Source organism: Citricoccus alkalitolerans (genome assembly GCF_039528175.1).
GTDB lineage: Bacteria > Actinomycetota > Actinomycetes > Actinomycetales > Micrococcaceae > Citricoccus > Citricoccus alkalitolerans.
Genome location: NZ_BAAALH010000001.1, coordinates 54,637 through 150,694, shown reverse-complemented (window position 1 = coordinate 150,694; position 96,058 = coordinate 54,637). Strand labels below are relative to the sequence as shown.

The window sequence follows — 96,058 nt, the reverse complement described above, 5'->3', positions numbered from 1 at the left end:
CCCGCGCCGGGTGGGACGGATGTCCGACAGGACGCGACGGCCAGCCCGGCACCTTGTTAGGTTGGTGGCATGCTCATCGTCGAAGAGATGTACCTGCTGCTGACCAAGGACCACGGCACGGCTGGCCGAGCGCGGAAGTACCGCCGCTACGGGCTCGCGGCGGCCGCCGTCGCCGACCTCGCCGAGCTCGGGATGATCGAGATCGCCCGAGAGGGCAAGGACCCGCAGGTCACCGTGGTGCGGGCCGGGATGACCGGCCACGAACCGCTGGATGCCGTCCTGCCGGCCCTGGACTCGATGTCGGGACAGAAGATCTCCACCCTGGTCGGCCGTTCCCAGCTCGACCCGGACACGGCCGTGGGCCGGAGCCTGGCCCAGCAGGGCGTCGTCACCGAGGAGTCCCGTCTCCTTCGCGGGCCTCGCTTCATGATCACCAGCCCCGCCGCGGAGATCGCCCTGCGTGAGCGCCTGGGCCAGGTGCTGGCCGGAGACCGCCAGGCCACCCTCGCCGAGGCGACGGAACTCGGCCTCCTCAAAGCCCTCAACGTAGCCCACGGCCTGCTGGGCCCGGCCCGTGGCCAGCTGGACCGGCGCGAGTTGACCCGGCGCATCGAGGAGATCGCCCACGGGATTCCGGCCGTGGAGGCCGTCAAGCGCCGGGTGGATCCCTTCACCGCGTCCACCCTGGCCACGGTGGCCACCAGCGCTGGCTGAAGGTCCAACCGAGTACGCATCTCCTGGTCCGCCTCGTCCTCCACGCCACCCGCCACACTGGTTCCGAGCGCATAGGCCAGGGTGGACCATCGGGCATCCCGTGGTTCGTCCCGGCCTGGCGGCTGTGACGTGATGCCCAGGAGTCAGGATGCCCGAGCCACTCAGAGGAACCCGGCTAGTGCTGCACGATCGGCTGGTAGCCGGAGGAGCGCAACCGGCCCAGGACCTGCTCGGAGTGCTCCGGCCCACGGGTCTCCATGTCGATCGTGATGGTCACGTCTCCCATGCTGAGTGAGCCGCCGATGCGGCTGTGGTCCACGCGGGTGACGTTGGCCTCTGTCTCGGAGATGATCCGGGAGATGTTGGACAGTTCGCCGGGACGGTCGCGCAGAGAGATCTTGACGGTCAGGTAGCGACCGCCTGCGGCCAGGCCGGACTGGATGACCTTGAGCATCAGCATCGGGTCCACGTTGCCGCCGGAGAGCACGGCCACGGTGTGCTTGGACTCGATCCCGAGCTCGGCCAGCTTGCCCTCCAGCAACGCGGCCACGCCCACCACGCCGGCGGGCTCGACCACCATCTTGGACCGCTCCAGCAGGAACACCAGGGCGTTGGCGATCGCATCCTCTGACACCGTGACCACCCCGTCCACGAGTTCCTTGATGATCTGGAAGGGGATCTGGCCGGGCTTGCCCACGGCGATGCCGTCGGCGATGGTCGAGACATGGGAGAGCGGCACCACAGCGTCTGCGGCCAGCGACGGCGGGTAGGCCGCGGCGTTCTCCGCCTGGACGCCGATGATGTTGATGTGCCGACCCTGACGGCGGGCCATCTCCTTGACGGCCACGGCCACGCCGGCGAGCAGGCCGCCACCACCGATGCCCAACACCAGCGTGTCGATCTCCGGATCCTGTTCGAGGATCTCCAGGCCGATCGTGCCCTGGCCGGCCACCACGTCGGCGTTGTCGAAGGGGTGGATGAAGACCGAGCCGGACTCGTCCGCATACCGCTGCGCCTCAGACAGGGCCTCATCCACGTTGTTGCCGTGCAGCATCACCTCGGCGCCGTGGTCCTTCGTGGCCTGCAATTTCGGTAGCGCGACGCCGCGGGGCATGAAGATGGTCGCCTTGATTCCCAGCTTGGAGGCCGCCAGGGCCACTCCCTGGGCGTGGTTGCCGGCAGAGGCCGCCACCACCCCGCGGGCGCGCTGGTCCTCGGAGAGCTTTGCCATCCGGACGTAGGCGCCGCGCACCTTGAAGGAGCCGGCACGCTGCAGGTTCTCGCATTTGAGGTGCACCACGGAGCCGGTGAGCCGGCCCAGGGCCCTGGAGTGGTCCAGCGGCGTGGGGACGATGACCCCGTCCAGCAGTTTCCGGGCCTCCTCGATGTCCGCCAGGGTGACGGGAAGTCCCGGGAGTTCCGCGCGGTCGGCAGCCGTACCCGTTGCGGTATCCGCACTGCTCTGGGGGGTGGTGATCACTGTGGTCCTCCGTTCTGGTCCGGCCGGCGGCCGGAGTGGTCCATCCCCGTATTGTCCTCCCCTGCGGACCCTCTGCCGCGAAGATTGCCCGAGGTGCCGGTCCCAGGGTCAGCATTGGCACCGGCATCGGTCTCTGGGCCGACACCGTGTCCGCCACCCGCGCTGGCTCCAGCTCTGGCATCAAGGTCTGCGTCAGGGTCGGTGTCAGCACTCGCGGCGCGATCCTTGCGGAAACGGTGGGGCAGGAAGCGCGAGCGGGACTGTGACTGCTTGAGCTGGCGGCGCGCCTGACGTCGCCGCCTGGCTGACAGTGCACTCTCGGCAGCGCTGGGAGCACCGGTGCTATCGGGTGCTCCGCCGTCGCCACCGTCACCGGCGTCACCGGATCTGCCGGATCCGCCAACACCACTCGTGGCCCGGCGGACCACACCGTCGATGGTCACGTAGGCTCGGCCCCACGGCCCCTCGAGACCGGCGGCCCGGTCCTTCAGCCCAGCAGCGCGTTCCTTGAGTCGGATATCGCGGTAGTCCGAGGCGGCCGCGGGTTCAGGTCCGTCCTCAAGCCAGGGCTTGGCGTGGAAGTACTTGATGGTGGCGTTCAGGAAGGCCATCAGCGGTACAGCGAAGATTGCCCCGACGAGTCCCATCACCGCGGTGCCCCCGGCCACGGCCAGGAAAACGGCCAGCGGGTGCAGGCTGACCGCACGTCCCATGACCAACGGCTGCAGGACGTTGCCCTCGATCTGCTGGACCAGGAGCACCACGCCGAGCATGATCAGGGCGTTCACCCCGCCGTTGGCCACCAGGGCCAGCGTCACGGCCACCGCGCCGGTCAGGAAGGCACCCACGAGGGGAATGAACGAGCCGAAGAACACCAGAACACCGAGGGGCAGGGCCAGCGGCACGCCGAGGATCAGGGCACCCAGCCCGATGCCCAGGGCATCGACGAACGCCACGAAGATCTGGACCCGCACGTAGCTGCCGAGGGAGGTCCAGCCGGCATCTCCGGCTCCGTCGATGGCGTTGCGATGGCGGGCGGGGACGAAGTTCAGGCAGAACCGCCAGATCCTCTTGCCGTCGTAGAGGAAGAAGATCAGCGCGAAGACGGCCAGCACTGTGCCGGCGGCGATGTTTCCGGCGGTGGAACCGAAGCCCAGGGCACCCGAGAGGATGGTCTGGCTGTTGGCCCGGACCGCCTCACCAAGGTCCGAGAAGATGTCGTTCCACTGGTCCGTGGTGACGCCGAAGGACTCCAGCCAGGCGACGATGCCCTGGACGCCCACCACAATCTGGTCCCGCATGTCCGTGAATCCCACGGCGAGCTGCTGGCCGACGAGGGTGAGAAGGCCCAGGACGAGGACGATGAATCCGAGGATGATGCCGGTCACAGACAGTCCGCGCGGGATGCCCCAGGCCACGAGCCGCTGGTGGATCGGCGAGAGGAGGGTGGACAACAGGGCCGCCACGATCAGGGGGATGACCAGGAGCGAGATGTGGCTTAGGAGCCAGATGCCGGCTCCGGCCATCGCCAGGACCAGCAGCACTCGCCAGGACCAGGCGGCAGCCACCGTCAGTCCGTAGGGAACGTCCGCAGCCACCCGGTTGGCCTGGTCGGGAGCGGTCAGGAGGGGGTCCGGCACCCGGGCCTCAGGCTGGGGGCCCGGGACTTCGGGCAGCCCGGGAACCGGAGCGTCCGGAATCCCGGACTCTGGGCGAGTGCTCAACGGACTGCCTCCTCAGGGTATGGACGGTCGTGTGAGAGATGAGAGGGACTGTGCAGTGGGCGGTGGTGGGAGATGCCCCAGGCAGCGCCCAGGTGCTCCCCCAGGCCGATCCACACCAATCCGTCGCCGCTGTTCAGGGCGTTGGCCGGAGCAGTCATCGGTTCCACCGCCACCGCCCGGTGCCGGCCGGGGAAACGGTCCGTGAAGAACACGTGGACATAGCCGAAGGCCGGGTCCGTCCAGAGCTCCACGTTACGCCCATCCGGCGCGGACAGCGTGTGGTGGTGGAGGCCGTCCTCGCCGGGCTCCAGATCGGTGAAGGCCGCGTCGAGCAGGCCGGCGCCCACCTGCCGCCCCTCGCGGAAGTCCTCAGACGTGCCCTGGACCGGCAACGTCCCCGTGGGGATGAGCCGATCATCGGACAGCACCCGGGTGGCCGCCTGCAGGGTCAGAACCAGTTCCTCACTGGGAACATCTCCGATCCGCAGGAAGGGGTGGGCGCCGAAGGCGACCGGTGCCGGCCGGCCGGAATGGTTGGTGAGCTGCTGGTGGACCGTGAGGGCGCCGTCGTCGTCCAGGGTGTAGGTGACCTGGTGGGTGAGCCGGAACGGGTAACCGTGCTGGGGGTGGATCTCGCCGCGGAGGATCACCTGGCGGTCCGACTGTTCGGCCGGGACGAACGCCGTGTTGCGCAGGAGCCCGTGGCTGGCGTTGGAGCGGGAGGGTTCTGTGAGGTCGAGCTGCTGGGTGGCACCGTCCAATGTCCAGCGCCCGTCCCGCACCCGGTTGGGCCACGGGGACAACTGGATACCACAGGCCGAGGGCGGAATCTCATCCGGGCCGTAGGTCTCCACCAACGCCGTTCCGCCCACCTCATAGCGGCGCAGGGCACCGGCCAGTGAGGCGATGGTGGCCTCGGCTCCGCCATGGCGCAGCACGTACTGGGTGCCCGTCACCGCGGACCCCCCGAAGTGCAGCCCGGCGCGCTGGTCGGCAGGCGAATCGACAGGCTTGTCGGAGAGCTCGCGGGACGACTGACCGGAGGGCTCGGAGGACAGGTCGGAAGACCTACCAGCGGGACGGTTCACGGGCTCGTTCATAGCTCCATTAACCCAGAATCGGCTGGCCTCGTCCGGATTGTTCCTCCCGGGCGGGGCCAGCCGATGGCTGTGGGCGGCTCCGTGCGTGGTCAGTCGCTGCCGCGCAGGATCGCCAGGATGCGCAGGATCTCGACGTAGAGCCAAACCAATGTCACGGTGAGTCCGAAGGCGGCAGACCAGGAGTACTTCTGCGGGGCCCCGGCCTGGACACCCTGGGTGATCGCGGTGAAGTCCATGATCAGCGAGAACGCGGCCAGGAACACGGCGAGGAGACCGATGCCCAGACCCAACAGCGGGAACTCGCCACGGAGGCCGAACATGGCGTCGGTGACACCGAAGAGCATCAGGAACAGGTTGACCACGGAGAACAGCGCGTAGCCGATCATCGCGACCATGAAGATCTTCACGGACTTCTTGGAGACGCGCCACTTGCCGGAGGCGAAGAGCGCCAGGGTCACGGCGAACACGCAGAGCGTGGCCAGCACGGCCTGGACGGCGATGCCCGGCCACATCTGCTCGAAGACACCGGAGATCCCACCGAGGAACAACCCCTGCGCGGCGGCATAGAGCAGGATGAGCACGGGCGAGGGCTCGCGCTTGAACGCATTGACGAGTCCCAGGACCAGGCCGACGATGGCGCCGGGCAGCATGAGGGCCGGCATGTTCCAACCCACGGCCGCACCGGCCACGACGAGCAGCAGCGTGATGACGGTCTTGGCGATGACGTCGTTGTAGCTCATCCGGCCCGTGTCAGCGGGCCCGGCGGCTGGCTGGGCATACATCTGCTCCAGCTGCTCCGGGGTGTACTGCTGTCCCTGCGGAGCCTTCTGGCCCTGCTGGCCGAAATAGCCCTGCTGGGCCTGGCCCTGCGGAGCCTGGCCCCGGGAGCCGCCCTGGTACCAGCCCGGTGCCTGCTGCGTGGCGGCGCCACCCCGACCGTCGCCGGAGTGCATCTGTTCCTGGAAGTTCTTGCTGTTGAAGACGGGGTTGGCCACTGGCCATCTCCTCTGCTGGTCGCGTGCAATCCACGGTCGTACTCTCCGGCCCGGGTGGCGCGGCATGGACGTGATGGGGACTGCTCTCAGTCTATCTGCCGAACCTGAAAAGCAACCTGACAACGGACGAGGAGCTCTTCCCTCCGCTGACAGCTTAACGGGCCGTGGGGGGCGAACAACCGTGCCGGGCGGCGGGAGTGGAGGTCAAGACAGTACCCCCAGTGGGACTCGAACCCACAACACAGAGATTTTAAGTCTCCTGCCTCTGCCAATTGGGCTATGGGGGCTGGATCCGACGGCGGCCCGGAACCCCTCAAGGGTACCGGGCCGCCGCAGAGCCGAAGCGTACTTCGAGCCCGTCGAGACCTACTTCGAGGACTTCGCGGACTCCAACACCTTCGGATTGTCGAAGCGACCCGGCTTCAGCTCGCCGCCGGCTGCCTCGAGGAAGGGATTGTGCGGGTTCTCGAGTCCCTCGATCGGCGTGGTGTCGCGGCCGAACACCACGGACAGCAGCCAGTCAGAGACCACGCGGGCCTTGCGCTCGTACGTGGGCATGGCCAGGCCGTGGTAGCCGCGGTGCGCCAGCCACGCCGGGACGCCGCTGAGCTTAAGGCCCATCGGGTTGCCGACGCCCTTGCCGAAGCCGAGGCCGGCCACGGCACCGAGGGACTTGTGGACGTACTCCTCCACGGCGCCCTCACCGAAGCGCACGGCCAGCAGGTTGGCGGCGAGGCGTTTGGCCTGGCGCACGGCGTGCTGGGCGTTGGGAACACAGTGGCCGCCGGGGCCGTCGCCGGTCAGGTCCGGCACGGCGCACACGTCGCCGGCACCCCAGGCACCCTCGAGAACCCCGCCGTCACCGTCGGAGATCTGCAGGGTCGGGGTGACCTCGATGCGGCCACGCTGTTCAACCGGGAAATCGGTCTGCTTGGCCACGGCGTTGGCGGCCACCCCGGCGGTCCAGACGAGGGTGTCGGTCTCGAAAGAGCCGGCGTCGGACTTGTCCTGCATGTTGATGAGCTTGAGGACGCCGCCCTCGGCACCGGCCAGCGAGGTGTTGAGCAGGACCTCGATGCCGCGTGACTTCAGGTGCTCGACGACCTCGACGGCCTGGTCCTCGCCGACCTCCGGCATGATCTTGCCCATGGCCTCGATCAGGACGATGCGGGCATCGGACTGGGCCAGGCGGGGGTTCTTCTTGATGACGGACCGGATCAGGTCCTCCATCTCGGAGATGGTCTCGACGCCGTTGAAGCCGCCGCCGACGACGGCGAAGGTCAGGGCACGGCTGCGGGCCACGGCGTCGGTCATGGTGGAGGCGGCCTCGAGGCGGTCCAGGATCTGGTTCCGCAGCTGCACGGCCTCCTGCACGGTCTTCATGCCGATGCCGGCCTCGCCCAGGCCCGGAATCGGGAACACGCGGGTGGTGGCACCGGCGGTCATGACGACGTCCTGGTACGGGATCTCGAACTCAGAGCCGTCCTGCGTCTGAACGGTGGCCGTCTTACGGGAGTGCTCGACCTTGATGACCTTGCCCTGGACGATCTCGGAGTTCTTCAGGTGGGTGCGGTGGTCCACCACGATGTGCCGGGGCTCGATGTTCCCGCCGACGACCTCCGGCAGGAACGGCTGGTAGGTCATGTACGGGTTCGGGTCCACGAGGGTGACGACGCCGCCACGCTCCTTGACCTTCTTCTCCAGGTTCTTGGCGACGTACAGGCCGGCGTAACCGCCGCCGACGATGAGGACACGGGGCTTCGGGGACAGCTGCGGAGTGATTGCCATGAGATACAGCCTAGACCCGCTCACCGCACTTCGTGAAACTTTTCACAAAGTCACAAAGTCTCGCTCCCCGACGGACGTGCCGGAGTGATCCTGATGGAGACTGACGAGGCTGCCGATGTGGGTCAACGCTCCCGTGATCCTCGTTGCCGGACGTACAGCACCACAGCGGTGGCCGCCAGCCCCGCGACCACGAGGCCCGTGCCGATCACGAGCGCCGGCTGGAGACCCGGGGCAGGATCGGCCGGGGCGGCCGCCTGCGGCAACTCCGTGGACAGCGGGTCCGGGGTCGACGTCGGCTCAGCCGGCTCCCCGTTCGGGTTCGCGGTGGGCGTCGGGGCACCGGAGGACTCGGCGCGACGGTGCACGCGGATCCAGTCGGCGATGGTGTCCAGGGGATTGCGGTCCACGGCGCCGACGTCCGCCGTCACGGCCGCGGCGGCGTCAATGATGCCGTGGCCGTAGACCGGATCCTCGCCGGGGACGCCGGCGTCCTCGGCCGTGGCCAGGATGCGGTGGATGACCTGGTGGGCGGGCATCTCCGGGTACTCAGACCGGATCAGGGCGGCCAGGCCGGCCACGAGCGGGGCTGCTCCCGAGGTTCCCGCCCACTCCTTCCGCTCACCGCCCGGCACGGCGCCGACCAGCGGGTCAGCCGGTGCGGCCACCCCGATGGAGATCCCCTCTGTGGAGGAGTCCCAGCTGGCCGTGCCATCCGGATTGAGACCCGCCACGGTCAGCACACCGGGAATGGTGGCCGGGGCGCCCGCGGTCAGGGTTCCGGAGGCGCGGTTGCCGGCGGCGGCCACCACCACCACATCGTTCTGCTCCGCGTGCAGGAAAGCCCGGTCCCAGCTCTCCGGCCAGTCCTGACGGGTGGAGCCGAGGGACATGTTGATGACGTCCGCCCCGTTGTCCACGGCCCAGGTGACGGCCTCGGCGATCTGATCCTCCGGGGACGGGCCGCCGGGGTTACTGGCACCGAGGTGAACCGAGATGGACAGCAGTTCGGCTCGGGGAGCCACCCCCACGATCCCGTCCGGCCAGGCACCGGTGGCCCCGTCCGGAGTCGGCGTGGCGGAGGGGCTCGGGGTGGGTCCGGTCTCTCCGGAGGGCAACGTCGAGGGCGTCGGTGTGGCCTTCGCTGATCGGCGTTCCTCCTCGGCCCGGCGCAACGCGGCCTCGTTGTTGCCTCGTCCGGCCAGGACCGAGGCCACCAGGGTGCCGTGTTCGGCCATCTCCCCGACCGGTTCGGTGCCGGACTCGTTGCCCGCTCCGGAGACGTCGATGCCCCCGGCCACCTGGCCGCTCAGGTCGGGATGCTCCGCGTCGATGCCGGTGTCGATCACCGCGACCGTGACGCCCTCGCCCTGGCTGGTCCCCCACGCGTCGCGGAAGCCGTACTCCTCGAGCCAGTACTGCCGGTCCCGCCATTCATCCGCGGAGGCGGCGGGCAAGGCCAGCCAGCCCGCTGCACCGGGCGCGCCGGATGCTCCGGGGTCGGTCCAGCCGGCGGCCGGAGGCGGCAAGAGCACTGGTCCGGCGACGAGGGCGGCGGTGAGCACGGGGACCGCCAGCACGGTGGCCAGGGGCACTGCAGTCAGGCGGGAGGGGCGGGACGGTCGGCCGCCGAGGAGTGGGCCCCTCCCCCACTGTCCGGACCGGCAGCCGCTCATGCTGTCTGGGACAGGGCGATCCCGTCCAGGATGTCGTGCTCGGACGCGATGGCCGTGGTGACCGCACCATGGCCGGCCCGCGCCACCCGGCGCAGGATCATCGACCAGATGAGGGCGCCCGCGCCGATCACGTCCACGCGGCCCGGGTGCATGTAGGGCAGTGCGGCTCGTTCGTCACGGGTCGCCGCCAGCAGTCGCCCGGCGGTGTCACCGATGATGTCCACGTCCAGCTCGGTGCCGTGGATGACGCCGGGGTCATAGGCCTCCAGGCCCAGTGCGGCGGCGGTCACCGTGGTCACGGTCCCGGCCACACCGACGACGGCGGCCACCTCCCCCAGAGGGATGCTCGCCTCGGCCTCGTCCAGGGCGTCCTCGATGTCCTGCACCGCTGCCTGGATCTCGGCCTCGGTCGGAGGGTCGGTCCGCAGATGGCGCTCGGTGAACCGGACGCAGCCCATCTTGACGCTGAGGGCGTGGGTGACCTGCGGCCCTGTCCCTCCGGGGCCGGACAGCGTTCCGAGGACGAACTCGGTGGATCCGCCGCCCAGGTCCACCACGAGCACCGGCCCGGCGGCCGCGTGGCTGGAGGCCGCGCCGGCGAAGGACAGCGCCGCCTCCTCGTCCCCCGTGACGATCTCAGGGTCCACGCCCAGGCGTTCGCGGATTCCGGCGGTGAAGTCGGCGGCATTGGCGGCGTCGCGGCTGGCCGAGGTGGCGACGAACCGGACGGAGGTGGCCCCGAGGTCGCGGATGATGGCGGCGTAGTCCTCCGTGGCGGCGAAGGTGCGCTGCATGGCAGACTCGGACAACCGGCCGGTGGCGTCCACTCCTTCGCCCAGCCGGACCACGCGCATCTCGCGATGCAGGTCCACGAGCCGGGGGGCAGCCGTGCTGCCGGTCCCGGCCTGATCTTCCGTCTGGTCTGTCGGAGATTCGAGGCGTGCCACGAGCAGGCGGATGGAGTTGGTCCCGCAATCGATCGCGGCGACGGTCCTGTCCGGGCCGGGGCCGCCGTCGTCGCCCTTCCGGGTGTTGGCTTCGTTGTCCTTGCTGCCTGGCGAACGTGGGGCCGTACCCTGCAGGGGGGTCTGCACGGGATTCCGCTCCCCCGCGAGCCGCTTCACGTGGCGGCTGAGGTCCCTGCTCGGCACGGGTGCCCCGGGATCCCAAGCGCCGGCACACCAGCAGGTCTCCGCGGTCCAGTCATCCCGCATGCGTTCGAGCGCCTCGTCCCCGAGGGGGTTCACACCGGGCCCTGCGGCGAGCGAATGCCCCACCAGGACGTGCAGGCACTTGACCCGTTCGGGCATGCCGCCGGCGGAGATGCCCGAGATCTCGGGAACCTCGTCCGTGCCGGCCACCCGGCCCACCCGGTCACGCTCGGACAGGTAGGCCTCGTGCGCACTCCGGTAGCGGGCGGACAGCTCGTCATCCTGCTGCAGCCGTTCGGACATCTCGGTCATCGCACCGGACGCCTCGAGCCGGGAGACGGCGGCCGTCAAGACCGGGTGGGTCAGGTAGAACGTGGTGGGAAAGGGGATCCCGTTGGACAGGCGGGGAGCGGTGGTGGCCACCAGCGGATTGCCGCACACGCACCGGGCGCCGATCTCGACCACATCACGGGCAGGCCGGTTCAGTTGCAGGCTGATGGTGTCCAAGTCCTGCTGCGTGGGGGTGCGGTCCTGATTCTGCGTCATGGTGATGATCTTGCCTCAGTCGATGCGTTGATGCTGGTGACAAGTGCTCCAGCCTAGTCGGTCCCGGCACGCACCACGGAGTCCAGCAAGGCATCCGCCCACGGCATGTCCTGGTTGACCTCGCTCGGGCTGGCCGGCGGCGGCACGGGGTCCTCCACGGTCTCGTCGCCGCCGATGACCATGTAGGTCTGCTCCCCGGGCATGACGAGGTTGAAACGTTCGCGCGCCTGCTGCTGGATGTAGGCCGGGTCCTCCCAGCGGGCGATCTCGCTCGTGAGGTCCTGCTGCAGCTGCTGCTCGGCGGCGATCTCCTCCTGGACGGCACGGAGCTCGGCCTGCTGGTCCAGGAAGACCCGCAGGGTCGGTGCCAGGAGCACCGCGGCCACGAAGAGCACCACCAGGAAGGCCACGGAGCGGCCGGTGAGGTTGCGGGCTGGGACGGGTTCGACCGGGACCAGGGCCAGGCCCGGCGTGGACACCGCTGTGGCAGCAGAGAAAGCCGGAGTCGATGAGGCACCTGGAGACCGGGTCGACGACGGCGCCGTCGCGGCCCCGCTGGAACGGCCCGGAGCGCGGTCTGGAGTCCAGGCCGGAGTCCTGGCGGAGCTCCGCCCATGGCCACGGGGCACGGAGCGGCGCAACAGGTTGCGGCGTTCATCGGCCCGGCGCTGCCCGGGAGTCGGTTCCGGAGACGGGCCGGCCACGGTGTCTGCCGGATCCGCGGCGTCGTCCAGGATGGGCCCGGATCCGTCCGAGGCCTCCGCGTCGGGGGACGCCGGGGAACCGTTCAGCACCCGGGCGGCGGGCCGCCGGTCGGCAGACGCCGGGTCCACCGGCTCACGGGGTGCGAGAGATGTGACGGGTTCAGGGGATTGGCGCGACGGCGCCGCGTCGAGGGGGATGACCTTCGCGGAGTGGCCGCCCACCAGGTGTGGCGTCGAGCCGGGCCCGGGGGTGCCAGTGCGCTGGGCGGCCCCGGACCCCACCTCGGCCAGCTGCCGTTGGGACGTTTTGGGGACGCGCGGACGACGAGTTGCCACCTGTACCTCCGTGCCCATCCTGAACAGAATTTCTGACGTGAAGCCCGGCCGTCTCCCCCGGGTCCCTCTGACGATAACGGCTGATCCGGCCGGCGTCGGGACAGCGCGCCGAGCGGTTACCCGGGCGTTTGCCGGGCTTTCGCCGTTAAACACCGCAACCCCGCTCCCGGAGGCCCGGGAACGGGGTCGTGGGAGGTTGCGGGTCAGCCGGTCAGGCGCGGGCGGTGAATCGCGGGAAGGCCGAGGTGCCCGCGTAGATCGCGGAGTCGCCCAGTTCCTCCTCGATGCGCAGCAGCTGGTTGTACTTCGCCACCCGGTCCGAGCGCGCCGGGGCACCGGTCTTGATCTGGCCGGCGTTGGTGGCCACGGACAGGTCGGCGATGAAGGTGTCCTCGGTCTCGCCGGAGCGGTGGGAGATCATGCAGTGGAACTGGTGGCGCTGGGCCAGGGAGATCGCGTCAAAGGTCTCGGTCAGGGAGCCGATCTGGTTGACCTTGACCAGCAGAGCGTTGCCCGACTTCTCGTCGATGCCCCGCTGCAGGCGCTCCGGGTTGGTGACGAACAGGTCGTCGCCTACGAGCTGGACCGCGTCTCCCAGCGAGGCGGTGAGCTGCTGCCAGCCCTCCCAGTCGTTCTCGTCCAGCGGGTCCTCGATGGAGATCAGCGGGTAGTTCGCGGCCAGCTCCTCGTAGTACGCGATCATGTCCGCCGCACTCTTCTGCTCACCCTCGAAGGTGTAGGTGGCGTTCGAGCAGAACTCTGAGGACGCCACGTCCAGGGCGAGGGCGATGTCCGTGCCCGGGGTGTAGCCGGCCTGGGTGATGGCCTCGGTGATCAGGTCCAGGGCGGCGCGGTTGGACGGCAGGGACGGGGCGAAACCGCCCTCGTCTCCCAGACCGGTGCCGAGCCCGCGCTCCTGCAGCACCTTCTTGAGCGTGTGATAGACCTCGGCGCCCCAGCGCAGGGCCTCAGAGAAGCTCGGTGCACCGATCGGGGCGACCATGAACTCCTGGATGTCCACGTTCGAGTCGGCGTGGGCGCCGCCGTTGAGGATGTTCATCATCGGCACGGGAAGCACGTGGGCGTTCGGGCCGCCCAGGTACTTGAACAGGGAGAGGTCCGAGGAGGCGGCGGCCGCGTTGGCCACGGCCAGCGAGACGCCGAGGATGGCGTTGGCGCCCAGGGTGCCCTTGTTCTCAGTGCCGTCCAGGTCGATCATCAGGGTGTCGATGAGACGCTGGTCCGTGGCGTCCTCCCCCTCCAGCTCGTCCGCGATGTTCTCGATGACGGCGTTGACGGCACCCAGCACACCCTTGCCGAGATAGCGGCCCTGGTCACCATCGCGGCGTTCGACCGCTTCGAACTCTCCCGTGGAGGCGCCCGAGGGAACGGCGGCGCGGCCGAGGGAGCCATCGGTCAGCAGCACCTCCACCTCAACGGTGGGGTTACCGCGGGAATCGAGGATTTCACGGGCATGGATGGCGTCGATCAGGGCCATGTGCGGTCTCCTTTGAAGACTGTCGGTGGTAGAGCGTCAGAACCGGTGTGGCTTGACGGTCCGGGCGGGCGCCGTGGCGCAGGTTGCGGTACCGCGGGGGCGATGCGGGTTCAGCCTAGCCCGTCGGGTCCGTCCCCGAGAGGTCGTGACGGAGCACGGCCAGGTGTTGCCTCAGCGCTCGCTCGGGATCGAGCCCCGCGGCACGGGAGCGCTGGACCAGCCGGAACAGCTCGGCGCCCAGCTCCGCCTCGTCCTGCAGCACCAGCGGATCCAGGCCCGACGGCGGCGGACCTGGATCCGGCAGCGGGTCCACCGGTTGCCGGGCGGCCCGGTCCACGACCTTCGCGGCGGCTGCCAGGGCGGGCAGGTGGGCGGGGACCTCGGCGAAGGCCGCCGGTGAGGTGGCAGGCGAGACGACGGCACCGGTCGGCGGGTCGGCGCCGGGCTCCTGCCCCGGGAGCCCGGCAATCGTCTCAACTGTCCTGGTTGCGCGCTCCGCCTTCTTGATGCGCTCCCAGTTCTTCTCGATGTCCTCCAGTCTCGCGGCCGCCAGGTCCTTCGGCTCGCGCAGGGACCCGTCGGCATGGAAGACGTGGGGATTTCGGCGGATCATCTTGTCCGTGATGGCCTGGGCCGTGCCGTCGAAGGTGAAGCCACCGGCTCCCTCGGCGATCGCCGCGTGCAGGACGACCTGGAAGAGCACGTCCCCCATCTCCAACCGAAGCTTCTCGTAGGTACCGTCGGCCAGTGCCCCCACAGGCCAGCTGTCCGGTGGCGCGGACTCGATCACCTCGACGGCCTCGTATGCCTCCTCGATCAGGTACTCGGTCAGCACGGCATGGGTCAGCCGCCGCGTCCACGGGCAGTGCTCCCGCAACTGGGCGACCACCCAGACGAGCCGGTCGACCGCGTCGCTCACGCGTCCTCGTCGTCGAGGGCCTCCAGACGCACCGGGCCGTCCCCGGTCCCGCCGCTGGAGATGACCTCGCCCCAGGCCTCGACCAGCAGCTCGGCCAGGGCCTCGCGGTCCTCAAGGGGCAGGAAGGCGGCCTCGGCGGCGTTGAGCTGGAAGTCCAGCAATTCCTCCAGCGAGTAGCTGAACACCTCAGCGATCAGGTACAGCTCGTCGGTGAGGGAGACCCCGCTCATCAGGCGGTTGTCCGGGTTGATGGTCACACGGAACCCCAGTTGGGCCAGCATGTCGATCGGATGCGTGGAGACCGTGCCGCCGTAGGCGGCCACGGCGCCGGTCTGCAGATTCGAGGACGGGCAGATCTCCAGCGCGATGCCGCGGTCACGGACCCAGGCGGCCGTGGAGCCGAGGTCCACGAGGGCGTTGTCCTCGCCGACCTGCTCTCCGTTCTCGTCCACGGCGTTGAACTCCACCGTGATGTCGTCAGCGATCCGCACGCCGTGGCCGAGACGCAGCGCGCGGCCGTTGACCAGGGCGTCGTTGATGGACTCGAGGCCGTCCGACTCACCGGCGTGGACGGTGGCCGGGAAACGCTGGCCGGCCAGCCAGGTGAAGGCCTCGGTGAAGCGTGACGGCGGGAATCCGGCCTCCGGTCCGGCGATGTCGAATCCGACCGCTCCGGCGCCGGCGGAGCCTCCGGATCCGCCGACACCGCGGTGGCGCACGGCCAGCTCGGCGATCTCCTGGGAGCGGTCGTTCTGGCGCATGGCCGTGATGAGCTGGCCGACGCGGATCGGGGCTCCCGCGTCCTCGGCGTTCTCCACACCCTCGTCGAGTCCGGCCTGGACCGCCTCGACGGCCTGGTCCAGGGTCAGTCCCCCGGCCGTGTGCTGTTCGGGGGCCCAGCGGACCTCGGCATAGACGATGCCGTCCTCCACGAGGTCTTCCACGAACTCGCGAGCCACCCGCCGAAGCCCCTCGGCCGTCTGCATGACAGCGATCGTGTGGTCGAAGGTCTCGAGGTAGCGCTCGAGGGTGCCTGAGTTCGCAGACTCGGCGAACCACTCCGCCAACGCATCGGCGGTGTCTACGGGCAGTTCGTGGCCGATCTGGCTGGCGAGGTCGAGGATGGTGGCCGGTCGCAGGCCCCCATCGAGGTGGTCGTGGAGGCTGATCTTGGGCAACGCTGCCAGATCGACGTCGAGGGGCGAGGGGGCGGAGAATTCGATCGCGTCAGTCACATGGCGAGTCTACGGTAGCGGTCTCGGCCCGCAGTCCCCCGCCAGCCGCCTGCTTCCGTTCCGCCAGCCGGAGCAGGATCCTCTTCAGGATGAGGTCCACCAGCCAGCCGACGGCGGCCGCCGCGACCAGCGCCACGATGATCTGCAGCAGCGTGTTGTCCAGCCACCCCGCTGTGGCCCGGGCGATCCCGATCGAGTACGCCGACCAGAGGAACGCGGCGAAGATGTCCAGCAGGGTGAACCTCAGCCGCGGGTACCCGGTGGCCCCGGCGGTGTAGTTCACCGCCACCCGTCCGCCCGGGATGTACCGGGCCGTGCAGATCACCAGCGCGCCGTGTCCGTCCAGGGCGGCACGGGCTGTGGCGACGGCACGGACCACGCTGCGGCTGCGCATCCAGCGGAACCGGGTGATCCCGATCCCCCGGCCGAGGGCATAGGCGATCTGGTCCCCGGTGATCGCCCCGAGGGCACCGATCAACCAGACCCACCACAGGGAGACGGTGTCCCCGGTTCCGGAGATGGAGGCCAGTGCCACCAGCACGGACTCCGAGGGCACCACGGGGAAGAAGCCGTCGATCGTGCACAGCAGGTAGACCGCGAGCAGGATCCACCACTGCCCGGCGGCATGGAGGACCACGTCTTCGATCATCTGGAGCACCCGTTCAGCCTAGGCGACCGGAAGGCCCGGGACCGCACTTTTCGCGGCGGATCCGGGCCTTCTCAGGGCTGGTTCAGGGTTGTCTTCAGGGTCGTCTGCAGGGCGGTCCGGGAACGGCTTCAGTCTGGGCTGGGGCAGCCACGGGGACGACGAGGATGAAGGGAACGCAAGGGAGGCAGCCGAAGCGGCGCTGTCAGTCGATCCGGTCGATGATGAGCGGGCGCGGCACGAACGAACCGGCCTCCGCCGATCCCGCCGGGGCGATGGAGTGGCAACCCTCGAGCGCAGACAGGGCCCGGTCGAATTGCTCCGGTGTGTCCGTCAGCAGGGTGAAGAGGGGCTGTCCGGCCTGCACGGTGTCCCCCGGCTTGGCGTGCAGTCGCACTCCGGCCGCGTCCTGGACCGGGTCCTCCTTGCGGGCCCGGCCGGCGCCGAGGCGCCAGGCCGCCAGGCCCACGGACATGGCGTCCAGGCGGGTCAGCACGCCCGACTCGCCGGCAGTGACCACGTGGGATTCCCGTGCGCTCGCCATCGGGGCGTCGGGGTCCCCGCCCTGGGAGGCGATCATCCGGCGCCACACGTCCATGGCCCGCCCGTCGGCCAAGGCCTCGGCCGGGTCCACCCCGGTGACCCCGGCACCGGCCAGCATGCGCCGGGCCAGCTCCACGGTCAGTTCCACGACGTCGGCCGGTCCCCCGCCGGCGAGGACCTCCACCGACTCAGCGACCTCGATGGCGTTGCCGGCGGTCAGGCCGAGCGGGGTGTCCATGTCCGTCAGCAGGGCGGAGGTGTTCACACCGGCATCCCGGCCCAGGTCCACCATGGTCCGGGCGAGTTCGAGGGCGTCGGATTCGGTCTTCATGAAGGCACCGGAGCCGCACTTAACGTCCAGCACCAGGGTGCCCGTACCCTCGGCGATCTTCTTGGACATGATCGAGGAGGCGATCAACGGGATGGCCTCCACGGTGCCGGTGACGTCACGCAACGCGTAGAGCTTCTTGTCCGCGGGTGCCAGCCCCGAGCCGGCGGCGCAGATAACGGCACCCAGGGAGGAGAGCTGGTCCAGCATGGCCTCGTTGGACAGGTTGGCCTGCCAGCCGGGGATGGCCTCGAGCTTGTCCAGGGTGCCGCCGGTGTGGCCGAGACCACGGCCGGACAACTGGGGTACGGCCACTCCGTACACCGCGACAAGCGGTGCCAGCGGAAGGGTGATCTTGTCCCCCACGCCACCGGTGCTGTGTTTGTCCGCGGTCGGCTTGACGCCGCCGTCGGGCCCGCGCAGCTGTGAGAAGTCCATTCGCTCCCCCGAGGCGATCATCGCGTTCGTCCAGCGGGCAATCTCCGGCCGGTCCATGCCATTGAGCAGGATGGCCATGGCCAGCGCGGACATCTGCTCGTCCGCCACCACACCGCGGGTGTAGGCATCCACGATCCAGTCGATCTGCCCGTCCGAGAGCTGTTGGCGATCCCGCTTGGCCCGGATCACCTCGATCGCGTCGAACGGCTCGGCGCGGTGGCCGGTCTGGAGGCCGGATGAGGACGCGGAGGCCGAGGTGGAGGTGTGCTGCGGGGTCATCGAGTCACTCCAGGGTTGTCGGTCGAAGCCGTGTTGTCACTGAGGTGCCTCATGTCGGCCGGGCCGAAGGCCAGCGGCAGGACCTCTTCCATGGTCAGTTCGCCGTCCGGCCCCATGAGGCGCATGCCCGGGGCGTGGAACTCATAGAGCAGCTGGCGGCAACGGCCGCACGGCATGAGGACCTCACCGTTGCCGTCCACGCAGTAGAACGCCACGATCCTGCCGCCCCCGCTCATCTGCAGATTGGACACCAGGGAGCACTCGGCGCAGAGCGTGAGGCCCAGGGAGGCGTTCTCGATGTTGCAGCCGGCCACCACGCGGCCGTCCTCCACCAGGGCGGCGGCACCCACGGGGAAACGTGAGTACGGCACGTAGGCGCGGGTCATCGCGGCGCGGGCGGCTGATTCCAGGCGCTTCCAGTCGATACCGGATCCGATGCCGGTGATGCGCGGCAGGGATGCGGTCAGCGGGATGTCGTCCTCAAACGGGTCGCTGGACGCACCGCTGGATCCGTGGTCGTGGTGTTCCACGCGCACTCCTTCACTCTTCCTTGGCTGTTCCAGGCTGGTCCTGGTCGTTGCTCGTCGTTCCTGGCCGTGCCGGGCAGTTCCTGTCTGCACCCGGTCAGTCCTTCACTCCTTCACATAGGGCGACCCGGCGGCCGCAGGGCCGCGGGATCTGCCGACCAGGCCGGCCACCACCAAGACGGTGACGAGGTAGGGCAGCATCGCCATGAACTGGCTGGGGACCGGTGTGCCCAGGATGGCCAAAACGTACTGCATGTTGGTGGTGAACCCGAACAGGAGCGCCGCGAAGAAGGCCCCGATCGGGTTCCAGCGGCCGAAGATCACGGCGGCGAGGGCGATGAACCCCTGGCCAGCGGTCATCTCCTTCGAGAACGATGAGGAGGACACGAGCGTGAAGAAGGCGCCGCCCATGCCGGCGACAGCACCGCCGAGCAGCACATTGATGTACCGGGTGCGGATCACGTTGATGCCCACGGTGTCCGCGGCCTTGGGGTGTTCGCCGACGGCCCGCACGCGCAGGCCCCACTTGGTGTGGAACAGGCCGATGTACAGGGCGATGACGATCAGGTACATGCCGTAGCCCAGGATCGTCTGGTCGAAGAGGATGGGGCCGATGATCGGGATGTCCGCCAACAACGGGATCCGGATGCTCGGGAAATGCGGCGGGGAGTTCAACGCCGAGGAGTTCGAGGACAGCACGGTACTGAACAGGAAGCTGGTCAGGCCGGCCACCAGGACGTTGAGCACCACGCCGACGATGATCTGGTTGACCAGGTAACGGATGGCGAACACCGCCAGCAGCACGGAGACCAGCACACCGGCCACGACGGCGGCCACGAGACCCGCCCAGACCGACCCGGTCACCGAGCCGGTCACGGCGGCCGTGAAGGCACCCGCCAGCAGCTGGCCCTCGATGGCGATGTTCACGACGCCGGCCCGTTCGGAGAGCACACCGGCCATGGAACCGAAGATCAGCGGGATCGCCAGGGTCACAGAGCCGGCGATGAGGCCCGTGAGGAACACCGTGGTGGTGTTGGCCGCGCCGACCACCCACACCAGGAATCCGGCCACGAACAGGGCCGCGAAGACGGCGGAGACCCAGCCGCTGACCGTGCCGGAGCGGCGGACCTGCAGGAAGCCCCACACGGCGAGGGCGGCGAGCAGGAAGGTGATCGTCCAGCCGGCGGCAATGGTCGGGACCACGATGTCCGGGATGTGGATGGCATCGGCATCGGTGGAGATGCGGAACGTGGCCGACTTTCCCGAGGCGGTCAGCGCGAAGATTGCCAGGGAGACCGCCGCCAGCACCGCGAGCGCGATCGGCGTGGTCCAGTGCCGGACGATGTCCGTGGTGGGCTTCTCCGCCGTCGGAACGGAGGCAGTGGAACCGCCGGGGCCGGCCGGGCCGCTGGGAACGGTCGCGGTGGTGCTCATCGCTGGTCGCCTTCCGCCGGGGTGGGGGTACTGGGATCTGTTGCGGCCGGTTCAGGGCATCCCGCGTCTCCGGCTGCCACCCCCACGGCATCGCCGATGGTAGCGGAGTCGGCCGGGGCGGCGTGGCCGTCCGCGGACGCGGTGGTCGCCGCGACGGCGCCGGCGAGGGCCGGCTGGGTGACCGGGTCCGCCGTCGCGCGGGCCTGCAGGGCACCGGGTGCCGGCAGCCGGAAGATCATCCGCACCAGCGGCGGCGCGGCGATGAACAGCACGATCAGCGACTGGATGATGAGCACGATGTCGATCGGCACCCCGGTCTCGGTCTGCATCGTCACGCCACCGGCACGCAGCGCGCCGAACAGCAGCCCGGCCGCGAACACCCCCCACGGGTTGGAACGGCCGAGCAGGGCGACGGTGATGGCGTCGAAGCCGAAGGATCCGGCGACATCCGTGTTGAGCATCTTCTCCGTGCCGGCCACCTGGCTCATGCCGGCCAGGCCGGCCAGACCGCCCGAGATCGCCATGGCGACCACGTACATGCGCTTCACGGACACGCCTGCGGTCCGGGCGGCGTCGGGATTGGCACCCACGGCACGCAGCTGGAAGCCGACGGACGAACGCTTCATGAGCCACCAGGCGAACACGGTGGCCACGACGGCCACGACGAAGCCCCAGTTCAGGCGGAAGCTGTCACCGAACAGCAGCGGGAAGACCGCCGTCGACGGCAGGAAATCGGAGACTGGGTTGGTGGAGCCCTCCCGCTGGAGGACGGGTGTGTACAGGAAGTACGTGACCAGATGGATGGCCACGTAGTTGAGCATGATGGTCAGGATGACCTCGTGGGCACCGGTGAGGGCCTTGAGGAAGCCGACCACGGCACCCCACAGGGCACCGCCGAGGACGCCCATGATCAGGACCAGCAACAGGTGCAGGCCCGCCGGCAGCTGCAGATGGACGCCGAACCAGGTGGCGAACATGGCACCGAAGATCATCTGGCCCTGGCCGCCGATGTTGAACAGTCCGGAGCGGAACGAGATGGCGATGCCGAGCGAGATGATGATCAGCGGCGTGGCCACGGTCAGCGATTCCATCAGAGGGTAGATGCCCTCGCTGAAGGTGTCCCCGCGGTAGTTGAAGATCGCGCCGCGGAACAGGGCGGCGTAGGCGGAGGCCACGGCCGACCAGGCGGCGGCAAGGGTGTCCAGGGGGCGGCTGAAGAAGTAGCCTGCCGCCTCGAGGACGTCCTCGTCCGTCAGGATGATCAGCAAGCCGCTGATGACCAGGGACAGGATGATCGCCAGGACGGTGACGGTGCCGTTGCCGGACAGGACGTCCCGCAACGAGAACCCGTTCGGGGTACCGCCCTTGCGGCCCGATCCGGCGGTCCCGGGGCCGGGCGTGGACGCCGGGGTGCTCTCGCTGGTCACGGCGCTCATGCCGTTGCTCCCTTCGGGGTGGTTTCCGGTGCGGTACCAGGGGTGATGCCGGCCATCATGAGACCCAGATCGTCCCGCGAGGTGTCCCCTGGGACGATTCCGATGATCCGGCCGTGGTACATCACGGCGATGCGGTCGGCCAGGTCGAGGACCTCGTCGAGCTCCGTGGAGACGATCATCACCGGGGTGCCCGAGTCCCGTTCACGGATGATGCGGTCGTGCAGGAACTCGATGGAGCCGACGTCGACCCCGCGGGTGGGCTGGGAGGCGATGAAGAGCTTGAGGTCCCCCACCAGTTCCCGGGCCATGACGACCTTCTGCTGGTTGCCGCCGGACAGGGTGCCGACGGGGAGGTCCACGCCCTGGGTGCGGACATCGAATTCCGCGATGCGCTGCTCCGCCAGGGACCGGATGGCCGCCAGGCTCAGCTGGAAGCGATTGCCGACGGGGGCCCGGTCGAAACGGTTCAGGACGAGGTTCTCCGCCACGGAGAAGGATCCCACCAGGCCGTCGGTGGAGCGGTCCTCCGGCACATACCCGACTCCGGCCCGGATGACCTGCTTGGTGGTGCGGCCGAGGATCTCTTCGCCGTCCAGGCGGATGGACCCCTGCGCCTTCTGCAAGCCCATGATGGCCTCGGTGAGCTCGGTCTGCCCGTTGCCCTGCACTCCGGCCACGGCCAGGATCTCGCCCTGACGGATGCCGAAGGACACGCGGTCCACCAACCGGACGCCCTCCGGGCTCAGGACGGTCAGGTCGGACACCGTGAAAGCCTCCTCACCCAGCTGCGGGGCGGACTTCGTGGTGTTCAACCCCACGGCGCGGCCGACCATGAGGGCGGCCAGTTCGGACTGGTCCGCGTCCGGGTCCGCGGTGCCGACCATCCTGCCGCGGCGCAGCACGCTGATCACGGTGGAGATCGCCTTGACCTCGCGCAGCTTGTGGGAGATGAACACCACGGCGGTGCCGTTGTCCCGCAGACGGCGGATGATGTCCAGCAGCTCGTCGGTCTCCTGGGGCGTGAGCACGGCGGTGGGCTCGTCCAGAATCAGCACGCGGGCCTCGCGTACGAGCGCCTTGATGATCTCCACCCGCTGCTGGACGCCCACGGGAAGGTCCTCGATGCGGGCGTCCGGGTCCACGTGGAAGCCATACTCATCGGAGATCTCCCGGATCTTCCGGCGGGTCGACTCGAGATCCAGGATTCCGGCGGCCCGCGTATGCTCATCGCCCAGTGCCACGTTCTCCGCCACCGTGAACACGGGGATCAGCATGAAGTGCTGGTGCACCATGCCGATGCCAGCCCTCATGGCCTCACCGGGACCGCTGAACCGCACGGGCCGGCCGTCCACCAGGATCTCGCCGGCGGTCGGCTCATAGAGGCCGAACAGGACGTTCATCAGGGTGGACTTGCCCGCCCCGTTCTCCCCCAACAGGGAGTGGACCTGGCCGGACTCCACCGTCAGGTCGATCGAGTCATTGGCCGTGAAGGCCCCGAATTTCTTGGTGATGCCGCGTAATTCGAGTTTCACCGTGCTCCAGCCATTCTGGCCCGGGACAGGCCATCGCTTCGGAAAGTTGTCATTCCATCCATGATGCTTCGCTCCCAGGGAGTCTCACAGGACATCATCCAGGGTATTTTCCGGCGGACATGACGGTGGGGCGGCCCGCAGGCCGCCCCACCGCATGGGCCACCGTGGTGATCAGACCTCCGGCGAGTAGTCCGAGTCGACCTCGACGGAGCCGTCGATGATGCCGGCCTTGATTTCCTCGAGCTCGGCCTTCAACTCATCGGAGACCTCGGCGTCGAAGTCATGGAACGGGGCCAGATCCACGCCGCCGTTCTCCAGCGTGCCCACGTAGGGCTCACCGTCGAACTCGTCCGCCAGGTCGGTCTCGATGACGTCCTTCACGGCCTGGCCCATCAGCTTCACCACGGAGGTGAGGATGATCTCGCCCTGATCGGTGGTCTCGTAGCCGTCGGAGTCGACCCAGATGACCTTCGCCTCCTTGCCGCCGGCATTCGCCTCGGTCACAGCATCCAGGGTGCCCAGGCCCACCGGCCCGGCCACGGGCATGATGATGTCCGCGCCCTCGTTGATGAAGTTGGTGGTATTGGTCTTGCCGGCGGCCTGGTTCTCGAAGTCGCCGGTGAAGGAACCGGTCTTGGCCTCGCGGTTCCAGCCCAGCACCTCGACCTCGGCGTCCTTCTGCTCGTTGTAGTACTCCACGCCGGCGGCGAAGCCGTCCATGAAGATGGTCACGGTCGGGATCTCCGCGCCGCCGTAGGTGGCGACCTTACCCGTCTCGCTGGTGCCGGCGGCGAGATAGCCGGCCATGAAGGAGCCCTGCGCCGTGTCATAGATCAGGCGCTTGACGTTCTCGGAGAAGTCCGGGTCCGTGACGTCCACACCGATGAAGTGGGTCTCGGGGTTCTCCTCGGCGATGGGCTTCATCGCATCACCGAGCAGGAAGCCGACGCCGACGATCATGTCGCAATTCTGGAGCATGGAGTTGACATTGGGCGTGTACTCGGAGGGGCTGTTGGATTCCGCCTGCTGTGTTTCGATGCCGAAGGACTCGGCCGCAGCCATCAGGCCCTCGTGGGAGGACTGGTTGAAGGAGCGGTCGTCGAACCCGCCGGCATCCGAGACGATGCAGCCGGTGTAGTCGGAGTTGTCTGTGCCCACGGCTGGGGCGTCAGATGCCGAGGCAGTCCCCTCGGCGGCCTCCTCGGGTGCGGCGCCGCAGCCGGCCAGTAGAAGTCCGGACATGCCGAGCATGGCGACCGGCAGGAGTGCCTTACGAGACAGGGGGGATGCAATGCCCATGGTGATCCTTAGGTGCGAGAGTGTGGGGCTGGAGCGTGGGACTCCGGCCGCGAGCCGGTGATCTCGGCCCAGGTCCGGACGGGTCAAGATCGATCCGTTCCACGGGTGTCCGCGCCCTTCAGACGGACAGTTACCCGGGAGTTTACCCAAAGTTGGCAAGAACCGCTTCAGAGGTGCGCTACGTTTTCGCAACGACTGCATCACCTGGTCAGTCCAGCCTTCGGGTCCTACTGGACGCCGGACAGGGCCCGCAGTGCCGCGGCCGTGAAGATGCGCATTCCGATACCGATGGCGCGCTCGTCCGGCGCGAAGTCGCCCATGTGCAGGTCGTAGACCGGGCCGCCCGGGGTCCGCGTTCCCAGACGCAGCATGGCCCCCGGGACCAACTGGGTCATCCAGGCGAAGTCCTCCCCGCCCATGGACTGAGGGGTCAGCTGGATGGCCCGGGACCCGAGCTCATAGCGGGCCGCGTCCTCGATGAGGTCGGTCTCGGCCTCCGTGTTGACCACCGGGGGAACCCCGCGAATGTGTTCGAGGTGGACCTTCACTCCGAAGGGCTGGGCGATCTGCTGGACCACGTCGTCCAGCAGGTCCCCGGCCGATTCCCACACCTCGGCATCGAGGCAGCGCATGGTGCCGGCGAGGTACCCGGACCCAGGGATGGCGTTGGGCGCCGCCCCCGCATTGATCTGGCCCCACACCACAGAGACGGCCGAGCGGACGTCGATCCGCCGGTTCAGCACCGCCGGGACCTGGACGGCGATCGTGGACAACGCGTAGACGAGGTCCTCGGTCAGGTGCGGCCGGGAGGTGTGACCGCCGCGGCCGGACAGGCTGATCTTGATGGTGTCGGCCGCCGAGGTGATGGCGCCGATCCGCGTGCCGATCGTGCCGACGTCGAACCGGGGTTCGCAGTGGGCCGCCAGGATCCGCGGGATCCCCTCCAGCGTGCCCTGTCGGATCACGGACAGGGAGCCACCGGGCAACCGCTCCTCGGCAGGCTGGAAGATGATGCGGATGCGGCCGGTCAGGCCCTGGGAACCTCCCAGTGCGTCGAGCTCCGGCTGGCCGAGGTCCGCGGCCGTGCGCGTGACCACGCGGTGCAGGGCGAGCGCGGTGCCGACCATGACGGACGTATGGACGTCATGCCCGCACGCATGTGCGACGCCCGGATTGCGGGAAGCGTAGTCCAGGCCGGTCTGCTCGGAGAGGGGAAGCGCATCGATGTCCGCACGCAGGCCCAGCACGATCGGCCCCTCACCGATGTCCACGTAGGCGCCGGTGTCGTCGAGCTTGACCGGTGAGAGCCCGGCCTTGGTCAGGGTGTGCAGGATCCGTTCCGTGGTCCGGTGCTCGTCATAGGACAGTTCCGGATGCGCGTGGAGGTCTCGGCGGAACGCCACGACCGAGGGCTCGAGTTCTTGGACCAGCGGGGTCACCCGCGGCAGTCCGGGATCGTCGAGGACGGGACGGGCGCCGGTGGAACGCTGGCTGTCGTTCATCCCAGTGATGCTACCGGGGCTCCACAGGCTCAGAGGACGTCGTCGTCGCCGTGGGCCTTGAGGGACTCGACGGCCTGCTTGACGGACTGGGCATGCTCCGTCGTCGTGACCAACAGTGCGTCCGGGGTGTCCACGACCACGATGTCCTCGACACCGATCAGGGCGATCACCCGCGCCGTGTCCGTGACCACCACACCGGAGGCCTTGGACGAGTACACCCGCGGCGTCTCACCGATCACGGTGATACCAGAGGCACGCTTGGCCGGGTTCAGCCGGGCGATCGCGGCGAAATCGCCCACATCGTCCCACGTGAACCCACCCGGGATCACAGCCACGTCCCCCGCCGCGGCAGCGGGCTCCGCCACCGCATAGTCCACCGCGGTCTTCTTCAGCCCGGGCCAGACCCGGGCCATCGTCTCCGCCTGGGCCGGCGTGCCCCAAGCCTTCGCGATCTCCACCACGCCGGCATGCAGCTCCGGCTCATGGGCAGCCAGGTGATGCAGCATCAAGGACACCGGGGCCACGAACATGCCCGCGTTCCACAGGTACTCGCCCGAGGCGACGTACTCCTGGGCCACAGCCTCGGCCGGCTTCTCCACGAACGCGGCCACGTCCTTGGCGTGGGGCGCGCCCTTCACGGTCAGAGCCTCGCCCTGCCGGATGTAACCGAACCCCGTGGCCGGATGCGTCGGCCTGATGCCGATGGTCACGATCTTGCCGGTGGCCGCGGTGGCGACCGCTTCCGCCACCGCCTCCTGGAACTCCTCCACTGGGCCGATCACCTGGTCAGCGGCGAAGGAGCCCATGATGGTCTCCGGATCCCGCTCGAACAGAATGGCCGCGGCCAGCCCGATGGCCGCCGCCGAGTCCTTCGGCTCGGGCTCGAGCACAGTGTCCTCGGAGGCCAGGTCCGGCAGCTGCTCCCGCACGGCGCCCTCATGGGCCTCGCCGGTGACCACCATGACCCGGTCCCCGGCCAGCGCCGCCAGGCGATCATAGGTCGCCCGGATCAGGGTCTGCCCCGAGCCGGTCAGGTCGTGCAGGAACTTCGGCGCGGCCGCCCGCGAGAGCGGCCACAGCCGTGTCCCCACACCACCGGCGGGAATCACTCCATAGAAGCGGTCCAGTCCCGGGGTGTCAGAGAGGTCCACGGCGGCAAGGCCATCCAGTTCAGGGTCAGTCGTCACACCGGACAGCATAGGTGACCCCCGTACCGCAGCCCGGGTCCGCCCCGCCCTCGTGACCCGTGCCACACCGGGAACCAGGGCGGTCAACAATAGGGAACATAACGTCAATAAGTACTAGTCTGTCGTGGAGGAATGCACTCGCACCGGCGTTCCCTTTGTGCCCATCGGACGTGGCACAGGCGCCCTTGCAATCCCTGGGAGGTATAACAGTGTCTACTGCGACATCAGCGCAGGCCCCGGCGAAGTCCGGCCGTGGGACCCTCTATCGCGGCAACGAAGGTCAGTGGTCGTGGGTGATCCACCGGATCACCGGCGTGGCCATCTTCTTCTTCCTGCTGGTCCACGTGCTGGACACCTCACTGGTGAGGGTCTCACCGGAGGCCTACAACGCGGTGCTCGGCACCTACAAGAACCCGCTGATGGCCGTCGGAGAGGTCGGCCTCGTGGCGGCCATCGTCTTCCACGCCTTCAACGGCCTGCGGATCATCCTGGTCGACTTCTGGAAGGGCGGGACCAAGCACCACAAGAAGATGCTGTGGGCCGTGGTCGTCCTCTCTGTCGTCACCGTTGGCGCGTTCGCCATCCGCCACCTGATGCTTGCCCTCGGAGGTCACTGAGCCATGAGCGCCACCGCTGAACCCACGATCGCAGCCCCCCGCACGGGGCGCATCGACCCGAAGTACACCCGGGACAAGACCAAGAGCGGCAACTTCGAGATGCTCGCCTGGCTGTTCATGCGCCTGTCCGGCGTGGTCCTGGTCGTGCTGATCTTCGTCCACCTCTTCTCCAACCTCATGGTCGGGGACGGCATCAACGGCCTGGACTTCGGCTTCGTCGCCGGAAAGTGGGCCGATCCGTTCTGGCAGTTCTGGGACCTGGCCCTGTTGTGGCTGGCCATGCTGCACGGCACCAATGGCGTCCGGACCATCATCAACGACTACGCCGAGCGTGACGGCGTGCGGTTCTGGCTGAAGATGGTCCTCTACTCGGCGACCACCGTCATCATCGTGCTCGGCACCCTGGTGATCTTCACCTTCGAACCGTGCCTCGTCGGCGCCGACGGAATGCTCCTGGAGTCCACTCCCGCGTTCTGCGAGACCCTCTGACGCCCTGACGCACCCCACTGAACCCCCGAGATTTCTCGAGCAGAAGGAACTCAACGAATGCAGGTACACAAGTACGACGTCGTGATTGTCGGTGCCGGCGGCGCCGGCATGCGCGCGGCGATCGAATCCGGTCAGCGCGCCCGCACAGCGGTGCTGACCAAGCTCTACCCCACCCGTTCGCACACGGGTGCGGCCCAGGGCGGCATGTGTGCTGCCCTGGCCAATGTCGAAGAGGACAACTGGGAGTGGCACACCTTTGACACCGTCAAGGGCGGCGACTACCTGGTGGACCAGGACGCCGCCGAGGTCATGGCCAAGGAGGCCATCGACGCGGTGCTCGACCTGGAGAAGATGGGCCTGCCCTTCAACCGCACCCCGGAGGGCCGGATCGATCAGCGTCGCTTCGGCGGGCACACGCGCGACCACGGCAAGGCCCCGGTCCGCCGCGCCTGCTATGCCGCCGACCGCACCGGCCACATGATCCTCCAGACGCTCTACCAGAACTGCGTCAAGCATGACGTCGAGTTCTACAACGAGTTCTACGTCCTGGACGTGTTGATGGTGGACGAGCCGGGCACCCGCCCGGACGGGACGCCTTTCACGCAGAAGCGCGTGGCCGGCGTCGTGTCCTACGAACTGGCCACCGGCGAACTGCATGTCTTCCAGGCCAAGTCCGTGGTCTTCGCCACCGGCGGCGCGGGCAAGGTCTTCAAGACCACCTCCAACGCCCACACCCTGACCGGTGACGGCATGGCCATCGCCTACCGCAACGGCCTGCCGCTGGAGGACATGGAGTTCATCCAGTTCCACCCGACCGGCCTGGCCGGCCTGGGCATCCTACTGTCCGAGGCAGCGCGCGGCGAGGGCGGCATCCTCCGCAACGCGGACGGTGAGCGCTTCATGGAGCGCTACGCCCCGACCATCAAGGACCTCGCGCCGCGTGACATCGTGGCCCGTTCCATGGCCGAGGAAGTCCGCCAGGGCCGCGGCTGTGGCCCGAACAAGGACTACGTCCTGCTCGACCTGACCCACCTGGAGCCGGCTCACATCGACGCCAAGCTCCCGGACATCACCGAGTTCGCCCGCACCTACCTCGGGGTGGAGCCCTACACCGAGCCGGTGCCGGTCTTCCCGACCTGCCACTACGTGATGGGCGGCATCCCGACCAACATCAAGGCCGAGGTCCTCCAGGACAACGACACCGTGGTCCCGGGCCTGTACGCCGCCGGCGAGGTCGCCTGCGTGTCCGTGCACGGGTCCAACCGTCTGGGCACCAACTCCCTGCTGGACATCAACGTCTTCGGCCGCCGTGCCGGCATCTACGCCGCCGAGTACGCCGCCACCGCCGATTTCGTGGAGCTGCCGGAGAACGGCGAGGCACCGACGGTCGAGCACATCGAAAACCTGCGCTCCGCCACCGGCACCGAGCGTGTGGCCGAGCTTCGGACCCGTCTTCAGGACGTCATGGACGCGGACATGCAGGTCTTCCGCACGGACGAGTCCATCCGCCGGGCCCTGGCCGAGATCGAATCCCTGCGCGAGCGCTACGAGAACGTCTCCGTGCAGGACAAGGGCAAGCGGTTCAACCTGGACCTCTTGGAGGGCCTGGAGCTGGGCTACCTGCTGGACATGGCCGAGGCCATGACGGTGGCCGCCCTGCACCGCAAGGAATCCCGCGGCGGCCACTACCGCGAGGACTACCCCGACCGTGATGACGCGAACTGGATGGCGCATTCCATGCTCTACCGCGACCCCGACTCCGAGATGGAGGGCGTCAAGGGCATCCGTTCCGAGACCAAGCCGGTTGTTGTCACCCGTTACCAGCCGATGGAGCGTAAGTACTGATGAGCACCACGATCAACGAACCCGCAGAAGGACCCTCGAAGGTCGATCTCGGCGCCCAGGGCGGCGGAGCCGGTGAGATCCCGAGCTTCGACGTCACCCTCAAGGTCCGCCGCTTCCTGCCCGAGACCTTCGAGGACGCCTACTGGGACGAATGGACCGTCACCATGTACGGCACCGACCGCGTGCTGGACGCCCTGCACAAGGTCAAGTGGGACATCGACGGCACCCTGTCCTTCCGTCGATCCTGCGCGCACGGCGTGTGCGGCTCGGATGCGATGCGCATCAACGGCCGCAACCGCCTGGCCTGCAAGACCCTGCTGAAGGACCTCGACCTGTCCAAGCCCATCCTGGTGGAGCCCATCAAGGGCCTGCCGGTGGAGAAGGACCTGATCGTGGACATGGACCCGTTCTTCCAGTCCTACCGCGAGATCATGCCGTTCCTGGTCAACAAGGGCCCGGAGCCCACCAAGGAGCGCCTGCAGTCCGCCGAGGAGCGTGAGCGGTTCGATGACACCACCAAGTGCATCCTCTGCGCCGCCTGCACCTCGTCCTGCCCGGTGTTCTGGACCGATGGCCAGTACTTCGGTCCGGCCGCGATCGTCAACGCCCACCGCTTCATCTTCGACTCGCGCGACGATGCCGGTGACATGCGTCTGGAGATCCTCAATGACAAGGAAGGCGTGTGGCGCTGCCGCACCACCTTCAACTGCAGCGAGGCGTGCCCGCGCGGCATCCAGGTGACCAAGGCCATCGCCGAGGTCAAGCAGGCCGTGCTGGCCGGAGCCTTCTGATCCGGCCCGCCGTGCCACACCGGGGGTAGCCACCCCCCACCCACGCCGAAGCCCCCGGGATGATTCCCGGGGGCTTTCGCGTACCTCGCGTAGGGCCCGTCCTTCGATCGGGCGGTGAAACCCGCACGTGCGCAGGGCCCTTAAACGACTTTGCGGGCAACCCCCACCGGTGGGGATTGCCCGCAAAGCCGTTCGAACCGCCGGTCAGCGGCGATTCAGTGGCGGTTCAGCGGCGTGAGTTCACGTAGGCGTTGCTGTCCTTGGAGAACGCGGTGACGAGCCACCAGATGTTCACGAGCACGAAGACCACGGTGATCACCAGGGTGGCGATGCCCAGGCCCGGGGCCGCGGACATCAAGGCGCCGATGCTGACCAGGTTGTAGAGCATGAACAGGGTGCCCACGGCAGCAAACACCGTGCCGAGGATGCGGGCCCAGTTCTTGCCCTTGCGCAGGCCGAAGTACACGAGCAGGTAGACGACGACCGCGATGACCAGGGCGACCACGGCCGTGATCATGACGAATGCCATGCTCATCTCGACGATCTCCTCGAGGTCCTCCTGCGGGATGCCCATGCCCGCCTGGGCGCCCATCTGCTCCTCGAGGTAGGCCTCGTTCCCGACGGAGAGGAAGCTGACGATGGAGGAGATGATGTAGATCGCCAAGGACACCAGCGTCAGCGTCTTCAGCCGGCCCCAGCTCTTGGGCTCGGCCATGGGCTGGCCGGCCTCACCGGGGTTGTAGGTCCCGGTGCCGTACTTGGAACCCTGCTGCTCCGGAGCGGCGTAGGGCTGCTGGGCCGGGGTCCCATAGGGCAGCGGGCCTGGAGCGGCCGGCGGCTGCTGACCGGGCTGCTGCCCCGGCTGCCGGGGTGCCGGGTCGCCCTGGGGCTGTTGCGGGTTGTCGGTCATGAGATGTCCCCTCTCGTTGCGGTGACCGTCGGAGCGGCCACGCTGTTATTCGAACGGTTGGATAGGTTGGGGTAGGCAGCCGGAGGATCTCTCCGGTCGGTGCACTACTCGTACCGCAGTGCCTCGATCGGGTCCTTCTTCGCGGCACGGGCGGCCGGCATGGTGCCGGCCAGGAACGCGATCGCCAGGATCAGGGCGACGATCAGCAGGATGGACACCGGGTCCACGGCATACAGGCTCAGTCCTGCCACACCGCTCAGAGGACCGTTGACCAGGGCGGCATTGCCGATCACGCCCAACAGGACGCCGAGACCCACGCCGATCACGGAACCCATCACGCCGAGCATAACGGCCTCGGTGGAGAAGAGCCCGAAGACCTTCCCACGGCCCATGCCCAGGGCCTTCATGAGGCCGATCTCCCGCGTCCGCTCCTGGACTGACATCAGCAGGGTGTTGACGATGCCGAAGCTGGCGGCCAGCAGGGCGATCAGCGCGAAGCCGTTGAGGACCCAGGTCACCGTGTCGATAATCCCGGTGATGACCCCCAGCTGGTCTTCGAGGGTCAGGCCCATCAGTCCCTCGTCGCTCAGGGACTGCTTGATGGCTGTCTCATTCGCCTCGAGGTTCCCCACGGTGGCCACGGCCTGCACGTAGTTCTTCGGCTGCTCCACGTCCAGGCCGGAGGTCTGCACGTCGTTCAGCTCCTGGTTGAGGGCGCTGGAGGGCATGGGGCTGCCGCCGACTCCGGAGATGGCCTGCTGGGAGACGCCGACGATCTCCGCCTCGACCGTCTGCTCCTGCTGGGCCATGTCCTGGAGCCCGATCGTGACGGTCTGGCCGAGGACCTCGTTCGGGTCCTCGGTGCCGAAGGCCGAGAGCCAGGTCTCCGGAACCGTCAGTTCCATGGCCTGCGGGTCCGGCGTGGTCCCGGCCTCCATCTCCATGCCGGCCGCGTCCGAGGGGAAGCCCAGGGACTGGAGCACGAACTGGTCCCCTTCCGCGGTCTGCAGGTAGTCAGCGGTGACGAAGACGATGGGTTCCACGTCGGTGATCCCGTCGATGCCCTCGATCGTGGCGATGTCGTCCTCGGTCAGCATCGGCATGCCGAACTCGCCGGTGGCGTTGGCCTCCTCCGGGTCGTACTCCTGAGGTTCACCGTTGGTCGGCATCTGCTGGGACGGGTCCATAGCCGGCATGACGTAGATCTGGTTGGTCTGTCCGAATCCGGCCACCATGGAGTCGACGTACTTGTTGATGCCAGCACCCAGACCCGAGGTGAGGGTCAGGGTGAAGGCACCGATGACGATCGCGATGACCGTCAGGAAGGTCCTGGTCTTGGACCGCATGGTGTTGCCCAGCGCCGTCCGGACGACGTCTACATTCCTCATGCCTGCCCCTCCCCGGTCTCGATGCCCGTCTTGGCGTCCTGTCCGGAGGCCGGCTGCTCGTCCACCGGCGCGGGCGCGGCATGTTTGCCGTGTCCGCCCACCTGGTGGGAACCCTCGCGGGAGGCCTGCCCGACGCCGGCCCCGGCGGCCTTGGCCGCCTCGCCCCGGTCGTCGGCGACGATGAGGCCGTCCTGCATCAGCAGGCGGCGGTCGCAGCGGGAGGCCAGGTCGTCGTCGTGCGTGACGACGACCAGGGTGATGCCCCGGTCCCGGTGCAGCCCGAAGAGGATGTCCTCCACGACCTCGCCGGTGGCGGTGTCCAGATTGCCGGTCGGCTCGTCGGCGAAGAGCACGGTCGGCTGGTTGATGAGGGCGCGAGCGATGCAGACGCGCTGTTTCTGCCCACCCGAGAGGTCATTGGCCTTGTTCTTGGCCTTGTCCGCCATCTCCAGCTGCTCCAGGACCTCCATGCCGCGGCGCTTGCGCTCGGAGGCGGAGACACCGGCGATCTTCAACGGCAGGATGACGTTCTCCAGCACCGTCTGGTTGGCATTGAGGAAGAACTGCTGGAACACGAAGCCGAAGGTGTCATTGCGCAGGGCGGAGACCTGGGCTGGCTTCAACTGGCTGACGGGGCGGCCGTGCATGGCCACCACGCCGGAGGTCGGCTCATCGAGCAGGGCCAGCAGGTGCATCAGGGTGGACTTGCCGGAGCCCGACTTGCCGACGATCGCCACCGATTCGCCTTCGTGGATTTCGAAGGTCAGGCCTTTGAGGGCGTCGAAGCGGGATTCTCCTCGCCCATAGACCTTGACCAGGTTCTCGGTCTCGAGAACGGGTGCTGACATGGGGGACCTTTCGTGGTGACTGCCGTCGTGGTGGGTTTCCACGCCAGTATGTCAGGTCCGTCCCGCTGCGGCGGTGCTACAACGAGCAATCGACCGAACTGATGACACGTGTCACGGGTGCCCGTGACACGTCTCAGCGCTCGACCGGCACGCGTCTCAACGGCTGGGCGGCTGGAAGCCCACCTTCTCGTACACGTCGGCCAGCACCGGCCCGGCCACCTCCCGAGCCTTGAGGGCCCCCTGGGACAGCAGGCGATCCAACTCGGCCGGATCGTCCATCAGCTCCAGGGCCCGCGTGCGGATCGGAGCCAGCCGCTCGACGACGGCCTCGGCCAGGTCCACCTTGAGGTGACCGTACATCCTGCCGACGTAGGCCTCCTCGAGCTCCGGGGTCGTCCGGCCGGTGAACGCGGCGAAGATGGACAGCAGGTTGGACACCCCGGGCTTGGCCTCCCGATCGAAGCGGACCTCGGTGCCGTCATCGGTCACGGCGGACTTGATCCGCTTGGCGATGACCTTCGGATCATCGAGGATGTTGATCAGCCCGTTGGGCGACTCGGCCGACTTGGACATCTTGGCCAAGGGGTTCTGCAGGTCGTAGATCCGGGCGCCGTTCTCCGGGTAGAACCCCGAGGGGACGATGAACGTCTCACCATGCCGGGCGTTGAACCGCTGGGCCAGGTCACGCGTGAGCTCCACGTGCTGGCGCTGGTCATCGCCCACGGGGACGCCGTGCGGCTGGTACAGCAGGATGTCCGCGGCCATCAGCATGGGATAGGCCAGGAGCCCGACGCCGGCCGCCTCCGCCCCCTGCCGCGCCGCCTTGTCCTTGAACTGGGTCATCCGCTGGGCTTCGCCCATCCCGGTCATGCACATCAGGATCCAGGCCAGTTGCGCATGCTCGGGCACCTGGGACTGCACGAACAGGGTGGAGCGCTCGGGATCGATCCCCGCCGCGATGTACTGGGCCGCGGTGTTCCGCGTCCGCAGTCGCACGGCCTCCGGGTCCTGCGGGGTGGTGATCGCGTGCAGGTCGGGGATGAAGAAGTAGGCGTCGAAGTCCTCCTGGACCTGCACCCAGTTCACCAGCGCCCCGAGGTAGTTGCCCAGGTGCAGCGAGTCCGCGGAGGGTTGCATGCCGGACAGCACGCGGTGACGGGTGCCGGCTCCGGCCAGGTGGGCCGTCTTCGCGGTGTCCTGGGCCAGGACGTCAGCCGGAGTGGGAATTGCGGTCATCGGGCGATCCTCAGAACTGGTAGTCGACCACGAGGGGCGCGTGGTCGGAGAAGCGGGTGTTCCAGCTGGGGGCTCGGTCCACCACGGCGCCGGTGGCCTTGGCGGCGAGCTCCGGGGTGGCGGCCTGGTAGTCGATCCGCCAGCCCGTGTCGTTGTCGAAGGCCTGGCCGCGCATGGACCACCACGTGTAGGGCCCCTCCACGTCTCCGGCAAGCTGACGGGCCACGTCCACGTAGCCGATCTCCTCGCCGAAGAACCGGTCGAAGTAGGCGCGCTCCTCCGGCAGGAAGCCGGCCTTCTTGGTGTTGCCCTTCCAGTTCTTGATGTCCCGCGTGGTGTGGCCGACGTTGAGGTCACCGGTGAGCACGGCGTAGTCCTTGGTGGCCCTCAGCTCGGGCAGGTGACGGATCATCTCGTCGAGGAAGCGGTACTTGTCGTCCTGCTTGGGCGTGCCGACGTCCCCCGAGTGGACGTAGGCCGAGACCACGGTGAGGGTCTTCCCGTCCGGTGCGGTCAGGTCGGTCTCGATCCACCGGCCGGAGTCGTCGAAGTACGAATCACCGATGCCCACCCGCGTCTGAAGCGGCTCCAAGGTCGTGGCGATGGCGACGCCGGCCCGGCCCTTGGCGGCGGCCTCGGTCTCCACCACGTGCCAGTCCTGACCGGTGATCTCCTCGAGGAGACTCTCCACGATCTCCTTCGGCGCGCGGACCTCCTGCAGGGTCAGAATGTCGATGCCGCGGCCGGCGAACCAGGCGCCCATGCCCTTGCGGTGGGCGGCTCGGATGCCGTTGACGTTCACGGTGGCCAGGCGAAGGGCGCCCTCCGCCTTGGGGGCGTTCGCGTTCGCGTGGACCACGGGTGCGGGCTGGCTGTCGGGCTGGGATGCGGTATCGGCAGAAGTCACGCGTTCCAGCCTATCGCCGATCCGTCCCACCATGGTTTCCGCGGCAGATAGGACGAGTTGCAAGAGTCCGGAGGTCAGGAAGAGATCAAAAGGATCAGTTGATGACTTCCCCGGTGATCGGGCCCTCGGTCCCCGCGGGCCTCGCAGTACCGGACTGGCCGGGCTTGCCTTCGCTGCCTGAGGGCACGGAGGACTCCTTGATCATCTCCCGGGCGTTGGCGGAGGTGATGTGGATGGTCTCCAAGGCGCGCGCGATCATGTCCGTGTCCGAGTCGGCGCCCTTGGACAGCTCTTCGGTGACCACGCGGGTCTGGACTTGAACAATCTTGAAGGAGTGGTCCAGCTTGGTGTCCCGCATCGGGTCGGGCGCGCCGCCCTCAGTCGCTCGCGCCTGGCCCGAGGTGCGGGAGGACGAAGCGGATGAGGGGGCAGACGGGGCGGCCGGAGCCTCCGCCGAACCGACACGCGGTGCGAGAGAGGCGGAGAGGTCCTTCATCCGACGGTCCACCGATCGCGCACCGCGGCGCACGCCGAGGACCACCAGGGCGGCCAGCGCGAGCCAACCAGCCGAGATGGCCACCAGCAGCCAGCCGATCACGTCATTCTGATTGGCCGCGAAGAGCAACGCCACGAGCAGCACGACCACCATGACGGCGAACGTGATGCCACTGCCTTTCGCTCCCCATCCTCTGCCTTTGGCAGCACCGGGACGGCCGGGCTGACGGTCGGTTCCACTCTCCACTGCATCCATGGGGTCGATTATCCCGCATGTGACGGCGCGAGGTGTCCCGGCCGGGTTCTGATCGCCACCGGCTTAGTCTGGATCTCATGTCCCAGTCGCCGCGCCGCACCACCAACGGGGGTCCCCTCTCGCCTCCGGGCAGGTCAGCCGTCCCCGCCGGGCTCTGGAATCAGGGTTTCGTGCTCGCCTGCCTGGCGAACATCATGATGTTCTTCAACGTGCACTTCCTGCTGTCCACCGTGGCGGCCTACACGGTGGCACGGTTCGCCGTGGGCGACACCGTCGGGGGCGCGGTGGCCTCCGTCTTCATCGTGGGCACCCTCATCTCCCGGCTGCTGGCCGGCCCCCTGATCGAGCGCTTCGGCTCCCGCCCCCTGTTGTTGGTGGGGTTCATCGCCTTCATCGTGGCCCCTTTGCTCTACTGGGCCTCCGGTGAGGTCTGGGCACTGTTGCTGGTGCGCGCGGTGCACGGGTTGACCTTCGGCTTCTCCTCGTCCGTCATCGCCGCGGCCGCCGTCAACCGTGTGCCTGGGACGCGGATGTCCGAGGGCACCAGCCACTACTCGTCGTCCACACTGATCGGCGTGGCCGCCGGACCGATGGTCGGCCTGGCCCTGGGCGGCACGGGCTTCGGCACCGTGGCCGTCATCGCCTCGGCCGTCTCCCTGGCCGGCCTCGTCATCGCCCTGTTCATGGACGTGCGCCCCCGCGAGTCGGAGCCTGCCCTGGAGACTCCTGACGTTCCCGAGGTTCCAGCTGTGGTGGAAACCGATGGTGCCACCACTGCTGCCGCCCAGAACCCCAGCGCACCTCCCGAGGCCGCGCGCCCGTGGTGGGCCCGCTACGTGGAACCCGGCGCGGCCCCCACCGCCGCCATCGGGGCCCTCTACTCGCTGGGCTACGCGGGCATCGTGACCTTCCTGGCCACCTTGGTCTCGGAACGCGACTTCGGCACCGTGGCGAGCCTGTTCTTCGCCGTCTACGCCGCCACCGTCCTGGTCTCCCGGATCTTCACGGGACGGCTGATGGACCGCAGGGGCGCCAACATCGTGATGCTCCCGGCGTTCCTGCTCTTCGCGGCCGGATTGGCGACCATCGCCTTGGCAGACACCGTGATGGCCCTCATGGCCGCGGCGGTCCTGGTGGGCCTCGGCTACGGTCAGCTGCAGTCCGCCGGTCAGGTCATCTGTGTGACCCAGGTGCCCCGCGATCGGGCCGGCATGGGCGCCTCCACGTACTTCCTGGGGATCGACGCCGGCATGGGCATCGGCCCTCTGCTCGCCGGCGCGTTGGTCCAGTGGTGGGGCACCACCGGCCTGTACTGGGTCCTGGCCGGGTTCCTGGTGGCGCTGGTCCCTGTCTACTGGCTGGTCCAGGGGCGCCACCTTCAACGGGGGCGGTCTTGACGGCGCAGCACCCCGCGCCGCGGCCCGCCCAGCCGCCCGGCGGGAACAAGATCCTCGTGGTGCTCCTGGTGCCCCTGTTCATGTCCCTCATGAGCGTCAGCGTGGTCAACGTTGCCCTGCCTGCGATCGAGGGCGGCCTGAACGCCAGCTCCGCCGATCTCCAATGGGTCCTGGCCGGCTACGCCCTGTCCTTCGGCGTGGTGCTCGTGGCCGCGGGCCGCGCAGGCGACCTCTGGGGGCGGAAGCCGATCTTCATTGCCGGCATCCTGCTGTTCACCGTGGGATCGCTGGCCTCCGGCCTGTCCGTGGACCCCCTCATGCTCAATCTCTCCCGCGTGGTGACAGGCCTGGGGTCCGGCCTGCTCAATCCCCAGATCATCGGCATCATCCAGAACGTCTTCCACGGCCGGGCCCGCGGGCGCGCCTACGGGCTGTTCGGCACCGTGGTGGGGCTGGGCGTGGCCATCGGACCGACCCTGGGCGGAGTGATCCTCGGAGCCCTCGGCCCCGAGTGGGGATGGCGCACCACCTTCCTGATCAATGTCCCCTTCGGCGTACTGTCCGCCGTCCTCGCCGCCGCCTGGCTCCGCCCACCGGCGCGGATCCGCTCCGAGGAGGCCCGGCGCAGCCTGGGAGCCCTGGACCCCACCGGCGCTGTGCTCCTGGCTGCCGCCGTCGTCTGCCTGATGGTCCCGTTCATCATGCCCGGCACGTGGCTCCTGCTGGCCGCGGCGGCGGTGCTGCTCACGGCCTGGTGGCTGTGGGAGCAGCGCATGAAGAGACGGTTCCCGGCCACCGGACGCGCGCCCATGGTGGACCCTGCGCTGTTCCGCATTCCCTCATTCAGCTACAGCACCGTGGCCACCGCCTTCCTGCTGGGGGCCATGCCCGGGCTGTGGGCCGTCCAGGCCATCGTGACGCAGCAGGGGCTCGGATACTCGGCCCTGGCCGCCGGGATGACCTCGCTGCCCACGGCGCTGGCGGTCATGGTCCTCTCACCGTGGATCGGCAGCCATGTCCACCGCCGCGGGCCGCTCTTCGTGGTGGCCGGCGCCGTCCTGGCCCTCGGTGCGGTGGGACTGGGCATGGTCGCATTCCACCAGATCGCCCTCGGGGCCTGGCCCTTTTGGACCCTCGCCCTCTGCCTCTTCCCCTTCGGGCCGGCTCAGGCCCTGCTGATGACCAGCTCCCAGGTCCTGACCATGCACGAGGTCCCGCCCCGTGCCGCCGGCGCCGCCGGTGGCGTCTCGCAGACGGCCCAGCGGGTGCTGACCGCCACGGGGCTGGCCGCCGTCACCGGAGCGTTCTACGCCTCCCTGGCAGCGTCCGGCACCGGTGCCGCCCAGGGAGGTGCTGATGCCACGGCCGCCGATGCGGCCGCCGTGGCCGTCTCCTATGGAGAGGCCGCTGACACGGCCCTGCTGGTGGTCATGGGGCTCCTGGCAGTGACCCTGGCCGCGGGCGTGCTCGACTACATCCGCCGGTATCGCGGCGGCACCCTGGTCCTCGAGGACTGAGCCCGGGAGCCGAACTCAAGGACTGTGCTCGGAGGCTGACCCAGGCTCGGCTGGGCTCAGTTTCCTGCGGCGACGGCACGCTCGGCCGCCTCGACCACGTTGGCCAGCAGCTCCACCCGGGTCATCGGCCCCACACCGCCGGGATTGGGGGCCATCCAGGACGCCTTCTCGGCCACGGCCGGATCCACGTCACCGGTGATCCGCGCCTTGCCGTCCTCACCGGTGACGCGGGAGACGCCCACGTCCAGCACGACGACGCCCTCCTTGACGTCCTCGGGCTTGACCATGTGGGCCACGCCCGCGGCAGCGATGATGACATCCGCCCGGGCCAGCTCCGCCTTGAGGTCCTTCGTCCCGGTGTGGGCCAGGACCACGGTGGCGTTGACATCCCGGCGGGTCAGCACCAGTCCGGCCGGACGGCCGATCGTCACGCCACGGCCGATGACCAGCACGAGCTTGCCGGCCAGTTCGATCCCGTAGTGCTTCAGCAGTTCCACGCAGCCCTTCGGCGTGCACGGCAACGGGGAGGTGAGTTCGCCTCCCACGGAGGCGACCAGCCGGCCCAGGTTCATCGGGTGCAGACCATCGGCATCCTTGTCCGGATCCATGGCCTCCAGGATCCGGTCCGTGTCGATGTGCTTCGGCAGGGGCAACTGCACGATGTACCCGGTGCACTCGTCATTGGCGTTCAGCTCCTCCACCACCGCGAGGAGCTCCTCCTCCGTGGTGGAGTCGGGCAGATCACGGCGGATGGAGTTGATCCCCACCTCGGCGCAGTCTCGGTGTTTGCCGGCCACGTAGGACTGGGAACCGGGATCCTCCCCCACCAGGACGGTTCCCAACCCGGGCACCACACCCTGGCCACGGAGTACTTCGACGCGTTCGGTGAGTTCCTTCTTGATGGCGGCGGCAGTGGCGCGGCCATCAAGCTTCTGTGCGGTCATGGCGGTTCACGCTTCCTTGCGGGGGTCGACCAAAATGAATACCTATCACCATAGTGATTGGAGTGGCGTCTGTCACCAGGACGGCACCACTGCCCATCACTACGGGTTGCTACGACTCCCTCTCGGGAGCCGCGGCGATCACCAGCCCTCGAGTCCCTCGTACAGCGGGAAGTCCTCGGCCAGCTTCTGCACGCGGGAGCGCAGGGCCGGCACATCCGGGGACGGCTTGAGGGTCTGGGCGATGACGTCCGCGACCTCGGTGAACTCCGTGGCGCCGAAGCCGCGGGTGGCCAGCGCCGGCGTGCCGATGCGCAGCCCGGAGGTGGTCATCGGCGGACGCGGATCGAACGGGACCGAGTTGCGGTTCACGGTGATGCCGACCTCGTGCAGCAGGTCCTCGGCCTGGCGACCGTCCAGTTCTGCGTGGCGCAGGTCCACGAGGATCAGGTGCACATCGGTACCCCCGGTCAGGATGGAGATGCCGTGCTCGGTCACGTCGCCGGCGGTCAGCCGCTCGGCGAGGATCTGGGCGCCCTCGATGGTGCGGCGCTGGCGCTCGGCGAATTCGTCTGAGGCCGCGATCTTGAAGGCCACGGCCTTGCCGGCGATCGCGTGCATCAGTGGCCCGCCCTGCTGCCCCGGGAAGACGGCCGAGTCAATCTTCTTCTTGTACTCCTCTTTGGAGAGGATGAATCCCGAGCGCGGGCCGGCCAGCGTCTTGTGCGCGGTCGAGGTCACGACGTCTGCGTGCGGCACCGGGTTCGGATGCAGTCCGGCCGCGACCAGTCCGGCGAAGTGGGCCATGTCCACCCAGAGCTTGGCTCCGACCTCATCCGCGATGGAGCGGAAGGCCGCGAAGTCGAGCTGGCGGGGGTAGGCGGACCAGCCTGCCACGATCATGGCGGGCTTGGCCTCCAGCGCCTTCTCGCGCACCTTGTCCATGTCGATCCGGTAGGTGTCCGGATCCACCTCGTAGGCCGCGATGTCATAGGTCTTGCCGGAGAAGTTGAGCTTCATGCCGTGGGTCAGGTGACCACCGTGCGCCAGGGACAGACCCATCAGGGTGTCACCGGGCTGCATCAGCGCAGTCATCAGTGCCACGTTGGCCTGCGCACCGGCATGTGGTTGGACGTTGACGTGCTCGGCGCCGAACAGCGACTTGGCCCGCTCGATCGCCAGGTTCTCCGCCACGTCCACATACTCGCAGCCACCGTAGTAGCGGCGGCCGGGGTAGCCCTCGGCGTACTTGTTGGTCAGGACCGACCCTTGGGTCTCGAGGATCGCCCGCGGGACGAAGTTCTCGGAGGCGATCATCTCCAGGGTGTCCCTCTGGCGGCCGAGTTCCTGGCCCAGGACGGCGGCGATCTCCGGATCGACCTCGGCCAGGGGCTGGGTGTTCAGCCCGGCACCTCGGGTGGTGGTGGCGGACTGAGAGGACGCGGTGTTGGGCTCTGTCACGGAAGGCTCCTGCTGGCGTAGTCACGTTCGTTGGCCGCCGCCGGACCCAGGCGGGCGGTCCGGAGGCCTGCACGGTCCGGCCGCATCTGACGACCGCCGGTGTCCGTGTTCGCCGCTTCCCGGTGGTGGTCCACCTTCGCCAGTCGCGGCCTGCGCCCCATCGTAGCGCGGGCGTCTGCACGTGTCGGCACCGTGGCGAAACACTCCGGCGGAATACGCGCAGCGGCCGTGGCGCTGCGTTGGAGGTGAGCACATCTGAGAGGTCCTCCGCGACCGAGCTGCTGGCCGTCGTCGTGATCGGGGCCGGGCAGGCGGGGCTGAGTGCCGCCGGGCAACTTCTGCGCAAAGGCCTGGAGCCCTGGGAGGACTTTGTGGTCCTCGACGCCAACGATGGCCCTGGTGGCGCCTGGCGCCACCGCTGGGACTCCCTGACCTTCGACGCCGCGCACGGGATCCACGACCTGCCCGGCCTGCCCCTGGGGACCCCGGACCCAACCGAGCCGGCCAGCCGGGTCGTCTCGCGGTACTACGGCATCTACGAGCGGGAACACGGCCTGCCGGTGGTCCGCCCCGCCAAGGTCGAGTCGGTGGTGCACCACATGGAGCAAGGCGCCCCGGCTCCAGAGGCGGTTCCGAACGCGGCCGCGAGTGAACACGGCACCTTCACCGTCACCGCCACGGACGGGCGGATGTGGCGGGCTCGCACGGTCATCAACGCCACCGGCACCTGGGACAGCCCCTATATCCCCTACCACCCGGGGATCGCCGAGTTCACCGGCCGTCAGCTGCACACGCAGGGGTTCACGGCGGCTGAGGACTTCACGGGCCAGCGGGTCCTCGTGGTCGGCGGCGGCACCTCCGCACTGCAGTTCCTCCTCCAGCTGGACGCGGCCGGGGCCCACCCCATGTGGAGCACCCGCCGCGCCCCGGACTGGACGGACCGCTTCTTCGACTCCTCGTGGGGCGTGAACGTGGAGGCCTCCGTCTCGGCCCGCACCACCATGGGACTGCCGCCGCTGTCCGTGGTGGCCGCCACGGGTCTGCCCGTCACGGATCAGTACCTCGCCGGCCTCGCCTCCGGAGTGCTCATCAGCCGGGGCCCGCTGCGCCGGATCACCCCCACCGGCGTGGTCCTGGACGGCCCTGGGCCCGACGGCGGCGCGATCCCCTCCCAGGGACCCGTCGCCGATCGACTGCTCGCCTCCGGCGGCGCGGCGGCCGGCGGGCTGGGTCACGTGCCCGTCTTGCCGGGCCGGGCCTGCACCGCCCTCTCGACCGAGGACCCGTTGACCACCTGGGAGACCCCGGTCGACGTCATACTCTGGGCGACCGGGTTCCGCGCCTCCCTGGACCACCTGGCCCCTGTGCACATCCGCGAACGAGGAGGCGGCGTGGTGATGGCGGCGGACGGGGTGTCCGTGGCGAAGAGCCCCGGACTCTTCCTGGTGGGCTACGGCGCCTCCGCCTCGACGATCGGGGCAACCCGGGCGGGGCGGCGGGCCGCCGTGGAGGCCGTGAGGACCGTGGACGCGGCAGCGGGGGCCCCGGCCTCCACCAAGTAATTATGAGTAACTCAGAATATGCAATACTGGGAGCATGACCCAGAGCACCCCCGCCGGTACCCCTGACCAGGAAGGGCGAGCCCTCACCGGAGCTGCCCCTCTGGCCTGGGCCGCCCGCATGCGGTCGGCGGGGCTACGGGTCACCAAGCAGCGGCTCGCAGTCCTGGACGCCTTGCAGGAGTACCCGCACGCCACGGCGGACACGGTGCTGGAACACGTCCGCCAGAGCCTGCCGGGGATCACAGTGCAGTCCATCTACACCGTGCTGCACTCCCTGACCGGCGCCGGCCTGCTTCGCCAGCTGGACCTGGCCAACTCGCCGGCACGGTATGAGACCCGCGTGGCGGACAACCACCACCACGCCGTCTGCACCAAGTGCGGGCGCATCGAGGACGTCGCCTGCGCCGTCGGCCATGCGCCCTGCCTGCACCCCTCCGAGACGCACGGGATGACCATCTTGATCGCCGACGTCGTCTACCAGGGCCTGTGCGCGGACTGCGCATCCGCCCAACCGGCGCAACCCGCGTCCTCCGGGACGCTTGAGGTCCCCACCATGCCCCGGGAAGCCCGCCAGGGCTGACCGGTATCCCATCCACCCACCACACCCAACCGACCAAGGAGAACGTGATGACGGAAACCACCCCGCACGGTACCGGTTCCACCACTCAGGCCGGCATCCCCGCCGTCAGCGACCGCAACTCGCTGACCGTGGGTGCCAACGGCCCCATCGTCCTGCACGACCACCACCTGGTGGAGACCCTGGCGCACTTCAACCGGATGAACGTCCCGGAGCGCCGTCCGCACGCCAAGGGCGCCGGCGCCTACGGCACTCTGGAGATCACCGAGGATGTCTCGAAGTGGACCAAGGCCGATTTCCTGCAGCCCGGCAAGCAGACCGACCTGCTCCTGCGCTTCTCCACCGTGGCCGGCGAGCTCGGTTCCCCGGACACCTGGCGCGATGTGCGCGGCTTTGCCCTGAAGTTCTACACCGAAGAGGGCAACTTCGACATGGTCGGCAACAACACGCCGGTCTTCTTCGTCCGCGACCCCATGAAGTTCCCCCACTTCATCCGCTCCCAGAAGCGCCTGCCGGACTCCGGCCTGCGTGACGGCACCATGCAGTGGGACTTCTGGACGCAGAACCCGGAGTCCGCGCACCAGGTCACCTACCTCATGGGTGAACGCGGTCTGCCGAAGACCTGGCGTCACATGAACGGCTACGGTTCGCACACCTACATGCTGGTCAACGCAGCGGGCGAGCGTTTCTGGGTCAAGTGGCACTTCGAGTCACAGCAGGGCGTGGAAGGCCTGTCCAACGCGGAGGCCGAGCGCCTGGCCGGTGCAGACGCCGAGTTCCACCGCCGCGACCTGCGCGAGGCGATCTCCAACGGCGAGTTCCCGAAGTGGGACCTGTACTTCCAGATCATGCCGTATGAGGAGGCCAAGACCTACCGGTTCAACCCCTTCGACCTGACCAAGGTCTGGTCCAAGAAGGACTACCCGCGGCACAAGGTCGGCACCATGACCCTGAACCGCAATCCGGAGAACTTCTTCGCCGAGATCGAGCAGTCCGCCTTCTCGCCCGCCAACATGGTGCCGGGCACGGGCAACTCCCCGGACAAGATGCTGCTGGGCCGCAATTTCGCCTACGCGGACGCCCAGCGCTACCGCATCGGCACCAACTTCCAGCAGCTGCCGGTCAACAAGCCGATCAACGCGGTGAACACCTACAACTTCGAGGGCAACATGTGGTACGAGCACTCCGGTGCCCGCTCCATGTACGCCCCGAACTCCTTCGGTGACTCCTGGTCGGACGAGACCGGCCCGGTGGACAACGGCTGGGAGGCTGACGGCGCCCTGACACGCGAGGCCTACACCCTCCGCAGCGATGACGGCGACTTCGTCCAGCCGGGCATCCTGGTTCGCGAGGTGTTCTCCGACGCCCAGCGTGACCAGTTCGTGGAGACGGTCTCCGGCGCCCTGGACGGCGTGCAGGAGCCGGTGCTGTCCAACGCCTTCCAGTACTGGAAGAACGTGGACGCCACCATCGGTCAGCGCATCGAGGACGCCGTCAAGGCCAACGCCGACGGCTCCGATGTCCCGGGCATGGGCGTCGACCGCGGCCGCTGATATCCGCTAGTCCCCGTCCGGCCTCGAGGGCCCCGTTCCGACGTCAGGAGCGGGGCCCTCGCGCGTCACCGTCGGGGGATGTGTCCGCAGCGTGCTTTCCGGACTCGGCTGCGTCGGCCGGCCCGACCTGATCGACTGGATCGACACCGTCGATCCGGCGTCCCTCTCGGTCGGTCCTGACCTGTGGGTCCAGCCGGTCGGCCTCCCGCAGTTGCGCGTCCAGAGTGCCACGCGATGAGTCGGCGGTCCGCTCACGCTCCTCGGCCTCGACCCGCAATTGCCGGGCCTCCTCCTCCGCCGCATCGGCCTCATGACGAACGGCAGCCGCCTGCTCCTCCTCGGCCAGGGTGCGCCCCCGATGCCGGTCCGCCTCACCGCGGAGGTCTTCCGCCGCCCGGTGGGCAGCCTCCTGCCGCCGATCCCGGCTGCGCTTCGCCCACACGATGGCAACGACGACAATGATGATGACCACCACCACGCCGATGACCAACCACAGCATCTGCTGGTTGTCCATGACCTGTCCTTTGCTCTCGCTGACGGTGCACCAGTCGACCGGCTCCGAAGCCGTCCGGCTGGTGCCGACCACTGTGCCATAGGGTGACCTGGGAGCCGAGGCCTGGGCCGCCGTCACCCGCGCCCGCCCTCCAGACCTGCTGGGGGCACCGAGCCTCCCCGGACAACAATTTCGCGCCCGGTGATACAAATCACTATGGAGATAGGTATGCTTTCCCCATGAACGCTTCTACCCCTGCCACCGCGTCCAACGCCACCCTGGCCGGTTCGGCCGAGATCACGGGCCACCCCATGGTGCTGTCCCTGTCCTGCCAGAACAGCCGCGGCATCGTGCACGCCGTCTCCGGTGCCCTGCTCTCGGTCCAGGGAGACATCACCGACTCCAAGCAGTTCGACTCCCCGGACACCGGTACCTTCTTCATGCGCGTGGAGTTCAGCACGCCCGAGAGCCGCGAGGCGGTCGAGGCCGCCCTGGAACCGGTCCGCGAGGAGTTCGACATGGAGCTCGGCCTCTGGGATGCCTCCCGCAAGACCCGCACCCTGGTGATGTGCTCCAAGGACGGCCGAACCCTCAACGACCTGCTCTTCCAGCAACGCGCAGGCACCCTCTCCGTCGAGATCCCGGTGATCGTCTCCAACCACCTCGAGCTCCAGCCCATGGCCTTCTTCTACGGCATCCCCTTCATCCACATCCCCGTGGCCAAGGATGCCCAAGGCAACTCCAACAAGGCCGAAGCCGAGGCCAAACTCCTGGATCTGGTCGCCGAGTACGACATCGAGCTCGTGGTCCTGGCCCGCTACATGCAGATCCTCTCGGACGACCTCTGCCGCAAGCTCGAGGGCAAGGCCATCAACATCCACCACTCCTTCCTGCCGTCCTTCAAGGGCGCCCGCCCCTATCACCAGGCACACGACCGGGGCGTCAAGCTCATTGGGGCTACCGCCCACTACGTGACCGCCGACCTGGACGAGGGCCCGATCATCGAGCAGCAGGTCCAGCGCGTCACCCACGCCCAGTCCGCCCGGGAGTTCGTCATCCGCGGCCGCGAGGTCGAGGGTTCCACTCTCTCCCGCGCCGTCAAATGGCACGCGGAGCACCGAGTCCTCCTCGACGGCAAACGCACCGTCGTCTTCGATTGACGGTGGTCAGGTGTGCCATGGCACGTACTCTGTTGCCATGGCACACCTGATCTCCGTTTCCGGTTCGACGCCGGTCGCCCACGAGTCCTGCTTCCTCGCCCCCACCGCCACCCTGTCCGGTGACGTGGCCCTCGCCGCCGAGTCCTCCGCCTTCTATGGCGTCTCGGCACGCGGGGACAGTGCCCCCATCCGGGTGGGCGAGCGAACGAACCTGCAGGACAACGTGGTCCTCCACGCGGATGCGGGCTTCCCCTGCACCCTCGGCCAGGACATCTCGGTGGGCCACGCCGCCGTGGTCCACGGCGCCACCGTGGAGGACGGCTGCCTGATCGGCATGTCCGCCACGGTCATGAACGGAGCCGTGATCGGAGCCCAGTCCCTCGTGGCCGCTGGCGCCCTGGTCCTCGAGGGCACGGTGGTCCCGCCGCGGTCACTCGTGGCCGGGGTCCCCGCCAAGGTCCGCCGAGAACTCACCGAGGACGAGCTCGCCTCCCTCGGCAGGAACTCGGCCACCTACGTGCGCCTGGCCGCGGCGCACCGCGCGGCCACTTCCGCGTAGTCCCTGGCTATCCGTCCTTGGTGGCGGCCAACTCGATCTCTCGCTCCCGCTCCTCGGCGGCCATCCGCGTCAGCTCGGCGCCGGCCTCCGCGTCCCTCGTCAGGTTCTCCCCGGTCTCCGGGTCGAAGATGTGGATGCGGGAGGTGTCCACCCAGAGGTCGGTGGGCTGACCGGGGCGCACCCGGGACTCCGCGGACAGCGTGGTGACCACCTGCGGGCGCAGCTCGTCGGCGTCCATCTCCGCCGCGAGGTCGGACAGCAGGCGCCGGACCTTCTCGTCCGGCTCGAACTCGATGTAGCCGTACTGCTCGTGCCCCAGCCATTCCAGGTGGGACAGTTCCGCCGTGAAGACGGCGCCCTTGCCCTTCTTGGCCTCGTCCACGAGTTGAGCATCCTCGAAGAACTCGGGCCGCAGACCGATCATGAGCAGTTCATGGCCTGTCGCCACAGCGGCCTTCTCCGCGGAAATGGGGATGTCACCGATGGGCGAGGAGAGGATGGCCCCGCCGGCACGCTCGGAGCCCTCGAAGCCCGCAGCGCCCTCCTTGAGCGTGGCGGGCAGGAAATTCATGGACGGCGAGCCGATGAAGCCGGCCACGAACAGGTTCACGGGCTGCTCGTAGAGTTCGCGAGGGCTGGCCACCTGCTGGAGTTCCCCCTTCTTCAGCACGGCCACCCGGTCCCCCAGGGTCATGGCCTCAGTCTGGTCGTGCGTGACGTACACGCTGGTGACGCCGAGCCGGCGCTGCAGTTGCGCGATCTCGGCGCGCATCTGCCCACGCAGCTTGGCGTCCAGGTTGGACAGCGGTTCGTCGAACAGGAAGGCGTCCGCCTGGCGGACGATCGCGCGCCCCATCGCCACGCGTTGCCGCTGACCGCCGGAGAGGTTCGCGGGCTTGCGCTCCAGATGCTCGGTCAGTTCGAGCATCTCCGCCGCCTTGCGCACGCGGTCGTCCACCGATCCCCCGCCGGCCCCGCCGTTCGCTCCCCCAGTAGAGTCGCCATTGGAGCCATTGGAGCCACCGGACCTCTTCGCCAGACGCAGCGGGAAGGCGATGTTCTCGTACACCGTCAGGTGCGGGTAGAGGGCGTAGTTCTGGAACACCATGGCCAGGTTCCGGTCCTTCGGCGCGGCCTCGTTCATCCGCGTCCCGTCGATCTGCAGTTCCCCGGACGTGATGTCCTCCAGCCCCACGATCATCCGCAACAGGGTGGACTTGCCACAGCCCGAGGGTCCCACCAGGATGACGAACTCACCGTCGGCGATGTCCAGGGACACATTGTTCACGGCCGGGAAGCCGTCGTCGTACTTCTTGACGATGTTGTTCAGGGTGATGGAGGCCATCGGTGCTCCCTTTCTCTGCTTGCTTCGCTTGGTTCGCTTGCCTTGCGTTCCGACATGATGGGTGGCTGGTGCTCACTCTCGCCGGTTGCCCGCGGCAGGTGTAGGCCCCGCTGATCAGCCCTTCACCGCACCCGAGGTCAGGCCGGCGACGATCTGCTTCTGGAAGAGCATGACCAGCAGCACCACAGGGATGGTGACGATGATCGCCGCGGCGGAGATCGCGCCGGTGGGCGATTCGAACTGGGAGGCGCCGGTGAAGAACGCCAAGGCGGCCGGCACGGGTCTGGCCGCTTCCGTGGAGGTCAGTGAGATGCCGTAGACGAAGTCGTTCCAGGCGATGAAGAAGGCAATGATGGCGGTGGTGAAGACGCCGGGCAGGGCCAGCGGGACGATCGCCTTGCGGAATGCCTGCAGCGGGGTGGCGCCGTCCACCTGTGCTGCCTGTTCGAGCTCCCAGGGAATCTGCTGGAAGAACGCGGTGAGCGTCCAGATGGAGATCGGCAGTGTCAGTGACAGGTACGGAATGATCAGACCGGGCCACGTGTCATACAGGCCCAGCGTGCGCCACATGTTGAACAACGGCGTGACCAGCGAGATCACCGGGAACATGGAGACCATCAGGGAGACGGTCAGCACCACCTTCTTGCCTGGGAAGTCCAACCGCGCGATCGCGTAGGCACACAGGGTGGCGAGCACCACGGCGATCGCTGTGGCGATCACCGAGATGCCGATCGAGTTCCACAGTGCCGTCAGGAACAGTTCACGCGAATCCCCCACCAGGATCTCGGAGTAGTTCACCCCGGACCACTCGGTGGGCAGGAACTGCCCGTTGGACAGGTCTCCCGGCGTCTTGAAGCTCGTGGCCAGGATGGACGCCACGGGGAACAGGCACCACACGGCGACGATGACGGTCAGCACCCACCAGCCGATGGCCGTGTTCCGCTTGGCACGGCCGGCCGTCTTCTGACCCGCCAGCTCCGCAGTGGTCGGGTCCGGCTCGCGGGCGGTGCGGCCAGCCGGGACTCGGGTTGCTTCGACGCTCATTTGCGGCCTCCCTTGGATCCGGCCAGGTCAACATTGAAGATCTTGATGGCAACGAAGGCGATCAGGGCCACGCAGAGGAACAGCACCACGGAGATGGCCGAGCCGAGCCCGATCTCCAGGCGGCCGATCGAGGTGCGATAGGCGAGGAGGGAGAGCACCTCGGTGCCGTACGCGCCGTTGGTCATGATGAAGATCGAGTCGAATACCCGGAACGCGTCCAGGGCCCGGAACAGCACGGCCACCATGATGGCCGCCTTCATGTTCGGCAGCACCACTCGGCTCAGCCGCTGCCACCAGTTGGCCCCGTCCACTGCGGCCGCCTCGGAGAGATCGTCCGGGACCTGGGCCAGTCCCGCGAGCAGGAGCAGGGAGATAAAGGGCGTGGTCTTCCAGATCTCGGAGAACATGATCACCACGAGCGAGGTGCCGCCCTGTGCGAACCAATTCAGTTCGTCGTTGAACCCGGGCAGCCAACTGAGCCAGTTGTTCACGTACCCGGAATCGATGCTGAACATGTAGTACCAGGCATAGGCCGAGACCACGGTGATGATGCCGTAGGGCACCAGGATCACGGTCCGGACCAGGCCGCGCGTGGATTTGATGGCCTTGTGCATGATCATCGCGAGGATGAATCCGAGGATGAGCTCCACGAAGACGGTGACCACCGTGATCAAGGCAGTGACCCCCAGAGCACTCCAGAACACTCCGTCCGAGAGGATCGTGGCGTAGTTCCTCAGGCCGATGAACTCCCGGTCCGCTGGGGCGGTCAGGCGGTAGTTGAACAGGGAGTCCCAGACGGCCTGTGCCACGGGATAGAAGATGACGGCCACCATGATGACGAAGGCGGGCCCGGCGAGCCACCAGCCCAGGCGGGCCTCGGCTCTCGCGCGTTCGGAGGTCGGCGCCTTCCGGCGGCCACGGGAGCCGCCCGGCGGCTCGGAGCCTCGGTCGGGACCCTCTGCATCCGCCGGGTCGACCGCGGGGACATTCGTGGGAACGGCACTCACAGCAGGGACTCCCCTCGCAGGACTTCCATGATGAACTGGCCGGTCTCGGCCGGGGTGGTCTCCGGTTCGACGGCTCCTGGCGGGGCGAACCGCTGCTGGATGGCCGTGGACACCTCGTTGTAGTACGGCGTCTGCGGGCGGGGCGCCGCCAGTTCCAGGGATTCACGGATGGTCGGGGCCATCGGGAACGCCTCCTCCACGGCCGGGTCGTCGAACGCGCTCGCGCTGGAGGGCGGGTTGCCGTTGGTGATGAAGTACTCGGTCTGGTGTTCCGGGGTGACGATGCACTCGATCGCCTCCCATGCCAGTTCCGGGTGCTCGGAGTCGGCCCCCACTCCGAGGTTGATGCCGCCCAGCGGCGGGGCCGGCTCCTCGTCGTCCACCACCCGGGGGTACAGGGCCCAGCCGATGTCCTCGGGCAGGTCCTCCGGGAGTGCCCCATCCTCCACGGCCGCATTGGTGGCGGGCCAGACGAACGGCCAGTTCACCATGAAGGAGCCACTGTCCCCCTGGAAGACCAGCATCGCCTCGTTCTCCTGCTGGGTGGCCAGGCCCGGCCCCCCGAGGCCCTCCTGGCCGATGGTGGAGAGGATCTGCGCCGCCTGGTGACCCGCCTCCGTGTCGAGTCCCGTCTGGACGTCCGTGGCAGAGGCCTCCGGGTTCTCGAGGATGTGTCCGCCAGCAGACTCGACCAGCGCGTTGAGCCACACGGTCATGGACTCCGCCCGTGCCCCCTGGACTCCGAGTTCCTTGTCCTGGTCCCGCGCGACCTCGATCAACTGATCCCAAGTGACCGGTTCGTCCATGTTCAGGCCGGCCTCGTCCACCACGGACTCGCGGTACCAGAGCAGCTGGGTGTTGGCCCAGAACGGCACGGTGACGAGGTTGTCCTTCCAGGTCGCACCGGCCAGCGCCCCATCGAGGGTGTCCTCGGTGGTCACGGAGGCCACGTCCTCGGGGACCGGTGCGAGGAATCCGGGCTCGGCCAGCTCCGGGATGAAAGGCGGGTCCAGGGACATGATGTCCATGGAGGTGTCCCCGGCGGCCAGCCGCCGGGTGAGCTGTTCACGCTGGGAGGCGGCGTCATTGGGGAGGATGGACGTCTCGATCCGGTAGGCCCCTCCGGCCTCCTCGGTGCACTGCTGCGCGATGGTGGCCTGGCCGCCGTCGTCCGGGTTGGTGTACCAGGTGAGGACCGGAGTGTCCTCCGCCGGCCCACAGCCCGCCAGCACTAGGGCTGCCGTGGCTACCACTGCGGCTCTCGCCACCCCGCGGGCGTGCCTGCCACTCGGTCGGGATTGCCTCATCAGTCGCGTACCTCCGGTCCGGTTCCGTACCACGGTGCTGCGGCCAGGGCCGATGATCCGTGTCCCACCGTGACCTGCGTCCCGGCGCGAAAACCAGTCCCACGCCAGTGATGCAGGTCACTGTGACGTGAGCATATGCCTGTGGCGGGTGTTTCCCAAGGGTTCCGGTGCCTTACGCTTCATCCCATGGGCACCGAGGTCGAATCGAGCACCTATTCCCGGTCCGAGCGGACGCGGTACCGCGAGCGGCTGGAAGGATCACTGCGGGAGCTGAAGGACTATCTCGCCGGCCGCGACTTCTCCGGAGCCGGGCGGATCGGCCTGGAGCTGGAACTGAACCTGGTGGACGAGGCGTCCCAGCCGGCGCCGCTGAATCGCGAGGTCCTGAACGCCATCGACGATCCGGCGTTCCAGACGGAACTGGGCCGGTACAACATCGAGCTCAATCACCCCTCTCTGACCATCCGGGAGCGCGGATTGCGCGATCTCGAGGAGTCCTTGAAGGCGGAGCTGAATCGCGCGGACGAGCGGGCCATCCGCGCCGGGGCCCAGCTGTATGCGATCGGGATCCTGCCCACCCTGGACGGGGAGGACCTGGCCGGCGAGGGCTGGATCAGCGAGGGCAACCGCTATGCGGCCCTGAACGCGGCGATCCTCGAGGCCCGCGGTGAGGACATCCTCATCGACATCGACGGGCCCGAGCACCTGTCCTACTACGCCCGGGACATCGCCCCGGAGTCCACGTGCACCTCCATGCAGCTACACCTCGAGGTGACCCGGGAGCAGTTCGGCCCGGTGTGGAACGCGGCGCAGGCGATCGCCGGGCCTCAGGTGGCCCTGGCCGCGAACTCCCCGCTGTTCTTGGGCAGACTGCTGTGGGACGAGTCCCGCATCCCCGTGTTCCAGCAGGCCGCGGACACCCGGGGCCCGGAGCTGGCCCGCCAGGGGGTACGGCCCCGCGTCTGGTTCGGTGAGCGCTGGATCGACGGCATCGAGGACCTGTTCGAGGAGAACATCGCCTTCTTCCCGGCGCTGCTTCCGGAGATGTCCGGTGAAACGGGCACCACGGAGGCCGGCGCGCCGAAGCTGGCCGAGCTGTTGTTGCACAACGGCACGGTCTACCGCTGGAACCGCCCCATCTACGACCCCGGCAAAGACGAGAAGACGGACGACGCCGGCACCTCGCCGGCGCTTCCCGCCAACCTTCGGGTAGAAAACCGGTTGCTCCCGGCCGGTCCCACGGTCGTGGACATGGTGGCCAACGCCGCCTTCTTCTTCGGCCTGGTCAAGTACTTGGTGACCACAGAGGAGAACCCCTGGCAGCGGATGTCCTTCGCAGTCGCGAGGACCAACTTCTACGAATGCGCCCGGCACGGACTGAACGCCTCGGTGTACTGGCCCGGTTACGGGGACGTCCCCGTCACAGAGCTGCTGGACCGGCACCTGCTGCCGGCCGCACGGCAGGGGCTGGAGCTGCTCGAGGTGGAGGAGGACGTGGCGGATCACTATCTGGCGGTGCTCACCGGCCGCACCCGGACCGGCCAGAACGGGGCGGCATGGATGACGCGCGCCCTGGGCCGGTACGAAGAATCAGGCCTGGACCGCGGCACGGCGCTGGCGAGCATGGTGGCGGAGTACGGGACGCACATGCGCGGCGGCAATCCCGTGCACACATGGCCCCTGCCGTGATGGACACCGCCATCCACCGCGGGGAGCTTCCGCCGTCAGAGGTCTACCGACGCTTCGCCCGGATCGAGGCCCACGGCAGCTCCGAGGTCTACGAGGACTGGGCCGAGAACGTCGCGGAAGATCCCGAGGTGCTCGAGTTGGTGGCAGGACTGCCCCGCCCCAAGCGTCAGCCCAACCTCGTGTTCGCGGCCGCCCGGCTCCACGGCGCCGAGGGCACCTACGCATCGTTCCGGTCCACCCTCCTGGACCGCTGGGATGTCATCCGGGAGACCATCCTGGCGCGATCCACGCAGACGAACGAGGCGGCCCGATGCGCCGTGCTGTTGCCGTTCCTCGCCGAGCTGCCCCAGCCACTGGCCTTGATCGAGGTGGGAACCGCGGCCGGTCTCTGCCTTCTGCCGGACCGCTACTCCTACCGGTACAGCGACGGCACCCGCCTCGACTCCGCCGGCGGCCCGTCCGAGGTGGTCATCGACTGCCGCCTCGGCCCGGGAATCGAGCCGCCGCAGGTCCTTCCGGAGGTCGTGTGGCGGACGGGTATCGACCTCTCCCCCGTGGACGTCGCGAATGCGGAGGACTGCACCTGGCTGGAGACCCTCATCTGGCCCGGACACGAAGGCCGCCGGGACCGGCTCCGATCCGCGCTCGCCATCGCCCGCCGTGAGCCACCCCGGGTCATCGCCGGCGACCTCAACGAGGCACTCCCGGCTCTGGCCGCCGAGGCACCCGCCGATGCCACGATGGTCGTCTTCCACACCGCCGTGCTGGCCTACCTCGACGAGGCCGCCCGGGGCGGTTTCGCCGATCTCGTCAGCGGCCTGCCCGGGCACTGGATCAGCAACGAGGGGCCAGGCGTCCTCCCGCAGCTCCGCCCGGTGCCAGAGTCCGTTCCCCGAGGAGAGTTCGTGATCGCCGTCGACGGCATCCTCCGCGCCACGGCCGATCCGCACGGCCGGCCGGTCACCGGGTTGGAACTCCGGACCTGAGTCAGCAGGCAGGTCGGTGTACGCCGGTAGGCATCTCAGTGCGCTTCGCTCGGCTTCACTCGGCTCCGCTCGGCTTCACTCGGCTTCACGTCAGTTGGGGAATGTGTCACCCAAGAAGGGTGCGGGAAAGCGACGAATCCCCCCACTGACGAACGCGCCGACTGGTGCGGTGGCCGTGGGCGGTGCCTTGGCATCCACCACGGCCAGGGGAATGAGCGCTGGGTAGGGGCATGTCTGCCCTCACCGACGGTTCCCCTCACCGGTGCCCCTGTCCCGCCCGTTTCTTGGTCTTAGCCGTCGCCGGCGCGGTCCAGGGGTCCTCGGGCCACGGGTGCTTGGGATAGCGCCCGCGCATCTCCGCCCGGACCTGGGCGTACGGTCCGGACCAGAACGAGGCGAGATCCCCGGTGACCGCCAGGGGCCGGCCTGCCGGGGAGAGCAGGTGGAAGACCACCGGCACCCGGCCGTCCACCAACCGCGGGGTCTCGGCCAGCCCGAAACACTCCTGGAGCTTGACCGCCACGACCGGGGTGCCGGCGTCGGGAAGCGTTGCACCGGGGTCTCCAGCACCGGGACCCGTGGCACCAGGTTCAGCAGCACCGACACCGACTGCCGCCGATTCCACGGCCGGGTAGTCGATCCGTGCGGTGCGGCCGCTGGGGACGGGCAGGCGCTCGGGCACCAGCTCGTCCAACCGCACCGCCTCCGGCCACGGCAGCAGCCGCCGCAGGGCCGAGGCCAGGTCCAGGGAACTCGTCCTGGCTCCGCCGGCCAGCATCTCGACTTCAGGCGCGAGCCAGTCCTCCCAGCCCACCGCGAGTGCCGCCGAGGACAGGTCCGGCCACGGCTCCCCCAGCGTCCGGTGCAGCAGGTTCAGGCGGCGGCGCAGCGCGTCGGCCCCGGGGCCGGCCTCAGCGGTCAGTCCGAAGGCCTCGGGACCCCGCTCGGCCAGGAGGCGCACGACGGCGGCGCGGCCAGACGCGCGGTCGGGTGCCACCGGTGTCTCGGACAGGATGATCGCCCCCACTGCCTTCACGGCCCGGCCGACCACCCTGCCGTCCTGCCACGTGGCGGTCAGATCATCCCGATAGAAAGGTCCGGCAAGCTGTTCCGCCACGGCGGCGTCCACGGGGGCCGCGGCCCGGATCACGGCTCCCGTGCCGGCGGCGGCCCCGCCCTCGGCGCGCGAGACCTCGGCCACGGCCAGCCAGTCCGCCCCGGCCAGCGGGCTGCCTGGCGGCAGCGCGGCCCGAGTCCCGGAGGCCAGCAGGTAGACCCCACCGGACCGGCCATCACTGGCTCCCCGGCCGCCGTTCCCGGCTGCGTCCTGGACCCGCCGCGCCAGGCGTTCGGGCCAGGCCAGCCCGACGACGGCCCCCACCCCCGACTCCCGAGACACCCGGGTACTCCCCGACTCCTCCGTGCCATCCCGACCGGCCAACCGTTCGAAGCGATCGGTCTCGCGGCGCCACCGGCCGGCCTCGGCATCGCCGCGCCCCGCCGCACGCAGTCGATGCAGGGACACCGTCAGATCGGCCCCCTCGGGCCGCACATCGGACGAGACCAGGGCGACCACCTCAGCGGCGGCGCGGGCACCCACCAACCGGCCGCCGTCGAGCAGGGCGCGGGCCAGCCGTGGCTCGGCGGGGATCGCGGCGAGGCGGCGGCCGTGGTCGGTAGCGCGGCCGGAGGGATCTATGGCGTCCAGCGCGGTCAGTGTCTCCAATGCCTCGGCCAGGGAGGCCTCCGGCAACGGTTCCGGCAGCACGAGGCCCTCCCCGGCGGGCGCGCCCCAGCAGGCCAGCACGAGGGCTGCACCGGTGAGGTCGGCGACGGCGGCGGCGGGCGTCGGCTGAGCGGGCGCGGCCCCGTAGGTGCTGCGGTCATAGCAGCGGACCACGGTGCCCGGGCCAAGACGTCCGGCACGGCCGGCCCGCTGGTCGGCGGAGGACTGCGCGGCGGCCACCGTCACCAACCCTGTCATACCGCGGGCGGCGTCCCGGCGGGGTTCGCGGGCCAGCCCGGCATCCACCACGAGCCGCACCCCCGGTACCGTGAGCGACGACTCGGCCAGTGAGGTGGACACGATGATGCGGGGCCGGTCTGCAGCCGACGGTTCACGCCCGCCGACGGCCCGGTCCTGCTCCGCCGCCGGCAACCGACCGTGCAGGGGCAGGATCTCGGTGCCGGGGGCCAGTTCCTGTAACCGGGACACCGTCGCTGCGACCTCGCGGGCCCCGGGAACGAAGACGAGTGCGTCGGTTCCGGGCTCGGTCTCGCGGACCTCGGCGTGTGCCTCCGCGGCGCAGCGGGCGACGTGGTCGAGAAAGTCCCGGCTCACCCCGCGCAGGTCCTGGCGGCGCCCGGGATGCGCTCGGTAGCGGATGTCCACGGGGAACAGGGCGGCGGGGCAGTCGACCACGGGAGCGGGACCGGGCCGGCCGGTGCCCTCCCCCAGACGGACGGCGAAATGCGCCGCATCCAACGTCGCGGACATCGCCACGAGGAGCAGTTCGGGGCGGAGCTGAGCCACTTCCCCGAGCATGCCGAAGAGCAGATCCGTCTCCAGATCGCGTTCATGGACCTCGTCCAGGATCACGGCACCGACTCCGGCCAGCTCGGGATCGCTGAGCAGACGGTTGACGAGTACGCCGGGTGTCACGAACTCCACCACGGTCCCCGCACCCGTCAGGCGTTCCCCGCGGACCACATAACCGGACCGGGTCCCGACGCCGGTCCCGTCCAGGGCCGCGAGACGGCGGGCGGCGGCGCGGGCCGCCACCCGGCGCGGCTGCGTGACGATGACCTTCTGCGGGGTCCGGCCGGCCTGCCTGGCCTGCCCGGACTGCTCGGCCAGCACGTTCGCCGCGGCCGGCGGCACGAGCGTGGTCTTGCCGGTGCCCGGAGGGGCCTGCACCACGGCGAGGCGCTCCGAGACCAGAGACCGGCGCAGGTCTGGCAGGGAATCGCTGAAGACCAGTCCGGCGCCCAGTCGATCGAGGTCGAAGGGGCCGGGCCGGGTGCGGGAACTCATCCTCCCATTGTGGACCGCTTGCCGTGGATCAGGGCGTGGGAGTGCCGCCGTTGGCGTTGAGGGTGTCCCCGGTGACGTAGCTGGACTCCCCGGAGGCCAGGAACACGAACGCCGGGGCCATCTCCACCGGCTGACCGGCACGGCCCAACGGGGTGTTGTGCCCGAATTTCGGCAGCTTCTCCTTGGGCTGGCCGTCCGAGACCTGCAGGACGGTCCAGACCGGACCCGGCGCCACGGCGTTCACGCGGATGCCCCGCTCCGCCACCTGTTGGGCCAGGCCCTTGGTGAAGTTGTTGATCGCCGCTTTCGTGGCCGCATAGTCCATGATCATCGGGTTCGGCTCATAGGCCTGGACGGAGGTGGTGTTCACGATGGTCGATCCCGGGCCCATGTGCTTCAGGGCGGCACGGCACAGCGTGAACATGGACATGATGTTGATCTGGAAGGTCTCCTCGACCTGTTCGTCACTCAGGTCCTCCAGGGACTCGGAGATCACCTGCTTGCCGGCATTGTTGACCAGGATGTCCAGTCCGCCGAGCTTCTCGGCAGCGGCATCCACAACGCCAGCCCGGTACTGCCGGTCCATCAGGTCACCGGGGAGCGCGGCCGCGGTCCGGCCGGCCTCCTCGATGGCCTCGACCACGCGCCGGGCGTCCTCCTCCTCGGCCGGCAGGTAGGCGATCGCCACGTCCGCACCCTCTCGGGCGAAGGCGATGGCGACGGCGGCGCCGATCCCGGAGTCGCCGCCGGTCACCAAAGCCTTGCGACCGACCAGACGCCCCTGGCCCCGGTAGGACTCCAGGCCGATATCCGGCACCGGCTCGGTCTTCACGTCCAGACCGGGCTCCGGCTGGTCCTGTTCCGGTGGCGAGATCTTCGGGTGCCGGGCCGTGGGGTCATCGGCGGCGAGCTGGCCGGCCCCCGCACCCCCGCCGCCGGTGTTGAGGTCGGTCTGGTTATCTGGGTGGTTCGCGGATCCGTTCATGATCCCGACCCTAAGGACCTGCCCCGACGGCATCAAGTCATCACCTGCGCACCGGCTGACCTCGGTTGTGACAGCATGGCGGCATGACCGAGTCAGCATCCGAGAACCCCGCCGCCACCGGACCAGACAGGGTCCTGTTCTACCCACCGACCGAGGTCCGCCAGGACGGCCCCTACCGCGAAGCCCACGCCGGACCGGCGCAGGCCGCAACCGACGTCGGTGGCTCGGTGGTGCCGAGCGACGCCGACGCACCCTACGGTGACGGGTCCGCGACCGCCCTGGTGATGGTGTACCCGGTGCCGGTCGAGGACGTCGAGGCCATCCTGGCCGCCAACCCGTCGCTCGGATGGATCCAGCTGCCGTTCGCCGGCATCGAACGGTACGTACCGCTGATCCGGCAGCGGACGGACATCCAGTGGACCTCCGCGAAGGGCGTCTACGCGCCGCCCGTGGCCGAGCACGCCCTCGCCCTCACACTTGCTCTGCTGCGGGACCTGCCCGAACGGGTCCGCGCCACCGGGTGGGCCCCCGGCAGTGGCACCACCCTGAACGGACTGAACTGCGTGGTGGTGGGCGGCGGCGGTATCGCTCGCGAGTACCTGCGCCTGCTCAAGACCTGGGACACCACCGTCACCATGGTCCGGAGGACGGGGGACGAGGTGCCCGGGGCGGACCGGACTGTCACCCAGGAACGGTTGGACGAGGTCCTGCCGGACGCCGACGTCGTGATGATCGCCGCCGCCGCCACGGATGAGACCCGGGGCATGATCGGGGCCCAGCAGCTGGAGCTCATGGACCCTACCGCAATCCTGATCAACATCGCCCGCGGAACGCTCGTGGACACCGATGCCCTGGTGGCGGCGCTGGCCTCCGGATCCATCCGCGGTGCCGGACTGGACGTCACCGACCCGGAGCCGCTCCCGGACGGGCACCCGTTGTGGGCTGAGCCGCGCTGCCTGATCACCCCGCACACGGCGGACACCCCGCAGATGTGCATCCCCTTGATCAACGCGCGCAGCGAGCGGAACCTCGCCGCCCGTGCCGAGGGGTCCGCACTGGAGGGACGGGTGGACGCGGACGCGGGGTACTGACCTCCAGGCCCCTTAGGCTGGGGTCATGAGATCCCCCGTGCAGGACTACCTTGACCGGCTGGTCGACCAGATCCGCCCCGTGGACGAGGGCACCACCTACCAGGCCGTGCCCTCGGCCGCCTCCATGGACCGGAACCTGTTCGGGCTGGCCCTGACCACCGTCGAGGGCCACTGTTACGCCTCCGGGGACGCCGAGCACGCGTTCTCCCTCCAATCGATCTCCAAGGCCTTCACCTACGGCATGGCCCTGGAAGACCTCGGCCCGGACAAGGTGCACGAGAAGATCGACGTGGAGCCCTCCGGCGACCCGTTCAACGAGATCTCCCTGCAGGCCGGCACCGGGCGCCCGGACAACCCCATGATCAATGCCGGGGCGATCACCACCACCTCGCTCATCAAGGGCCGTGGCGGGCGCGACCGCATCGGGCGGATCGTGAACACCTTCTCGGACGCCGCCGGCCGGGACCTGAAGGTCTCGGAGCCCGTCTTCAAGGCGGAGGACAAGACCGGCCACCGCAACCGGGCCCTGGCCTGGCTGCTGCGCTCATTCGGAATTCTCGAATCCGACCCTGAGCCGTCCTTGCAGGACTACTTCCGCCAGTGTTCCATCCTGGTCACGGCCAAGGACCTGTCCATGATGGCCGCGACCCTGGCGAACCAGGGCGTGAACCCGGCCACGGGCGAACGCGTCTTCTCCCCGCAGGTGGTCCGCTGGGTGCTCTCTGTCATGTCCACGTGCGGGATGTATGACGACGCCGGCACCTGGGCCATCGAGGTCGGTCTGCCGGCCAAGTCCGGGGTCGGAGGCGGGCTGCTCGTGGTGGTGCCCGGACAGATGGGCGTCGGAGTCTTCTCCCCGCCCCTGGACGAACACGGGATGTCGGTGCGCGGCGGCGTGGCCATCAAGCAGATGGCCACCGATTTCGGCCTGCACTACGGTGACGTCCCACCCCTGGGCCGCTCCACCATCCGGGCCCGGTACGACCTGTCCGAGGCACCCTCCAGCGTCCCCCGCAGCGTCGAGGCTCTGCAGGCCCTCGAGGTGCACGGACCGGAATGCCGCATCATCGAGATCGGCGGTGACATCGGCTTCGCGGAGGCCGAGACGCTGGCCCGTGCCGCCGTCGGCCTGCCCGCCTCCGTCCGGACCCTCGTGGTGGACGTGCGCAAGGTGGACGACTTCGGTAAGGCAGCGGCCCGGATGCTTACCCATGTGGTGCGCAACTTCCTGGATGACCGCCGCGACCTGATCCTCGTGGACGACGACACCGCACTCACCCAGTCCCTGCTGGACTACGCGGCGGACACGGAGGACGGGGCCCTGCCGGACCCGATGCCGGAGACCACCACCTGGTCCACGCCTGCCGCGTCCACGGCCGGCGCAGCCGCGACCGCCGGCGGGAATGCCGGCGGAAGTGCGGTCGACAGCTTCACCTCGGATGCCGCCGTCTCTGACCTGGCCCCCGCCGACCTTGACGCGGACGGCACGGTGGAGGCCGCCGTCGAGCCCGAATTTCGGTTGTTCCTCTCCCGGCCCCTCGCCCTGGAGTGGATCGAACAGCGGATGCTGGCCCGCCATGCGCCGGACCTCGTGCCCACCGGCGACCAGGAGCCGACGCGGTCCCCGCTGCTGGAGATGCTCAACGAGGAGGACGCCCTCACCCTGTCCGCGTTCATGGAGACCCGCAATTACCGGGCCGGGCAGGTCATCCGCCGGGCCGGACAACCGTTCGGCGGGATCTACTTCATCACCGCGGGGCAGGTCGAGCTCACCAGCCAGGGCTCCGGCGGCAGGCGCTACCGGCAGGCCTACCTCTCCCCCGGCATGATCTTCGGCGAGATCGCCCTCGGTCAGGCCGGCCGGCAGCTCACCACAGTGCGCGCCATGGGTCCGGTGACCACCCGGGTCCTCACGGCCCAGGTGATCTCCGCCCTGGAGGAGTCCGATCCGCAGCTGGCCATCAAGCTGTGGTCCGCCCTGGCACGGGACGCCTACACCTCCGTGGAGCAGATGAGCAGGGAGTCGGGCGCGCGCTTCGAGTGACCGAGTCATTGACCGTCGCTTCCTGGGCGGGCCACACTGCGAACACCTGTGTGACCTGTGCAGATGTCGGAGGCAGCCATGAGCACCACCACGCCGGACGTCCCCAGCGCCCCTCCTGAGTCGGGCGAAGGCGAACTCAAACGGGTCCTCGGCCCCAAACTGTTGCTGCTGTTCATCGTGGGCGACGTGCTGGGGGCCGGGATCTACGCGGTCACCGGTGAGATGGCCGGGATGGTCGGCGGCATCCTGTGGCTGCCCTTCCTGCTGGCCTTCGCCGTAGCCACGATGACCGCCTTCTCCTACCTGGAGTTGGTCACCCACTATCCACAGGCGGCCGGGGCCGCGCTCTACACGCACAAGGCCTTCGGCATCCACTTCGTCACGTTCCTGGTGGCCTTCGCCGTGGTGTGCTCCGGCATCACCAGCGCATCCACCTCGGCCAACGTGCTCGCGCAGAACTTCTTCGGTGGACTGGAGGTCAACGGCTGGATGGGCGAGGCCAATCCCGGCGCGGTGATGGGCGTGGCCCTGGGCTTCATGGTGCTGCTGGCGTTGATCAACCTGCGCGGGGTGGGCGAGAGCATCAAGTTCAACGTCGTCCTGACACTGGTGGAGATGACGGCCCTGTGCATCGTGATCGGAGTGGGCTTCTTCGCCATGGCCCAGGGCGGCTCGGACCTGGGCCAGATCTTCGTGTTCCAGGACAACAACGACAAGGGGCTCTTCCTCGCCGTCACGGCAGCCACCTCCATCGCGTTCTTCGCCATGGTGGGCTTCGAGGACTCCGTGAACATGGTCGAGGAGACCAAGGACCCCGTCCGCATCTTCCCACGGACCATGTTGACCGGCCTGGGCATCGCGGTGCTCTTCTACATGCTGGTGGCCATCTCCGCCGTGGCCGTGCTCTCACCCACCGAGCTGTCCAGGATCGGTGAGGCCGAGGGAGAGGCTCTGCTCGAAGTGGTGAAGCAGGGTTCCCCTGATTTCCCTGTGGACCGGGTCTTCCCCTTCCTGGCGGTGTTCGCCGTGGCCAACACCGCCCTGATCAACATGCTGATGGCCAGCCGGCTGGTCTACGGCATGGCCAAGCAGAACGTGTTGCCGCGGCCACTGGGCAAAGTGCTGCGCGTCCGCCGCACTCCCTGGGTCGCGATCATCTTCACCACCGTCCTGGCCCTGTTCCTCATCTGGTACGTCACCAGTGACCCCGAGAGCAACATCGTCACCAACCTCTCCAGCACCACCGCCCTGTTGCTGCTCTGCGTCTTCACCGTGGTGAACGTGGCCTGCATCGTGCTGCGGCGCCGGAGGGGCGTGGACCCGGACTCGGGCCCGTCTTCGAAGAGAGCCTTCAACTCCCCCACCGTGCTGCCCTACCTCGCGGGACTCTTCTCCCTGTTCCTGGCGGGGCCCTGGGTGGAGCGGGATCCCATCGTCTACCAGATCGCCGGTGGGCTGATGGTCCTCGGGATCGTGCTGTGGGTGCTCACGTACTTCCTCAACAGGGCCAGCAACCGGAAGCGGGGGGCCCCGGTCGGGGACGTCCTGATCGGCCGGGATGAAGACTTGCCGCCGCGGCCGCCGGGCAGGTGACGGTCCCGTCGCCTGCCCGGCTGCGACGGGTCAGCTGGTCAGCTTGGCCACGATCGCGTTGAGGGTGGCCGACGGGCGCATGGCCTCGAAGACCTTCTCCTTGGACGGGTGGTAGTAGCCGGCGATCTCCACTGGGGCCCCCTGGACCGCGTTGAGCTCATCCAGGATCTTCTGCTCGTTCTCGGTCAGGTCCGTGGCGATCTCCCTGAACTTCGACGCGAGCTCCGCGTCCTCGGTCTGCTTCGCCAGCTCCTGGGCCCAATACATGGCCAGGTAGAAGTGCGAACCGCGGTTGTCGATCTCCCCGACCTTGCGGGAGGGGTTGCGGCCCTCCTCCAGGAAGGTGCCGGTGGCGCGGTCCAGGGTGTCGGCCAACACCTGGGCGCGGGCGTTGCCGTGGGAGACGGCCTCATGCTCGAAGGAGACGGCCAGGGCCAGGAACTCACCGAGCGAGTCCCAGCGCAGGTGGTTCTCCTCGATGAACTGCTGGACGTGCTTCGGTGCGGAGCCACCGGCGCCGGTCTCGAACAGGCCGCCACCGTTGATCAGCGGGACAATCGAGAGCATCTTGGCCGAGGTGCCCAGCTCCAGGATCGGGAACAGGTCGGTGAGGTAGTCACGCAGCACGTTGCCGGAGACCGAGATGGTGTCCTCGCCGCGGCGGATGCGTTCCAGCGTGAAGGCGGTGGCCTGCTCCGGGGCCATGATCTCGAGCTGCAGGCCCTCGGTGTCGTGGTCCTGCAGGTACTCGTTGACCTTGGCGATCAGGTTGGCGTCGTGCGCGCGGTTCTCGTCCAGCCAGAAAACGGCCGGGGTCTGGGAGGCGCGCGCGCGGGTGACGGCCAGCTTGACCCAGTCGCGGACTGGGACGTCCTTGGTCTGGCAGGCACGCCAGATGTCCCCGGCCTGGACGGCGTGCTCGATCAGCACGGCGCCGGAGCCATCCACGATCTGGACAGTGCCGGCGGTCTCGAGGACGAACGTCTTGTCATGCGAGCCGTACTCCTCCGCCTTCTGCGCCATCAGGCCGACGTTGGGGACGGTGCCCATGGTGGTCGGGTCGAAGGCGCCGTTCGCACGGCAGTCGTCGATGACGACCTGGTACACACCGGCGTACGACGGGTCCGGGAGCACTGCGAGGGTGTCTTGCTCCTGGTTGTCCTTGTTCCACATGTGGCCGGAGGTACGGATCATGGCCGGCATGGAGGCATCCACGATCACGTCCGAGGGGACGTGCAGATTGGTGATGCCCTTGTCCGAGTTGACCATGGCCAGGTCCGGGCCGTTGGCGTAGCCGACCTCGATCTCGGCCTGGACACCCTCGGCGACCTTCGGGTCCAGGGAGTCCAGACCGGAGAGGATTGCCGCCAGCCCGTTGTTGGCGGACAGGCCGGCAGCGGCGAGCTCGGCACCGTACTTCTCGAACAGCGACGAAAAGTAGCTCTTGACCACGTGACCGAAGATGATCGGGTCGGAGACCTTCATCATGGTGGCTTTGAGGTGGGTGGAGAACAGGACGCCCTCGTCCTTGGCGCGCGCGACCTGGGCGGCGAGGAACTCGTCCAGGGCTGCGGCGGACATGAAGGTGCCGTCGATGATCTCACCGGCGAGCACCGGGAAGTCGTCCTTGAGCACCGTCGGCTGACCGGCCTCGCCGGAGTCCTCCACGAACTGGATCCGGATCGTGCTGTCCTCGCCGATGACCACGGACTTCTCGTTGTGGAAGAACGCGTTGGCGGCCATGGTGGCCACGTTGGTCTTCGAGTCGGCCGACCAGGCGCCCATCGAGTGGGGGTGCTTCTGGGCGAAGTTCTTCACGGCCTTCGGGGCGCGGCGGTCCGAGTTGCCCTCGCGCAGGACCGGGTTCACGGCGGAGCCCTTGACCTTGTCGTAGCGGCTCCGGGCGTCTTTCTCCTCGGCCGTCTTCGGCTCATCCGGGTAGGCCGGCAGCGCGTAGCCGCCGGCCTGCAGCTCGGCGATCGCAGCCTTCAGCTGCGGCACGGAGGCGGAGATGTTCGGCAGCTTGATGACGTTGGCGTCATCGGTCTTGACCAGCTCACCCAGTTCGGCGAGGGCGTCGTTGACCTTCTGGTCCTCGGGCAACAGGTCGTTGAAGACGGCCAGGACGCGCGCGGCCAGGGAGATGTCCCGGGTCTCCATACCCACACCCGCGGTCGAGGCGAAGGCCTCGACGAGCGGCAGGAGTGAGCCGGTGGCCAGCATGGGAGCCTCGTCGGTATAGGTGTAGATGATCTTCGACATGAAGCGTGGGTCTCCTCGCAGGGCGCGCCGGTGGGCACGGCCCGAGTCGTCGTGATGGGTGAATCGGCCCCCAATCTACCGGAGGTGCCAGCCCCGACTCCCATCGTGACCGGGTCCCGCTCAGATCCCCAGGACGGACCGGGCGATCAGGAAGTAGACGATCAGACCCAGGGCATCCACCACCGTGGAGATGAACGGATTGGAGAAGACGGCCGGGTCCACCCCGATCTGCCGCGCGATGATCGGCATCAGCGATCCCACTGAGGCGGCCAACGTGCAGATGGACAGCAGCGTCAGCCCGATGACGACCCCGATGGGCCAGGCATACACGAGGCCGGCGACCACCAGACCGATGGTGCCCAGCATGGCGCCCAGGCCCAGTCCCACCGCGAACTCTCGGCACACCACCCGCAGTGAGTCTCCGGGCCGGACGTCTCCCAGGGCCAGGGCACGCGTGACGGTGGTCGCAGCCTGGTTACCGGTATTGCCCCCGGTGCCGATGAGCAGGGGGACGAAAACGGAGAGGACCACCATCTCCTCGAGCGTCGACTCGAAGACCTCCAGCACCTGCACGGTCAGGGCCGCACCCACGGCCAGGACCAGGAGCCAGACCATCCGCGAACGGACCAGCCGGCCGACGGACGTACTCAGATAGGGCTGGGCCAACGGTTCCGATCCACCCGACCGGGCGGCGTCCTCCGTCTCCTCCTCAGCCAGGATCCGGCTCGCGTCCGCCAGGGTGAGGACGCCGACGAGCCTCGAGGCCACGTCGATCACGGGCAGTGCCAGCAGGTCCTCAGCGGCGAGCCTGCGGGCCGCAGTCTCATCATCGTCTGTCGCCATGACGGAGTCGACGTCCGTGGTCATCAGATCGGCGACGCGTGCCTGCTCGGGGGCACTGACCAGGACTGTCAACTCCACCATCCCCAACAGCCGGTGCGCCCTGCCGACCACCGGCAGGCTCACCAGGCGGCGCAGCCGCTGCTCGGGCACAGCGGATTCGCGGAGAGACTGCAATGCCTCGCCGGCAGTCATGCCAGGACGCATCTCGATGAGGACGGGGCCCATCCTGCGGCCGACGGATCCGGGCGGATATCCCAGAACCCTGCCCGCGTCCTCACGTTGCCCGCTGTTGAGGGTGCCGAGAAGCCGTTGGGCCACCTCGGCGGGAACCTCATCGAGTAGCCGTGCCTGACCAGTGGCCTGCAGATGCGCAAACATGACCTGGACGTCCTCGTCCTGCATAGCTCTGATGAGCTGAGACTGCTGACGTGGTTCGAGGGAGGCAAAGACCTCCACGGCGACATCCTTCTCCAGGAGCCGGAAGATCACCGCAACGTCCCCGGGCCCGGAGCGGCCGAGGACACGCCGCACCTGGGCCGGGGGCATCTGCCGCAACCTGTCCGTGGCGGCCTCGACGTCACCTTGGCGCAGGTCGCCGCTGATCCGTGTCTCCGGACCAGGCTGACCCTTCGGCGTCATCATCTCACCGGCTCAACCATGGAAGAAGTGGCGGGCACCGGTGAAGTACATGGTGACGCCGGCGGCCTCGGCCGCAGCGATGACGTCCTCGTCCCGGACGGAGCCACCCGGCTGCACGACGGCGCGCACGCCGGCGTCGATGAGGATCTGCAGGCCGTCGGCGAACGGGAAGAAGGCGTCAGAGGCCGCCACGGCTCCACGGGCCCGCTCCGGTGCGCCGGTGCCGCTCACGTTCTCCGCACCACCCGCCGTCGTGATCTCGGTGGCGGTCTCCTGGGCGCCCGTGGAGGCCGCCCCCAGGGTGTTCGCCCGCTCCACGGCGAGACGACACGAGTCCAGGCGGTTGACCTGGCCCATGCCGATGCCGACCGTCGCCCCGCCGCTGGCCAGCAGCACGGCGTTGGACTTCGGCGCGCGCACAGCGCGCCACGCGAAGGCGAGGTCTGCCAGGGTCTCCGGATCGGCGGCCGGGCCGGCCGCCAGGGTCCAGGTCTCGGGATCGTCACCGGCGGCATCCACCGCGTCACGGGCCTGCAACAGCATGCCGCCCGAGACCTGCTTGTACTCCACGGAGTCCCGGGCGAAGCCCTCCGGCAGGCGCAGCAGGCGGATGTTCTTCTTCGCCGAGAGGATTTCCAGGGCCTCGGCGGAGAAGGACGGCGCGATGACGACCTCGGTGAAGATGCCCTGGACGGTGTTCGCCATGCCGGCGGTGACCTCGCGGTTGGCGGCGATCACGCCACCGAAGGCGGAGACCGGGTCGCATTCGTGGGCCTTGCGGTGGGCTTCGGCGATCGGATCGTCCCCGGACTCGACGGCGACGCCGACGCCGCAGGGATTGGCGTGCTTGACGATCGCCACGGCCGCCTGGTTGAAGTCGTAGGCCGCCCGGAGGGCCGCGTCCGCGTCCGCGTAGTTGTTGTAGCTCATGGCCTTGCCGTGCAGCAGCTCAGCCTGGGCGATGCCCGGAGTGGCCCCGTCCTCGACGTAGAGAGCGGCCTGCTGATGAGGGTTCTCGCCATAGCGCAGGGTCTGTGCCCGCTGCAGGGTCACCCCGGCGTAGGGCGGGAAGAGGCTGGCCTCAGCGGTGTCCTCGTCAGCCTCGAACTGGGCCGCCGTCCAGGCCGCCACCGCGTTGTCATACGCGGCGGTGTGCGCGAACGCCAGAGCCGCGAGCCGGCGCCGGGCCGGGAGGTCGAAGCCGCCCTGCTGGGCGGCGGAGACCACGTCACCGTACTTCGCCGGGTCCACGACGACGGCCACAGACGGGTGGTTCTTGGCCGCGGCCCGCACCATGGAGGGTCCGCCGATGTCGATCTGCTCGACGACCTCGTCCTGGCCGGCACCGGAGCGGACCGTGTCCACGAAGGGGTACAGGTTCACCACGACCAGGTCAAAAGGCTGGACGTCCATCTGTGCGAGCTGGGCCACGTGGTCCTCGCGGCGACGGTCGGCGAGGATGCCCGCGTGGACCATCGGGTGGAGGGTCTTGACGCGGCCGTCCAGGCACTCCTGGAAACCGGTCACCTCGGACACCTCGGTGACGGGCACGCCTGCGCCCGCGATCCGCTGAGCCGTGGAACCCGTGGAGACGATCTGGACGCCGGCGGCGTGCAGCCCGGCGGCCAGCTCCTCCAGCCCGGTCTTGTCGTAGACGGAGATCAGGGCCCGCTTGAGCGGGACACGGTCGAGCTGGATGGTCACGGGTGTGCTCCTGTGGCTGGTCGGCAGTACGTGCGGTCGTGCGCGTCCAGTGTAGAGCCGCGCCGGCCCGACCGGTCGGGGATGACGGTCAGTGCGCCGCCAGCTTCGCCACCAGGCGCTCGGCCGCGGCCTCGGTGCGGGCCTGCAGGGCGAACTCGGCCGCGAACAGCACCCCGTAGCCGAAGGTGTCCTCATCTTTCCGGGCCGCGACCTTCGAGGTTGCCAGCACATGCTCCTGGAACATCACCGAGTCCCGGTGGTCACCGAGTGCCTCCTGGAGCTTCTTGGCGGTCTTCATCCGGGCCACGAGTTCGTCTCCGAAATCCAGGCCGGCGGCGTCCTGGACCGCCTTGACGGCGTAGCGCAGCCGCTTGGCCTCCTTGCGCACCTCGTGCATGTGGTCGAGCCGCCGGGCCTGATCCTGTTCGCCCCCGACGGCGGCGGCGAGCGCCAGCACAGCATCCACCTGGTTCGTGGCCAGCGGCACCATGGCGGCGGCAGCGGTGTCCCCTTCGGGCAACCCCGGGTTCAAGGGCAGGGTGAGCGCGAAGGCGTCGAGCCGGTCCAGGACCTCGAAGTACCAGCCGGTGCGCATGCGCTTGACCTGCCGGGCATGCGCCGCCTCGTAGGCTTGGGCCTTCGCTTCGTGCAGTCGCCGGACGGTCTTGCCCGGGATCGTCCCGGCGATCGCCCCCTGAGGGCCGCCGGGCAGCGCGGCGACCTTCTCCCGGACCTGATCCCGCACCACCTCGGCGTCACGGGCCACGGACAAGAGCTTGCCGAGTTTCTTCAAATCCCTGATGACGGCGCCGGTGGCGTCCGCCTCCAGGAGCGGGGCGTAGGTCTGGAGCAGGGACCGCAGGGTACGGCAGGCCACCCGGTACTGATGCACGGAATCCTCCACGTCGCGGCGGACCAGTGGATCCCAGCCCTTGAGGACCTTCACCTGGGTGCGCACCGTGGCGGCCAGGACCGCATGGACTGCCGGGGCCCCGCCGTCGTGGTCCTCGGGGGTGCCGGTCCTGACCAGCGGGGCCCGGGGATCCAGCGGGTCCACGGCCTTGCCGACCACCTTCTCCACCTTGGATCCCACCGCGGACGGCCGTGCCCCGGCCGGCTGGAGGACCTGCCCGATAGCGTCCAGGAAGGCGTCCGTGCCGCCCGCCGAGGCGGCGATCAGGCCGGCGTCGACCACCTCGACCTCCCATTCGCGCCAGTGCTGGACCCGGGATTCGGTGCGGAAGCCCACGGCCATGGCCGCCACCTGGTCATCGCTGACCTCGGCCAGCTGGCGGCCCTGACCGTCCAGGAGGTCCACCACGGAGCGCAGGGTGTTCAGCCGGGCGATCGGCACGAGCTGCTTGCCACGAACGTGGACCTGGACGAGGTCCAGGATGCGGGCGGGCACGGAGACCGTGACCGGGCTGGCGGGGACGTCCGCCGCGTCATCCTTGCCGAGCGAGGAGTGCAGTTCGAGCCGGCGCTCGCCCTTGCCGATCTTCACATGCCAGCCGGCATCCGTGCCGCCGGTGCGCCGACGCAGGGTGACGTTGTTGGCGGAGAGGTCCCGGGCGGCCGTGTCGAAGTAGATGGCCTCGAGGGCCATGGGCGGGCGGTACCGCACCTGGGCCACTCCGCCCACGCCGTTGAGCCGGGGCAGAGAGGCCTGCCCGTCCACGTCATACTTCCGTTCGATCTCCACCTGCACTGTTTCACCCATGGATCCATGATCCCAGAGCCACGGTGGAACAATGGCCGGGTGAGTCCAGAGACCAGACCAGATGCCCGCCCCGAACGGCCCTCGGCACTGCCCACGGGCGAGGAGATCGTCCAGAGCCTGCCCTGGCGGTGGAATACCCAGGGGCGGGTCTTCATCATCGGCGGCCTCGGCTTCATGTTCGATGCCTGGGATGTCTCCCTCAACGGCGTGCTCATCCCCCTGCTGCGGGAGGAATGGGGGCTGTCCGCCGGCCAAGCGGCCTGGATCGGGACCGCCAACCTCATCGGTATGGCCCTGGGCGCCTTCGTCTGGGGCACGGTGGCGGACAGGATCGGCCGCAAGAAGGCCTTCACGGCCACCCTGCTGATGTTCTCATTCTTCACCCTGGCGGGCGCCCTGACCGGGGACATCGGCTGGTTCGTGCTGTTCCGCTTCCTGGCCGGCTTCGGGCTCGGCGGCTGCATCCCGGTGGACTACGCCCTGGTGGGCGAGTTCACCCCACGGAAGCAACGGGGCACCGTGCTCACCGCCATGGACGGCTGGTGGCCCATCGGGGCCGCCGCCTGCGGCTTCCTCTCTGCCTGGATGGTGGCCCAGTGGGGCGACTGGCGGCTGCCGATGCTGGCGATGGTCCTGCCCGCCCTCTTGGTGTTCTTCGTGCGCCTGCACGTGCCGGAATCCCCGTTGTTCCTGATCCAGCAGGGCCGGGAGAAGGAGGCGCGCGCCGTGATCGACGAGATGGTGCGCCGCACCGGTGCCGAGGAGCGGGCGTACGTATTGCCGCCCGTCCCGGAGCCGCGGCGGCTGACCTTCGCCTCGATGGGCCAGCAGCTGGCTCAGTTATGGCGGTACTCGTGGCGCATCACCACGGTCGCGTGGGCCCTGTTCTTCACCCTCATGCTCGTCTACTACATCGCCCTGCAGTGGCTGCCCACCTTCTTGATCGAGGCCGGGTACGAGCAGTCCCGCGCCTTCATCATGACCGGCGCCATGGCCGCCGTCGGGCTCCTGGGCGTGGTGGTGGCCGCCTGGCTCGTGGAGAAGACCGGACGCAAGTGGCTGCTGGCGCTCACGGCCGTGGTGTCCTCGCTCCTGCTGGTCGTGCTGGCCGCCCTCCTGGACGTCCCGACGGCGGTGCTCCCCCTGGTGCTCGCGTTCGGCTTCGTGGTGCAGGTCGCGATCCCGGTGCTCTACACCTACGTGTCCGAGATGTATCCCACGGAGTTGCGGGGGTCCGGCTTCGGCTGGGCCTCAGCCGTCTCCCGCATCGCCGCCGGCGTGGGCCCACTGGTATTCGTGGCGTGGATGGTGCCGGCCATCGGGCTGGCCTGGTCCTTCGTGGTCACGGCGGCGTTCGTGGTGGCAGCCTGCGCGCTCATGGTGTTCATGGCTCCGGAGACCAAGGGCCGGGGGCTGGAGGTGACGGAGCGGTGAGCCGCGATACCCCGAAGCCCCCGGACCCCCCGGACTACCGCTGGGGCGCCCGGTTGGCCTCGATGTCGGCGGAGCGCAGGAAGCCCAGTGCGACGGTGGCGATCAGCACCACGCCCGCCACCCCGATGTAGATCGCCTGCGGCGTCCACCCGAAATCAAGCAGGCCACCGGTGGCCATCGGCGCCAGGATGGCGCCGGCGCGGCCGATGCCGATCGCCCAGCCGGCACCGGTGCTGCGGACCGACGCCGAGTAGGACTGCGGCGTGAGGACGTAGAGCCCGGCGATGCAGCCGTTGATCAGCATGCCGACCACGATCCCGAGCGCGAACACGGCCCAGACGATCGAGGCCGAGGAGATGAACAGGACGATCGCCACGGCCGCGCCGATGGTGAACCAGAACAGGGTCGCCCGGGTGGACCAACGGGCCGTCAGCACACCGAAGAGCAGCGAGCCGATGGTCCCGCCGATGGTCAGCATGATGCCGGCGATCACGCCCTGGTTCAGCGTCAGCCCGGACTCGTTCAGCAACCGCGGAGTCCAGGAGTTCACGAAGTAGAAGCCGAACATGACGGCGAAGAAGGCGATCCACACCAGGATCGTGACGTTCCGGTTGCGCCGGTTGAACAGGGCGCCGACGCCCGTCTCGGCCGCGGCGTCACCCTCCGTTCCCGACGCCGGCCCGTTGCCGTGGCCCGTCACCTCCGGCAGTGCCTGGACCGGCGGCTGGCCGACCTTGCGCGCGATAGCGTTGACCTTCTCCAGCGTCCGGACCGGGCGCCGGTTGTAGAGGTAGGCGGCCGACTCGGGCATGAGGGCCAGCACCAGGATGAGGGCCACCACGGTCAGGGCGCCGCCGAGCGTGAAGACCGATCGCCACCCGAACTGGTCCATCATCCACACCGCAGTGGTCCCGCCCAGGGACGCGCCGACGCCGTATCCGGCCGCGTAGATGCTGACGGCCAGGCCGCGCCGGGCCCGGTTGGCGTACTCCGAGGAGATGACGTTCGTCCCCACCAGGATCCCGCCGATGCCCAGGCCGGTGACCACTCGCCAGATCCCCAGTTCCCAGGCACTGTTGGCGGTGGCCGAAAGGAACAGGCCAGCCGCGTTGACCACGACGGCCACGATCGTCATGTTGCGCCGGCCGATGCGGTCGGCCACAGGGCCCAGGGTCAGGGAACCCACAGCCATGCCGAGCAACCCGGCGCTGAGCAGGAACCCCAGCTCGGACCCGCTCAGACCGAACTCCTCGGTCACCGGCGTGGCGGTGAAGGCCATGGCCAGAACGTCATAGCCATCCAGGGCATTGAGGAATGTACAGATGCCGATGATGAGCCACTGATACCGGCTCATGGGCGCGTGTTCGATGCGCTCCCTCAGGTCATTGCCGGTACCGGGCGCCGCCGGTGGAGTCGATGGAGTCGGTTGCTGTGCCATGCCTGGTCCCATACCTATGCTCATAGTGAGTGTGTCTCGCAGCACACGCTATCCGTGATCGCGGGCACATGCCAACGGCGCCTCGCTTCAGGCCCGGGAGACGTAGTCCTGTGGGGTCCGCCCGGCGGCCAGCTCGCCGAGCACCGTGAGCAGCAGATGGCGCTCCTGGACCTTGATCCGCTCGTGCAGGGCCTCCTCGGTGTCCGTGTCGAGGACGGGCACGGCAGCCTGGGCGAGGATCGGTCCGGTGTCCACGCCGGCGTCGGCGATGTGCACGGTGCAGCCGGTGACCTTGACGCCGTAGCGCAGCGCGTCCCGCACCCCGTGGGCGCCGGGGAAGGCAGGCAGCAGTGCTGGGTGCGTGTTGAGGTACCGGCCCTCGAACGCGGCGGTGAACTCCTCCCCCGCGATCCGCATGAAACCACTGGACAGGACGTAGTCCGGCGCATAGGACGCGGTGGCGACGGTCAGCGCGTGGTTCCAGTCGGCCCGGTCTCCGAACTCCGAGAAGTCCACCACGAAGGTCTCGATTCCCGCCGCCGCGGCGCGGGCGAGCGCGCTGGCCCCGGGATGATCCGCGCCGACCGCGGCGATCTCGACATCCAGGGTGCCCGCCACCACGGCGTCGATGACCGTCTGAAGGTTGGAACCGGAACCGGAGGCAAGGGCCACAATGCGCATGGAATCCATCCTAGGGCGGCATCGGCCGGCCCCGGTCCCAGTCCCAGTAGGGTTGGCGCATGATCTCCTACGGATCCGTCACCAAACGCTTCCGTGACGGCACAGTGGCCGTCGACGATTTCAGCCTCTCCGTCCCCCGCGGATCGCTGACCGTCCTGGCCGGTTCCTCGGGTTGCGGCAAGACGACGCTGATGCGGATGGTCAACCGGATGGTCGATCCCAGTGAGGGACGGATCACCGTGGACGGGCAGGACGTGGCCAGCCAGGACCCGGTGGCCCTGCGCCGGCGGATCGGCTACGTCATGCAGAACTCCGGGCTGCTCCCCCACCGCACGGTGGGCCAGAATATCGCCACCGTCCCCCGTCTGACCGGCATGGACCGATCCGCCGCCCGGAGGAAGGCCGCCGAGATGATGGACCTCGTCGGGCTGGCCCCGGAGCTCGCGAGCCGCTACCCCGCCCAGCTCTCCGGTGGGCAGCAACAACGCGTGGGCGTGGCCCGCGGACTGGCCGCCGATCCGGAGATCCTGCTGATGGACGAGCCCTTCGGGGCGGTGGACCCCCTGGTGCGCGCCGACCTGCAGCGCCAACTGGTGGACCTGCACCACCAGCTCGGCACCACCATCCTCTTCGTCACCCATGACATGGACGAGGCCCTGACCCTCGGCGATCACATCGTCCTGCTGCAGACCGGTGCCCGGATCGCCCAACAGGGCACCCCCAAAGACTTCGTGTCCGCCCCCGCCAGCGATTTCGTCCGGGACTTCCTGGGTCTGGACCGCGGCCAGCGCACCCTGCGCCGTGAGACCGCCGCGGACGGCTCGGTGCTGCTGGTGGACCCGCACGGCCGGCCCGCCGGGGTGCTCGCCGAGTGAGCTGGATCCTGGACAACCTGCCGCTGATCCTCGATCGGTTGTGGGCCCACGTGGCCACCTCCCTGCCGGCGATACTGCTGGCCCTGCTCATCTCCCTGCCGTTGGGGTGGCTCGCCCACCGCTACCGGCCCCTCAACGGCCCCGTGCTCACCGGTGCAGGGCTGATGTACGCCCTGCCCTCCCTGCCCCTGTTCATCGTGCTGCCGGTGCTGATCGGCACGGGCGTGCGGGACACGGTCAACGTGGTGGTGGCCCTGACGCTCTACGGGGTGGCCCTGATGGTGCGCAGCGTGGCCGACGGTCTGGACGGGATCCCAGCCGAGGCCCGCAGCGCCGCCACAGCCCTGGGCTATCGCCCCCTGCGGCGCTTCCTGACGGTGGACCTGCCTCTGGCCGGGCCGGTGATCCTCTCGGGACTGCGCGTGGTGACCGTCTCCACCGTGTCCCTGTGCACGGTGGGGGCCGTGCTCGGCATCCCCTCGCTCGGCATGCTCTTCACGGACGGCTTCCAACGCGGCATCCTCGCGCAGATCCTCACTGGCATCGTGCTCACAGTGGCCCTGGCCTTGGCCCTGGACCGCCTCCTCGTCCTGGCGGGCCGGCTGATCATGCCCTGGGCTCGCACCCCCTCCCGCCGGGCCAGCGACCGGTCGAACCGGGTCAGCGGCCGGTCGCTCCGAGCCGATCGAGCCGACGGGGCGTTGACCCCCTCATGAACCAACTCAGGGACGCCCTCCTCTGGTGCCTGGAGCCGTCGAACTGGCAGGGCTCGTCCGGCATCGGCGCCCGCTCGCTCGAACACCTCGGCTACACGGTGCTGGCCCTCGTCATCGCCTCGGCGATCGCCGTCCCTGTCGGCTGGTGGGTAGGACACACTGGCCGGGGCCGTGGGATCGCCGTGGCCGTCTCGGGAGCCGCACGCGCCCTGCCGACCCTCGGCGTCGTGACGCTGATGGGGCTGACGCTGGGCATCGGGCTCGCCGCGCCTATGACCGCCTTCGTGGTGCTCGCCGTGCCCTCGATCCTGGCTGCCGCCTATGCCGGTTTCGAAGCCGTGGACCGGCAGGTCATCGACGCGGCCCGCGCCCAGGGTCTCACCGAGGCCCAGGTGCTGTGGCGGGTCGAGGTGCCTCTAGGACTGCCCCTACTGATCGGCGGATTGCGCTCGGCCGCCCTTCAGGTCATCGCCACCGCCACCCTGGCTGCCTACGTGGGGGCGGGTGGATTGGGCCGCTACCTCTTCCTCGGGCTCAAGACCCAGGACTACGCGATGATGCTCGGCGGGTCGCTCATCGTCGTACTGCTCGCGATCGTGCTGGATCTGCTGTTCGCCGCCGCCGGCCGGGCCGCCGTGCCCCGCGGAGTCCGGGTGGCGCGGCAGGTACAGGCGCAGTAGGTTCATGTCCATGACTCCGCAGCCTCGCCGTTCCCCCCGCGCTCGCCGGCCCCTGATCGCCCTGGCCGCCGTTTCCGCTTTGGCCCTGACGGGCTGCGGCAGTTCGGACCCGCTCGGCGGCGGGGCCTCCGGTTCGGCCGGCAGGGACTCCGGCGACGGCGGCGCGGCGGGAAACGCGATCGTCATCGGGTCCCAGCAGTACTACTCGAACGAGATCATCGCCGAACTCTATGCCCAGGCCCTGGAGGCCGAGGGGTTCACCGTGGAACGCGAGTACCAGATCGGCCAGCGTGAGGTGTACCTGCCCGAGCTCGAGTCGGGGGCGATCGACGTCCTGCCCGAGTACTCCGGCAACCTGCTCCAGTACTACGACGCGGAGTCGACGGCCAGCACGCCCGAGGACATCCACGCCGCGCTGGCCGAAGTCCTGCCCGAGAATCTGCGTGCCCTCGAGCCTGCCGAGGCCACGGACCAGGACTCCTACAACGTCACCCGTGAGTTCGCCGAGGAGCATTCGCTCACCACCCTCGCTGACCTGCAGAACGTGGACGAGCCGCTGACCGTGGCGGCGAACTCCGAGTTCGAAACCCGACCCTATGGCCCGGAGGGCCTTCAGGAGGTCTACGGGGTGGAGGTCAGCGTGGTGCCGGTGGAGGACTCGGGCGGCCCGCTGACGGTGAAGGCCCTGGTGGACGGAGACGTCCAGCTGGCCGACATCTACTCGGCCGACCCGTCGATCCAGACCCAGGACCTGGTGACCCTCAAGGATCCGGAGAACCTGATCCTGCCGCAGAACGTCACGCCGATCGTTTCCGAGGCTGTGGGTGAGGACGTGGCCGCCGTGATCGAGGAGGTCAACGCCCGGCTCTCCGCCGAGGAGCTCATCGACCTCAACCGCCAGTCCGTGGAGGACCAGGCCTCGAGCGCCGAGCTGGCCACCGCCTGGTTGGCGGAGCAGGAACTGGTCTGAACCCCAGTAGGGTGGGATGGTGAGCCAGACCGAATCCGCCAGCATTGACCCAGAACTGAAGAAGTACCGCTCCCTCCGGGATGCGTTGCTCTGGGTGGCGGGGATGCTGCTGCTCACCTACCTGTCCTCCGTGTTGACGTTGCCGTGGAAGGCCGTCTCCTTGGCCTTCGCCCTGGCAGGACTCGTCTGGGGTGTGGTGGCGCTCGTGCGCACCGCCCACGTGAAGTCCCCTTGGGTTCTGCGCTTCGCCACAGCGGCAGCGATGGCCGGCTGCGCGATGTTCGGATTCGTGGCCTCGGCGCAGATCATCTTCTGGGATGCCACCGAACAGTTCGAGGAGTGCACCTCCTCGGCCCTGACGGACCGCGCCCTGGAGAACTGCAGCAGCACCTACACGGATCAGCTGGGCGGGACCGCTTTGCCGGGCACGGGGATCACCCTCCACAACCAGGAGAAGTAGGACCAGCCGGGCAACGCCTGAGAGAGGGTCACCGCGCGGCATCCGCGGACGTCCGGGCCTTGACGACCGAGGGTCCGTCCGGCGCCTAGGTCCGGCGCTCCGGGGCACAGCAGGAACAGGCTCCGTTGCCGCCGTCGGCATCGTCGCCGACGTTGGTGGCCCCTGCCAGGACAGAGGCTGGGGTACAGCAGGCGTCACCGCGCCACGCCTCCAGGCCCTCCTTGAGCGCGAATCCGGCGATGACGAGGGCCGCCAGTGGATCGGCCCAGCTCCATCCGAACAGGCTGTTCAAGAGCAAGCCGGCCAGGAGGACCGCGGAGAGGTAGGAGCAGATCAGCGTCTGCTTCGAGTCCGCCACGGCCGAGGCGGAGCCGAGCTCCCGCCCTGTACGGCGCTCGAACCAGGACAGTGCCGGCATGATGGCCAGGCTGACGGCCGCGAGCACGATGCCCACCGGCGAATGGTCCGGCTCGACCACGCCGACGAGCGAGCGGACGGCGTCGAAGGACACGAAGGCGGCGAGCCCGAAGAAGGACACGGCGATCACCCGCAGGGCCGTCTTCTCGCGGCGATGCGGATCAGGAGTGGAGAACTGCCAGGCAACGGCAGCAGCGGAGAGGACCTCAACGATCGAGTCGAGTCCGAATCCGATGAGAGCCGAGGAGGAGGCCACGGTGCCCGCAGACAGCGCGATGACGGCCTCGAGCACGTTGTAGGCGATGGTCACCGCCACGATCCCGCGGATGCGGCGCTGCAGCACCGTCCGCCGCACGGCCGGCAGGGGTTCGGGCCGGTGCCTGGACAGTGTCCCGGGCCAAGGCGCAGGCCGTGGCGCGGACTTTCCGCTCTCCGAGTTCATCGGCACGTGCACCCTTCCGGTGAGCAGCAGTTCGGATCGACCTGCACCACCAGGTCGAGCAGGTCGCCCAGAGCCGAACCGATGCGGGGATCGGCGAGCCGGTACCAGGTGCTACGGCCCTGCGGAGTGGTCTCGACCAGTCCGCAGCCACGCAGGCAGGCCAGCTGATTGGACATGGACTGCCTGGACACCCCGAGTTGCTCCGCCAGATCCGACGGCCGCGCGGGGCTCTCGCGGAGGGCGAGGAGGATACGGGTGCGGGTCCCGTCCGAGAGTGCATGCCCCAATTGGGCCAACGCCATGGCATGGGTACTGCTCACCACTGTCATGACCTCAACGATACACATTTCGATGTATCGACGCCCTGCTTACCGCCTGCCGGAGTCCCCGCCGGCGTTCTGCTCCTCGCCGTCCTCGTCACGTGCATCATCTTCGCCAGCCTCGTCGTCCCAGTCCTCCGGCACCACGTACTGATACTTCTCCCACGCCGGTGAGGCGAGGTAGCCGAACATGGCGCCCAGGCCCACCAGGCCACCGAGCATCACCGCGGCGAGCCAGGCCGTGGGACCCAGGTCGGTCAGCCGGCCCACACCCAGCGAACCGGTGGACAGCCAGAAGGGCAGAAGGGCGAGCACCGCCGTCGCCAGCGCCACGAACACCCCGAGGGCGAGGGTGGACAGGGTCAGTGAGGCCCAGCGCCGGGGGATCTTCAGGGAGAGCCACTCGTCAAAGTGGTTCTCACCCTCCCGCAGGAGCCACCAGCCGCCCAGGAAGCCGCCGGCCACGGGCAGGAACAGGAACAGCCAGGACCACGCGGGCTCCAGCCCAACGGGTAGCGCGGTGAGCACGGGGACAGCCGGCTGCGGCCCGACCAGCGTCTGCAGGGGTGCCACCACGGATCCGGTCCCGAGGCTGAATCCAGCCCCGGTGGTCCACGCCAACGTCCACATCGCCAGGTTCGGCATGATGCCGAGCTGGGCCACGGTGACGACGGCACCGCCCCAGACACCGGCGTTCAGCTCCTGGTAGACCTGAGCGATGTCCGCCCAGTGCAGTCCGATCTGGACGGCCATCAGGGCCGCGGCGAGCCCGAAGGAGGCGATCAGGCCCACGGCTCCGGCGCGGACCACAGACAACACGTAGGAGCCGGCCCACCGCGAGTGCTGGGACAGCCGCTCGATTCGGTCGGCCAGGTCCACGCCGATCAGCCGCGCCCAGGTCCCGGCTTCCCGGCGCGCGCCCGCGAGCAGGGAGAGCACCATGACGGCCGTGGGAATCAGCGTCCCCCAGGTGACGTTGATGGCCACGGCGGCGGTGGGCACCAGCAGGGAGGTGGCCAGGCCGACGGCGGCGTAGGCCACCGCGCCACCGGCGAGCGCCTGCCAGATCTGGTCCCGGTAGGAAGCCCGGGCCAGTCGACGCCCGGCCCGCCACCCCAGGAAGAACGGCAGCAGCACCAACCCCCAGGGCAGGAACCAGAAGGTTCCGGTCAGGAGGGCATCGGCGTCCGTCCCTGATTCCAGGCTCAGATGCAAGGGCACCCCGTGGATGGCCAGCCAGCCCTGACCGCCCAACCGGGCGATGAAGTCGATGCCCGTGGCGGCGAATCCGCCACCGGACCAGATGACCACGAGCGGGATCAGCACCAGCATCGCGGAGATCACGGCAGCGATGAGTGCCTCGATCGCCCCCTGGATCCACAGGGGCAACGGCAGGGGCTTCAGGGCGCGAGTGGTTCGAGCGTTCATGTCATCGTCCATGGTGCCACCCGTCTGACGGCCGGTACCGGAATCAGGACCGGGTCGGCGCGGCTTACCCAGAGTTCATCGGACCGCCACTTCGGATCCACCGCGCCGCGGGCCGCCCGTTGGCGGCGGACGGTCATCATGGGACCGTGAGAGTCGCTGTGGTCGCAGAATCCTTCCTGCCGCACATGAACGGTGTCACCCACTCCATCCTCCAGGTGCTCCGCCACCTGCGGGAACGGGGTGACGATGTCCTGGTGATCGCCCCGTCCAGTTCGTGGATGGAGGATGAGGCACCGACCGCGGTGGAGGGGTACCCGGTGCACCTGCTGCCCTCCATCCCGCTGCAGGGGTACACCAACGTCCGGGTGGCCGCCGGGACCGTCAACCGGGTCCGCCGCATCCTCGCGGACTTCGCCCCCGACGTCGTCCACATCGCCTCCCCCTTCGTCCTCGGCTGGCGCGCCGTCCAGGCCGCCCACGCGCTGGGCCTGCCCAGTGTGTGCGTCTACCAGACGGAGGTGCCCAACTATGCGGCCCGCTACGGCTTCCCCTGGCTCGAGGAGGTCCTCTGGCAACAGGTGGAGCGCATCCACGATCTGGCCACGCTCACCGTGGCCCCCTCCAGCTTCTGCCTGGACCAGCTGCACGGCCGTGGCATCCAGCGAGTACACCTGTGGCGCCGTGGCGTGGACACCAGCCGGTTCCATCCCGCCAAGCGGGATGAGGGGCTGCGCGCCGAGCTCGCCCCGAACGGCGAGCGGCTCATCGGCTTCGTCGGCCGCCTGGCCGCCGAGAAGCAGGTCGAGGACCTCGCCGTCCTGAACGACCTGCCGGGCACCCGCCTGGTGATCGTGGGCTCCGGCCCCCTCAAGGACTCGCTGCGGAAGAAGCTGCCCGGCGCGCACTTCGCTGGCTTCCAGGGTGGCGAGGACCTGGCCCGCCACGTGGCCTGCTTCGACCTGTTCGTGCATCCCGGGGAGTCCGAGACCTTCTGCCAGACCATCCAGGAGGCCATGGCCTCCGGCGTGCCCGTGGTCGCGGTGGGCCGCGGCGGACCGCTCGACCTCGTGGACGCGTCCCGCACCGGCTGGCTGTACCGGCCCGGGGACCTGGGCGAGCTCCGCGAGCGGGTCCGCGATCTGACCTACGACGACGTCAAGCGCGGCGCCTTCGCCGAGACCGCCTTCCAGTCGGTGCAGGGACGGACCTGGCCGGTGCTCTGCGAACAGCTCGTCGGCTACTACGAGCGCGCCATCCGCGTCCGGCGCCGGCAGAACGACGTCTACGTGCGCACCTACCTCGAGCAGAGCTCCGGGTGGGACGGGTGGCTGCTGCCGCGCTGAGCCGGCCGGACACTTTAGGCTGACCCTATGAGCCTTGCTCCCGCCCTCACCACTGATCTGTCCTCCCCGCGTGCCCTGGCCGGGCGCACCGTCCGTCCCGTCGGCCTGGGTTGCATGAACCTCAATCACGGGTACTCCGGGTTCCTCACGGACGAGGACGCCGTCTCGATGGTCCGCACCGCGCTGGACGCCGGGGTGGACCACTTCGACACGGCCACGCTCTACGGTGCCGGCCACAACGAGGAGGTGGTGGGGCGCGCCCTGGGAACGCGCCGCCAGGACGTCTTCCTGGCCTCCAAGGGCGGGTTGACCGGCGGGCCGGACGGCGGGGTCGACGGTCGCCCTGAGACCCTCCGCCGCCAGGTCGAGGCGTCCCTGCGCCGACTGGGCACCGAGTTCATCGACCTCTACTACCTGCACCGCCTCGATCCGGACGTGCCGGTGGAGGAGAGCGCCGGCGCCCTGGCCGAGATGGTCCGGGCCGGGTTGATCGGCGCCTACGGCCTCTCCGAGGTCTCCGGGGCCACCCTGGAACGGGCCCACGCCGTGCACCCGGTGGCCGCGGTGCAGAACGAGTACTCCCTGTGGACGCGCAATCCGGAGTGGGGACTGCTGGACGCCTGCCGCCGCACCGGTGCCGTCCTCGTGGCCTTCTCCCCCGTGGGGCGCGGTTTCCTCACCGGTGGGGTGCAGGACCCCATGTCCCTCCCCCAGGGGGACATGCGGCACCGGATGCCGCGGTTCTCAGCGCAGCACTTCCCGGCCAACCTCGCCCTGCTGGAGCCCCTCCGCGCCGAGGCCGAGCGCCTGGGCACCACCCTCGCGGCTCTGTCCATCGCCTGGGTGCTCGCCCAGGGGCCGGACGTCCTCGCCATCCCGGGCACGACGTCGGCCGCGCACCTCGCGGAGGACCAATCCGCCGAGCAGGTGGTCCTGACCGCCGAGGACGTGGTCCGGATCGACGCGATCATCAACCATGACACCGTGCACGGGCACCGCTATGCCGTCCAGCAGCGGGCCACGATCGACACGGAAGACGAACCCGCCGCCCCGCCGACCTGATCGGAGCACGGCCCCGGGGAAACCGCCGGCCAGCGCCCGAGGCCGCCCGGCCGGCGTCGGGCGCCGTCACGCTTTCCGCAGGCCGCGTACCTGCCGGTACAGTAGTCCCGGCCGCTCCCTGCCAAGGGATGCCTTCCCATCACAGGGACGCCACCGAGGAAAGCGAGGACGGACATGGAACAGGGTCTGGAAAACCTGCGGAACGAAGTGTTCCGCCGCAACCCCGGCGAAAGTGAGTTCCACCAAGCTGTGACCGAGGTGTTCGAAGCCCTCGGTCCCGTGGTCAACCGCCATCCCGAGTACGTCGAATCGGGCATCCTGCGCCGCATGTGCGAGCCCGAGCGCCAGATCATCTTCCGTGTCCCCTGGGTGGACGACAACGGCTCCGTGCAGATCAACCGGGGTTTCCGCGTGGAATTCAACTCCGCCCTCGGCCCGTTCAAGGGCGGACTGCGGTTCCACCCCTCCGTGTACCTGGGCATCATCAAGTTCCTGGGCTTCGAGCAGATCTTCAAGAACGCCCTGACCGGCATGCCGATCGGCGGCGGCAAGGGCGGCTCGGACTTCAACCCGGCCGGCCGCTCCGATGCCGAGGTCATGCGCTTCTGCCAGTCCTTCATGACCGAGCTCTACCGCCACATCGGCGAGTACACGGATGTGCCCGCCGGTGACATCGGCGTGGGATCCCGGGAGATCGGCTACCTTTTCGGCCAGTACAAGCGCATCACCAATCGCTTCGAGTCCGGTGTACTCACCGGCAAGGGCATGTCCTGGGGCGGTTCGCTCGTCCGTCCGGAGGCCACCGGCTACGGTGCCGTGATGTTCGCGGACCAGATGCTGCGCACCCAGGGCCAGTCCATGGACGGCCAGACTGTCCTGGTTTCCGGCTCCGGCAACGTGGCCCTCAACGCCATCGCCAAGTCCCAGCAGCTCGGGGCCACGGCCATCACCGCCTCGGACTCATCCGGCTACGTGGTGGATGAGGACGGCATCGACCTGGAGCTGCTCCGCGAGATCAAAGAGGTCCAGCGCGGCCGGATCTCCGAGTACGTCGAGCAGCGCGGCGGCAACACCCGATTCGTCGCCAGCGGCAGCGTGTGGGACGTCCCCGGCACTGTTGCCCTGCCCTCGGCCACCCAGAACGAGCTGGATGACAAGGCCGCGAAGACCCTCATCAAGAACGGCCTGGCCGCCGTGGCGGAGGGCGCCAACATGCCCTCCACCCAGAAGGCCACCGAGCTGTTCATCGAGGCCGGCGTGCTGTTCGGACCGGGCAAGGCCGCCAACGCCGGCGGCGTGGCCACCTCCGCCTTGGAGATGCAGCAGAACGCCAGCCGGGACACCTGGAGCTTCGAGGACACGCACGACAAGCTCGAGAAGATCATGTTCGACTTGCATGACCGCTGCCTCGAGACCGCCGAGCAGTACGGCTCCCCCGGCAACTATGTGGTGGGCGCCAACATCGCCGGCTTCGTCAAGGTCGCCGACGCCATGCTGGCCCAGGGCGTCATCTGAGGCCGGTCAACGCCTCCCGTTGCTCCTGGCTCAGCCGCACGGGGTGGCCCGTGGCGGAGTCCACGAACACCATGGTCGTCCCGGCGGTGACACACTCGGTGCCGTCCACGCCGTCATGGATGGAGTAGGCCACCTCGATCGAGGCACCCTTCGCGGCCGCCACCCACACCCACACGCGGGCCGGGACGGTGCGGTACTCCAGGGGCCGCCGGTAGCGGATCCGGTGCTCGGAGATCAGTGCCTGCACGGTGTCCGGCATCCCGTCCAGCAGGGATACCGGCGCTCCGAGCCCGGCAGCGCCCGTGCCCGCCGGCACGCCGAAGGCGTGGATGCGGGCCTCCTCGAGGAGGGAGGCGATCCGCACATTGTTCACGTGGCCGTAGGCGTCCATGTCTCCCCAGCGCAGGGCGATGTCCACCCGGATGCCGGGGCCGCCGCCGTCGGGCCGTGGTTCGACAGTGCCGGTCAGGGGCTCAGCGTCCATGACGGGCTTCCGGTGCCACCACGGACAGCTGGGCGGTCATCGGCCAGGTCTGCGGCTGGGCCTCGGTCCGGCCGGCGTCCAGGATGCCGAGGGCCTCGAGCTGGCGGGACAGCGTGGCGCCGTCCGGCCCGTAGCACCACGGCACGCCCGGGGTGGTGTCACGGGGATCGTTGGCCCGGCCACCGGCCAGGACCGCCTGCGAGGGCGTGAGCTGCCGGATCACGATGGCCCGCACCTTGTCCGGGTGCCGGCGGGCGAAGTCGGCATAGATCTCCGGGTCATGCTGGCCGTCGTCGCCGATGAGCAGCCACCGCACGCCGGGGTAGTCCCGCGCCAAGCGGTCCAGCTGGGAGACCTTGTGCTCCAACCCGGATCGGAACCAGCGGTCCTCCGTGGGCCCCCAGCTGGTCAGCAACAGCGGCCCGAAGGGGTAGAGGTTGCGGGAGAGGAACCGGGACAGGGTCTGGGCCACGTTCCACGCGCCGGTGGACAGATAGATCACCGGGGACGCGGGCTGCTGGTCCAGCAGTCGGTGCAGCATCACGGCCATCCCGGGGGTGGGCGTGCGGGCGTGCTCGTCCAGGACGAAGGAGTTCCAGGCGGCCAGGAAGGGCCGCGGCAGGTAGGTGACCACCACGGTGTCATCCACGTCCGAGACCACACCGGTGACCACGTGGTCGTCCACGATGTACACGTCGCTGGTGGCTGGTTCACTGCCGTTGGACTGCAGCGTGACGGTCTGCCAGCCGGGCTCCAGCTCAGCCTCGACGACGGCGTCCACCAGGCCGCCGCGGTCCGCGCGGACAGTGAAGCTCTGGCCGCCGGCGGTGATCTGCACGAGGGCATAGGGCACGGGAGGTGAGGTGAAGTTGTGCCAGCCCCGCATGCCGTCCTCGACCATCTTGGCCAGGCGGCGCCCGTTCTCGAACGCCTCGTCCGGGGCCATCACCACGCGGGAGAGGACCCGGATCCAACCGGTGGTGCCGTAGCCGGTGAAGGACATGACGGTGGGCGTCAGGCCCCGCCGGACGGCGGACTTGCGGCGGAAGGCGTGCCACCGGTCCTGAAGCATGGTGGCCACATGCTCGGTGATGAGGGGTTCCCGTTCTTCCACCAGGGGGGACGGCGATGCGTCCACGGCAGCAGCGTGCGGTGCGGGAATCCGGTCGGCCATACTCCCAGTATTCACCACGTCACGGGCGGAGTTCACACCGGGTCCCGCAGTGTCCGCTCCCGGCGCAGGGCTTGGCCAGCGGAGAGACTCAGTGGAAGGCCCTGGTGGCCAGACCCGGCGGATAGGCTGGCCTCATGTCGAGCGCCCTTCCAGCACCCAGTGATCTGCGCCGCATCGCCGTCACCGCGGCGGCCGCCTGCGCCCCCCGCCTGATCCGCGCCTTTCGTTCCTCCCCCGGGGACCTCTACCTGACCACCAAGCGCTCCACGCATGATCTGGTCACGGTGCACGACCGCGCCACCGAGGACGAACTGGTCCGGCTGCTCGGCGATGCCGTGCCGGGTAGCCGCTTCATCGGCGAGGAGGGGGGCGCCCGGGGCTCCGAGACCGGGCCCGACGCCGGCCCGGCTGCCAGCTCTGCCGGGCCGGCTGGCTCAGGCCACGCCTCCTGCGCCCCTGCCGGTGCGCACCGTCTCGAGTGGATCGTGGACCCGATCGACGGCACCGCCAACTTCGCCCAGGGCTTCGCCATGTTCTCCATCTCCATTGCCGCGGCGGTGGACGGCGAGGTGGTGGCCGGCGTGGTGCTGGACCCGGTGAACGGGCTCGAGTTCTCCGCCGATGAGGCCGGTGCGTACCTCAACGGCGTGCGCTTCGGTTCCGTGGCCGTGCACGCCGCCGAGGCACCCGCTGAAGCCGCCCTGAACCTCGTGACCTCCTATCCCTCCGCGGAGGCTTTGGAGCTGGACGGCCCCGTGGCGCTGGAACGCTTCGGCCGCCTGGTCGACTCCTATGCCACCGTCCGCCGGACCGTTTCCGGTGCGTTGGAGCTGGCCTTCACGGCGATCGGGTGGGCGGACGTGACCCTCGGGGTGGACACCAACCCGTGGGACGTGGGCGTCGGGCAGTTGCTGGTGCGCCGGGCCGGCGGCCACTACCTGGCCCTCTTCTATGACACGGACGGCCCTGAGCGCCGCCCTGCCCACCTGGCACCCTGTTACGTGGCCGTGGCCCCGGGCCGGGTGGCGCCGACGGCGGTCCGCATGCTGGAGGAGACGGTGGCCGCGCGGCGATCCGCCGGCTACCGGCGATAATGCCCTTCCTGCCCGTGCGGCGCGGTGCCGCCCCTAGCAGGAACCCTCTCGGCACGGGACAATGAAAGTGCCCGCTGACCGGGATCTCCACGTTCCGCCCCACGGTCCCGGTTCGGGCACGGCACCCCGCAGGGGATGAAGGAGGACGGGCCATGATGTTCGAACACCCGGATGACGAGGCGATCCTCGTCCTGGACGAGGACCAGTGCTGGCAGTTGCTGGAGAACACCCGCCACGGTCGGTTGGGCTTGCGGGTGAACGACGAGCTGGACCTGGTGCCGGTGAACTTCATGGCCGCGGACCGCAAGATCTACTTCCGCACGGCGCCGGGCAACAAACTGGCCGAGTTGACCATCAACCCCAAGGTCATCTTCGAGGCGGACGGCATCCTCTCGGACCAGGCGTGGTCCGTCCTGGCCCGCGGCACCGCCCGCGTGCTGGAACTGGAGGAAGAGATCGAGTTTGCCGAGTCACTGGCTATTGACCCCTGGGTTCCCACGTATAAGGATTTCTTCGTAGAGGTCACGGTCAACCGGGTCACCGGTCGGCACTTCATCTTCGGTGAGCATCCCGAGCGCTTCGACTAGCAGCAGGATGCGCACCGCATCAACTGATCCCCGGCAGCTGACGCATCGCCGGGGATCAGTTGCGTCCGCGGCGGGCTATTCCAGGTGACTCGGAGCCCACATCTTCAGCAGTGTCTTGACCACGACGACGGCCGGCCCGGTCCGCTCGAATGCCCGGGTGAGTGCCGGGCCGACCTCCTCCACGGGCACTTCTTCGGCCGGGACCCCGAAGGACCGGGCCAGTGCCACGAAGTCCGGCCGGTACAGTTCCGTGGCCGTGGCCTGGCCGAAGGCTCCCTCCATATAGTCGCGCAGGATCCCGTAGCCGCCATCGTCCACGATCAGCCAGGTCACGTTCGCCCCGTGCTGTTGCGCCGAGGCCAGCTCGGCGATGGAGTACATGGCTGAGCCGTCCCCGGCGACGGCCAGCACCCGGGGCACCACGTCCTCGGACCCGATCTCCGGGGAGTCGACCAGGTCGGCCAGCCCCACCGCACCGCCGATCGCGGCCGGGAAGGCGTAGCCCAGCCCGCCGGCCCCCTGGGCGGAGTGGAATTCGCCCGACTGCGCGTCCCAGCAATTCCATCCCCAGTACGCGGCGATGGTCATGTCCCAGTACGTCTGCATCTCCGCGGGGACGGCGGCTCTGATGTCCGCCAGGAACCTCCGCTCGCGGGACAGCTCCTGCGCCTCCAGCCGCACCGCGACCCTGCGGTTGGTCTCGACCACCACCTCGGCGGCACTGCGGCCGTGCCAGTCGGCGCACACCGAGCCCTCCACCCCGGCGCGCGGGACTGAGAGGGCGGCACCGATGCTGGCCAAAGCCTGACCGGCGTCGGCCCTCACGCCGAGCGTGGGGAAGTTGGATTCGAGCACCCGGGGTTCGGCGTCGATCTGGATGAGACGGCCACGAGGTTCGAGGGTGAAGTAGTTGGACGTGACTTCCCCCAGCGAGGAGCCGACCACGAGCAGCACCTCGGCGTCCTCGAGCAGGTCGGTGACGTGGCGGTCCTCCACCCAGGAGCCGAGTGACAGCCGGTGGTCATGGGGAAAGGCTGAATTGCCACCGGGGGTGCAGACCACAGGGGCGTCCAGCAGCTCGGCCACGGTCAGCAGGTGGTGTCGGGCGTCTCCGGTGGAGCGGCGCACGCCTCCCCCGGCGACGATCGCGGTCCGTCGGGAGGTGGCCAGCCATCGCACGGACTCCTCGATCAGCTCCTGCCGGGGCGGATGGTCGTAGGGCACGGCCAGGGCGTCCTCCACGGGCGGGACCATGACCTCGCCGAGCAGCACGTCCTGCGGGATCTCCACCCACACGGGCCCCTGCGGCACCGTGATGGCGGCGGCCCAGGCATCCTGGATGGCCGACGGGATCCCGGAGGCGTGGTGCACGCTGGACTGCGTCTTGGTCACGTTCTGCGCCGAGGCCTTCTGGTCATCGAGCTGGTGCAGCATGCCCTTGCGGCGGGCGCCCAGCCCGGAGAGCGGGATCTGGGAGGCGACGACGACCATCGGCACCGCGGTCGCGTACGCCTCCTGCAGTCCAGACAGGGAGGTGAGGGCTCCGGGTCCCGTCGAGAGGAACAACACCCCGACCTCGCCGGTGGCCCGGGCATACCCGTCCGCGGCGAAGGCGGCGTTGTTCTCCACCCGGGAGGAGATGTAGCGCAACTCCGAGCGGGAGAGCGCGTCGAAGAGTCCGAGCGCGTGCTGGCCGGGGATCCCGAAGACAGTGCGTGCGCCGAGCGCCTGCAGGGTCTCGATCACGAGGTCGCCACCGTTGCGGCGGGGTTGTTCGGCAGGCGTCATGAGCGCTCTCCGAGCAGGCCGATCAGGTCATAGGCCACGTGGGCGGCGGCGATCCCGGTCAACTCGGCGTGGTCGTAGGCCGGAGACACCTCCACGACGTCGGCGCCCACCAGGTCGAGGCCACGCAGGCCGCGCAGGATCTCCAGCAGCTCCCGGCTGGCCATGCCCCCGGCCTCCGGGGTGCCGGTGCCCGGCGCGTGGGCCGGGTCCAGGACGTCGATGTCCACGGAGATGTACAGGGGCCGGCCCTCCACGCGGTCTCGCAGCCGCGCGACGATCTCGTCCACGCCGAGGCGGTACACGTCCGAACTGGTCATGACGCCGAAGCCGAAGCGCCGATCGTCTTCCAGGTCCTTCCTCCCGTACAGGGGGCCGCGGGTGCCCACGTGGCTGATGGCATCGGTGTCGAGGATCCCCTCCTCCACAGCACGCCGGAAGGGCGTTCCGTGGGTGTACGCGGCCCCGAAGTACGTGTCCCAGGTATCCAGGTGCGCGTCGAAGTGCAGCAGGGCCAACGGCACCCCCGCCCGCTGCGATGCGGCGCGCAGCAACGGCAGGGCGATCGTGTGGTCCCCGCCGATCGTCATCAACGAGGCCCCATCCTCGGTCAGTTCCAGCGCGTCGGCCTGGATGGCCTCGATCGCCTCATGGATATTGAAGGGGTTGACCGCCAGGTCCCCCGTGTCAGCCACTTGCACCTGCGCGAAGGGCGAGGTGTCGGTGGCGGGGTTGTAGGGGCGGAGCAGACGGGAGGACTGCCGAACGTGCCCCGGTCCGAACCGGGCGCCGGGCCGGTAGGAGACGCCGGAGTCGAAAGGCACCCCGACGACTTTGATACCGGCCCGCTGGCCTGCCCCTTCGACCTCGTCGAGTCGCGGCAGCAGGGCGAAGGTCGGGGCGCCACTGTAGCGGGGCACCACGGCCGAGTTCACCGGTCCGAGACGGCCGTTCTCCGTCACGCGGGGAATGTGGAGCATGTCAGGTCCTTTCGTATCGATGGCTGTGCACCATGGCACGGTGTACGGGTGAGGGAGGGGTCAGCGCGCTTCCCTCCCGACCAGCGTCCAGAGGACCACGGCCTCCTGGTGGCCCGGATTGATCCAGCTGTGCGGCTCTGCGCCCGGGAACGTGACGGTGTCTCCGGCCTCCAGCGGCAGCTCACCGTCCGAGGTGACCAGCACAAAGGATCCTGTGACCACGTGCAGCGCCTCCACGGCGCAGTCCATGGTGTACAACTCCGCCTCGCCGCGTCCGCCGGGTGCGATCACGGCACGGATGATCTGCAGCGAGCGCCGTCCGGGCGGGGTGAGCAGTTGTTCGGTGATTCCGTCACCGCCAAGGTTCACGTGCGGCGCCGCGGCCAGGCGGACGACCCCCGTCTGGGGGGCATCGAGGACGTCCCCGGGCGCCACCCCCAGCACCTGGCAGATGTCCACCAGGCTCGAGACGGACGGACTGGTCAGATCCCGTTCCACCCGGGACAGGAATCCCTTGGTGAGGCCGGCGAACCCGGCCACCTGGTCCATGGTCAGCCGTCGCTGCTGGCGCAGGGCCCGCAGGCGCCGGCCGATCGCCGGATCAGCGGTGGCGGGGCGGATGGGCAGAGATTTCACGCTTCGGTCTCCTGATGCCGGTCAGGGACGCCAAGGTTGTCTGTCGGTAAACATGGGTTTACCGTATACCGCATCGAATGTGACCAACAACACCTCCTCGGCAACGGTCCCGCCGCGAGTCCGGGACCCCGATCCCCGCCTCCCCCTTCCCCCGGCGCCCGTGGCCCTGCCGGACCCGGCGTCGCTACAGAGGACTCCCGTCATGCAGACGTTGAACATCGTGATCATCGCCCTCTACCTCGCCAGCATGCTCCTGTTCGGCTGGTGGGGACGGAGCCGGACCAGCGGCACGTCCGATTACCTGGTGGCCGGGCGGCGCCTGGGCCCCTTTCTGTACACGGGGACCATGAGCGCGCTCGTCCTCGGGGGAGCCTCCACGGTCGGCGGTGTCGGCCTCGGCTACGAGTACGGGATCTCCGGGCTGTGGCTGGTGACAGCCATCGGCGTCGGAGTACTGCTGCTGAGCCTCCTGTTCGCCCCGACCCTGCAGCGCCTGAAGATCTTCACGGTCTCGCAGATGCTCACCCTGCGGTATGGGTCTGAGGCCACGCAGGCGTCCTCGATCGTCATGTTGGCCTACACCCTCATGCTGGCGGCCACCTCCACCGGTGCCTACGCCTCCATCTTCGTGGTGCTCTTCGGATGGGACCGCTGGCTGTCCATCGTGGTGGGTGGCGGCATCGTCCTCGTCTACGCCGCGGTCGGGGGCATGTGGTCCATCACGCTGGCAGACATGGCCCAGTTCATCATCATGACGGTGGGCCTGTTCGCTCTGATGCTTCCCCTGTCCTTGGCGCAGGTGGGCGGCTGGAGTGGACTCGGGCAGCGACTTGATGCCGAGTTCTTCAACCTCGGCGGCATGGGCCTGCAGTCGATCCTCACCTACTTCGTCGTCTACACCCTGGGGCTGCTGATCGGCCAGGACATCTGGCAGCGGGTGTTCACCGCCCGCTCTCCGCAGGTCGCCCGGTGGGGCGGAAGCACGGCCGGCGTCTACTGCATCCTCTACGGCGTGGCCGGTGCTGTCGTCGGCATGGCCGCCGCGGTCACGCTCCCCCAGATCGAGGTCCGTGACGACGTCTTCGCCACGGTGGCCTCACAACTGCTGCCCATCGGCCTGGGTGGCCTGGCCCTGGCCGCAGCCGTGGCAGCGATGATGTCCACCGCATCCGGCGCACTCATCGCCGCCGCCACGGTGGCCCGGGCCGACGTCGTGCCCCTGGTCCGTGGACTGCTCGCCGGCCGGCGGACCGGTCGCCTGGACGCCGCCGCGGCGCAGTCCCAGGCCGAGTCCGATGCCGCCAAGGCGAGGAGCTTCGAGGAGGACGTGGACTCCAACCGTTGGTGGGTGCTGGGGCTCGGCCTGTTCGTGATTGCCCTGGCCATCGCGGTCCCGGATGTGGTGGCCGCGCTGACCATCGCCTACGACATCCTCGTCGGCGGCCTACTGGTGGCCATCCTCGGAGGGCTGCTGTGGTCACGCGGCACGGGGGCGGGGGCGGCGTGGTCCATGGCTGCCGGCACCGTGGGCACACTCGCCACGATGATCACCTTGGAGGTCCAGGCGGATGAGCGGTTCGCGGGTGTCTACGCCAATGAACCGATCTATGTGGGCCTGACCGCCTCGGTCCTGGTGTACGCCATGGTCAGCCTGCTGACCAAGCCCACGCACCCCTCCGTGCTGGAGGCCTGGCGCCATCGCACCGCGGAAGGAGCCTCGGACGAGTTCGTGCCCGGCCACCGCGTGGCAGACCACCGCTGAGCGATCAGATCACCCAGATCGCCAGGGCACCGAGCACGGCGAGGGTCACCACCAGCCCCACCATCCACAGGATGGAGAAGACATCCGCCTCAACCCGCTCCCGGGCGACGCCGAGGGACTGGTGCCCGTACCGCCGACGCTGGGTGAGATGGATGGCCATCGCCGCCAGCCCGCACAGCCCGGCGGGCGCCAGCGCTGCGAGCCCGACCGTTGCGTACCAGCGCAGGAACATCGCCGCCGCCACGAACAGGGCGAGCAGGGTGCGGTCCCAGCTCATCACGGTCCGTTCGGGCTGCAGCCCGGGATCCTGGTGCAGGGCCGCAGCAGACGGCCGGGCGGGAGGCCGGCGCACGGCTCAGACCGGCCGGATGAGCAGGAACACCAGCAGCACGACGGCGGCCGCCGCACCCCCGGTGGCCAACACCGGCACGATGACCGGCAGGGGCAGCGGCCGGCCGTGTCTCATGGCCCGCTCCACACGGACCCAGCGGAACCCGGCGGTCAGAGCCAGGAGGGCGGCCAGCCCCAGCAACACCGTACCGAGCACCGTTCGCGTCAGCGGATCGAAGACGGAGCCGGTGAACGCCTCCACCGCGATGCCGCCGGCCAGTAGCGCCAGGGAGGTGCGGATCCACGCCAGGAAGGTGCGCTCGTTCGCGAGGGTGAACCGGGGGTCGGGTTCCCGGCCGCCGTCGAGCACGGTGGTGGCGAACCGATTGCGGGCCGGCGGGCCCTCCGGATCTGGTGTCGTCATGCCCCCCAGCGTAATCGTGCCCGACGCTTCCGGTCCGAATCGGAACACGTGAGCCTCGCATCGAACCCAGTCAGTCGCCCCGTCTCCCGAGCTAGGCCTCCCGCTCTCCTCTTTGGCGCGGACGTGCCGAGCCAGTAGACTGGGCACGTCGAAGGGGAGTAGTTCCCACCCGCCCTCAGGGCGAATGCAGCGGTGCGTCGACATACTGGCTTCCTCCTATGGGAGGCCCGGCGCCCCACCCAGATGCGAACGGTGTCCGGGCGAGCGAGACCTTCGGCCAGACTCCGCGCTGGCCGAAATACCCCTACCAGGGTCAATCCGGTTGGTGCCTTGCTCCGAGGAACTCGATGCACGACTCGCAACACCACAACACACCCGTCATTGCCGAGCCCAGCCGGGACCAGATCCGGCGTTGGCGCCGCTATCTGGCGGATGAGATCGCCGAGGCGGAGATCTACCGGGTCATCGCCCAGCGCAAGGAGAGCCCGGAGCGGGAGATCCTCCTCGGGTTGGCCACGGCGGAGAAGCGCCATGAGGATCACTGGCGGCTGCTGCTCGGCGAGCACGCCCAGAACCCGCCCCGCCCGTCACCCCACAGGGTCCTGCTGCGGTGGCTGGCCAAGGTCTTCGGCTCGGTGTTCATCCTCGCCCTGGCCCAGCGGGCCGAATCCGATTCGCCCTATGCCAAGGACCAGCACGCCACCCCCGCCATGGTCGCGGACGAGGCGATCCACGAGGAGGTCGTCCGCGGGCTGGCGTCCCGCGGACGGGAGCAGCTCGCGGGGAACTTCCGGGCTGCCGTCTTTGGCGCCAATGACGGCCTGGTGTCCAACCTCGCGCTGGTGATGGGCATCGGGGCCACCGGGGTGGCGAACTCGGTGGTGCTGTTCACCGGCATCGCGGGCCTCCTGGCCGGGGCCCTGTCCATGGCCGCCGGCGAGTTTGTGTCCGTGCGGTCCCAGCGTGAACTGCTCGAGGCCTCCTCCCCCACCCAGGTGACACTCGAGGCCGCCGAACACCTGGACCTGGACCAGAACGAGCTGGTCCTCGTCTACCGGGCCCGCGGCATGGACGAGGAGGAAGCCGTCCACCGCGCCCAGGAACGGCTCGGATACATCAGCTGCGACTGCAATCCGTCCTTCTCCGCCCACCCGGACGGCTCCCAGGGCCCCCTGGACTACTCGGACGACCATGAGGCCATCGGCAGCCCCTGGAGTGCCGCCTTCTCCAGCTTCTGCTTCTTCGCCTCCGGCGCCATCATCCCGGTCATCCCGTACCTGTTCGGGATGGGCGGGCTCCCCGCCGTGGCCTTGTCCGCGATTCTCGTCGGCCTGGCCTTGTTGTGCACCGGCGCCGTGGTGGGGCTGCTCTCCGGAGCCTCTCCCTTCAAGCGCGGCCTGCGTCAGCTGTTCATCGGCTTCGGCGCCGCCGCCGTCACCTACCTGCTGGGCCTACTGTTCGGTGCCAACCTCGCGTAGACCCGTGGTCAACGTCTTCTGCCGCCGCACTGGCGCTCCGATGTTTGACGTGGGCGCTTCCCGTGCAAGGATGAACGAGAAGGATCTACAAGAAATGGAGGTAGCAACATGCGTGGAAGCAACCTTGTCTGGACCATCGTGGGCATCCTGGTCGCGATCGCCCTGATCATCTGGATCGTCTCGGCTCTCTGAGCGCCAGGCCGTTTCAGTAGAACGGCGCCGGCCCCCTCCTTC

At 69.0% G+C, this 96,058-nt stretch carries 81 protein-coding genes and 1 tRNA gene; 30 read left to right on the top strand and 52 right to left on the bottom strand.

The features are described 5' to 3' along the window. The first annotated feature begins 69 nt into the window (after positions 1-69). Complete coding sequence (locus ABD134_RS00675) at positions 70-714, top strand: GOLPH3/VPS74 family protein (protein ID WP_344225779.1); 645 nt, start codon at positions 70-72, stop codon at positions 712-714. 175 nt (positions 715-889) lie between these two features. Here ABD134_RS00675 and ilvA read toward each other — a convergent pair whose 3' ends face one another. The 21 genes from ilvA to ABD134_RS00570 form a co-directional block, all read right to left on the bottom strand. Further along, positions 890-2,191 carry a threonine ammonia-lyase gene (gene ilvA / locus ABD134_RS00670; protein ID WP_378108491.1) on the bottom strand — a complete coding sequence of 434 codons (1,302 nt, stop codon included), beginning with the start codon at positions 2,189-2,191 and terminating at the stop codon, positions 890-892. After that, entirely contained in the window at positions 2,191-3,918 is a 1,728-nt protein-coding gene (locus ABD134_RS00665) for an AI-2E family transporter (protein WP_344225777.1), read from the bottom strand. The genes ilvA and ABD134_RS00665 overlap by 1 nt, the downstream gene beginning before the upstream one ends. Continuing rightward, the gene (locus ABD134_RS00660) at positions 3,915-5,018 is read right to left on the bottom strand and encodes an aldose 1-epimerase family protein (RefSeq protein ID WP_344225775.1); all 1,104 of its coding nucleotides are present in this window, start codon (positions 5,016-5,018) and stop codon (positions 3,915-3,917) included. The genes ABD134_RS00665 and ABD134_RS00660 overlap by 4 nt, the downstream gene beginning before the upstream one ends. A gap of 89 nt (positions 5,019-5,107) precedes the next feature. After that, positions 5,108-6,013 (bottom strand): Bax inhibitor-1/YccA family protein, encoded by a 906-nt coding sequence (locus tag ABD134_RS00655; protein ID WP_344225774.1) that lies wholly within the window; start codon positions 6,011-6,013, stop codon positions 5,108-5,110. A 213-nt stretch (positions 6,014-6,226) separates the two neighbouring features. Further along, positions 6,227-6,300 (bottom strand) — tRNA-Leu (locus ABD134_RS00650). A 79-nt stretch (positions 6,301-6,379) separates the two neighbouring features. After that, positions 6,380-7,801, bottom strand: coding sequence for an NAD(P)/FAD-dependent oxidoreductase (locus ABD134_RS00645; protein ID WP_344225773.1), 1,422 nt, complete (start codon positions 7,799-7,801; stop codon positions 6,380-6,382). Between the two features lie 122 nt (positions 7,802-7,923). Continuing rightward, positions 7,924-9,393 carry a S8 family peptidase gene (locus ABD134_RS00640; protein ID WP_378108421.1) on the bottom strand — a complete coding sequence of 490 codons (1,470 nt, stop codon included), beginning with the start codon at positions 9,391-9,393 and terminating at the stop codon, positions 7,924-7,926. Positions 9,394-9,470: 77 nt separating this feature from the next. Continuing rightward, the gene (locus ABD134_RS00635; RefSeq protein ID WP_344225772.1) at positions 9,471-11,171 is read right to left on the bottom strand and encodes a DUF501 domain-containing protein; all 1,701 of its coding nucleotides are present in this window, start codon (positions 11,169-11,171) and stop codon (positions 9,471-9,473) included. Positions 11,172-11,224: 53 nt separating this feature from the next. Further along, a complete protein-coding gene (locus ABD134_RS00630; RefSeq protein WP_344225770.1) occupies positions 11,225-12,211 on the bottom strand; it encodes a septum formation initiator family protein in 987 nt (328 codons plus the stop codon). A gap of 211 nt (positions 12,212-12,422) precedes the next feature. Next, entirely contained in the window at positions 12,423-13,709 is a 1,287-nt protein-coding gene (gene eno / locus ABD134_RS00625) for a phosphopyruvate hydratase (RefSeq protein WP_344225768.1), read from the bottom strand. Between the two features lie 115 nt (positions 13,710-13,824). Continuing rightward, positions 13,825-14,628: a MazG nucleotide pyrophosphohydrolase domain-containing protein gene (locus ABD134_RS00620; protein WP_344225766.1), complete on the bottom strand. Its 804-nt coding sequence runs from the start codon at positions 14,626-14,628 to the stop codon at positions 13,825-13,827. Then, positions 14,625-15,863 carry an adenosine deaminase gene (locus ABD134_RS00615; protein ID WP_344225764.1) on the bottom strand — a complete coding sequence of 413 codons (1,239 nt, stop codon included), beginning with the start codon at positions 15,861-15,863 and terminating at the stop codon, positions 14,625-14,627. The genes ABD134_RS00620 and ABD134_RS00615 overlap by 4 nt, the downstream gene beginning before the upstream one ends. Beyond that, entirely contained in the window at positions 15,856-16,512 is a 657-nt protein-coding gene (locus tag ABD134_RS00610; RefSeq protein ID WP_344227579.1) for a DedA family protein, read from the bottom strand. Before ABD134_RS00610 ends, ABD134_RS00615 begins: the two co-directional genes overlap by 8 nt. Before the next feature lie 202 nt (positions 16,513-16,714). Continuing rightward, positions 16,715-18,097, bottom strand: a complete 1,383-nt coding sequence (locus ABD134_RS00605) for a thymidine phosphorylase (RefSeq protein WP_344225762.1) — start codon at positions 18,095-18,097, stop codon at positions 16,715-16,717. Further along, the gene (locus tag ABD134_RS00600) at positions 18,094-18,534 is read right to left on the bottom strand and encodes a cytidine deaminase (RefSeq protein ID WP_378108492.1); all 441 of its coding nucleotides are present in this window, start codon (positions 18,532-18,534) and stop codon (positions 18,094-18,096) included. Before ABD134_RS00600 ends, ABD134_RS00605 begins: the two co-directional genes overlap by 4 nt. Positions 18,535-18,729: 195 nt before the next feature. Beyond that, positions 18,730-20,058: an ABC transporter permease gene (locus tag ABD134_RS00595; RefSeq protein WP_344225760.1), complete on the bottom strand. Its 1,329-nt coding sequence runs from the start codon at positions 20,056-20,058 to the stop codon at positions 18,730-18,732. Continuing rightward, the gene (locus ABD134_RS00590; RefSeq protein WP_344225758.1) at positions 20,055-21,494 is read right to left on the bottom strand and encodes an ABC transporter permease; all 1,440 of its coding nucleotides are present in this window, start codon (positions 21,492-21,494) and stop codon (positions 20,055-20,057) included. Before ABD134_RS00590 ends, ABD134_RS00595 begins: the two co-directional genes overlap by 4 nt. After that, on the bottom strand, positions 21,491-23,026 hold the full coding sequence (locus ABD134_RS00585; RefSeq protein ID WP_344225756.1) for an ABC transporter ATP-binding protein: 1,536 nt from the start codon (positions 23,024-23,026) through the stop codon (positions 21,491-21,493). Before ABD134_RS00585 ends, ABD134_RS00590 begins: the two co-directional genes overlap by 4 nt. Before the next feature lie 171 nt (positions 23,027-23,197). Further along, positions 23,198-24,325, bottom strand: a complete 1,128-nt coding sequence (locus ABD134_RS00580; RefSeq protein WP_344225754.1) for a BMP family lipoprotein — start codon at positions 24,323-24,325, stop codon at positions 23,198-23,200. A 227-nt stretch (positions 24,326-24,552) separates the two neighbouring features. Continuing rightward, a complete protein-coding gene (locus ABD134_RS00575) occupies positions 24,553-25,827 on the bottom strand; it encodes an amidohydrolase (RefSeq protein WP_344225752.1) in 1,275 nt (424 codons plus the stop codon). Between the two features lie 29 nt (positions 25,828-25,856). After that, complete coding sequence (locus tag ABD134_RS00570) at positions 25,857-27,014, bottom strand: mannose-1-phosphate guanylyltransferase (protein ID WP_378108423.1); 1,158 nt, start codon at positions 27,012-27,014, stop codon at positions 25,857-25,859. A gap of 209 nt (positions 27,015-27,223) precedes the next feature. Between ABD134_RS00570 and sdhC the strand changes: the two genes are divergently transcribed. From sdhC to ABD134_RS00550, 4 genes are read left to right on the top strand one after another with little or no spacing between them, the layout of a single operon-like run. Then, a complete protein-coding gene (sdhC, locus tag ABD134_RS00565; protein ID WP_115933056.1) occupies positions 27,224-27,631 on the top strand; it encodes a succinate dehydrogenase, cytochrome b556 subunit in 408 nt (135 codons plus the stop codon). Between the two features lie 3 nt (positions 27,632-27,634). Then, positions 27,635-28,120 (top strand): succinate dehydrogenase hydrophobic membrane anchor subunit, encoded by a 486-nt coding sequence (locus ABD134_RS00560; RefSeq protein ID WP_344225749.1) that lies wholly within the window; start codon positions 27,635-27,637, stop codon positions 28,118-28,120. 57 nt (positions 28,121-28,177) lie between these two features. Further along, positions 28,178-29,965 carry a succinate dehydrogenase flavoprotein subunit gene (sdhA, locus tag ABD134_RS00555; RefSeq protein WP_344225747.1) on the top strand — a complete coding sequence of 596 codons (1,788 nt, stop codon included), beginning with the start codon at positions 28,178-28,180 and terminating at the stop codon, positions 29,963-29,965. Continuing rightward, on the top strand, positions 29,965-30,756 hold the full coding sequence (locus ABD134_RS00550) for a succinate dehydrogenase iron-sulfur subunit (RefSeq protein ID WP_344225745.1): 792 nt from the start codon (positions 29,965-29,967) through the stop codon (positions 30,754-30,756). Before sdhA ends, ABD134_RS00550 begins: the two co-directional genes overlap by 1 nt. A gap of 226 nt (positions 30,757-30,982) precedes the next feature. Here ABD134_RS00550 and ABD134_RS00545 read toward each other — a convergent pair whose 3' ends face one another. From ABD134_RS00545 to ABD134_RS00520, 6 genes are all read right to left on the bottom strand, one after another. Further along, positions 30,983-31,666: a hypothetical protein gene (locus ABD134_RS00545; protein WP_344225743.1), complete on the bottom strand. Its 684-nt coding sequence runs from the start codon at positions 31,664-31,666 to the stop codon at positions 30,983-30,985. 104 nt (positions 31,667-31,770) lie between these two features. Further along, positions 31,771-33,054, bottom strand: a complete 1,284-nt coding sequence (locus ABD134_RS00540; protein ID WP_344225742.1) for an ABC transporter permease — start codon at positions 33,052-33,054, stop codon at positions 31,771-31,773. Then, positions 33,051-33,902 (bottom strand): ABC transporter ATP-binding protein, encoded by an 852-nt coding sequence (locus tag ABD134_RS00535; RefSeq protein WP_344225741.1) that lies wholly within the window; start codon positions 33,900-33,902, stop codon positions 33,051-33,053. The genes ABD134_RS00540 and ABD134_RS00535 overlap by 4 nt, the downstream gene beginning before the upstream one ends. A gap of 156 nt (positions 33,903-34,058) precedes the next feature. After that, on the bottom strand, positions 34,059-35,138 hold the full coding sequence (gene trpS / locus ABD134_RS00530; RefSeq protein WP_344225740.1) for a tryptophan--tRNA ligase: 1,080 nt from the start codon (positions 35,136-35,138) through the stop codon (positions 34,059-34,061). 10 nt (positions 35,139-35,148) lie between these two features. Continuing rightward, positions 35,149-35,997, bottom strand: a complete 849-nt coding sequence (locus ABD134_RS00525) for an exodeoxyribonuclease III (protein WP_344227573.1) — start codon at positions 35,995-35,997, stop codon at positions 35,149-35,151. Positions 35,998-36,139: 142 nt separating this feature from the next. Beyond that, a complete protein-coding gene (locus ABD134_RS00520) occupies positions 36,140-36,796 on the bottom strand; it encodes a hypothetical protein (protein WP_344225739.1) in 657 nt (218 codons plus the stop codon). A gap of 77 nt (positions 36,797-36,873) precedes the next feature. On the opposite strand from ABD134_RS00520, the gene ABD134_RS00515 reads away from it, so the two are divergent. Both ABD134_RS00515 and ABD134_RS00510 read left to right on the top strand, forming a co-directional pair. Further along, the gene (locus ABD134_RS00515) at positions 36,874-38,193 is read left to right on the top strand and encodes an MFS transporter (RefSeq protein WP_344225738.1); all 1,320 of its coding nucleotides are present in this window, start codon (positions 36,874-36,876) and stop codon (positions 38,191-38,193) included. After that, positions 38,190-39,710 (top strand): MFS transporter, encoded by a 1,521-nt coding sequence (locus tag ABD134_RS00510; protein WP_344225736.1) that lies wholly within the window; start codon positions 38,190-38,192, stop codon positions 39,708-39,710. The genes ABD134_RS00515 and ABD134_RS00510 overlap by 4 nt, the downstream gene beginning before the upstream one ends. 56 nt (positions 39,711-39,766) lie before the next feature. Here ABD134_RS00510 and ABD134_RS00505 read toward each other — a convergent pair whose 3' ends face one another. Further along, positions 39,767-40,654, bottom strand: a complete 888-nt coding sequence (locus tag ABD134_RS00505; protein WP_344225734.1) for a bifunctional methylenetetrahydrofolate dehydrogenase/methenyltetrahydrofolate cyclohydrolase — start codon at positions 40,652-40,654, stop codon at positions 39,767-39,769. Between the two features lie 138 nt (positions 40,655-40,792). Then, a complete protein-coding gene (gene glyA / locus ABD134_RS00500; protein WP_344227571.1) occupies positions 40,793-42,055 on the bottom strand; it encodes a serine hydroxymethyltransferase in 1,263 nt (420 codons plus the stop codon). A gap of 302 nt (positions 42,056-42,357) precedes the next feature. Here glyA and ABD134_RS00495 point away from each other — a divergent pair, with 302 nt between their 5' ends. From ABD134_RS00495 to ABD134_RS00485, 3 genes are read left to right on the top strand one after another with little or no spacing between them, the layout of a single operon-like run. Beyond that, entirely contained in the window at positions 42,358-43,674 is a 1,317-nt protein-coding gene (locus ABD134_RS00495; RefSeq protein WP_344225732.1) for a flavin-containing monooxygenase, read from the top strand. Positions 43,675-43,708: 34 nt separating this feature from the next. Continuing rightward, positions 43,709-44,254, top strand: coding sequence for a Fur family transcriptional regulator (locus ABD134_RS00490; protein WP_344225730.1), 546 nt, complete (start codon positions 43,709-43,711; stop codon positions 44,252-44,254). Between the two features lie 47 nt (positions 44,255-44,301). Then, positions 44,302-45,804 (top strand): catalase, encoded by a 1,503-nt coding sequence (locus ABD134_RS00485; RefSeq protein ID WP_344225728.1) that lies wholly within the window; start codon positions 44,302-44,304, stop codon positions 45,802-45,804. 43 nt (positions 45,805-45,847) lie between these two features. Here ABD134_RS00485 and ABD134_RS00480 read toward each other — a convergent pair whose 3' ends face one another. Next, complete coding sequence (locus tag ABD134_RS00480) at positions 45,848-46,318, bottom strand: hypothetical protein (RefSeq protein ID WP_344225726.1); 471 nt, start codon at positions 46,316-46,318, stop codon at positions 45,848-45,850. A 290-nt stretch (positions 46,319-46,608) separates the two neighbouring features. Here ABD134_RS00480 and purU point away from each other — a divergent pair, with 290 nt between their 5' ends. Both purU and ABD134_RS00470 read left to right on the top strand, forming a co-directional pair. After that, complete coding sequence (gene purU / locus ABD134_RS00475) at positions 46,609-47,457, top strand: formyltetrahydrofolate deformylase (protein ID WP_344227569.1); 849 nt, start codon at positions 46,609-46,611, stop codon at positions 47,455-47,457. Between the two features lie 37 nt (positions 47,458-47,494). After that, the gene (locus tag ABD134_RS00470) at positions 47,495-48,016 is read left to right on the top strand and encodes a gamma carbonic anhydrase family protein (protein ID WP_344225724.1); all 522 of its coding nucleotides are present in this window, start codon (positions 47,495-47,497) and stop codon (positions 48,014-48,016) included. Positions 48,017-48,023: 7 nt separating this feature from the next. On the opposite strand, the gene ABD134_RS00465 is transcribed toward ABD134_RS00470, so the two are convergent. The 4 genes from ABD134_RS00465 to ABD134_RS00450 all read right to left on the bottom strand — a co-directional run bounded on the left by ABD134_RS00465 (position 48,024) and on the right by ABD134_RS00450 (position 52,719). Beyond that, positions 48,024-49,361, bottom strand: coding sequence for an ABC transporter ATP-binding protein (locus ABD134_RS00465; protein WP_344225722.1), 1,338 nt, complete (start codon positions 49,359-49,361; stop codon positions 48,024-48,026). A gap of 114 nt (positions 49,362-49,475) precedes the next feature. After that, a complete protein-coding gene (locus ABD134_RS00460) occupies positions 49,476-50,405 on the bottom strand; it encodes a carbohydrate ABC transporter permease (protein ID WP_344225720.1) in 930 nt (309 codons plus the stop codon). Continuing rightward, positions 50,402-51,412 (bottom strand): carbohydrate ABC transporter permease, encoded by a 1,011-nt coding sequence (locus ABD134_RS00455; protein ID WP_344225718.1) that lies wholly within the window; start codon positions 51,410-51,412, stop codon positions 50,402-50,404. The genes ABD134_RS00460 and ABD134_RS00455 overlap by 4 nt, the downstream gene beginning before the upstream one ends. After that, positions 51,409-52,719: an extracellular solute-binding protein gene (locus ABD134_RS00450; RefSeq protein WP_344225716.1), complete on the bottom strand. Its 1,311-nt coding sequence runs from the start codon at positions 52,717-52,719 to the stop codon at positions 51,409-51,411. The genes ABD134_RS00455 and ABD134_RS00450 overlap by 4 nt, the downstream gene beginning before the upstream one ends. Positions 52,720-52,905: 186 nt before the next feature. On the opposite strand from ABD134_RS00450, the gene ABD134_RS00445 reads away from it, so the two are divergent. Together ABD134_RS00445 and ABD134_RS00440 are read left to right on the top strand one after the other, a co-directional pair. Further along, complete coding sequence (locus ABD134_RS00445) at positions 52,906-54,408, top strand: glutamate-cysteine ligase family protein (RefSeq protein WP_344225714.1); 1,503 nt, start codon at positions 52,906-52,908, stop codon at positions 54,406-54,408. After that, positions 54,393-55,394: a DUF2332 domain-containing protein gene (locus tag ABD134_RS00440; RefSeq protein ID WP_344225712.1), complete on the top strand. Its 1,002-nt coding sequence runs from the start codon at positions 54,393-54,395 to the stop codon at positions 55,392-55,394. The genes ABD134_RS00445 and ABD134_RS00440 overlap by 16 nt, the downstream gene beginning before the upstream one ends. Positions 55,395-55,650: 256 nt before the next feature. On the opposite strand, the gene hrpB is transcribed toward ABD134_RS00440, so the two are convergent. Both hrpB and ABD134_RS00430 read right to left on the bottom strand, forming a co-directional pair. Continuing rightward, complete coding sequence (hrpB, locus tag ABD134_RS00435) at positions 55,651-58,428, bottom strand: ATP-dependent helicase HrpB (protein WP_344225710.1); 2,778 nt, start codon at positions 58,426-58,428, stop codon at positions 55,651-55,653. 28 nt (positions 58,429-58,456) lie between these two features. After that, positions 58,457-59,413 carry an SDR family oxidoreductase gene (locus ABD134_RS00430; protein WP_344225708.1) on the bottom strand — a complete coding sequence of 319 codons (957 nt, stop codon included), beginning with the start codon at positions 59,411-59,413 and terminating at the stop codon, positions 58,457-58,459. Positions 59,414-59,496: 83 nt separating this feature from the next. Between ABD134_RS00430 and ABD134_RS00425 the strand changes: the two genes are divergently transcribed. The 3 genes from ABD134_RS00425 to ABD134_RS00415 all read left to right on the top strand — a co-directional run bounded on the left by ABD134_RS00425 (position 59,497) and on the right by ABD134_RS00415 (position 64,141). Next, positions 59,497-60,504 carry a D-isomer specific 2-hydroxyacid dehydrogenase family protein gene (locus ABD134_RS00425; protein WP_344225706.1) on the top strand — a complete coding sequence of 336 codons (1,008 nt, stop codon included), beginning with the start codon at positions 59,497-59,499 and terminating at the stop codon, positions 60,502-60,504. Positions 60,505-60,529: 25 nt separating this feature from the next. Beyond that, positions 60,530-62,548 (top strand): glutaminase A, encoded by a 2,019-nt coding sequence (gene glsA / locus ABD134_RS00420; RefSeq protein ID WP_344225704.1) that lies wholly within the window; start codon positions 60,530-60,532, stop codon positions 62,546-62,548. Between the two features lie 78 nt (positions 62,549-62,626). Beyond that, a complete protein-coding gene (locus ABD134_RS00415) occupies positions 62,627-64,141 on the top strand; it encodes an APC family permease (protein ID WP_344225703.1) in 1,515 nt (504 codons plus the stop codon). Between the two features lie 30 nt (positions 64,142-64,171). On the opposite strand, the gene ABD134_RS00410 is transcribed toward ABD134_RS00415, so the two are convergent. The 4 genes from ABD134_RS00410 to ABD134_RS00395 all read right to left on the bottom strand — a co-directional run bounded on the left by ABD134_RS00410 (position 64,172) and on the right by ABD134_RS00395 (position 71,309). Continuing rightward, positions 64,172-66,403 carry an NADP-dependent isocitrate dehydrogenase gene (locus tag ABD134_RS00410; RefSeq protein ID WP_344225702.1) on the bottom strand — a complete coding sequence of 744 codons (2,232 nt, stop codon included), beginning with the start codon at positions 66,401-66,403 and terminating at the stop codon, positions 64,172-64,174. Positions 66,404-66,523: 120 nt separating this feature from the next. After that, on the bottom strand, positions 66,524-67,888 hold the full coding sequence (gene mgtE / locus ABD134_RS00405; RefSeq protein WP_344225701.1) for a magnesium transporter: 1,365 nt from the start codon (positions 67,886-67,888) through the stop codon (positions 66,524-66,526). 9 nt (positions 67,889-67,897) lie between these two features. Beyond that, positions 67,898-69,589 (bottom strand): bifunctional phosphoribosylaminoimidazolecarboxamide formyltransferase/IMP cyclohydrolase, encoded by a 1,692-nt coding sequence (gene purH / locus ABD134_RS00400; RefSeq protein ID WP_344225699.1) that lies wholly within the window; start codon positions 69,587-69,589, stop codon positions 67,898-67,900. An 88-nt stretch (positions 69,590-69,677) separates the two neighbouring features. After that, positions 69,678-71,309, bottom strand: coding sequence for a CYTH and CHAD domain-containing protein (locus ABD134_RS00395; RefSeq protein WP_344225697.1), 1,632 nt, complete (start codon positions 71,307-71,309; stop codon positions 69,678-69,680). A 39-nt stretch (positions 71,310-71,348) separates the two neighbouring features. Here ABD134_RS00395 and ABD134_RS00390 point away from each other — a divergent pair, with 39 nt between their 5' ends. Then, positions 71,349-72,743 carry an MFS transporter gene (locus ABD134_RS00390; protein WP_344225695.1) on the top strand — a complete coding sequence of 465 codons (1,395 nt, stop codon included), beginning with the start codon at positions 71,349-71,351 and terminating at the stop codon, positions 72,741-72,743. A 34-nt stretch (positions 72,744-72,777) separates the two neighbouring features. Here ABD134_RS00390 and ABD134_RS00385 read toward each other — a convergent pair whose 3' ends face one another. Further along, positions 72,778-74,181, bottom strand: coding sequence for an MFS transporter (locus tag ABD134_RS00385; protein WP_344225692.1), 1,404 nt, complete (start codon positions 74,179-74,181; stop codon positions 72,778-72,780). A gap of 87 nt (positions 74,182-74,268) precedes the next feature. Next, positions 74,269-74,862 carry a phosphoribosylglycinamide formyltransferase gene (gene purN / locus ABD134_RS00380; protein WP_344225690.1) on the bottom strand — a complete coding sequence of 198 codons (594 nt, stop codon included), beginning with the start codon at positions 74,860-74,862 and terminating at the stop codon, positions 74,269-74,271. A gap of 59 nt (positions 74,863-74,921) precedes the next feature. Between purN and ABD134_RS00375 the strand changes: the two genes are divergently transcribed. Genes ABD134_RS00375 through ABD134_RS00355 form a run of 5 tightly spaced genes read left to right on the top strand, consistent with a single transcriptional unit; the run spans position 74,922 to position 78,563 of the window. Further along, on the top strand, positions 74,922-75,737 hold the full coding sequence (locus ABD134_RS00375) for an ABC transporter ATP-binding protein (RefSeq protein ID WP_344225687.1): 816 nt from the start codon (positions 74,922-74,924) through the stop codon (positions 75,735-75,737). Beyond that, positions 75,734-76,453, top strand: a complete 720-nt coding sequence (locus ABD134_RS00370; RefSeq protein ID WP_344225685.1) for an ABC transporter permease — start codon at positions 75,734-75,736, stop codon at positions 76,451-76,453. Before ABD134_RS00375 ends, ABD134_RS00370 begins: the two co-directional genes overlap by 4 nt. After that, positions 76,450-77,133, top strand: coding sequence for an ABC transporter permease (locus tag ABD134_RS00365; RefSeq protein ID WP_344225683.1), 684 nt, complete (start codon positions 76,450-76,452; stop codon positions 77,131-77,133). Before ABD134_RS00370 ends, ABD134_RS00365 begins: the two co-directional genes overlap by 4 nt. A 4-nt stretch (positions 77,134-77,137) precedes the next feature. Further along, the gene (locus ABD134_RS00360; protein ID WP_378108424.1) at positions 77,138-78,103 is read left to right on the top strand and encodes an ABC transporter substrate-binding protein; all 966 of its coding nucleotides are present in this window, start codon (positions 77,138-77,140) and stop codon (positions 78,101-78,103) included. 19 nt (positions 78,104-78,122) lie between these two features. After that, positions 78,123-78,563 carry a hypothetical protein gene (locus ABD134_RS00355; RefSeq protein ID WP_344225678.1) on the top strand — a complete coding sequence of 147 codons (441 nt, stop codon included), beginning with the start codon at positions 78,123-78,125 and terminating at the stop codon, positions 78,561-78,563. An 85-nt stretch (positions 78,564-78,648) separates the two neighbouring features. Here the strand turns inward: ABD134_RS00355 and ABD134_RS00350 are convergent, their stop codons facing one another. From ABD134_RS00350 to ABD134_RS00340, 3 genes are read right to left on the bottom strand one after another with little or no spacing between them, the layout of a single operon-like run. Beyond that, positions 78,649-79,422: a cation diffusion facilitator family transporter gene (locus ABD134_RS00350; protein WP_344225676.1), complete on the bottom strand. Its 774-nt coding sequence runs from the start codon at positions 79,420-79,422 to the stop codon at positions 78,649-78,651. Further along, positions 79,419-79,751, bottom strand: a complete 333-nt coding sequence (locus tag ABD134_RS00345; protein ID WP_344225674.1) for an ArsR/SmtB family transcription factor — start codon at positions 79,749-79,751, stop codon at positions 79,419-79,421. Before ABD134_RS00345 ends, ABD134_RS00350 begins: the two co-directional genes overlap by 4 nt. A 39-nt stretch (positions 79,752-79,790) precedes the next feature. Further along, entirely contained in the window at positions 79,791-81,170 is a 1,380-nt protein-coding gene (locus ABD134_RS00340; RefSeq protein WP_344225671.1) for a cell division protein PerM, read from the bottom strand. Between the two features lie 146 nt (positions 81,171-81,316). Between ABD134_RS00340 and ABD134_RS00335 the strand changes: the two genes are divergently transcribed. The 3 genes from ABD134_RS00335 to gdhA all read left to right on the top strand — a co-directional run bounded on the left by ABD134_RS00335 (position 81,317) and on the right by gdhA (position 85,090). Then, positions 81,317-82,513, top strand: coding sequence for a glycosyltransferase family 4 protein (locus ABD134_RS00335; protein WP_344225669.1), 1,197 nt, complete (start codon positions 81,317-81,319; stop codon positions 82,511-82,513). Between the two features lie 27 nt (positions 82,514-82,540). Then, positions 82,541-83,575, top strand: a complete 1,035-nt coding sequence (locus tag ABD134_RS00330) for an aldo/keto reductase (protein WP_344225667.1) — start codon at positions 82,541-82,543, stop codon at positions 83,573-83,575. A gap of 174 nt (positions 83,576-83,749) precedes the next feature. Next, positions 83,750-85,090 carry an NADP-specific glutamate dehydrogenase gene (gene gdhA / locus ABD134_RS00325; RefSeq protein ID WP_344225666.1) on the top strand — a complete coding sequence of 447 codons (1,341 nt, stop codon included), beginning with the start codon at positions 83,750-83,752 and terminating at the stop codon, positions 85,088-85,090. On the opposite strand, the gene ABD134_RS00320 is transcribed toward gdhA, so the two are convergent. Continuing rightward, on the bottom strand, positions 85,083-85,574 hold the full coding sequence (locus tag ABD134_RS00320) for an acyl-CoA thioesterase (RefSeq protein ID WP_344225665.1): 492 nt from the start codon (positions 85,572-85,574) through the stop codon (positions 85,083-85,085). The two genes, gdhA and ABD134_RS00320, sit on opposite strands and share 8 nt — an antisense overlap. Further along, positions 85,564-86,748, bottom strand: a complete 1,185-nt coding sequence (locus ABD134_RS00315; protein ID WP_378108428.1) for an App1 family protein phosphatidate phosphatase — start codon at positions 86,746-86,748, stop codon at positions 85,564-85,566. The genes ABD134_RS00320 and ABD134_RS00315 overlap by 11 nt, the downstream gene beginning before the upstream one ends. 134 nt (positions 86,749-86,882) lie before the next feature. On the opposite strand from ABD134_RS00315, the gene ABD134_RS00310 reads away from it, so the two are divergent. Then, entirely contained in the window at positions 86,883-87,842 is a 960-nt protein-coding gene (locus ABD134_RS00310; RefSeq protein WP_344225664.1) for an inositol monophosphatase family protein, read from the top strand. 152 nt (positions 87,843-87,994) lie between these two features. Next, a complete protein-coding gene (locus ABD134_RS00305) occupies positions 87,995-88,429 on the top strand; it encodes a pyridoxamine 5'-phosphate oxidase family protein (RefSeq protein ID WP_344225663.1) in 435 nt (144 codons plus the stop codon). Positions 88,430-88,504: 75 nt separating this feature from the next. Here ABD134_RS00305 and ABD134_RS00300 read toward each other — a convergent pair whose 3' ends face one another. Genes ABD134_RS00300 through ABD134_RS00290 form a run of 3 tightly spaced genes read right to left on the bottom strand, consistent with a single transcriptional unit; the run spans position 88,505 to position 91,830 of the window. Then, complete coding sequence (locus tag ABD134_RS00300; RefSeq protein ID WP_344225662.1) at positions 88,505-90,217, bottom strand: thiamine pyrophosphate-binding protein; 1,713 nt, start codon at positions 90,215-90,217, stop codon at positions 88,505-88,507. After that, the gene (gene speB / locus ABD134_RS00295) at positions 90,214-91,194 is read right to left on the bottom strand and encodes an agmatinase (protein ID WP_344225661.1); all 981 of its coding nucleotides are present in this window, start codon (positions 91,192-91,194) and stop codon (positions 90,214-90,216) included. The genes ABD134_RS00300 and speB overlap by 4 nt, the downstream gene beginning before the upstream one ends. A gap of 60 nt (positions 91,195-91,254) precedes the next feature. After that, on the bottom strand, positions 91,255-91,830 hold the full coding sequence (locus tag ABD134_RS00290) for a helix-turn-helix domain-containing protein (protein WP_344225660.1): 576 nt from the start codon (positions 91,828-91,830) through the stop codon (positions 91,255-91,257). Positions 91,831-92,032: 202 nt separating this feature from the next. Here ABD134_RS00290 and ABD134_RS00285 point away from each other — a divergent pair, with 202 nt between their 5' ends. Beyond that, a complete protein-coding gene (locus tag ABD134_RS00285) occupies positions 92,033-93,592 on the top strand; it encodes a sodium:solute symporter family protein (RefSeq protein ID WP_344225659.1) in 1,560 nt (519 codons plus the stop codon). 4 nt (positions 93,593-93,596) lie between these two features. On the opposite strand, the gene ABD134_RS00280 is transcribed toward ABD134_RS00285, so the two are convergent. Then, positions 93,597-93,944 carry a DUF202 domain-containing protein gene (locus tag ABD134_RS00280; protein ID WP_344225658.1) on the bottom strand — a complete coding sequence of 116 codons (348 nt, stop codon included), beginning with the start codon at positions 93,942-93,944 and terminating at the stop codon, positions 93,597-93,599. Between the two features lie 3 nt (positions 93,945-93,947). Continuing rightward, entirely contained in the window at positions 93,948-94,346 is a 399-nt protein-coding gene (locus tag ABD134_RS00275; RefSeq protein ID WP_344225657.1) for a YidH family protein, read from the bottom strand. 347 nt (positions 94,347-94,693) lie between these two features. Between ABD134_RS00275 and ABD134_RS00270 the strand changes: the two genes are divergently transcribed. Then, entirely contained in the window at positions 94,694-95,824 is a 1,131-nt protein-coding gene (locus ABD134_RS00270) for a VIT1/CCC1 transporter family protein (protein WP_344225656.1), read from the top strand. Positions 95,825-96,058 lie beyond the last annotated feature (234 nt).

Bases quoted from the DNA above. Each gene is read 5' to 3' on its own strand.
- ABD134_RS00520 (WP_344225739.1), bottom strand. From the start codon at position 36,796: ATGGATGCAGTGGAGAGTGGAACCGACCGTCAGCCCGGCCGTCCCGGT.
- ABD134_RS00385 (WP_344225692.1), bottom strand. From the start codon at position 74,181: ATGGCACAGCAACCGACTCCATCGACTCCACCGGCGGCGCCCGGTACC.
- ABD134_RS00490 (WP_344225730.1), top strand. From the start codon at position 43,709: ATGACCCAGAGCACCCCCGCCGGTACCCCTGACCAGGAAGGGCGAGCC.
- ABD134_RS00485 (WP_344225728.1), top strand. From the start codon at position 44,302: ATGACGGAAACCACCCCGCACGGTACCGGTTCCACCACTCAGGCCGGC.
- ABD134_RS00285 (WP_344225659.1), top strand. From the start codon at position 92,033: ATGCAGACGTTGAACATCGTGATCATCGCCCTCTACCTCGCCAGCATG.
- ABD134_RS00465 (WP_344225722.1), bottom strand. From the start codon at position 49,361: ATGGCCTCCATCACCCTGAACAACATCGTCAAGAAGTACGACGACGGC.
- ABD134_RS00645 (WP_344225773.1), bottom strand. From the start codon at position 7,801: ATGGCAATCACTCCGCAGCTGTCCCCGAAGCCCCGTGTCCTCATCGTC.
- ABD134_RS00270 (WP_344225656.1), top strand. From the start codon at position 94,694: ATGCACGACTCGCAACACCACAACACACCCGTCATTGCCGAGCCCAGC.
- sdhA (WP_344225747.1), top strand. From the start codon at position 28,178: ATGCAGGTACACAAGTACGACGTCGTGATTGTCGGTGCCGGCGGCGCC.
- purN (WP_344225690.1), bottom strand. From the start codon at position 74,862: ATGCGCATTGTGGCCCTTGCCTCCGGTTCCGGTTCCAACCTTCAGACG.
- ABD134_RS00470 (WP_344225724.1), top strand. From the start codon at position 47,495: ATGGCACACCTGATCTCCGTTTCCGGTTCGACGCCGGTCGCCCACGAG.
- mgtE (WP_344225701.1), bottom strand. From the start codon at position 67,888: ATGATGACGCCGAAGGGTCAGCCTGGTCCGGAGACACGGATCAGCGGC.
- hrpB (WP_344225710.1), bottom strand. From the start codon at position 58,428: ATGAGTTCCCGCACCCGGCCCGGCCCCTTCGACCTCGATCGACTGGGC.
- glsA (WP_344225704.1), top strand. From the start codon at position 60,530: ATGAGATCCCCCGTGCAGGACTACCTTGACCGGCTGGTCGACCAGATC.
- ABD134_RS00590 (WP_344225758.1), bottom strand. From the start codon at position 21,494: ATGAGCGCCGTGACCAGCGAGAGCACCCCGGCGTCCACGCCCGGCCCC.
- ABD134_RS00535 (WP_344225741.1), bottom strand. From the start codon at position 33,902: ATGTCAGCACCCGTTCTCGAGACCGAGAACCTGGTCAAGGTCTATGGG.
- ABD134_RS00375 (WP_344225687.1), top strand. From the start codon at position 74,922: ATGATCTCCTACGGATCCGTCACCAAACGCTTCCGTGACGGCACAGTG.
- ABD134_RS00550 (WP_344225745.1), top strand. From the start codon at position 29,965: ATGAGCACCACGATCAACGAACCCGCAGAAGGACCCTCGAAGGTCGAT.
- ABD134_RS00305 (WP_344225663.1), top strand. From the start codon at position 87,995: ATGATGTTCGAACACCCGGATGACGAGGCGATCCTCGTCCTGGACGAG.
- trpS (WP_344225740.1), bottom strand. From the start codon at position 35,138: ATGACCGCAATTCCCACTCCGGCTGACGTCCTGGCCCAGGACACCGCG.
- ABD134_RS00635 (WP_344225772.1), bottom strand. From the start codon at position 11,171: ATGACGCAGAATCAGGACCGCACCCCCACGCAGCAGGACTTGGACACC.
- ABD134_RS00445 (WP_344225714.1), top strand. From the start codon at position 52,906: ATGGGCACCGAGGTCGAATCGAGCACCTATTCCCGGTCCGAGCGGACG.
- ABD134_RS00595 (WP_344225760.1), bottom strand. From the start codon at position 20,058: ATGAGCACCACCGCGACCGTTCCCAGCGGCCCGGCCGGCCCCGGCGGT.
- ABD134_RS00330 (WP_344225667.1), top strand. From the start codon at position 82,541: ATGAGCCTTGCTCCCGCCCTCACCACTGATCTGTCCTCCCCGCGTGCC.
- ABD134_RS00505 (WP_344225734.1), bottom strand. From the start codon at position 40,654: ATGACCGCACAGAAGCTTGATGGCCGCGCCACTGCCGCCGCCATCAAG.
- ABD134_RS00410 (WP_344225702.1), bottom strand. From the start codon at position 66,403: ATGTCGAAGATCATCTACACCTATACCGACGAGGCTCCCATGCTGGCC.
- ABD134_RS00315 (WP_378108428.1), bottom strand. From the start codon at position 86,748: ATGGCCGACCGGATTCCCGCACCGCACGCTGCTGCCGTGGACGCATCG.
- ABD134_RS00610 (WP_344227579.1), bottom strand. From the start codon at position 16,512: ATGATCGAAGACGTGGTCCTCCATGCCGCCGGGCAGTGGTGGATCCTG.
- ABD134_RS00660 (WP_344225775.1), bottom strand. From the start codon at position 5,018: ATGAACGAGCCCGTGAACCGTCCCGCTGGTAGGTCTTCCGACCTGTCC.
- ABD134_RS00430 (WP_344225708.1), bottom strand. From the start codon at position 59,413: ATGAACGGATCCGCGAACCACCCAGATAACCAGACCGACCTCAACACC.
- eno (WP_344225768.1), bottom strand. From the start codon at position 13,709: ATGGCCCTGATCGACGCCATCCATGCCCGTGAAATCCTCGATTCCCGC.
- ABD134_RS00365 (WP_344225683.1), top strand. From the start codon at position 76,450: ATGAACCAACTCAGGGACGCCCTCCTCTGGTGCCTGGAGCCGTCGAAC.
- ABD134_RS00460 (WP_344225720.1), bottom strand. From the start codon at position 50,405: ATGAGCGTCGAAGCAACCCGAGTCCCGGCTGGCCGCACCGCCCGCGAG.
- ABD134_RS00440 (WP_344225712.1), top strand. From the start codon at position 54,393: ATGGCCCCTGCCGTGATGGACACCGCCATCCACCGCGGGGAGCTTCCG.
- ABD134_RS00360 (WP_378108424.1), top strand. From the start codon at position 77,138: ATGTCCATGACTCCGCAGCCTCGCCGTTCCCCCCGCGCTCGCCGGCCC.
- ABD134_RS00425 (WP_344225706.1), top strand. From the start codon at position 59,497: ATGACCGAGTCAGCATCCGAGAACCCCGCCGCCACCGGACCAGACAGG.
- gdhA (WP_344225666.1), top strand. From the start codon at position 83,750: ATGGAACAGGGTCTGGAAAACCTGCGGAACGAAGTGTTCCGCCGCAAC.
- ABD134_RS00345 (WP_344225674.1), bottom strand. From the start codon at position 79,751: ATGACAGTGGTGAGCAGTACCCATGCCATGGCGTTGGCCCAATTGGGG.
- ABD134_RS00415 (WP_344225703.1), top strand. From the start codon at position 62,627: ATGAGCACCACCACGCCGGACGTCCCCAGCGCCCCTCCTGAGTCGGGC.
- ABD134_RS00515 (WP_344225738.1), top strand. From the start codon at position 36,874: ATGTCCCAGTCGCCGCGCCGCACCACCAACGGGGGTCCCCTCTCGCCT.
- purU (WP_344227569.1), top strand. From the start codon at position 46,609: ATGGTGCTGTCCCTGTCCTGCCAGAACAGCCGCGGCATCGTGCACGCC.
- ABD134_RS00675 (WP_344225779.1), top strand. From the start codon at position 70: ATGCTCATCGTCGAAGAGATGTACCTGCTGCTGACCAAGGACCACGGC.
- ABD134_RS00310 (WP_344225664.1), top strand. From the start codon at position 86,883: ATGTCGAGCGCCCTTCCAGCACCCAGTGATCTGCGCCGCATCGCCGTC.
- ABD134_RS00320 (WP_344225665.1), bottom strand. From the start codon at position 85,574: ATGGACGCTGAGCCCCTGACCGGCACTGTCGAACCACGGCCCGACGGC.
- speB (WP_344225661.1), bottom strand. From the start codon at position 91,194: ATGCTCCACATTCCCCGCGTGACGGAGAACGGCCGTCTCGGACCGGTG.
- ABD134_RS00340 (WP_344225671.1), bottom strand. From the start codon at position 81,170: ATGAACGCTCGAACCACTCGCGCCCTGAAGCCCCTGCCGTTGCCCCTG.
- ABD134_RS00395 (WP_344225697.1), bottom strand. From the start codon at position 71,309: ATGGGTGAAACAGTGCAGGTGGAGATCGAACGGAAGTATGACGTGGAC.
- ABD134_RS00275 (WP_344225657.1), bottom strand. From the start codon at position 94,346: ATGACGACACCAGATCCGGAGGGCCCGCCGGCCCGCAATCGGTTCGCC.
- ABD134_RS00605 (WP_344225762.1), bottom strand. From the start codon at position 18,097: ATGACCCCGCAGCACACCTCCACCTCGGCCTCCGCGTCCTCATCCGGC.
- ABD134_RS00545 (WP_344225743.1), bottom strand. From the start codon at position 31,666: ATGACCGACAACCCGCAACAGCCCCAGGGCGACCCGGCACCCCGGCAG.
- ABD134_RS00300 (WP_344225662.1), bottom strand. From the start codon at position 90,217: ATGACGCCTGCCGAACAACCCCGCCGCAACGGTGGCGACCTCGTGATC.
- ABD134_RS00575 (WP_344225752.1), bottom strand. From the start codon at position 25,827: ATGAACGACAGCCAGCGTTCCACCGGCGCCCGTCCCGTCCTCGACGAT.
- ABD134_RS00480 (WP_344225726.1), bottom strand. From the start codon at position 46,318: ATGGACAACCAGCAGATGCTGTGGTTGGTCATCGGCGTGGTGGTGGTC.
- ABD134_RS00350 (WP_344225676.1), bottom strand. From the start codon at position 79,422: ATGAACTCGGAGAGCGGAAAGTCCGCGCCACGGCCTGCGCCTTGGCCC.
- ABD134_RS00450 (WP_344225716.1), bottom strand. From the start codon at position 52,719: ATGAGGCAATCCCGACCGAGTGGCAGGCACGCCCGCGGGGTGGCGAGA.
- ABD134_RS00560 (WP_344225749.1), top strand. From the start codon at position 27,635: ATGAGCGCCACCGCTGAACCCACGATCGCAGCCCCCCGCACGGGGCGC.
- ABD134_RS00540 (WP_344225742.1), bottom strand. From the start codon at position 33,054: ATGAGGAATGTAGACGTCGTCCGGACGGCGCTGGGCAACACCATGCGG.
- ABD134_RS00580 (WP_344225754.1), bottom strand. From the start codon at position 24,325: ATGGGCATTGCATCCCCCCTGTCTCGTAAGGCACTCCTGCCGGTCGCC.